Consider the following 115,343-nt stretch of genomic DNA (forward strand, 5'->3'; position numbering starts at 1 on the left):
TCCGTTTGTAGCCTACAAGATTTCCCGCATATATCGGGCTTCTTAAAATGCTCCTCACGCTGTTCCCACTCCAAATATAGCGTTTGTCCTCGTTCCCCTCAAAATGACGTTCAAAGCCTGTTTCGCCACGCTCCGCCGCATAAGCGGCAGGGCGTAGGATATGCTGTTTATTAAGATGTCTGCAAATTTTGGCAACTCCATTCCCTTTTAATGCAAGGTCGAATATCTCTTTTACAACATGTGCCACTTTATCATCTATCAGCAGATGGTTGTGGTCGGCAGGGTCTTTGATATAGCCATAAGGGGCGGTAGTTCCCATGAATTTCCCCTGTTGAAACCTCGCCCGATATGCCGATTTTATCTTAACAGATATGTCAGCGGCATACATTTCGTTTAAAATGTTGCGGAAAGGCGTGATGTCCATAGCAGATTTATTCAAGGTATCTACGCCGTCATTGACCGCTATATACCTCACGTTATGCTCTGGGAAGAAAACTTCCAGATATAACCCACAATCAAGATAGTTTCTCCCCAGACGGGATAAATCTTTCGTAATCACGCAGTTTATCAGACCGCTTTCAATGTCTTTTATCATATTCTGGAAACTTGGTCTTTGGAAATTTGTACCAGAATAACCATCGTCCACATACGTTTTTGCTATGTGCCATCCCTGCTTTTTCACATAATCCGTGAGGATGGATTTCTGTGTCGCAATGCTCGCACTCTCGTTATCCGTACCATCGTCTTTAGATAAGCGGCAATAAATGCCGACTAAATAGATTTTCTTTTCTTCTTTGATTCCTGCCATACTGTAAAACCTCCGTATCTGTCCTATCTGTTTTCATGTCCCATTGCGTACATTCTAAGCGGACAGCCCCTCATTGTCGAAGGTGTCGCCCTCGGCAATCTTCTTCCGAATATCCTCGGAGATAATCGGGACAAACGCTTCTGTAACGGTCTGTGTGCCGACATATTCACGGCTGATTATCATCTGCACTGGTGCTTTTGGCACGATACGCTTTCTCTTTTTATCTGCTTTCTTATCCTCGCCCATACTTAAATCTTCCTTTCCAGACAGGGCAGGGAAGAGTTTGGAAATGTCCCCGCCCTGCCAATCAGATACCATTAATCCTCGCTGTTTAATTCTTTCTGTAATGCTTTAAGGAGTGCTGCCGCTTCATCAGCGTTCAGCGTGATTCCCTTGCCGCACTTTTCACGGTTCGGGGAAAAGCTGCGGATGTCATACTTCGGCTCTTTCCCATTCCATGAAATGAGATTGATTTCCTTTGTGTAGCCACTGTCGCCTGTAGACAATACTGCGATTTCCTTTACGATTTCATACTGGATTTCTCTCATTCTCCATACCTCAACTCTCTGTATTTACTTCCCGAAAAAAGAAGATTAGCGGCTGTCACGGTTGCGTTTCCTCTGCAACTCACGCTCCAAAAGTTTGATGATGGTTTCCTCCATCTGCTTCGGCGTTGTGTTCTTCGGAAAGTATTTTTTCAGCTTGCTTGTGTTGATTTTCAAGGTTTCTTTCTGGTTGCCCTTTTCCTCCGTCATAATCGCAAATATCGTATCCATGTCAAGCCGCCCGCTCTGGCTTAACTGTTTCATCCGCTGTGCCTGTGAGAGTGAGGGCGTTGCTTCTTCGCTCTCCATCGTGGCAAAGAGGTTTTCCTGCTCGTCTTTCTTCAAGAAGGACAGTTCCACCGCAGGCGTGAGGGCGATTTTCCCCTCGTCCACCATCTGCAAAATCGGCGGTATCAGTTCCGTCAGGCGGATAAAACGCTGCACGGTCATCCTGCCCACGCCGAAGCCCTGTGCCACCTTGTCGTCCGTCCGCAACTTCGTCACAACTTGTGACGAGGTTAAGTCTGTGCGGAAACCCTGCCGCTTCATGGCTTCGGATTTCATCTTGTAAGCAAACGCCCGCTCCGATGGCAGGATATTCTCACGCTGCAAATTGCTGTCTACAAGGGTGATGATGGCTCGGTCACGGTCTAAGGGCAGGACAAACGCAGGCACGGTATTTATCCCTGCAAGTTCAGAAGCACGGACACGCCGCTGTCCTGCAATCACTTCATAACCGTCCCCGTCCTCTTTCGGGCGTGTGATTATCGGCGTGACAATGCCAAATTCCTTGATGCTTTCCGCTAACTCTGACAGTGTTTCATCTTCTGCCACATGAAACGGATTGTCGGGGAACGGGTACAAGTCTTTGGTCTTTAACACCTTAAAATCCTGTTTCTTCATTCACATATCTACCTTTCTTTCGCTCTGCTTCTATGATTTTTCTGCAATTCTTCCAACACTTCGGGCGGTATTTTTGACAGCAGCCGCCCCATCTGCTCGTTGGTTCTCTGCAATTCAAATATCTTCTGATTCGCTTTCTGCACCTTTAGTTCCTGCTCGTACTTTTCATCACGCATACGCCCCGCATAGTCTGATTCCTGCCCAATTCTCTCTTTCAAACTGTCGATATACGCCTGCTGTTTCCCGATTTCCTTAGAGAATTTCTCCACGTCTGGCAGCCATGCAGAGAGTAAATCTAACGCTTTATCCCTTTTCTTCCCTGCGTTAAAGGCGTTGATGTCGGATAGGGCAGACACGATTTCTTCATACTGTTTATCAAGCCTGCCGCCTAATTTATAGAGCCATGTGGGGACGTGTTTCCGCTTGGTTTCCATTGAGGACTGCCCCCGTTCAAGCTGATTCCACCGTGAGGACATCCGCTCATGGTAGGCGGTCTGCCACTCGGATAATGATTTCTGGTTGCCTAAGATAGCTTTCGCTGACAGCTTATTGTCTGGCGTAATCGGCACAAAGCAGAGGTGCATATGGGGCGTTCTCTCGTCCATATGGACGACAGCGGAGAGGATATTCTGCTTTCCAACACGCTCCGAAATGAAGTCAAGAGCCGTCTGGAAATACGCTTTTTGTTCTTCGGGCGGTAACTGGTTCATAAATTCTGGTGAAGCTGTGATGAGCGTTTCCACCATCATCACGCTGTCTTTCCTTGTCCTGCACCCCGCTTCGGCTACCATGCGGTTAATCTCTTTCTTGTAGGTGTACTTTGGTGGTGCTATGAGATGGTAATTGTTTTTAGAGCGTTCCATATCTATATCTGGGTTGCTTTTGTAGGCTTCTTTCTTCCGCTCGTTGTGGCGTTCACAAGCCGCAACGCCGCCCGCTTTTCGTTTCTGGAAACGCAGGATTGCATAAGGCATAGGCGGATTCCTCCTTTCTTTCGGCGGGTGACCGTCCTTTGGGGTGACAGCGGTGACGGTGGTGACAGCAGTTTTGGGATACCCCCTGCCGACTGCCGCAACTGTCACCCTCACCCCCTGCATGACGGTCATGTCGATGATGACGGTGTTTTTGGGATACCCCCCTCGCAAGAGCCGTCACCGTCATGCCGCCATTCTTTTATCCGAAGCCGTAAGGCGTAGGATAGCAGGGCACAGCCCTGCCTTAAGGGAGTCCAGAGGGAACGTCTGGCACACGACTTTGCAGGGCAAAGTGTAGTGTGTTACACCCTGTAAACGCAGTCGGAAAAATCGGAATGATTTTTCTGACCGCAGGGGTGGTTTTACACGACCGAAAAGGGCGAGTAAATCTCACGCCTGCATTTTGCGTTTACGGGGTGTTCTCCCGTAGGGATGACAGCGGCAGGGTATCCTAAAATCACTGTCACCACCGTCACTGCTGTCACCCGCAGGGCAGAGCCGCCAGCTTTACATGGCTTTAAGCGTCAATGACAGTAACAGGGGGGTATCCTAATATCGCTGTCACCACCATCACCGCTGTCACCCGCCCTCCTTGCAAGGGCAATCCGCCTGCCGTCTTTCCTGCGGCTGTACTGGTAGCAGATACGGTTCTCGCTTAAAAATGTGGTGCGGTATTCATTCAGCCATTTCGTAATCACCGTGGGTATGGTTTCCGTTTCCCCCATAGCGGCTAACAGTTCCGTTGCCGTGCCTATCCATTCTTCCTTATCCCTCATAAAATCCACCAACCGAAAAAGGACATCTGGTATCGTTTCTTTCGCAAGCTGCTCCTGCGTTTTCCGCTCCACAAGCTCCCAACGGCAATCACGGAAACGCAGCGTGTATTCCTGATAAGGCGTGTCCCTGCCCGTCACATACAGCTTGGCGGTGTCAGACGCACGTTTCTCCTTTTCCAGAACAAAGGTAGCGTCCGCACTCCCCGTTAATCCTGTCGTCCCAGACACCTTGTTGAACACGTCGCTGTCATTCTGCTTTCGGATGTGGTGTACGACAATGACCGCCAGAGAGTGCCTGTCGGCAAAGTCTTTGATGAGGGAGATGTCCCCATAGTCGCTTGCATAGGCATTGTCTTTTGAAGCTGTACGGACTTTCTGCAAGGTATCAATGACAATGAGCCTGCTGTCTGGGTAATCTTTCAGATAATCTTCAAGCTGCACGATAAGACCGTCTGACAGCTTGCAGCTTGCCACGGCAAAGTGGAGCCGCCCGCTTGCTTCGTCCGTCAAACGAAATAACCTGTCCTGTATGCGGCAGAACGTGTCCTCAAGGCAGAGGTAAAGCACATCGCCCTCCATTGTCGGCATATCCCATAAAGGGATTCCCTGCGACACGCATAAGCATAGCTTCAGCATGAGCCAGCTTTTGCCTATCTTCTGTGAGCCGCAGAACAGCGATAAGCCTGTCGGGATAAGGCTGTCCACCACAAAGGATGGTTTCTCAAGCGGTTCATAAAGGAGCGTTTCGGCGTTGACTGTCTGTAACTTCTGCATGGCTTTCCTCCTTTCGGGCGGTGTCTTTGTTTTCGTTGCACATAGGCGTTGACCTCCTTAAAAATAGATTTACTCCCACGGAAAAAAGTGAGAGTATGTAATGCCGCCAATCCCACACAAATAAAAAACAGATTTCTTTTTCGGGCGGTGTCGGTCACGGTTGGAGATATTTCTTCAATTTCCGCCTTTACTTTCTCCTTTGCAATCGCAACAGATTTCTGTATTGCCGAAGCGGTGCAATGCTCCATAGCGGCGATTTGGTAAAAATTGAACTCATACTCGTAGTAGAGCAGGAAACGCCGCCTTTGTATCTCTGGAAGGCTCCCAACCGCCTTATAGAGCGTTTCATTCCGTTCTTCCTCAACCATGCGTTCATCAAGGCTCTTAGGCACACGCAACGCCCGTCTGTAAAGGGTTTCGTCCCATACCTCGTTAAACTCCCTGTGCCGCTCGTCCCATTAGAAAAGATTCCTGTTCCTGCGCTCCATCTGCCGAAACTCCATAAAGAACTGTTCCGACACTTCCAACTCGTGGGATTTGCCCTGCCCGTCCTTAAAGCTGATAAAATACCTTGTGCCGCTTTCCGTGGATTCCTCCCGAAGCGTGTATGCCTTAACCCTGTATGCCATCCTGTTGTCCTCCTGCAAAAAATGAGTGAGGGGATTTCCATCCCTCACCCAGTAGCCCGCAGGATGGCAGGCTGTTTTAGAAGCTATAAAATTTTCCGCAGCTTCTTCCGCAGATGGTCTAACCTCGCATAGATGGCACCAGTCGTCAAATGCACAAGCGGGGCAATCTCCTTTGTGGAATACCCCTGCATTTTCAGCAGGACGATTTTCAAGGTACGCCCGTCCACCGTGACTAATACTTGATAGAGATTTTCGCTCTCAATCTCTTCCAGTAACTCCGCAACCGTACCCACTTCCGCCTGCCGCTCCCTGCCTGCCATGTCCTCAAGATATTCCGCAACGTCATTCGTCCATCGGTAAAACCGCCTGTTGGAATTGAAGTCTGCCCTGTCCGCCATGCGTATCTGCTCAATGGTCGCTTCATCAACGCCGCACTCACGCAGCAGCTTTTCCTCCGCTTCTTTCCAGATACGCCATTTCCTGTCCTCCCGTCCGTGGTTGTATGCCATTCTTACTTCCTCCAATCAGAATTGATTGAGAGGGCAGAGAAAAGCCCCCTCATCTTCCCAAAGGAAAAAACAAGGGGGCTGAACGCCTTAAATTTTAATTTTCTATTATCTTTCTTAGTTTTATTAGGATTCTGGCTTTGCGTTTGTTTACAACGCTCTGGGTTATGCCCAACCTCGCCCCGACTTCACGCTCGGAAAGTCCGTCAAAAAAGATTGCCTGTATCAGCTCCTGTTCACTATCCGACAGCAAAGGCAGGGCGGCTTTCAGCCTGTCCACCATGACCGCATTGACAACGGTTTCTGCAATGTCCACCGCTTCATCAGTGATAAAGTCCAGAGGATTCCCCTCGCTGTCCGTAAATCCGTCGAGAGATAGCAGTCTATTCTTTGTATCTAATTTTTGCAGATAACGCCACCGTTCCTTGTCACGGTAGAAGTCTGTGTATTGCTCCCTCACGACTTCAAGCAGACAGCCTTGAATGGGGATAAACAGCTTGTCCATATAGGTCTGGTCGGATTCCCTGCAACGGCAGAACTCCGTGTAGGATAATTCCACATAGCCGCCACTTTCTCTGATATATACCTTTCTTGGTGCATATTTCACCATAAATACCTCCCATCTGAATTTTTGAAATGTAAAAAATCCAGATGGAGAGGCGGAGAACGACACCGCATATCAGAAACAGCCCTACGGCACTTTCCAACAAAAATCGACAAAAGAAAAACCGCAAAGGCTCTGTGACCTTTACGGTTATAGGAAATAGTAATTCTATTGTATGGAGATTGTACTTCTACTTTCAAGGTGAGAAGTACCGTTGCACTGGCAGAAATTTTTTTAACTGGTTTCCTGCCGTTCTCTGATATGCTATGTATTGATAAATTTTGCTTCGTATGAGCAGATAGATAACTGCCCGAAAAAAGGACATAAAAAAATCCCTCCAAATTTAAAAACAAATTCAGAGGGTAATTTAGGGTATAACAAAATAACCCACCCGAATATCGTTTTTTTTATTTGGTGAGTTTGTTCTTTCAAATACGAAACAAAAAGAGCCGATGATTCGTGAATTGTTCCACAATTTCATCGGCTCTGCGTCTTAAGCGTCTGGCTCTTTGATGACAGTTATCTTCAAGTTGTCAACTTTAATCAATCTTTCTTGTCTGCATTTTGGACAATAAAGGGGATAATTCTCCAAAACAGTGTCCTTCCTAATTTTATTACGGGTTTTGCTCCCACAAACAGGACACAATATCCATTCGCATTTCATCATAATTAGTCTCTAATCCTTTCAAATCTCATTTTATATGACTTTTGCAAGCTGTTAAGCTAACTTGTGGAACATATGCCGAACCTTATCTATACGGCTATTCGGGGGCAGGGGTTGGCAAATAAATTTACCAATAGCTGGCTGGTATCCTTTTAACTCTGTCAAGCAGACTCCCTGCCCATTTGTGAAATAAGTTAAATCGTTCCTGTATTCTTGAATACATCTAGCAGGGATTTCTCCTTTCAGAATGACCTCGTCATTCTTTATCTGAGTACTTACAATATCTGCACAATACCTTGGAGCATCATGATACGCCCGTGAGAGATATTCCTGCGGTGCATAAATTTCAAAGTGGAGATATGGCTCTAATAGTTCTGTCCCTGCTTTTTTTAAAGCCTGCTCCAATACGATAGGGGAAAGCAGCCGAAAGTCTGCGGGGGTACTTACAGGACTATAATACAATCCATATTCAAAACAGATTTTACAGTCTGTCACTTTCCATCCATACAGCCCCTGCTCGCAGCCATAAAGAACCCCCTCCATAACCGCATTTTGGAACGATTGATTTAAATATCCAAGTGAAACTCTGCTTTCATACTGCACTCCGCTTCCAATAGGGAGCGGCTCTATGGACAACCCGACAGAAGCCCAGAAAGGATTTGGCGGGACTTCTATGTGGATGGTATATTCTGCTTTTCTAAGCGGTCTTTCCATATATATAACAGTAGGCTCTTTTATTTCTGCCTCCACATGATATTTTTCCTCAAGGATGGCACAAATGACTTCCATCTGCACATTCCCCAAAAAAGAAAGTATAATCTCATGCGTTGTAGTATCCACATAATATTTTAAAAGAGGGTCGCCATCTGAAATTTCTGTAAGTGCCCCAAGCAATATTTCCCGCTGTTCAGATTTCTTTACTGCAATCGTTGTTTGGAGCATAGGGAGAGGATTTTCAATAAATTTTCTCTGCGGCAACAGTATTTCGTTCCCCAAAATACTGTTTAGCTGCAAAACATCATTTGGTAAAATTACAATATCACCAGAGCAGGCTGTATCGGATGAATATAATTCACCGTTTGTCGGAACACACATCTCTGTGATTTTTATTTTCTCTTTTTCAGATATTCTAATAACATCCCTCAAATGCAATGTTCCGCTATATATACGCACATAAACAAAACGCCGCCTTTTCTCTGAATATTCAATCTTAAAAACCTGCCCGCATAGTTCAGATTGACCTTCAGGCGTTGATGAATAAAATTTACTGGCAATTACTTCTATAAGCTGCCGAATCCCCAGATTGTTTTTAGCGCTTCCGTGATAAACGGGAAATAACGTTCCGTTTTGGAATCTCCTGTTTTCTTCCTGTTCCAGTTCTGACATTTTAAACGGTTTCCCTGACATATATTTCTCTAATAGTTCATCGTTTCCCATAATTACCGCATCCCACTGTTCCATATCGTCATTGTCCGTTACATTTATATGGGGATGCTGCCCAACCTTTTGCTTCACTATAATTTCCGAAGAAAGCTTTGCTTTCATTTCCCGATATACCATTGGCAAATCAATCCCCTCTTGGTCAATTTTATTGATGAAAAAAATTGTCGGAATCTTCATTATCTGTAGTGCATGAAACAGTATACGGGTCTGTGCCTGTATGCCATCCTTTGCAGAAACTAATAATACTGCTCCGTCTAATACGGATAAAGAACGGTATACTTCCGCCAAAAAATCCATATGGCCTGGCGTATCTATAATGTTGACTTTTACATCCTCCCACTGAAAAGATGTCACTGCTGTCTGGATAGTGATTCCCCTTTGACGCTCCAAATTCATTGTATCTGTCCTTGTTGTGCCTTCATCTACGCTCCCTAGTTCTGCAATTGCACCACTGGTATACAATAAACTTTCCGTTAATGTTGTCTTTCCTGCGTCAACGTGAGCCAGAATGCCTAAGTTAATTATTTTCATGTGATTTTCCTCCTATCAACACCCAAAAAAGGGCATAAAAATACCCAGTGATAAATACTCCTATCACTGGGTAAATAACTCCAATAGCCCCAAAACACTTATATGTTTTCGGGCATATAAAATTACATGATAAAAGTATTCTTAAACTGGGTACAAAAAACTAAGCCCCATATTAAAAGTGAAACGGGACTGCTACTTTTTGTTCCCACTATCAAATTGACAGTTTATTTAAGAATACCTTGCCGCATATTTATTAACTCCTTGTATAATACTGAATCTAATTATATTCCTTAACCCTTTATTTGTCAAGCTGACAAACTAAAGCAGAAAAAGCGGCAGGATTTCCCCCTGCCACTAATCATCTGTTTATGCAAAAATAATTTCCTTTTCCACAATCTCCCTCGCACAAGCCCTTATGTTATTGAGGCATCCTGTCCATTCTAAGGCGTTTTCTGCCTTTAGCTGTTCCGTTATGCCCTGTGCCTGTTTCATACCCTCTATGAGCCTTTCAAAGCGTTCCTGTGCCTGTCTGTTGATGTCGGCAAGGTAGGCGTTTAGCCTGCCGCTTGTAAGAAGATTGGTGTATGTAACTTTACGGTACTGTTTTAGATAATCTAAATGCCGTTGCCCCCAGATGCCTATTGCCTGTTCTTCTTCGGCGGGTACAGTTAAGCACGGTATCAAATAATCCCCTTGCCTTTCGTATTTGCCGCCCAGTTCCTCAAATAATGATTTTGCCATTGTCTGTTACCTCCACATTCTTTTTTATTTTGAATGTCCGCAAAATCCGTCCTACATCTGCTGGACAACCTGGGCAACCTGTTCAACGCCCATGTTAATCTGAGCAATGCCGGTGGCCTGTTCATTGGAGGCTTCGGCAATGTTACCGATCAAATCATTGACCTGGGCAATTCCGGCCACAATTTCATCCAGGGCACTGGCGGTTTCATCAGCAATTTTGGTACCTTCAGCCACCTTGCTGATGGAGCCTTCAATTAAGCCGGTTGTTTCTTTGGCGGCATCGGCACTGCGGGCAGCCAGTGTCCGAACTTCTTCGGCCACCACCGCAAAACCTTTTCCGTGCTGTCCGGCCCGAGCCGCTTCCACTGCCGCATTCAGGGCCAGAATATTGGTCTGGAAGGCAATATCATCAATGACCTTAATAATCTTGGAGATATCTTCAGACGACTTGTTGATCTCCACCATCGACTGCTGCATTTCCGTCATTTGATGGTTACCTTTGTCGGCATTTCCCATCACATCGGTGGCCAGTTCTCTGGCTTTATTGGCATTGACGGCGTTATTCTTGGTTTGATCGGCAATCTCCGTAATCGAGGCCGTCAGTTCCTGAATCGAGCTGGCCTGCTCGGTGGATCCCTGGGCCAGCGCCTGACTGCTGTCGGATACCTGGTTGGCCCCGGCATTAACCTGCTCTGCGGCATGATTAATGTCACCCAACAACGAGTTCAAGGTTCCAATAATGGTATTGAGGGCATCCGAAATCGCATTGAAATCGCCGCCAAAGGCACTGACATGATCCAGGTTCAGATTACCATTGCTGATTTCTCCAGTAACCGTGGCTATTTCGGTGACGATCGTTTTAAAATTACTGCCCATTTCGTTGACCGCTTGTTTTAGTACATCAAAACTCCCCTGGTAATAGCCATCAACAGTCACATCCAGATTGCCTTTGGCAATCGCATCCATTACCGTTGCGACCTCTTCCATCGGTCTGGCCATTACCGCAAGTATGCCATTCATTCCGCCAATCAGTTCGTTCCATGAACCACTGAACTTGGTTTCATCAGCCCGAACGTCAAGATCGCCCTGCATGGCCGCGGTGGTTAGAATGATGGCATCACCAATCAGGTTATCAATGGATTTTTTAACCTCACGCAGATTAGTTTCAATCGCACTGAACTGCTCATAAATCTCACTGGTATACTCATCGGGTTCCTGAATATTCATATCAAAATCAAGATTCCCTGCTGATAAGCGTTGTAAATTTTCAGCCAGGCGGTTGATTTCGACTTCAGCATATTTATTCGCACTCATGGTTCCCGTCGTGTTAAATGACGTTTCTACATAACCAATGGTCTGACCCTTTTTGTCGATAATTGGTGTTGTATCCATTCGATAATGCCCGCCGCGATATTCAAAGGGAAACTCAATTCTGCCCGTTTTGCGGTATGCTTTTACACCGCAATCCTCGTTTTTACACATATCCAGATTCGATTTACAACAGTCATCACCATAAAGTGATTCCCGACTGCCATCTCTCCCGGTTGCAATTCTCAAATCCTGGAGCGTCTTATTGATAAAGGTCCATTTCAAGTCCGTATCGACAACGGTAATCCGGTATGGCATGGCATCCAGAATCGCCTGAAAGAAATCACGTTTGTCAGCCAGGGTTAGTATGGCCCGATTGAGATGTTTGATCCCTTTATTATAATCACCCACCATTTCCGGCGTCTGATAATCTTCCAGGTCGGCCTCATTTTCTACCAGTTCGGGAAGCTGCATCAAGTAATCATTTAGCGTTTTGATGGTCGACTGGATTACTACCAGGTTATTCCCGATAATGTCTCCCTCCGCTGGCAGAACAACCGGTTCCGACAATTCCCCCAAAGCCAATTTTTCTGTCATTTCTGAATGCAACTTCATTTTGTCAGCAATCTCAAAAAGTGCATCAGCCACTTCTCCCAACTGATCCTGGGTGTTTTCAACTTTGATCGCTGCTGCCATATCGCCACTAGCCAGCCGATTGGCTGCTTCAGTCAATCGGGTTAACCGGTTTGAAAGTCCCTTTACGCTAAGAACACTCACGCCAACCATGACGGCGATACCAATTGCGAAAATTACCACCAGGTTATTTTGAACTTCAGCAAACTGGGGCAAACTCTGACTGGCAACGGTCATCGCTATGCCCGCCGTTATACCAAAAATCAGGATCGCCGGTAGAACTACCGTCTGAATAATTTTTGACAGCAAACTCTTTTTTTGTCCCATCCTATCCTCCTATGATTAACAATTTTCAAATAAGTAATTCGTCTTCACCACGTTTCCTGGAAAGATTATACCCATAAAACAATCTTGCAATCGTTGCTGTTACTCTTCACAGCCCAGGTATTCAGCCAGCATCATTTAAAAATTGGTTTCATTATATATGAAATTTCTCGTAAACTCAACTTCAATTTTTGTTTCTTTAAAATGTTCTATCAGCTTTGTATTAAACACAATTAAAAATGACGTTAGCAGCATTTCCTAACGTCATTTCCAATTAAATAGTTATTATTTGGTCATTTATCGCAACTGAAACTGGTCAATCATCTGTTTTAACAGAATCGACTGGCCGGAAAGCTCTTCGCTGGCTGCTGCACTTTCTTCTGCCGTGGCCGAGTTCTGCTGGACAACCTGGGCAACCTGTTCAACGCCCATGTTAATCTGAGCAATGCCAGTGGCCTGTTCGTTGGATGCTTCGGCGATGTTACCGATCAAATCATTGACCTGGGCAATTCCAGCCACGATTTCATCCAGAGCGCTGGCGGTTTCATCAGCAATTTTGGTACCTTCAGCCACCTTGCTGATGGAGCCTTCAATTAAGCCGGTTGTTTCTTTGGCGGCATCGGCACTGCGGGCAGCCAGTGTCCGAACTTCTTCGGCCACCACCGCAAAACCTTTTCCGTGCTGTCCGGCCCGAGCCGCCTTCCACTGCCGCATTCAGGGCCAGAATATTGGTCTGGAAGGCAATATCATCAATGACCTTAATAATCTTGGAGATATCTTCAGACGACTTGTTGATCTCCACCATCGACTGCTGCATTTCCGTCATTTGATGGTTACCTTTGTCGGCATTTCCCATCACATCGGTGGCCAGTTCTCTGGCTTTATTGGCATTGACGGCGTTATTCTTGGTTTGATCGGCAATCTCCGTAATCGAGGCCGTCAGTTCCTGAATCGAGCTGGCCTGCTCGGTGGATCCCTGGGCCAGCGCCTGACTGCTGTCGGATACCTGGTTGGCCCCGGCATTAACCTGCTCTGCGGCATGATTAATGTCACCCAACAATGAGTTCAAGGTTCCAATAATGGTATTGAGGGCATCCGAAATTATACTAAAATCACCGCCGAAATCACTGACATTGTCCAGGTTAAGATTGCCTTTGCCAATCGCCTCGGTAACCGTCGATATTTCCCCAACAATTTCCTTGAATCCCGCCCCCATTGAATTGACTGACTCCTTAAGCTCCTCAAAACTTCCTTGGTAAGAGCCTTTTACCGTTGCTTTCAGGTTGCCGCTTGAAATCTGATCCATCACTACCGAAACCTCTTGAAGCGGCTTTGATATTTCAGCAAGGATACCATTCATCCCGCTGATCAATTCCTGCCATGAGCCATCAAACTTTGTCTCATCCGCCCGGGTACCCAGCTGTCCTTCAATTGCAGCATGGGTCAGTTTGCTGGCATCATCAATCAGATTGCCAATGGTGCCTTTCACCTCTGCCAGGCTATCCCCAATTGCCTTAAACTGCTCATAAACTTCGCTGGTGTACTGTCCTGGTTCATCGACCTGTAAATCCAAATCCAGATTACCTTCAGATAAACGATGGAGATTTTCAGCCAGTCGCATGACCGCATCGCTACGATAATTATTCACACTCATAACCGGAGTGATATCATGGGAGACATCCACATAACCAATCTTCTCGCCTTTTCGATTGATCAGATTCATGGTATCCATACGATAATGTCGATCACGGAATTCAAAACGATGCTCAGAATAACCCAGCTCATTGAGTCGCTCACCACCAGCGTTTAACGCTTTAACCCCACAGTCTTCGGTGTGGCACATTTCCAGATTACAGGAGTTGCACGGAACCCCGCGAATCTCTTCCCGAGAACTGGCTGTCCCGGTCAGTTTCATAAGATCTTCGAGAATTTTATTAACAAAAACCATATTCATATTCTGGTCAATTGTTGTAATCCGATAAGGTAAGGCATCCAGAATGGTTAAATAATATTCCATATTGGTGGAAACTATTGCCATGGCCTGATTCACGTGAGTGATGGCTTTTTTATAATCACCAGCCAGATTATCTTCGATACGACGATCAAAATACTCGTTTTTTTCAACTAATTCCGGCATTGAGACAAGATAGTCAAGCAGTTTCGTCATCGACTTTTGTGCCGCTAACAAATCATTTCCCAACAGGTCATTACCCGATACTAAAGAAATATCCTCTGTTAAATCTCCAGTCGCCATTTTCTGAGCCATTTTTGCATAAATTTTATTATTCTCTACAACCAAGGACAAGGCTTCTGAAATGGCACTCAACTGATCCTGAGCGTCACCCGACCGCAATTTGACATCAATATCTCCATCCGCTATTTTTTGTGCGGCTTCAGCCAGATTGGTTATTCTGTTTGACGAATCCTTCATCCCTAAAACAACGATGCCGATAACCACTGCTAAACCGATTACATAAACCAGCAATAAGCTGTTTTGAATCTCTGAGAACTGCTCAAAGCTCTGACTTGTAATGACCATAGCAATACCTGCGACAGCACCAAATACTAATGCTACCGGTACGACAACTGTCATCAGGATCTTTGACAATAAACTCTTTTGATTTTTCATACGCTTTCTCCTTAAATTTTATACTCATTTAAAATTAATCTAACTGCCCATCACAGTTCCAGTCTGTGATCAAACCGGAAAGGACACATCATGTAAGAAACACGACAAGGATTATCTTTCATGATTTAGATTCTCATTTGGTCACGAATAATATTATATCGGATAATTTACGAAATCACAATTATTATTTGACTTTCACAAACATTCTAAGTGATTCCACTACTCTATTATCGTCAGTTTTCAGCCAAACATTAACTTAATTTAAATTTAAGTCAAAAGCAAAAAACGGCCTAACCTTCTTTTAAAAAAAAGAGCTGAAACAAATTCAGCTGGTTTTTTATAATCAGATAACATCTTTCTTTCGTTTTTTAATGGGAACTGCTGTATACCAACTCGTTTTTTTCAAAGTCAAACGTATTGTTAATGTGTCCCAGAATAATGAGTACTTTACTCAGATTCTCAAAATACACAGCATCATACTTGGCGCTCCCAATGTCAAATCCCTTTAACGTCGGTAATAATTCTTCAGCACGATCATGATTGCTTTCCACCGTGGTACACAATTTGTAGAGCTTTTTAAACTGATATTCCTCCACCACATAGAATCGGCCGTCATCGACGCCATTTTGAATGTTCTCTAAAAACCAGCGATGAATCTGATTAGTTTTTTTAAACCGCCCCATCACTTCTGAAGCCACTGCCCAAGGCTTTAGCCGCAATTGTTTGAGATCCACACCCTTGTCACATTTATATAAAACACTCTCTAAACCCATGTTGTCTCCCTCCACTTAGCAATCGATCTTGCTTTTTTAGTAATGCACACAATCAGTGAATCTCACCAAATGAACCAGCTTATTTAAGATTCTGATGTTATCGCATTTGTCTTTCTACCATTTTACCTACCCCTTTTCATTTAGTCAATTATAAATAACATCGTTTTAGTTTATTTTTAAATTATAATCGGTGCCGATGAATTTTATTTCGTTCAGAGTCATGTTATAATATAGAAAACTGTGAAGTAAGGAGAAAAAAATGAGAAATCGAGTTGGAAACTTGTTATGGGGACTTCTGTTGGTCGTTATTGGCCTTGGTTTTGCCGGAAATGTGTTTGGCCTTTGGAATTTTGAATTATTTTTTACTGGCTGGTGGACCCTGTTTATAATTGTTCCCTGTGCCATTAGCATGGTTCAAAATGGGATTCAGCTTTGGAATACCATTGGACTGGGTATTGGGGTATTACTTTTTATATCAGCCCGGGGTTATTTTGATGGGTCGCTACTGGTCGATCTGATTTTTCCAATTATTATCATTGCCGTTGGTCTGAGCATTATGTTTAAAGATCGCCTCAGCAAAAATGCCAAGCTGATTCAAGGCATGACTAAGGATGGTCTCCCCGAATATTCTGCTGTTTTCGGCGGTCAGGAGATTAACTTTCCTGGCGAAGAATTTAATGGTGCTAATTTAACTGCGGTTTTCGGGAGTGTTTCCCTTGACCTAAGACAAGCGATTATCAACCAGGACATTTATATTTCTGCCACTGCCGTCTTTGGCGGCGTTGATCTGTTGGTTCCCAATAATGTCCGGGTAGAAATGTCGACAACACCGATTTTTGGCGGCGCTTCGAACAAAGCCAATCAACCATTAGGCGATAATCCTCCGACTATCTATATCAACTCCACCAATATCTTCGGGGGGACAGAAGTCAAATGAATACCAATCACACATGGATTAAATACCTGGCCATTGCCTTTGGTCTGGTTCTGGCATTAGGAATCATCTCCAGTATTGTCAATGGCGGCGTGGCTCTTTTGCGGGGTTTTGGATTTATCGATAATCGCCCCCCCATCACTGAACAAAATAGTCATAGCTTCAAGCAGGATTTCAGTGGTAAACTGGAGTCTGTTCTGATCAAATTTGACGCCGGTAGTATTACCCTGCAAAGCGGCGACACTTTTCAAGTTGAAGGTACAAACATTCCGGCAAGCTTAACTGCCACTCTGGACAATAGCAAACTTGTCATTGAAGATCAGGAAAATACCAATATCTTGCCGAATCTGATCGGCAAAGATAAAGCTCCCAATCTTGTGGTGACAATCCCTCGTGACACTCATTTAAAAAAAATGGAACTTGAAATCGGGGCTGGACGTGGCGAATTATTAGAAATTATCACCGATGAACTGATCCTCAAACAAGGCGCTGGAGAAATTGTCGCAGACCAGCTTCAAGCCGATTCCGGTAAACTTAACGGCGGTGCCGGTGCTGTTCATTTTACCGATGTTCAACTCAATGACTTTGCTATCAAAGGTGGTGTCGGACTCATAGATATTCAAGGACTGGTTACTGGCGATCTGGAAATCGACTGTGGCGTTGGCCAGACCAGTTTAGATATCAACGCCAGTGTGAACGACTATTTTATTACCGCTGACCAGGGTATTGGCCCCATTACCATTAATGGTCAAAATCTTTCAGAAACTGGTACTGGATCAAAATCTGCACCGCATCACATTGATATCGATGGCGGGGTCGGACCAGTTAACTTGACCTTTAAATAGCCCATGAAAAAACACGTTTAAACGATTGTCTAAACGTGTTTTTTAGTGAATCTGACTTATCTGACAAAATGCATATACACTTTTTTATAAGGGTTCGGCTCGGCCACAACCCCCTTGCCATTTTCGATCAGGCGCATCAACCAAACCATATTGGCAGCTGTGACCTCAATGGTCTGAGCACCTTCAGTATCCTGGGAGGCTTCTCCCGCAGTCCGACCATGAATAACATTCCAGTAGTTACCAGTAGCCATAACCATTTCGGAGTAGGTGATATAGTGATTTAATTGATCAATGCTTGCCACCCCACCAGAACGTCTGACGGCAACCAGGGCGCCAGCCACCTTGTGACGAAACAATCCACCATTGGCGCCGGCAACATAAAAAGCTCGATCCAAAAATGACTTCATATTTCCGCTGATGCCGGAAAAGTGGACAGGGCTGGCAAAAACAATCCCATCAGCGGCCTTCATTTTTTGAATTCCTTCGTTGACAACATCTTTGGTAAAGATACACTGCTCGTTTTTATTTTTTCCACAGGCATTGCATCCCGTACAGCCTTGAACCGCCTTCATCCCAACGTTGAAAATTTCAAAATCGATGCTTTCTTGAGCAAAAATATCACCCGCAATACTAAGCGCCGTAAATGTATTTCCTTCACCGTGTGGACTGCCATTTATACCAATTACTTTCATTTCTTACCTCCCAAGCATTATGCTCCAGCTATTCTATTTGTTGTTAGTATACCACATTATTTTTAAAGTAAACAAGCAGTCAACTGCTTGAAATCTTTCAGATTAGCAGATTTTATTGTTTGACCACGAATTGTTTTGTGTTATACTGGGAACATTATTCTATCAGGAGGGCATCATGACTGGCTACATTGTAAGATTTATCAAACTGAATTTTGGGCTCTTTCTATATGGATTGGGAATTATTGTGACCATGCGGGCAAATGTCGGTTATGCTCCCTGGGAAGTTCTGCACAGTGGGATCAGTCAAACCCTTGGGGTCAGTATCGGGTTGGTGAATACCGCCGTGGGCGCCCTCATTGTTGCCATTGTATTCATGCTGGGGGAAAAAATTGGACTTGGCACTATTTTTAATATGTTCATGATCGGACTCTTCATGGATCTGATCCTTTATTTAGATTTCATCCCACTTTTTGACAACTTCTGGATCGGGTCTCTGGTACTCATTATTGGTCTTTTTATTATTTCACTGGGAACATACTTTTATATTTCATCAGCCTTCGGCGCTGGTCCCCGGGATAGCCTGATGGTGGCGGTAACCCGCAAGACAGGACTGCCTGTGGGCCTTTGCCGCGGTATTTTGGAAGTCAGTGTTGTTTTTATTGGCTGGCTACTGGGTGGAATGGTTGGTTTGGGAACGGTTATTTCGGCCTTTGCCATTGGGTTTTGTGTACAAATCACCTTTAAACTGGTAAAATTTGACCCCACCCAGGTAAAACATGAAACCTTTGGCGTCATGTTTCATAATTTGCGCAACCTCAAAAAACACGATTAAACTGGAACGCTTAACAAAGCGTTTCAGTTCAGTTGTCACCAATACTTAATCCTCATTTTTAATTATGTCAATAAACACTCTGGCAATTTCAGGATCAAACTGGGTTCCGGAACAACGGTTAATCTCTTCAATTGCTTCTTCAACTGTGAGCGATTCCATATGAAACCGCATCTTGGTCATTGCATCATAGGCATCAGCAATCGCAATGATTCGGGCTTCCAGTGAAATTTCTTCGCCTTTTAGTCCTTTAGGGTACCCACAACCATCCCAGCGTTCGTGGCTCTCAAGGATGTGATCGGCAATTTCAGCAAACTCATTGGCAGAACTTAAAATACGGTAGCCAATTTCAGGATGACGCCTGATTTCTGCCCAATCTTCATCATTAAGTTTTTCTGATTTGTCAAGAATTCCATCGGCGATGCCAATCTTTCCAATATCATGCATTAATCCAGCCGTCTTTAGATCATGGGAGTCCTTTGTGTTCAGCCCAATCTTACTTCCTAATTCAGCCGACAGTTTGCTGACCCGTTCGGAGTGTAACATCTCCTTCTGGTATTTATCAAACAAGGTTTCAATGACCATTCCGACCGTTTTATTCCGCATCCCCAGGCTTTCAGTAAGTTTTCGACGATACATATAGTCTTCGGCTTTTTTAAATACCTGTTGGATATCTTCATCCTTGTCATATTTTGTTTCAAACCCAAATGAAATGGATAACTCCATGGTGCCGACTTTCTCCTTACTAGCCAATTTTTCAATACGTGCGATTATTTCTTCGGCAACCACTTGATCGGTTTTCGGTAATAAAACGACAAACTCATCGCCACCTAGTCTTGCTACAACATCATCAGCCCGACACGACTTGGAAATGACAGCAGCTGCTTTTTTTAATAATTCGTCCCCCATGCCGTGTCCAAAACTGTCATTTACCAGTTTTAATCCGTTGACATCTCCCATGATTAAAGAGAGCGGGAGATTTCGCAGGGTGTCCATACGGCGAAGTTCTTCTTCGTAAAAACGCCGGTTATAGAGTCCGGTGAGCTGATCGTGATAGCTTAAGAATTGAATTTGATCCAGTTTCTGCTTTTTCTCGGTATAATCCCGGAATACCACAACAACACCAAGCACCTCGCCACCTTCATCAATAATCGGAGCAGCGCTGTCTTCGATGGGCCGTTCACTGCCATCGCTGGCAATCAGCAGGGTTTGATTATCCAACTCCCGAATGCTTTTTGTATTGATAACATCTGCAACAATGTTTCCTACTTTCTCATGGTTGGTGTCATTAACAATGTCAAATACGTCTTCAATTGGTTTCCCCAAAGCCTCATTTTTTGCCCAGCCGGTTAATTCTTCTGCCACCCGGTTAATAAATAGAATCTGACCATTCCGATCACAGGAGATAACCCCATCGCCAACAGAAATCAGCGTTGTTTCTAGCTGTTTGCTTTCTTGTCGCAAGGCTGTTTCCAGCCGCTTGCTTTCGGTAATATCGATTCCTACTCCGGTGAAATACTGTTTTCCATCAAGGTTCATCAGCACCCCATTGGATCGGATCAGGAGTTTTTCGCCCCCCTTCGTAATCAGGTTGGCGTCGACCTCACCATAACCTGTTTGATAGACCGCTTCAACAGCTTCCATCACTCGAATTAAATCCTCACCTTCAAACCACTGATCCAGGGTCATGTGAGCCAGCTCTTCAGCTGAGTAGCCAGTCATTTCCTCGTGTTTTTTATTCCATTTAATCAGCTTTCCGTTTTCATCATAAACGTATAGATATCCGGGAATGCTCTCAAATAATGCTTTCATGAAGACCATTTCCCGTTCCAGCTCAGCTTTTGTAACGTTCAGCTGATCATTCAGTCCCTCCAGATCATCGATTCGTTCCGCAACCCGCTTTTCTAAGAGCGTGTTTTCCTGTCGCAATAAATCACTGTCGAGTTGCAGTCCGGAAATATCCGTCACAATTAAAAGCAAATAATTTCTGCCTTCTAGCGCTACCGGACTTGTTCTTACTTCAACATCACTGATTTGGCCATTTGCACGACGATGTTTAAAATAGAACTGCTTCCGTTCTTTATTTTTGGCCCGAGTAATTTCTTTCTTCAGTTGCTCTTCACTGAGGCAATTAAAGTGGGTAATTTTAGATGTGATCATCTTATCATGGGATTTTCCATAAAATTCACAGGCAGAAATGTTGCAGTCTTCAATTTTGAGGGACTCTGGATCAATCAACAGCATTATTTCAGTATTATTTCGAAATAGTTCTTCAAAAAAAGCGTCATTTTTTTTGATTTGACCCGTTCGATGATCATCCAATTTACTCACCTCATCTACCTTAAATTCATGATTTCATTTTCTATCCAATTCCAAATCGCAGTGTTATGTTCTTCTATTTACCCCAAAACAGCCGTTTCAATCATCAGGTCATTTTGTGTGATAAGTAGGATAAAAAAATCACAAGATATAATGTCACCATTATTCTTGTGATTCGGATTCGAGAAAAAATAATTCAGTCGGTAGTGAGGGGAAAATAATCGCCTTTCTCAGACATGCCAATGGGATAGTGGCAACGTTTGAGCCAGCTCTGGGTAGTCAGTTCAGGAATTGGCGGAAGTTCGAGACAATGTGTAAATCCTTCCCGGACAATTTCCACAACCTGCTGATCAATGTTTGTTGCCACAGTGTCGAAAACCTCCCAGCCTTTTTCGGGCAGATGAAGTAGGATAATCTGGGTTTTATCACCCTGAGTAAAGGTATCCAACACTTTGAAATGCGAGCCTGCCTCCATCATACAAAGCCCCCAATGGGTGTCATGCTCATAAGATTGCATGTTTGCATAATGATTTGAAAGAATTGCCAGACGATGGGTCGTTACCATACCACCCCGGCGCAAACTGGCATCGGTAAATCCCAGTTCCTTTAGCACCATCCCGACCTGGTATTTTTTTCCTAATTCACCGAGATTGCAATCACGAATCAGCAAGGTAATTCCGGGATAGGTAAACTCGATCACTTTTTCTAATTCTTCAAGCTTCTGATACTTTTTTGCAAGCATGATTAAACTCCATATTTTTAAGCTAAACTGGTTGGATTTCTGAGATTACAGCCAACGACGTTTTTTACGCTTTTCTCATTCTTACTAATCATCGCATATCGTCCAAACACAAACGAAATTTTGTTTGACGATACTAATTACTTTTTTGACCTGGTATGCCATTTTCACAGGGAACATTGACCTGGCATTTACCACAACCATATCGAGGTTTGTATTTTTCTGCAGTTTTATCCAAAAAAATGCTACATAAACGATGATCTTTTCCTTTTTCAATTGAAATGGCTTTCACCGGGCATTGCTTAACACACGCTCCGCACTGCGTACAATAGGCGTTATAAATTTCATATGGTCGCCCATTGGGTTCCAACTGCAGTTCAGTCACCAGGCTGCCAAATCTGCCAGCAATACCCTTTTTCGTGATTAATCCTTTTGAAAGACCAAAAGTTCCCAGTCCGGCAAGGTAAGCGATGTGGCGTTCTGACCAGTTACTTGTGAAGGCCAGCGGCTCATCACAAAGTTCTTCAATGGGTTCGGTAATGCTGAAAAACTTTTTATCCATAGTCGGAATGACTGAAGCATAACCAGCCTTTCTTAAGTGTAACTCCATTTTTGATAACAGGGTACGTAACAAGCGGTGGCCTTCAACCCGACCAACTAACCATCCCCAGGAGGGCCAGATTTTTTGTTCCCGATTGCTGGCTTTGACAGCTTCACTATAGGGCAGAAAAAATGAGATCACAGTTTGTGCTGTCGGCAACCACTCCCGGGGATTCCGGAAATGGCAGCCAATCACCTCGGGGTTTTTGAGAACTGCAAACACCTCATCACTCGCTTCACAAAAACCAAAAATTGGCGGATCATATATTTTTTCACCGACTAATTCAATGGGTGCTTTACTGTCCATTTTTATCCGATTATCAGCTGAATTTGCTATAAAGTCTTCAGCTAGCTGTATTAATTCTATTTTGTCCATTTTAGCCTCTCTCGATTCATCATATCGATTTAATTATAAACTAATCTTATGACTTTGTAAATTTTTATGTTGTGAGTTAATACACAAATCGTTAAATAATCAACAATTCCACACAACTTTTTACGGACGTCTGACCAGCCACATCATTTGAATCTTTTATTTTTTCGGATCAGATGACATCATTATAAAACAGAAAAACGCACTGCCAAGGGTAAATTTACCATTGGCAGTGCGCTTGATATGATACTAGGCCAGACTTTTTTTGTATTCAATGAATTCATCATACGTCGAGAGACGATCAATGATGCCTTCTTCTCTGATTTCAATAATGCGATTCGCTACGGTTTGCATAAACTGATGGTCATGGCTGGCAAAAAGTAAGATCCCTTTAAAATCAATCAGACCATTATTAACGGCGGTAATGGATTCCAGATCCAGGTGATTGGTCGGTTGATCCAGGACTAAAACGTTTGAACCAAACATCATCATTTTGGACAGCATACAACGTACCTTTTCGCCCCCAGACAGAACCTGAACCTCTTTATAAATATCATCGCCAGAAAAAAGCATCCGTCCCAGAAAACCCCGGATATAGGTTTCCGTAATTTCTTCGGTATACTGCTGTAGCCATTGACAAATATTTAATGTGCATCCATTAAAATAATCGCTGTTATCTTTCGGGAAATACGACTGGGTGGTACTGACCCCCCATTTAAAACTGCCTTCATCTGGTTCAATTTCTTCCATCAGAATTTTAAACAAGGTCGTCATGGCAATCTCGTTGTCAGCAACAAAAGCGATCTTATCTTCTTTGTTAACCCGAAAACTGACGTTATTAAGAACTTTGACGCCATCGATGGTTTTTGATAAATGCTCAACCGTTAAAATTTCTTTACCGGGTTCCCGATCAATCTGGAAGCCAACCCAGGGATATTTTCGGGATGAAGACGGCATGTCTTCAATATTCAGTTTATCCAACATTTTCTTACGGGATGTGGCCTGTTTGGATTTGGATTTATTGGCTGAGAACCGGGCGATAAAGTTCTGGAGCTCTTTGGCCTTATCTTCATTTTTCTTGTTCTGATCTTTGATTAGGCGCTGAATCAACTGACTGGACTCATACCAGAAATCATAATTTCCGACATAAACCTTAATCTTACCGAAGTCGATATCGACGATATGGGTACAGACGTTATTTAAGAAATAACGGTCATGGGATACCACAATAACCGTTCCCTCATAATCCATCAAAAATTCTTCCAGCCATTCGACGGCCTGAATATCCAAATGGTTAGTGGGCTCATCCAGTAAGATGATTTCCGGCTTGCCAAACAAGGCCTGGGCCAGTAAAACCTTGACCTTTTCGTTACCAGTCAGGCTATCCATATTGGCATCAAGAATTTCGACCCCCAGACCAAGCCCCTGAATGATACGGGACGCATCGGATTCGGCTTCCCAACCGCCCATTTCGGCAAATTCACCTTCCAGTTCGCCAGCCCGGATACCGTCCTCATCAGAAAAATCTTCTTTCATATACAGGGCATCTTTTTCTTTCATAACCGAATACAAACGTTGATTCCCCATCATGATGGTATCCAAAACTGAATACGCATCATAAGCATAATGATCCTGCTTTAAGACCGACATCCGCATGTGCTCGGGGATAAAGACATTCCCGGTGGATGGTTCAATTTCGCCTGATAAAATTTTCAAAAAAGTGGTTTTTCCAGCCCCGTTCGCTCCAATGACCCCATAACAATTCCCCGGGGTAAACTTTATATTTACATTGGAAAAAAGATTTGTTCCGCTAAAATTTAAGCTTAGTTCTGATACTGTTATCATTTTTTATAATCCTCCATTGATTTAATTGGCAACCCCTGTAAAATAATCTCATTGTGACTTTTTAAAACTACCTGATTTTACTCGCTTCCAGTAGCAGGTGCCAGTTTTTTGTACAATCGCCGCATTAATCTGCAAATTTGTATTTCATCATTTTGTTGCCGTTCCGTAAAGAAGAGGCCTTTATCAGATCACTGACAAAGAACCTCTATCATAAGCCACTTTATTATATCCTTTTTATCATTTTTTATCCAGTCTTTTTGCAAAATAATATCATATTCTTAAATGTATCCAAATACGTTGCCACTGTGATTGTTCTTTTTGATTTAAAAAACAACCATTCCCCACTAAACCCGAATATTCTTTCTTAATATCAGCAAAGCTGTTTGCTTTCCATGATGAGATGATTATCACGGATTCGTCTGGGTATATTGGGGTTAACAGCAATCATTGACTGGGCACTACACACAAATTAATTATCCTTTTACTGTTGGCTAAGTCGGATACTCAAAATTATAGATCAGGAGGTCTTTAAATGAACATTAAAAAAGCAGCATTAGGTCTCACACTGGCAACCTCGTTGCTGGGTGTCTCAAGCTGCGCACAAAACACGGGCAACCAGCCCATTGATCAAAGAATCGCTCATCTCGATGCCCAGCCTAATAACGATGGCAATTATAACATTGTCTTTGTAACAGTCGATCAGGAGCATTATTTTGATGAATTCCCGGCTGGCACCAATTACAAAGCCCGGGAACTGCTAAAAAAAATGGGAACTACCTTTGAAAAACATTATACCTGCAGCAATGTCTCCACCTCATCCCGATCTGTCATTTACACTGGCACCCACATCACGGATACGCTGATGATTGACAATACTGAATCACCCTGGCAGGAGCCGATTTCTGAAAATCTCACCACGGTCGGTGACCGGATGCTCTCAGCTGGATACTACTCGGCATTTAAAGGCAAGTGGCACATGGGCGACACCAGTGTTTTTGATGATACCAGCCAACCCGCCATGCAGGAGCAGAATGGGCTGCTGGGCTACGGGTTTTCTGACTGGAATGCCCAGGGTGATATTGTTGGACAGCTTCAGCAGGGCTATATGCAAGATAGCAACATTGCTGGAGATACGGTCAGCTGGCTGCGCTCAAAAGGATCGGCTACCAATGCCTCCGGACAGTCCTTCTTCCTGGCCGTCAATCTCGTGAATCCCCACGATATTATGTATTATAACACTGATTCAGACGGTGTCGCCGTACAGGACACTGGCCAAACAACCTTTGCTATTGCCGGAGCTCCGGTTAATACAATTTATGAAACCAGTTACCCCAAGGCGGAAATTCCGTCTAGCTGGTCTCAGGCTATTGATGCTCCTGGCAGAGTCCCGGCTGAATTGGAATATTTTGATTTATGGAACCGTCGGGTGGGCGAAATTCCCGCCGAGGCCAGCCGTTGGGAAAATTTCCAGGATTATTATTATAATTGTATTCAGGACAATGATGGCCAGCTCTATAATATTTTATCTGAACTATCCAATCTGGAAATGCTGGATAATACCATCATCGTCTTTACCAGCGACCACGGTGATATGCAGGGAGCCAATGGACTCCGGGGAAAAGGCGGTTTTATATACGAAAACAACATCCACGTTCCCCTGATTATCGTGCACCCTGAATATGAAGGAGGCAATACCATTGATGCGGTAACCAGCCACCTCGACCTGGCACCCACCTTCATTGATATGACCAATCTGTCAGATACTAAAAAAGCCGAGCTTTCTGCTGGGCTTCCCGGCAGCAGTATGATGGATCTGCTTGATGGCAGCCAAACAAAAATAAGAACGGGAGCTTTATTTGCCTACGAAATGATCTCAATGATCGACAGCGATATGATGCAAACCACTGACCCAACAACCGGTGTCACCAGCTATACGATTGACTATTCCAAACGTGGCTTTGTCCGTGGAATAACCACTGAAAAATACAAATTTGCCCGCTATTTTTCACCACTCAATTTCAATCTACCAACAACCATGGAAGCATTGTATGCCAATAATGATGTTCAGCTGTTTGATCTGGAAAAAGACCCCGATGAATTAGTCAACCTGGCCGCAGACCAAGACACTAATGCTGCTCTGATTATGGAACTGAATAATCAGCTTAATACCCTGATCACAGCAGAGATCGGTGTTGATGATGGCAGTGAAGCCACCGCTGTCATTGCTCAGATCAACAAAACTCCGAATTGATGGTCATGAAAAAACGATATCCCCCGGATTCCAGGACTTATGCCATCATGGCCAAACCCATTGGCGCATCCTGTAATCTTAGCTGCCGCTATTGTTATTACCTGGAAAAGCAGGATCTGATGGCTCAACAAACAAAACTTATGTCAGATGTAGTGCTTAAGGCGTATATCCGTCAGAATTTCGCCATTCATGGGAACAACGCAGTTGTCGAGTTTGCCTGGCACGGTGGTGAACCAACCCTGGCTCCCCTTGATTTTTACATACAAGCATTGAATTACCAAAACCAATATGGCCCTGGCCGAATCATCCGCAACACCCTCCAAACAAATGCTACCTTGCTGACGGATGCCTGGTGCGCGTTTTTTGCGGCCAATCATTTTCTGATTGGTGTCAGTATCGACGGTCATGCTGATCTTCATAACCGTTATCGAAAAAATCGTTTCGGCAACACGTTTGAACAGACCATGGCTGGTATCAAACTGCTTCAAAAACACGGTGTCGCTTATAATACACTGACAACTGTCAATGCCATTAATTCGCACCATCCCGAGGACGTTTATCTGTTTCTTCGAGAGCTCACTGACTATATGCAATTTTTGCCAGTCGTCGAATGTTTGCCAGCCAGCTATGAAAACGCCTCCGGACAGCGGTTTGCCATGCCCGCTGGACTCCATTCCCCCTCCATGATGCATCCAGTAACAGATTTTTCGGTCACCGCCAAAGACTATGGCACCTTTCTCTGCACAGTTTTTGATTTGTGGAGAAAATTGGATTTGGGGGAAAAATATGTCCAGATTATTGAATCGACGCTGGCTAATTTAAATAATCACCCTGCTGGTGTCTGCGTTCATGAAGCGCTTTGCGACCACGCTGGCGTTCTGGAAATGAATGGGGATCTTTTTTGCTGCGACCGTTATGCTTTTGAAGCGTATAAGCTTGGCAATATTCTTGAAACGCCACTAGCAGACTTAATGGAGAAAAATCGCTCCTTTGGTATGCACAAAACCTTAGGACTGCCTGACGAATGCCTGGATTGTGATCATATCCGACTTTGTTTTGGGGGCTGTCCGAAAGATCGGTTTCTTTTATCAAGAGACAATCAAAAAGGCAAAAACTATTTATGCGAAGGGTATCGGCAGTTTTTTAAGCATATAAAAAAGCACTCCGGTGATCAATCAATTCCGCTTATATTTTGAGTGATCGTCAACTTTAAACCCTGTTTACATCAATTCTTCGGGAACAATAAGGAGGTGTCAGATGACACCTCCTTATTGTTCCAACTTCCTGAATTATTTTTTGTTAACGATGATTTAAAATTCGGTGTTCACTTCGCTTTGTCAGCATTATAGCGGTAGTAATTTGCGTTTTTCTTGAATTTCACTTTAGTCAGGATAACACCAATGACAGCTGCCCCAACCTTGTCGAGATTTTTTTTGCTTCAATAATTGTTGCTTTTTTTGTGGAGTGGGCGGCAATTACCAACAAAACCCCATCGACAACATTTGAAATAATACTTGCGTCGGCAAAACTTAACACAGGTGGGGTATCAATAAGAATAACATCGTATTCTTCTCGACATTTTTTAATGAATGTTTCAAATGCTTCTGAATTCAGCAGTTCGGTCGGTGAAACATGTTTGTTTCCAGCGGTTAAAATTTCCAATTTTTCAAGTTTTTCTATTTTATTTACAAGGGACTCCAGCGGTAATTCATCCACCAACATATTGGATAAACCATTCTTTCTCTTATTAATATTAAAAATGGTACTGATCTGAGGTAACCGTAAATCAGCGTCGATTAGTAACACCCGTTTATCGGCCTGGGCAAATGTTACCGCCAGGTTTGAAATGGTGGTACTTTTCCCTTCTTCTTTACCAGCACTCGTTACCAGCATCACCTGATAACGATTATTCAAATTTTTAAAATTCAAATTTGTCCGCAATAATTTATAACTTTCAGTTATAAATGATGTGGGGTCGCTTAGTGTGATTAAATTTTGTGAATCCATATTATCGAGCCTCCCCTTTAAATTCTGGGATATCCCCTAAAACTGACACGCCAATCAAATTTTCAATGTCTTCATCATTTCTAATCGTATCATTCATCAGAAACATCAAAATAATTACAAATAATGAAATGAAGAATCCCAATAAACCGCCAATAACGGCATTAAGAAGAACATTAGGCGAAATAGGTGCCTGCGGTACCAGCGCCTGATCCAGAATTCTGATATTCTCTACGCCGACAATTTGTAATACCGCCACCGTCAATTGTTTAGCCAGTTCATCGGCAATCTGTTTGGCAACTTGGGGATCCGAGTTTCTAAACCCAACTGTGAAAAGACGGGAATCGGAAACACTCTGAATAATAACGTTATCTTTAAATTCATCGTAAGAAATAGTCAATCCCAAGTTTTTTATTACCTCATTTATTACCAATCGGGTGGAGGCAATTTGCTTGTAATCAACAAGTAGTTGACTATTAGCATTTAATTGGCCTAATGATACATCTATTGACCCCAAACTACCGCCCTCCTGACCAATGTACAAAACTGTATTTGCTTCATAGATCGGGGTTACATATTTTACTGTGTAAAGATAAGCTGACCCGAAACCGACAATGGTCAGCAACAGAATGAGCCACCATTTTTTAATAATAATCTCTAAAAGTTCTTTAAAATTGACTTCCTTTGTTGTTTCCATGCTGTTCTCCTTTCTTAAAGACCAGGTATGTTTTACAGTTTCTATTTCCAGTTTTCTTGATTAATATCTTCATTAACTTTAAACAGGTTTTTGATTGTATCCAGATCTTCCTGACTGTATAATTCATACCATAACCCATCAATAATTTCGGAATATGTTTTTAATCGATAATTTTCAAAACTCAGATTTGTGTCCCCGCCGCTCATATTGAGATACTCTTTAAGCTTCGAAACATTAACATCAGTCTCAACACCATTATTATAGTAGGTTTCAATCAATTGCAGCTTTTTTTTCAGACTCATCGTTGACAGTTTCTTCATTAATGACTTAACCACTTCCTGCTGTCTGGCGATCCGGCCATAGTCGCCGTCGCTATCACTGCGAAATCTGACATAAAATAATGCATTTTTACCGTTTAAAACTTGCTCACCCTGACTGATAACTAATTGATTTTCATTTTTATAGAAATCCTTTTGTGCGGTGACTTCGACGCCCCCAGCATCGTTGATGATTTTGGCAAATGTATCAAAATCCAATTTCACTGAAAAGTCCAGTTTTATGCCCAGCAGCTCCTCAATGGTCTGATTGCTCAATTCTCTGCCACCATAAGCAAAGGCATGATTAATTTTATCCAAACCATAACCGGGAATATTAACCCGCAAATCTCTTGGTAACGAAGCCATGACCATTTTTTGTTGTGTTGGATCGTACATCACAACCATGATAATATCACTTCGTCCGGTTTCATCAGATCGCTCATCAGTTCCATAAATTGCAAAGATAACCGTTTTTCTCGTATCTGTCAGTTCAAGCAAATCTTCGTTGTTCTGATTCAAAACATCCTCAATCGATCCTGCATCCGCTTCAGTATCTGTGTCTGCATTTTGAGTATTGGCCGAAAACAAGGATCCATTGTTTGCACGAGCAAATATGAGCAGGCTGGCCATAATTACCAGAAATAGAACACTCAATAGAATTATAACCAATTTTTTATTTTTCATGGCGTTTGATTCCTTTCTCAGTTAAACTTGCCTGAACCCAAATAGCTTGCAATCGCTGATCGAACAACGCTTTATCTATTTCAGATAATTACCATTGTTATTAACCTCGTCACTGTCTTTGTAGGTAGGAACAATATTTTTCACCATACTGATCAGCGCTTTTTTATTCGATGCTTTTAGATAGGGTCTTAACTCTTCAAGTGACTTCTTAAGTAATGTGTAGTCAATATCTCCCGGCTTACCCACTCTAATTTTTTCGAAGCAGGTCTCTTTCAGCCCCTCTTCATCCATTAATAGTTCTTCATAGAGTTTTTCTCCTGGTCGCAATCCAATGATTTCTATTTCGATGTCTTCATTCAGCTTTAATCCCGAGAGTTTAATCAGGTCGACTGCCAGATCAAATATTTTTACAGGTTGCCCCATATCAAGCACAAATATCTCTCCGCCTTTTGCAATCGCACCCGATTGAATTACGAGTTGCGCCGCCTCCGGGATGGTCATAAAGTATCGGATAATTTCTTTATGCGTTACAGTAACCGGACCGCCTTCTTTAATCTGTTTCTTAAATAGGGGAACTACTGAACCATTGCTACCGAGGACGTTACCAAAGCGAACAGCCGTAAACTTTGTTTTACTTTGCCTGGCTAAACCTTGAATAATCATTTCACAGATCCGTTTACTGGCACCCATTATATTGGTCGGGTTAACGGCTTTGTCTGTCGAAACCATAACAAAGCGATCTACCCCAAACTCATGGGCCGCTTCCGCAACATTTTTTGTTCCAAAGACATTATTTTTAATCGCTTCCCAGGGCGAACGCTCCATTAAGGGTACATGTTTGTGTGCTGCCGCATGAAAGATAACATCGGGATGGTAGGCTTCAATAATCGCAAAAACATCATCCCGATCTTTTACCGAAGCGATAATCACATCCAGATTGATTTTATTTTCGTAATCATTAATCAGTTCATTTTGTATTTCATAGGCATTATTCTCATAATTATCCAGAATAATCAATTTCCCCGGATTGAATCTGGCAATCTGTCTGCATAATTCAGAACCGATCGAACCGCCACCACCCGTTACCATAATAATTTTGCCTTCAAGATAACTGACAACTTCTCTGATATTAAGATTTACCGTTTCTCTGCCAAGCAAATCCTCAATCTCGACATCTCGAATTTTACTTAACGAGACCTGACCATCAATCATTTCACGAATTCCCGGAACAATTCGTACCTTGGCAGGCGTCCGTTTACATTCACTGATGATCATTCGGAGTGTCGTTGGATCTGCTGTCGGTGTTGCAATAATAATTTCATTGATATTGAACTTATGAACAATACTGCCAATATCATAGTTATTACCCAGAACCTTAACGCCAGCAATTGTTTTATTTAATTTTTTGGCATCTTCATCAATAAATCCCACAACTTGTCCGTAGCTTAATGCATGATTCTTAATTTCTGTGGCAATCAATGTCGCCGTCGCACCACTTCCAATGATCAATATTTTCTTCTGGACATCCTGCTTCATAAAGATTTTTCGGTTTTTTAAACTTCGCACCAAGCGATAGCTAAAACGGCCACTGCTGACAAATGCAATTTCAAAAAGCATACTGGTTAGATAAATACCAAAATATAGTCTTTCGCCCATATAGAAAAGATAAGCCGTTCCAAACACGTTGGCGACGATCACCGCCAGCAAAATCTTAATCAACTCTTCCACCGAAGCATAAGACCATAAACTGTTATATAAATCGAAGAATCGATAAATTAGCAGCTTTCCGACCGTTAAGATAAAAACACTGCTTAAATAAATACTAATTACTTCTGAAGGAATGTCTCCTTCAAAATGCAAAAATAATGTAAACAAGAATGCAGCGTTCACTGCCAATATGTCTGCTGCAATTAAAAACAACTGCCTGCTTAGTTTCGTTTCCATCGACTACCTCACTTTTTGACAGAATAATTTTGACAATTTTTGCTAAGCTTTTTACTGAATTCAGAAATATTATACTACTGACGGTGAAATCCAAACCGTTTCTTTTTCAGCACAGGCACCATCAGTTCTCGATCTCTGATCATCATCCCGGGATTTTCATAAAAAAGCATTTGTCCGCATTCTTCACCAAACACTTTTACGACAATTTCATATGCCCGTTTCATGACCGGTGGACGCTTGACTAAATCATGTCCATCGGATGCTATAATATAAATCAAACCACTTTCAATCCATTGTAGGGCCTTTCTTCTTGTTTTTCCATCCATAATATATTGTGATGTGATTTGGGAATAAATTCCCCGTTCGTTTAAAGCTGCCAGCTTTTCTGGTCGTCTTGCGAAAACCTCATATCGCTCAACATGGGCCAGGACAACCTTATAGCCACTTTCCTGTAATTCGAAAAGCATGGATTCATGAAACGGGTAGTAATGGTATAAGGGTAATTCCACAAGCAAAAACCGGCTGTTTCCCATCGTATGGGCGAGTCCCCGCTTGATCCCTGCCATGGTTTCTTCGCTTAGATATATTTCATTACCCAAATGTAGTTTAAAATCAATGTTCTCTCGCTCAATATAATCTATCAGCAATTGGTACTGCTCATCCACATTTTGATTATGGTAAGTTGGCAAATTAAAATGGGGGGTCACGATCATTTCATTAACGCCGTCATTTATTGCCAGCTGCATCATCTGAATTGCCATTTCCAGATCTGTAGCCCCATCGTCAACCCCAGGCACCATATGTATATGTGTATCAATCATAATCACACTCTTTATAATCCTTTCGCTGGATAGTCTGTTAAGCGATCCTTTTTGTTAATCCCGACTGAACAAATCCCTGGTATATACCTTATCAACAACATCTTTTATTTCTTCTGACAGACGATTCGTCACAATTACATCAGCTATTTCTTTAAACTCATTAAGATCTTTTATCACTCTGGAATTGAAGAAGTCACTTTCTTCAAGGGAAGGTTCATAGACAACCACCTCAATCCCCTTTGCCTTAATACGCTTCATCACGCCTTGAATCGCCGATTCCCGAAAATTGTCAGAGTTTGTCTTCATTGTCAACCGATAAATCCCCACTATTTTCGGTTTTCTTTTGATTATCATATCTGCGATATGGTCTTTTCTGGTGCGATTGGCGTCCACAATTGCCGACATAATGTTCTGGGGAATATCAGCATAATTTGCGAGTAATTGCTTGGTGTCTTTTGGCAGACAGTAACCACCATAACCAAACGATGGATTGTTATAATAATTGCCAATTCGCGGGTCCAGGCACACTCCCTGGATAATATCATACGTATTAAGACCTCTTACCTCGGCATACGAATCCAATTCATTAAAATATGCAACCCGTAATGCTAAATAGGTATTTGCAAAAAGTTTTATCGCTTCAGCCTCAGTTGAATTTGTATAAAGAATTTGAATATCCTTTTTTAAAGCCCCCTGGGCCAGCAATTCAGCAAAAACGCGGGCCCGTTCTGACTGCTCACCGACAACAATTCTTGAGGGGTAAAGATTGTCATACAGCGCATGTCCTTCTCTTAAAAATTCCGGTGAAAAGATAATGTTTTCCGCTTCAAATTTTTCCTTTATAGCCTCTGTATATCCGACCGGTATGGTTGATTTTATGATCATTACTGCGTCAGGGTTGATCGCCAAAACATTGGCAATTACCGCTTCCACAGTTCTGGTATTAAAATGATTTTTTTCCGGATCATAGTTTGTCGGTGTCGAAATGATTACATACTCCGCATCTATGAACGCTTCATAATTATCTGTTGTTGCCCGCAAGTTCAGTTGTTTGGTTTTTAAATATTCTTCAATTTCATCATCAATAATTGGCGATTTTTTATTATTGATCATCTCGACTTTTTCTTTTAAAATATCAAGTGCAATAACCTCATTATTCTGTGCCAATAAAATGGCGTTCGACAAACCCACATATCCGGTACCGGCGATTGTTATCTTCATTTTCTTTTCCCCCGTCGTTATCGATTTATTGATCAATCTTATAATATTCTTTAAACCATTTCACAAACCTACTCAAACCCTCTTCAATACTCGTAACAGGTCGAAAACCGATGTCTTTTTCAAGATCACTGATATCAGCATAGGTAATTAATACATCACCTGGTTGCATATCCATGTATATTTTTTCCGCATTTATCCCCAGCTGATCTTCCAGAATTGTAATGAAACGCATTAGCTCAACGGGGCTATTATTCCCGATATTATATATCTTGTATGGGGCAAAACTTGAGCTTAAATCATTTTCCCTTTCATCCCAATTCTTATTGGCAGTTGGAATTTTATCAATCAACTTGCTGATACATGCGACAATGTCATCAATATAAGTAAAATCACGTTTCATTTTGCCGTGATTATATACCTTAATCGGTTTTCCGGCTAGAATATCCTGAACAAAAGAAAAGTATGCCATATCCGGCCTTCCATATGGTCCATAAACCGTAAAAAACCGTAATCCGGTTGTTGGGATATTGAATAGATGGCTGTAGGTATGGGCCATCAATTCGTTCGCTTTTTTAGTCGCAGCGTAAAGAGAAACCGGATGATCGACATTGTGATTGGTCGAAAATGGCACCTGTTTATTTCCACCATACACTGAGCTTGATGAGGCATAAAGAAGATGCTCCACTGGATAATTGCGACATGCTTCAAGGATATTCATAAATCCCACAAGGTTGGAATCCAGATAGGCATAAGGGTTAGTGATTGAATAACGGACGCCAGCTTGCGCAGCCAGATTAACCACATAGTCGGGTCGATGGGTTTCGAAAACTTGATCGACTGCAGCTTTATTTTTTAAATCCACTTGATAGAAACTAAACTTGCAATGATTTTTCAAGATAACCAAACGATCTTCTTTTAAGGATTGTTCGTAATAATCATTAAGATTGTCAATTCCAACTATTTGATGATTCTCGCCAAGCAATGAACTAGCTAAATGAAAACCAATGAAGCCTGCAACACCAGTAATTAGTATTTTCATTTTTACTCCGCCTTTTTCTCAAAACTTATTCATATTCCATTGTATGTATTTTACCCCTTTCAGCCGTAACTTACCACTATTTTAATGAATATTCATTCCGAAAAACCAGTTTTTCTTTTTTATCCTTTTGCAGCAAAAAAATAAGCCCTGCAAAAGCACGGCTTATTTTTTCTTGATCTTTTATTTTGTTTCAGAAATAATTCCAATTATTCTTTTTTCTTAATCAACCTTTGCTGTCAGCAGATTAAAATTATTGGTAGCCACGGAAAAATCAGAGCTGGAATTCAGTCGCTGGAATCCGCTGTAAGAATTATTGGACACTTGAACTTGGGTTCCTTCGGGATTATAAATCAGATAAGAGTAGGATGCGCCGCTATTGGTAAAGGTATTGTTTCGCAGCACGGCCTGTGATCCCACACCTCTGAATCCGATACCGTATTTGTCGATACTGCTGTACTGGAAGCTGGAGTTTTCAACCACGACATTGGTTGTCTTGGAAGTGCTGCTGGCACTGATTAACGGAATTTTATTGACATTTGTAACGTTCATTCCAGAAATCGTGGTGTCCTTCACTTCTCCGATAAACCAGTACAATGCACCGGCCATCCCGGTTGAGTCAACGGTAACATTGCTAATACTTGCCTGATAGCTGTTGCCGATGCTGAATGCGCCAATATCGGTGGTTGTTGGCTTGGCACCACTGATGTTGACATCGCTGATGGTTAAGCTGTTGGCATCAGCAATTTTGAATCCCAGACCGCTGCCAGTGATGGTTAAGCCTTTAACTGTGACGTTATTGGCACCAGTATTGATGTGCATCCCGACAACGCTGTTCTTGACACGACAATTTTCAAAGACGATGTGATCCGGTGGGGTTGGGAATTTTTCATTACCAGCTACAGCAATACCGCCACCAGGGGCATTATTGAACTCGACGTTTCGAAACAGGAAATTGCTGTTATCGCCGCGAATATAAGCTGCATGAAGCCATTTTGTTCCGCCATCATTGGCGTTAAGAATACTGTCGGTCATGGTTAAGTTGTTAGTTCCGGAAATCTGAATGGGCATCCCGGTTTTATCAATTTTAAGATTGCTGACGGTGACTCCCTGGTTGCGGCTGCTTCCGGATTGTCCCATTTTCAGACCCACATACATACTGTCCATCGAAACATCTTTGATCGTCAGATTGCTGATGCCCTGGAAAAACATTCCCTGAACGTTACTGATCATGCTGTTGGCATAATAGTCGGCTCCAGCGATGGTGTTCTGGGATTGTAGTGTCAACCCTTCAAGGGTAACATTTGAAATGTATGAAGCCGGATTTGACCACAAAATATTTGCTACGGCTGACGGCTGTGGCGCCATGTACAAGGTAGCCCCATAACCGCTGATTCTGGTATTGTTCTTTACCTCTAATTGACTGGTAACCACATAGGTTCCTGCCGGAATTGTCAAGGTAACGTTTTTACTGCTGGCATCATTAATGGCATTTTGAATCGCTGCCGTATCATTGGTAACGCCATCCCCTTTTGCGCCAAAATCTTTGACACTGACTCCCTGATTCACTGGTGTTGTTGGTGGCGGTGGTGTCGTAACGACACTGGCAGGTTCGCTTGTTGCTACCGCTGGCAGCTTTTCAATAGTGATTTCGATCGCTTCTAAACGCAGGCTTTTTCCTTCCGAGCCAGCGAGGGCACCATCCGAAACCCATCCCTGAGCCCAGCCTTCATTTTGAATATGGGTCCGGTACTTAACTGTATATTCAGCTGCACTCGCACCAGTTAACCTGATCTGGATTCCTTCTAGACGCAAGCCTTCGCCTTCTGATCCTGAAAATCCGCCATTTGCCGCCCATTTCTGTTCCCAGCCCTTATTTTGAACATGTGTACGATACTCAATTCCTAATCCTGCTGGAACAGCTCCTGTCAGTTTGATCTCAATACCTTCTAAACGATAGCTTTTTCCTTCTGAACCGGAAAGTTGGCCATTACTCATCCACCCCTGGGCCCATCCTTCGTTTTGGATATGGGTCCGATAGGTGACTCCAATTGCATTAACGGCTTCTGTTTCTAATTCTTCTGCAAATACATTGGACGAAAAAAACGTCCCTATTATCAAAAATGACATCACTAAGGTTGCGATAAATCTCGTTGTCTTGCTTTCCTCTTTTAAGTTCATTGCTTACTGCTCCTTTCGGCAACCGGCTACCTTTCTTTTTGTTAAGGCCCTTGGCTTTGCGTCCCAACCTTTCAGTTGGTTTGCCTTTATCGTGGACATGATTATATATAAATTGTTACATTCTTCGATAAAATAAAGCCTTGTTCAAAAGAGCAAGGCTTTAGGAGAAATTGCTTTATTGAATTATTCTCAGATTATTCACGATATAATAACTTAGCACACTGGTTCTCTTAATCAACCTTTGCTGTCAGCAGATTAAAATTATTGGTAGCCACGGAAAAATCAGAGCTGGAATTCAGTCGCTGGAATCCGCTGTAAGAATTATCAGATACTTGAATCTGGGTTCCTTCGGGATTATAAATCAGGTAAGAGTAGGATGCGCCGCTATTGGTAAAGGTATTGTTTCGCAGCACGGCCTGTGATCCCACACCTCTGAATCCGATACCGTATTTGTCGATACTGCTGTACTGGAAGCTGGAGTTTTCAACCACGACATTGGTTGTCTTGGAAGTGCTGCTGGCACTGATTAACGGAATTTTATTGACATTTGTAACGTTCATTCCAGAGATCGTGGTATCCTTCACTTCTCCGATAAACCAGTACAGTGCACCGGCCATCCCGGTTGAGTCAACGGTAACATTGCTAATACTTGCCTGATAGCTGTTGCCGATGCTGAATGCGCCAATATCGGTGGTTGTTGGCTTGGCACCACTGATGTTGACATCGCTGATGGTTAAGCTGTTGGCATCAGCAATTTTGAATCCCAGACCGCTGCCAGTGATGGTTAAGCCTTTAACTGTGACGTTATTGGCACCAGTATTGATGTGCATCCCGACAACGCTGTTCTTGACACGACAATTTTCAAAGACGATGTGATCCGGTGGGGTTGGGAATTTTTCATTACCAGCTACAGCAATACCGCCACCAGGGGCATTATTGAACTCGACGTTTCGAAACAGGAAATTGCTGTTATCGCCGCGAATATAAGCTGCATGAAGCCATTTTGTTCCGCCATCATTGGCGTTAAGAATACTGTCGGTCATGGTTAAGTTGTTAGTTCCGGAAATCTGAATGGGCATCCCGGTTTTATCAATTTTAAGATTGCTGACGGTGACTCCCTGGTTGCGGCTGCTTCCGGATTGTCCCATTTTCAGGCCCACATACATACTGTCCATCGAAACATCTTTGATCGTCAGATTGCTGATGCCCTGGAAAAACATTCCCTGTACATTGCTGATCATGCTGTTGGCATAATAGTCGGCTCCAGCGATGGTGTTCTGGGATTGTAATGTCAACCCTTCAAGGGTTACGTTTGAGATATAAGCATCCGGATTCGACCATAAAATATTTGCTACGGCCGACGGCTGTGGCGCCATATATAAAGTGGCACCATAACCGCTGATTCTGGTATTGTTCTTGACTTCCAGTTGACTGGTAACCACATAGGTTCCTGCCGGAACTGTCAAGGTAACGTTTTTACTGCTGGCATCATTAATGGCATTTTGAATCGCTGCCGTATCATTGGTGATGCCATCCCCTTTTGCGCCAAAATCTTTGACACTGACTCCCTGATTCACTGGTGTTGTTGGTGGTGTGACAACTGGTTCAGTCACTACGGGTTCAGTCACTACGGGTTCAGTCACTACGGGTTCAGTCACTACGGGTTCAGTCACTACGGGTTCGGTCACCACGGGTTCGGTCACCACGGGTTCGGTCACTACGGGTTGTGTAACTGTGACAGGTTTTTTAGGAGGTCTGACTCTGGCTGCAAATGCCGAATTTATTGGCATAACACTAAATAACACAAATAATGTGACTAAAAAAACAGATATTTTTTTCATGATGGTATTCCTTTCGGTAGCCGGCTGCCATTTTACAGGCCCTTAGCTTTGCGTCCCAACTTTTCAGTTAGTTTGCCTTTTTCGTTGAATAACGATGAATTGCAAATAAAAAACTTCCCTTTCGGTAACTGGCTGCCATTTTACAGGCCCTTTAGCTTTGCGTCCCTATTTTTCAACAGGTTTGCCTTTATCGTTGGAAAGTGATTCCACGATCAATATTAAAATTTTGTAATCGCTTTTTTTGAGTATGTTACCTTCCTTTCGGTAGCTGGCTGCCATTTTACAGGCCCTTTAGCTTTGCGTCTCTGACTTTCACCAAATTTGCTTTTATCGTAGAAAATAAACGGCACCTTAAACAACTCCCCAAATCAAATTGATTTGTTAAGTATTGTTTTATACGTTCCATTTTTTGAATCGCACTTACATACAATCTCTTAACTGAGCAAATATTCGAATATTAAAATATTTGCTTTTCTTGGGCTCACTATATCACATTTTTGGATACTAGTCAATGCCTTGTTTAACTTTTTTAAAATTTGTTTTTGCCAGAGCTTCAAAACCGTCACATGCGCTATATGTTGATGCCAGAAATATTCTGTTCCAAGATATGGTATCTCTTCGGATCAATTGCTATTCTTGCCAAAATGGCTTAATTGTCAGATATTTTTGATTTCAGAAATCGGTAGTTTGTGATGCAACTCATTTTATTTTTTTAACTTAACGCAGATAAATCACATTTTTGGGTAATAAATAAATGTACCCAATCAGTCTTTTTTTACACGAAACTTTGTATCGGGAGGCGCTAAATTATGTTTAAAAATTTCAAATCACAACTGATTAAAATGGATGCACGATTGTTCAATGGTACTCTCAAGGCATTTTATATAAAACATATCCAGTATAAAGGCAAAGCATATTTTTTAACCAAAGAATTATATTTTCCACCACATACAACTGCGAACAAGAGCGTCCGGATGGGTTCTGCTGGCGAATTATTAGCGGTTGGCGGCGATCTAAGCCCTGAACGAATTATTTTTGCTTTCAAAAATGGTATTTACCCATCATCACTTGTTGATCAGCCAATTTTATGGTGGACTTCAGAGATCCGTTGTGTTTTGTTTCCTGAGCATCTTCATATTTCAAAAGTCATGTGGCGTTTAATTAAGCACAACCATTTTCACCTGACCGTGGACAAAGCGTTTGATGATGTCATCAATGGCTGTACCGAATCCCGAGAAGCGTACACCTGGCTCACCCCTGACCGTAAAAAATCGTGTTGCACTTTACATGATTTAGGTTACAAACACTCCATCGAGGTTTGGCAAGATGGCAATCTGGTGGCCGGATTGTTTGGCTTCTCATGCGGCTCATATTTTTATATCTCTTCAATGTTTACACGTGTTAACCACGCTTCGAAATTTGCCATGATCGCCTTGACCATTCGACTGGAAGAATTGAACTGTACGATGATCGATTGCGGAACCTGGCCAACCGATCATCTCAAAAGCATGGGCGTCGTCACAATCGAGCGTGACGAGTTTCTGAAGCGATTAGACCAAAGCATCAATGTTCCTGCAATTATCAATAACTGGGAAGAGCTTTTTGAAAACTGGGACTTTTGCCAAGCCGTCAAAAATCACTTAGTAAAAAATAACCTCGATCCGATATCTTGAATTCTTTTAATGTCGCAATGATCTAATTGTGGCCTTCAACCAGGTCATATTCTGTTAGCATCGCTTTAATTCGATCCCTGGGATTAAACATCATCACATCAATGATCGATAAGTTTGGCACAAACTGATAATAAAATTGTCGGTATTCTAATGTCTCCCTCGTTTTAATAAATTTAAGTTCAATACCATTTTCTGCAAATTTACGTTTTGAATATAAATCCATTCCACCGATCGAATTTATGTAACGTTTTGCCTTCAATTCTTTGCACACATAAATAACTGAATCCTGATAATCTAGTTCCGGTGATAATAAAAAGGAGGATTCAATTAATATTTCTGTTTCAATGTCCAGAAATACACAAATTTCTTTTATACTATTCGTCAGGAACTCTGCAACGTTATTATTGCTAAAATTCACAATCACTTCAATTAAAGGATAAATCAATTTGAATTCCGGAGCTTTCCGGTATGAATTCACAATTTTATTCAGGAATGCACGCCTTCCCCTTGGGTCAGATTGCATTACAAAGTTCCGTTTATTGATGTCGAGGAAAGAACTGTCTCGATTTAATGGTAATGTGATCAGTAAAGGTTCGCCATTTAATAAAATCCGGTTTCTGTTGATCCAGCCTTTCCTGATAAACTGCACATCATCTGCAATCACAAAATAATCTGAACAATTAATCATTTGAAAATATCCAATATAAGGAAATAAATAAGGTTGCATGATTGAAACATCCATTTTGATTCCTCGCTTTTTTTACTTTGACTCGTTTTTACTTTCCGGGAAATTTGGGAGAATTTGATAAGAATTATCATGCAATTCTGCGCCTGCGTGACTTGCATTCATTTTGCACTCATTAAAAATGTGTTGTTGATAATCACTCATCAAAGGGATCTCCATTGCCAAAACCCGGTTCAGATTTCTCAGCTAAAATAACGAATAGTCATCCAGCATTCTGTTTATCTCTGTTGGTGAATTAAACATCATCACATCAATGATTGAAAGTTTTTCTTCAAATACCGGACGGCGTTGGGGATAGCGCTTTATCTTCACCGAGTGAAAATGTATTTTTATCCCAGACTTTTCGTATTTTTCAGGATTAAAAAATGAAAGCCCTCCAATCGGATTCCAGTATTCCTCCACATTTCCAAATTTTTTGCAGATATTAAGGGCCCACTCATCCGGTTCATTGGCTGGCTCAATTTCCAGGTTCATTTGTGAAAAAATCTCTATATTTTTTTTGATCCCCAGATAATCACAAACACAGTTCATTGTATTATGATTTAAATAAGTAATACTTTCCGTATTAATCGCCAAAGCTCTTTCGACCACCGCCATGGTCTCCTTGTAGAAGGGGGCTTTTTTTTTATAGTGATTCAATTGGCAAAGGATATGATTTCGCCAGTCTTCGTTATTTCTGATTGACACATCTTTTATTTTTGCAAGGTGTGAAGCTTTTACCAGCGGTACGCAAATATATTGGACTCCTTCGCACGGTTTTAAAATTCGGTTTCTTTCAATCCACCCATGCCGAATAAACTGAACCGTATCAAACAAAATAAACCGATCAACCTGCTTTAACAAACTAAAATATCCCAGGTAGGGAAAAAAATAGGGTTGCATTATTCCAATGATCATCTTATTCACGCTTCCTTCGATTGTCCAACATCTCCTTTGCGGTGACCATTAGATATGTCAGACATTCAAATTTAAGTAATTTTGCTATTCCAAAATAAATACAGATTCCGACACCTACCTGTAGTGTCAGGGTTATTAAAGGACTCATATTAAGCCATAAAAAACAATAGATAATCCCACCCATTGCCAAAGATAATAACAGCGATGGCATAACATCCTTCAATTGTTGTACATAACTGTAATCCAATAGCTTCTTATTGGGATAGGCATTGATAAACGATGAGGCGACGCTGCTAAAAAACATCCCGGCAGCAATCGCATAGATACCATATGCGAGTGAGACTCCTAAAATCGTTAAGCTGACAACATTTTTAATAATCTCCAGTTTTAAAAATATATCACTTCGGCCCAAGGCATTGATTGCCTGGAGATTAGCAGTGTGAATTGGTAACAAAGCAAATGCTGCACAGGAAATCTGCAAGAATGGGACGCAGGGTAACCATTTATCAGTCAAGAGAATTGTGACCAGTGGTTCGGCAATCACTGCCAATCCAACCATCATCGGAAAGATAAAAAAGGCACTGGTCACAATCGCTCTTCTGACCATTTCCTTGACTCGCTGTCGATTATCCTGTTTAAGGGCCAGGGCAGGAAACATGACCGATTGGATTGATCCATTTATATTTGAGACAATCAATGATGGAAATTGCTGACCCCGATTAAAATAACCCAGCATCGCCGGATTATAGATTTTTGCGATGAACAAGCTTTGAACATTATTATAAAGCATATTAATAAGTGCGGAAACTAATAATTTCCATCCAAATGAAAAAAGGCCTTTCAAGCTTTCCAGAGAAAATAAAAACCCCGGTCGCCATTTTACTGTAAACCAAAGAATCCCCGCCACCATCAATTGATTCGTAAGTTGCTGGGCTACCAATGCCCAGGCACCAAACCCATTGTAAGCCATCACGATGCCGATAGTTCCTGACCCAACAACAGCTCCTAAACTACTGTAAAACAATTTTTTAAATTCCAAATTTCTGGCAACAACAGCATTTTGAATCGAATTTAAACCACCTAGAAACAAGGTGGTCGACAAGACTCGCAGCAGTGGTATAAGCATTGGATTCTCAAAAAAATCGGCAATCAGCGGCGCCGAAATGAACAGGATTGCATAACATAGCCCCGCAACCACTAAACTTAAAAAAAACACAGATGAAAAATCAGTTTCATTTGCATCCTGCTTCTGAATAAGTGCGGTATTAAACCCATACTGAACAAAGACATTGGCAAACGAGATGAATATTGTAATCAATGCAATTGTCCCATACTCTTCTGGCAATATGAGACGCGCCAATACAATTTGGACAACGAACTGTATTCCCTGCGTTCCCAGTCGCTCCATAAATTTCCAAAACAAAGATGAAATCACCTTAGATTTAATTTGCTTATCGTCCATAATCCTTCTTCCAGGTTAAATTATTTGATGTTTTTTTTCTTCGGTACAAGTTTTCTCGTCGTCTGATCTTTTACAATTTCAATAAACCCCCTGAAATCTTCGGGCATATATTTAATAATAACAAATTTAAAAGCCAAAAGATACATAAAACCCACTGCAAACGTCATGACAATCAGTCTGATCAGCGCATATGGTAAGGTTGCTACGGGAGTGCTAATCAGATAACTGACGCCCCCAATGACAATACTGACAAGAATAATTGGCGTTAAATACCCCAATAACTCTCGCATTTTAAGTTCAACTAAATGTCCAATCAGAAACGTCATGATAAAATAGTTGATAATGATCGCAATTGTTGTTGTCACTGCAACTCCGACGATCCCCCATTCTTTACCAATATATGCCCCCCCAATGACCAGTGTTGCGTATGCAATTTGTACCCATAGTCGTTTATAGACCGCTCCCAACGAACGTACCAGCGCATCACCAATTTTATATGCCATTCTAAAAAATAAGCTGACAATTAATATTTTGAAGGGAAGGATGGTTTCTTCCCATTTCGGGCCCAAGACCACTTGAACTAAGTCTGCACCCATTGTCAGCGACACAATCGTAATTGGAAAAGCCAAAATTGCGATCAGCGCTGTTAAATTCATGACGACATAGCGGATTTTTTCATGTTCATCCTGATACATGGCCAAAAGAGGAAACAAAACCCGTTCCATCACTGTGGCAATCAAGTTTGTGGGTACCAATAACAATTGATAGGCTCGATTGTAGAATCCTAAAGCTGCACTTCCAAGTGTTTGACTCACAACAAAATAATCTCCCTGATTGGCAATATTATTAAATAGCTTCGAGAGTGCATATCCGGTACCAAAATTAATTAGTTCTTTTGCTGATTCTTTTTCAATTATCAACCTAAATTTAATCGGCTTTTTGATAATCGACATGACGGTTTGAAACAGAACACTGATAATTTGAGCAAATACGAGCGACCACGCACCAAAGCCATTCAGAGCAAGTATGATTGCCACAGCCCCATTGATAATCGCCGCCACCGTATTTATAATGCTGACGGTTTTAAAGCGCATTTCTTTTTGAAGTAATGCTTCAGAAACGCCTGAGATACTATGAATTACGAATACGATCGAAAGAACCCGCAACATCGTGATATCATTTGATCCAACCAGGCTGGCAATTGCGGATGCAAAAATAAAGATGGTCAAATAAATAATGAGCCCCAGTATTAAATTTAAGGTATTTCCGGTTGCAATGTAGTCGTCTGACAATTGTTTTTTTTGAACAATGGCACTTCCCACACCCATCATCCAGAATATTTCAGCAAAGCTGATGATGATCTGAATCGTTGCAACTTGGCCAAACTCTTGGGGTAGCAATAATCTGGACAAACTCATCGTGATTAGCAACCGGATCACAACACTGGCCAATCCCATAATTGTCATCCAGTAAACACCTAAAAATGCCTTATCTTTGTTTGATACTTTCATCAGCCCTAACCGCCCTTATCTCAGATTCATCACGTATCAGAATATCCGTCCAAATTTTATTCATTCGTTTTCGAACATTGAAATAGATAGTTCCATATCAATTTCTTTATCGCTTTTAATTCTATATCGTACTGCTGACTGGCATCAACGTTATAAATTACAGCATCTCTAAAACTCAGTGTATGAATAATGTCTGCTTTTCTTTCTAATTCCAGGATACTATGGTCTGGCTTTCTCGTAACTGCTATTTCAGGTGATACAATCAACTTAATGACTAAACCCGGGCTCATTTTAACGCATCGACCAATGTTCTTTTCCTCCATTTGCATTAAACAGTTGATGATCGGGCTATTGATGGTTCCATATGCTTTTCTGATTTTCGGACCATCATTGATTCCCATAAACTGATTTTGCGGAAATCTGTCGAACAGGGAAATTCCGCCGTTCTTAGAAAAGTCATTTGACTTTTTTAACTGCTTTAATGAGTGAACCGAAATGCGATACAAATAAAAGGCATTGAGATGACAATACCCTTTCTTAAGTCCCTTTTTTAAAACGCGATCTGGCGTTTTTTTCAATTGGCTTTTTCCTGTATTAACTGCCTGCTGTTCATTCGATGATCGTGAACGTCCAAACCATCTGACTATTGTTCTAAGACCTTGTTTGTATATGGGGTTATAATGATCACCGCTTCCCAGATAATACCGACGGCAGTCAAGTTTTTTTGAAAACCACTTCTCCAAATCAGTGGTAACGGTGCTTTTGCCTGACCCATCAGAACCAATCACTGCTATTGAAGGACATCTGAACGAAAATCTGTTTTTAGAGGATACTTTTTTTGCACGGTTGTTCATAAAATTCTCCATTGCATCGCACTGATCTGCTTTCCTCCCGCACAAACATAAGTGAACCTGAATTAAGTCGCCGTTAAAATCATCATACCCTATCCACGATTCAAATTTTTTCGAGATTGATCGTTTTTTTAGTTGAATAAATTGGTACTTTATGAACGTTCTTTTATAAATAGTACAATCTTTCTCCAAACCAATGATTATCATTTCAGGTTGTTGATATTTTCTATTGTCATATGTGGTGTTCGGTTGAAGGACTGAATTATCTAGCTTAAGCTGATTTAAATCCTCCAATAGTTGTTTTTTTACATCAATCATTGTCAGTTCCCTTCCCCACACTATCTTAAACGGCTTTGTAAGACGATTTGCCTCATTCTTTTGATCCCTCAACATAAATTCCTAGAGCAATTTAATATAATTTTACAAATCCGATCGACCTCGTCAAGCATCAAATCAGGATACAGCGGCAAAGTTATAACCCGTTCGGCAATATTCTTCGCCACCGGTGTTTCGTTTGAATCAAAACGATTGGCATAGCATTTGTAGTCCGTTGTTAACGGATAGAAGTACTTTCTCGGAATAATTTGATTTCTCTCCAGTTCGTCAAAGACATCATTTCTTAAATTCGCTTTCCCACAAAAAATAACTGGAAAGTAAGCATAATTACTTTTAACCGCTGGTTGCGGTTGCAAAAGTTTTATCCCATTGATTCCTTCCAAGTTTTCACAATAACGATTAAACACAATCTGACGTCTGGCAATTTCTGCATCGATATGGCGGAGATTACAAATTCCCATCGCTGCCTGAAACTCATTCATCTTTGCGTTACCACCGACAAACTCCACTGACTCCGGGCCAGTAATCCCAAAGTTTTTGAGAAAATAGAGTGTTTTTTTCAGTTGCTCATTATTATAGGTTACTGCACCACCTTCGATGGTATTAAAGACCTTTGTCGCATGAAAACTGAAAGTTGACGCGTCACCAAAGTTACCGATGCCGATATTGTTAACCGTTACTCCAAAAGCATGCGCTGCATCATAAATCACCCTCAGTTTGTATTTTTTTGCAATCTTTTCAATCGTTTCCACATCACATACGTTTCCGTACAGGTGAACTGGAACAATTGCACAAGTTTTTTCGGTTATCAAGCTTTCAATTTTTTCTACATCAATAGTATAATCGTCCTCATTGATATCACAAAATACTGGATCCAGACCATTTCTGACAATTGCGTGGGTGGTTGAGGCAAAGGTAAATGGTGTCGTAATCACCTCTCCCTGAAGATCAAAGGCAGCAATCGCACATTCAAGGGCAAGGTGACCATTTGCTAAGAGGGTTACCATTTCCACATTCAAATAATTTCTTAAGCATTTTGCGAATTTCTTGTGCTTTACACCCATGTTGGTTAACCAATGGGTGTCCCATAGCTCTTTTATTTCTGCCATGTACTCTTCAAATTCTGGCATCGATGACCGTGTAACGTTGATTTGGTCTTTCATATCAAGGCTCCTTCGCTCTTCGTTTTCAAACCATCCAGATGATTTTGTACTGCTTGTTTTAAATCCCAATTTTCGAACAATGCACCCCAATCAGCAATCACTTCAGGAGCATCCTTACTTCTATCCAGAATCTCAAGAAACTCATCTCGTGAAATAACAACAGCACCCAAACTTTTCATATGATCCGTTGGCCAAATTCCACAATCCATAATCGTAAAATTCATTTCTGCAAGTCGAACCGATAATCCAATGTATGCTAATTTTGAGGTATGACTCACCCGTGCAAACATCGATTCACCATGAAAATATGTTCCGAATGAAACCCCAAATAATCCCCCTACCAGTTCTTCGCCTTGCCAGACTTCGACTGAATGGGCAAATCCCAAGTTATGCAGTTGATGAAAAGCTTTGACCTGTTCATGCGTTAACCAGGTGTAGTCTTTTCTTGTTTCCGAGCAAGCACTGACGACCTCATAAAAAGCTTGATCAACGGTCAGTTTGTACTTATTCTGGCGAATTAGCGCCCGCATATTTTTGGGAATATGTACATCTTTAGGATACATGACACAATGTCGTTCTGATGTCCACCAAAGAATGGGCTGATTCTTAAATGCAACGGGATAGATGCCATTTTTATAGGCGAGAATAATGCGTTCCGGTTTCCAGTCACCCCCAACAGCCAATAATTCTCCCTCAGGACCCATCCGAATACTTTTGTTTGATGCTGTGTGAGGAGGGAAATATAAATCTTCCGTTAGCTCATAGGCTTTCCCCCGATATTTAATGCGATGTATATAGAAGGCTTTAAGCTTTCCCTTAAAAATCAAGTCATCGAACCTCAACAACCCCGATTTGAATTTTTTTAGTGTCACAATCGCTCCTCCATTTCCATGCTCAGGTATTTGCAACCGGTTAATCCTACCTATTTCGACTCCGTTTACTTCATCAAGCGATACTTTTTACGCAGCTTTTTATAGGTTCTGACTGACTGCGGAAAGTATTGTTTAATCAATATTTTAGTTTTTTCTTTTTTTCCCAGCTTTTTAAATATTGCTTTGAATCGGTCTTCCTTCAATGCTTCAAACCGTTCCTGAGCAATCATAATTTTAAATTGATTGATATTATTTTTGTTCGTGATCGCCTCATCATACTGATAATTTGTGTATTGATTGAGATGTGCCAACATTTTTTCAGTATTATCGACGTGTTTAATTATTTTTTCCAGACTTGACTGTTCTGTATTGGTCCAGGAACCACTCACACCTTTACGGTATGCCGCCATGTATTCATCGATATAATATACTTGTCCTTTTAAGGCAAGATAAATAACTAAGGGATAATCCGTTACCGGTGCCTTTTTATAAAAATCTGGTTTGTTTGGATCTAAGTAGCGAGGATACATCATCGTATTTGTTGCAAATAATCCGCCCCCACCTTCAATGACTTCTTCAATGGTGAATATTTTGTTCCCAACACTCGGTCTCACCGGTTTTATTTTCCTGCCGATCACGTTGACAATGTAAGCGGCATGAACACAAAGCGTACACTCCGGATGACCCTCCATATAATCAACTTGTTTTTGAAGTTTAAGCGGATCAAGCCAATAATCATCACCTTCACACACTGCAATATACTTTCCTGTTGCTCTTTCGGTATTCAGATCGTCAATATCAACGTCTTTTGAATACAGATTCTCCTTTTGATAGATCGGCTTAATTAAATCTGGATATTTTTGTTCATAATCACGAATGATTTCTGCAGTTCTATCCGTAGATGCATCGTCATGGATCAATATTTCATAGTTAAAGCTGGTTTTTTGCATAATAAAACTATTTAATGCTTCAGCGATATAATTCTCGTGATTATAGGTGATACAATTCACACTGACCATTGTTTTATTCTTCATAATAAGCTCCCTTTTAAGCGATTCAGCTGTATTTCTATCACTTATCCTGAACAATCTGGATCTGTTATAAATCTAGTGATCTTTAATTCTCATTATATAATTTACGATCACCTGCACAGTTTCATCAATACACGCTTTGGTATTTACATCAAGGCTCTCCAGCTCCAGTTCTTTGATAATTTTTCTGATTTTATTAAAATTATTTTGCTGAATCGTTAGTGTATGGATGGCATCCGCCTCGTTTAACTTCTGTATCCGTGACATATTCCCTTTTCGTTTAACAAGACGCTCAAACGAAATATTAATATCAAGATCAACATTGACAATGTATATTCCCACATTCTTTTTTTTGCAAAACAGATTAGTTTTTTAACATATTTATCAGCAATCAATTCTGACTCGTAAAGCATCGAAATAATTTGTTGAACAATTCCCTGATCAACCAAAATAACTTCATCACCACAATCCTGGCCTTTTTTTTGATAAAAATCAAAAAGAACCACTAAAGAAATCACCCTTAACCAGTTTTCATGGTTAAGTTTCTTGTTTGTAATCAAATACATCGTTGCCAGATAGCCTATTTTAACACTGCCTGGCTTTATCCTAAAAAGGTATAACAACAGATGTTTTGAGTTTTTTCTGGTTGGTTTCTTAATAACCTGATGATAGGATTCAATCAGATAATTCTTGCTTTTCATATCCGTAATCACTCGATTTGACAACGTCGTTTTCCCCGAACCTGGAATCCCGTTAAATTCCAGAAATATTGTTTTATTTTTCATCTGAAACTTCCTTTCGAGGCGTTTTCAAATCATCTATGCGGTCATCGTCAGCCATGATCAATGCGCAGATTATTAAATAAAAGATGAAATTTTCTCTGAAAAATAAATTTATCCCAAATCCCCGAAAAATTAATGCCACCAACGGTAAAAGACAGAGCATTCGGCCTTTGACTTTCATCGAAAAAGGCTTAAAAATTGAGTTTAAGACATTGAAATATAAAATTGTTCCGATGATCCCTAAATGGACTAAGAGTTCAAGAAAGTAATTATGTGCCTGCCTTAAATGATAAGCCTCCACCGAGTAACCGACGCCAACAAGGAAAATCCGCCAATCACTGAGATACAGGCTTAAATAATCCGACCAGATGTCTGAACGACCCGTAGTAAGATCCGATAGACTCTGATCAAGAAAACTACCAACGCCCAATCGTTGAAAATAAATATTCATATAAGGTAAACTGCTAATTTCTGAAATAATTAATAATGTCAATGCAATAAAAAAGATGCCTCTTAAAACAACATTGACGTCAAAGGATAATTTGGTCAACTGAACGATCTTAAAAGCTAAATAGAGTATAAATATCACACCCACCGCCAACATAAAAGATAAACTCAACGATAATATCCCAAATCCGAGTAAAATTATCACTAGAACATAATCGTACCAACGATGTTTTTTCATGCCAATCATGTATAACAGCGCCGCAATCGCAATTGTTATGTCCATGGTATAGAAGTTGGGATTTGTCTGGATTCCAGAAAATCTTCCAAATACATCGCCATCTTCGAGTTTAATCCGGGTTTCTTGCATAAAACCGCTTAGGCCAGGAATTAAATCGCTAAAAGACCCTAAGATTGACGCTATGATGATACCCGCAATAAAATACATAAGTAATTTTCGCACCTCGATATCATCCTTATTGTTCATTACTAAAAAAGCCAATACGAAATAAATAACCAGCTCCACCAGTTTTATTAAACTTGAATCCATTGTATTAAGTAAGGAAAAAATAATAAGTGCAAGAATTGATAGGATTTGATAGAGTGAAATCTTCGTTTTCGGATTTAAAAAAATCATTCTGAGGATGTACACTGCAATAAGGACATTAAAAAAAGTATTTCCCCCTGGTGCAAACTTCATGATGGGAGAAAATGGCAACATAAAATACAGACCATAAATTCCTTCTGCTCCACTAAGAAAGATATAGCTACTGGCAATCATAATTCCAATAATCAAAAATACAGTGTTTGAAAGACCAAGAATAATAAGTAGCAGCGCCAAACCTAATATCGCAATGGAATTAGTTGATTTCCTGGTTATCATTTTGAACCTCTTTTTCGTCATTAATCGAATTGTTAATAAACCGCACTATTTTTTTAGCCCGAATATCGATATGGTATTCTTGTGACTGCTCCAAGGCGTTTGCCGCCATTTTCTTACACCAAATATCATCGTTTTTTAAAGATCTAATTGCTTTGGCAATAGCGGTGACATCCATACTATCCACCCGGATGGCCCAGCGATCGGTTAGTATATCATCATTAAAACTGAGATCCGAAGAGATAATCGGTAATCCACAGGCCATCGCTTCAAGAATCGCATTGCTACATCCTTCTGCCAAAGTTGGCAAAACAAACACATCGGAACAGTTTAAATATTCACAGATCTGATTATGCGGGAGTTTTCCGAGAAACACAATTTCTTCACCGGTTGGTCTGAGATTGCCTGAACCAATAAAAATGACTTTCGTCTGCTCCACTTGTTTCACTGCCTCCGCCAAACGCAAAACACCTTTTCGTTGATCGAATGACCCCATGAATGAAACAATAAAATCATCCTGACCAAATCCCAGTTTGCTTCTGATTTCACGTTTGTCCATTTTGTAGAATTTTTTCGGATCAACGGCGTTTGGAATCACAATCATCTTGTTGCGTGGTGCAAGCTTAAGCTCAATACTTTCATCCAAATTTTTGGTTGAAACGCAGATCACACCGCTTATATCAGCCAGAGCTTTTTGAATCGTTTTGCGGGGAAAAAGGCTTTCCACCCAAATCTTACTTTCACCGGTTGCCACGAAAAAGGGAATTTTATACATTTTACTGATTAAACCAGCGGTTACCCCAGAATGCCAAAAATGAGCATAGATAATGTCCGGCCGCTGTCTTATTTTTCTAAAAACACGAATCACTGCTTTTTGTGACACGTGTGCCGAAAGGTTTGTTCCAAAAATCTTAAGATTTGAGAACGATAAAACCCTGGGCTGATAAACATCCACCCACACCTCTTCATTCACAAAATCCTGCCAGAATTGAGGCCGGGCTGATTTATTTTTTAACAGCTTCTTTGTGACACTTTGAGGCGCAATGACTGAACATGGGTATCCCAGCTCGGCAATTGAGCAGACCAGCTCCCTGACAAAGGTATAAACCGGATCACTCTGTGTCGGATAGTTCGGTACAACAAAGCAGATGTGTTTTTTTTGCATGATGGCCTCCCCACTTCTTCGCTCTTACTTATGCCCGATCGCCTCATATATATTTTTGTATTCCTCGCAAATATCAGTCCAGCAAAATTTTAGGGCATTGGTTACTGCATTTTGTGACAAATCATTGTAGTGATTTTTGATTTTGACTATCTTATTTGCAATATCTTCTACATCAAAACAATTTACCGCAAACCCAACTTCCCCATCGGGAAATTGACCATCAAAGCCCTGCCCTTCTGTGTAAATTACTGGTAATCCCTGACTCATTGCCTCAGGGTAAACCAGACCAAAGGTCTCAGTGATCGACGGCATCACAAAAATGTCACTGTTTCGGTAAATCTCAATCAACTTTTCTTTTGAGCAGTGTGGAAGATATCGGATAAAGGCTTCTTTTTTTATTTGCTCAAAAATTGACGTATCATTGACTGTGCCAACAACCGTAAAGGTCACCTCATATCCCTGGCGGATCAAATGCTTGATTGCCTTGATGGTTGCGGGAATATTCTTTCTTTTGTTGATCATTCCCACAAATAAAAGATTTAGCGTGTTATTGTCTCGACTTAGTTTAGGAGTCCCCAAATGATCCAGCCAGAATTGATCAATGCCATTGGGAATAACTGCACATTTGGCGAGAATCTCATCTTGCAGGTGTTCTGGCAGATATTTTTTTATTACCGCATCGCGATAGGTTGTTGACAGAAAGATTACCTGTGAGGCCTCTTTTAAAATACTAATCCCAAGTTTTCTAAGCCAGACCATCCGTTTAAAAAAGACATTGGCATCGGTGTCCCGCACTGCAACGATATAGGGAACACCAAAGTCCTTTTTTATTCGCATCGCAATGTATCCGTTGGAAAATAATGAATGGGCATGAACGACTGTATAATCCTCAAGACGGTATGTTCTTTTTATATCCCGATAAATTTTTGTGTGTTTCAGATGAAATAAATAACGATCATACTTATTATGGTTAATGCTGATCGTTGCATAGTTTCCCAGATCACGACTAACCGAACTTGGCGTCGGAACATAAACATCGATGGCTATTCCTATTTGTATCTGTTGATCATACAAATGTTTATAAAAAGTTCCTTGAGCGTAATAGGAATTCACATGTAAAACATTCATCATAGCGATCCTCTAAACATCGATAATCACATTGCATATTTCATCGATTTCTTTCTCTGTCAAATAAGGATGCATTGGCAGCGATAATACTGTCTCGCATAACTTATTCGTAACCATATAATCAGCATCATCAAATTTCTGATCGTTAAAAGCTTCCTGTCGGTGCATTGGTTTTGAATAATAGATCATACTCGGTATCTTATGCTCACTTAATCTGGTTTTTAGTGCATCTCGTTCCGATTTGTTCTTAAGTTTAATGGTGTATTGTGCAAAACTGGAATAATACCCTGCCGGTATCACCGGAATCTCAACAGCTCCAGCCAATTTTTGGTTATACAGACAATCGATTTTATTGACATCCTCAAGTTCATGCTCAATAAATGCGGTCAGTTTGACATTTAAAATCGCTGCCTGGATTGTGTCCAACCGGGAATTAAGACCAATCCTTACGTTATCATATTTATTTTTTCCTTTACCATGAACTTTTAATGAATTGAGCAGACTGGCTAAGTGATCATCATTTGTAAAAATCGCACCACCATCACCATAACAACCGAGTGGCTTGGCCGGGAAAAATGATGTTGTGGCAGCATGACCAAAACTACCGGCCTTCTGACCGTTAATACTACCGCCAAATCCCTGGGCGGCATCTTCCAAAACTAGCAGATGGTATTTATCGGCAATCCGACCGATTTCATGATAGTCTGCCGGCAGACCAAATAGGTCCACCGGAATAACTGCTTTTGGTTTGAGCTCACCTTTTTTTATAACCTGTTGAATAGCGTTTTCTAATTTTTCCGTGTCGATATTAAAGGTATGAGGATCGACATCAACAAATATTGGTGTTGCACCGCTTAAAGACACGACTTCACCCGTTGAAAAGAACGTAAAGTCCGGTACAAAAACGGCATCATCGGCTTTAATTCCCCAGGCCATCAACACCAGTGTCATGGCTTCAGTACTATTAGCACAGGAAATAGAGTGTTTGACACCAACATATTTTGCCAGTCGTTCTTCTAGAATTTGAATTTCTGATCCGTTGATAAAGTCAGCCTTTAACAGAACTTTTTGAATAGCACCATCAATTTCATCTTTATATTTTTGATACTGAGTTTTTAAATCTCTGAACTCCATCAAAATCACTCTCCATTTTCATGATTTGTTTACTTTTCAATTAATTGATCATTCTCCAGGTGATATGCTCTGCCACAAACTTCACAGGAAAGGCCTTCTTTTAATGGTGTTCCACATTCGCAAACCCAGCCGATTTGTTTTGCCGGTACCCCGGCCATCAGTGCATAGTCATTGACGTCTTTGGTTACCACGGCCCCAGAAGCAATCATTGCCCAGCGGCCGATGGTGTTACCACAAACGATGGTCGCATTAGCCCCGATTGATGCCCCGTATCGCACCAGGGTCTTTTTGAAGGCACCCGAGCCTTTGGGGTATTTGCTTCGTGGGGTCAAGTCGTTGGTAAACACCATTGACGGCCCACAAAAAGCATAATCTTCCAGCTCGACCCCTTCATATACCGAAACATTGTTTTGGATTTTTACTCCCCTCCCGATTTTTACACGACTGCCAATATTGACGTTTTGACCCAGTGAACAGTTTTCGCCAATTTCAGCCCCCTCTTGTACATGACAAAAATACCAGACCTTTGTTCCCGCTCCAATTTTTACGTCTTTATCGATATAACTGCTTTCATGGATGAAATAGCTCATTTTTCAAATCTCCCTTTAAAATCTGTGGTGCTGCATTTTTCCAATGGCAATCGGATCCGTTGTCCTTCTGCGGCTGATTTGTATATTGCCAGAATAAGTTCTACTGCTCTGCGACCGTCTTCAGCTGTGATGGATGGTTCCCGATCATTTTTTATCGCATCAATAACATCGGCATAATAGGGGGTATGTCCGTAACCAGCGTCATTGGGCGGATTTTTACTGAATCGTTCTTTAATTTCCACGGAGTCATCCAAGCCATCCGAAAATTGCCATTCTTCAATAATGTTAACCGACTGACCAGTCGCTTTGACTGTACCCTTTTCACCAAAAAGGTAGAGTGTTTCTTCCAGATTTTTGGGGTAAATGGTTGTCGTTCCTTCGACAATGCCATAACTACCATTAGCAAAGCGAATCAGTGCGATCCCAAAATCTTCCGCTTCAATATAGGGGTGATTAAGATTGTCTGTCATCCCCACCACTTCAATAATATCATCGCCCAACATCCATCTCAGCAGATCGATGTTGTGAATGCATTGATTCATCAGGGCGCCGCCATCGTGTTCCCAGGTTCCCCGCCATTTCGAACCTACATAGTATTCACACCCTCGATTCCAGCGGATATGGGCGGTTCCATAAAATAGTTTCCCAAAACGTTTTAGGTCCAGGGCTTTTCTAATTTCAATGACCGACTGATTAAAACGATTCTGATGACAGGCACTAACTTTGACGTTTTTTTCTTTGGATCGCCGAATAATTTCATCTGCTTCTTCAAGCGATAGGGCAATTGGTTTTTCGATGATTAAATTGCAACCGGCCTCAATAAAATCCAGTGCGATCGACCCATGCTTCCCATTTTCTGTACAGATTGCTGCCAGATCCAGCTCTTCATGCTGAATTAACGCTTGATGGTCAGTATATTGGTGGATTGTTTCCGGTAAGTCAAACTTTTCGATCAGTGTGTTCATGCTCTCCGGATAAACATCACACAGTGCAACAATGTCAAGATCATTGGCCCGGGCGGCAGCAATATGATTGGCCGAAATTTTTCCGCATCCGATTAATGCATATTTAAGACCCAAGGTGACACCTCCTTAAAGCAGTTCAATATTTCCTCTATCTTTAATGTTTTTCATGGCATTTTTTGTATCAAAAATAAGTTTTGCATGTCTTTGAATGGTACTGTAATCAATATTCGTGTGAGCAGTTGTGATGATAACCAGGTCGGCTGACTCAATGAGTTCCCTGGTCAGTTCCGCCTCGCCGGTTCGTGTTTTTCCATGTTCCTGAAATTCTGGTACAAACGAATCATAATAAACGACTTCTGCACCTTCTTTCTCAATTTCGTCCATTAATTTTATGGCCGGACTTTCCCGGTAATCGCCAATGTCCTGCTTGTAAGCGACCCCTAGAAAAAGAATTTTTGAATCTTTTAGGGTTTTGTTGTGGTGATTTAAGATTTTACTGGCCCGTTCAGCGCAATACTCAGGCATCCGGTCGTTTACCATCATTGAGGATTCAATCATTGATGTGTGAAACCCATATTCCCGGGCTTTCCAGGACAGATAGTAAGGATCCAGCGGAATACAGTGGCCGCCGACCCCTGGTCCCGGATAAAAAGCCTGAAAGCCATAGGGCTTTGATTTGGCAGCATCAATAACTTCCCAAATGCTGATGCCCATTTTATGGCACAGCATCGCCAGCTCATTCACCAGCCCGATATTAATATTGCGATAGGTATTTTCAAGGATCTTTTCCATTTCGGCTACAGCCGGTGAAGAAACCCGATAAATGGGGGCTTGTAAAATACTCTCATACATTGCCGCTGCCACTTCGGTACACTGCGGAGTGATGCCACCGGTCACCTTTGGGGTGTTTTTCGTTTTGTAAATCAGATTTCCGGGATCTACCCGTTCAGGTGAAAAGGCCAGAAAAAAGTCTTCACCGCATTTTAATCCAGATGACTCAAAAATTGGTTTAAGCAGTTCTTCTGTTGTTCCGGGATAGGTAGTCGATTCAAGGACAATCAACATTTCTTTGTGCATGTATGGAACAATGCTTTCTGCTGAAGACTTGACATAACTGATATCCGGCTGTTGATGCTCATCGAGGGGGGTTGGCACGCAAATACAGACACAATCAGCGGCGGCAACCTTGGAAAAATCCGTCGTCGCCGAAAGCAGACCTGACTTGACAATTGTCTCCAGATCTTCATTGACCACATCCCCAATATAGTTGATGCCAGAATTTACCATGTCGACTTTTTCTTTTTGCACATCAAAGCCAATCGTTTTAAAACCAGCTTTCGCTTTCTCCACTGCCAGAGGAAGCCCTACATAACCAAGACCGACCACACCTAATATCGCTGTTTTAGAAATTAATTTGTCTTTGATCGTCATTTTTATAACTCCCTTTAAATTAATTCAATAAGTTTTTCTGTTAGTCGTTGATAATCATAATCATACGCAGCCGCTAGGGCATTTTTACAGTATTCTTCATATTGCTTTTTTGGCATATTGCTGAACTCGATAATGGCTTGGGCCAATTGTTCTGGGTCAGCCTGATCAACCACCATTCCGCAATTGTATCTTTTTATAAGGTCATAACCAAATTCACAATCAGAAACCGTCGGTTTACCGCTGGCAAAGTACTCAAATAGTTTATTGAGACTGGCCCCGTATTTTTTTATCTGATTGTCCTCAAAGTGAATGATATTGAGATTTGACTTGCTCAGAACATATGGAATCCTATTTTTATTGACATAGCCTTTGAACACCACATTATTAATATTATTCTCTTTACAGAAGTCTTCCAGGTTTTTTCGATCACTGCCATCGCCATAAATAAGGAAAATGATCGCATTGGGCGATTCTTTTTTGACAACTTGGGCTGCTTCAACAATGGATTTAACGTTATTTACAAGTCGAATTGACCCGGTATAAATTACCTTAAAGGTTTTCTCATTGTCTAAATCCAGATCTTCAAATTTATAAACCGTTTGGTTTTCCTTGAAGACATCGAGATCAACACCATTATTTATATGATAAACTTTTTTTAGATCAATCGTACCACCTTGCTCTTTGTTCCAACCGCGTTCAATGATGTAATCGGACCCACCTTCCATGGTAAAGATAAGTTTGTTAGCCCGTTTATAAATCCACTTTTCACCGCGATAAAGAATTTTTGCAACCAAGCTGGTTCGTTTTAAACCACTATAAGCGACAATACTTTCTGGCCAGAGATCCCGGACTTCACAAATACATGAGATCTTAAACTTTTTTGCTATCTGAATACCTGCAATCAGAGTGAGAGGATGTACACTTGATGCCAGAATGAGATCCGGTTTTCCATTTATGCGTGCATATTCTTTAGCAACCGGGAACAGGTTTTTATAAAAGGTCAGCATGTTGACCAGTCTTTTTTTGCATTTCCAGCGTAATCAGGGGTTTTTATAATCACAAAGGTAATTCCATCAATTGTGTCCACTCGATATCTTTTATTCATAACTTCAATGTTTTCATTCGAAAAGTGATCGGTTGAAGCACAGAAAATGATGGGGTTATAACCCTGTTTTAGCAAATAATTAGCAAATGAATAATGTCGACCAGCACGATCCTTATACATATTGGTAGCATAGTGGTTCCAAATCCAGACAGTTTTTTTCATCAACGGATACTCCTTGCCGGAACGCCCACATAGGTTCCCGATTCCGTTATGTCTTTTACGACAACCGCACCGGCACCAATTTTACAGTCACCGGTAATGGTTAGATTATTACTGATGGTACTGCCAATCCCAATCCAGGTTTTTTGACCAATCACCACCATCCCGGCCAGATGCGCCCCGGGCGAAACATGAACAAAATCGGCAATACGATTATCGTGGTCTACGGTTGCTGCCGTATTGATAATACAGCCTTTGCCGATTCGCGTGGCACTGTTGATTACAACCCCAGCCATAATCACTGTTCCGATTCCTACTTCCACCGCTAACCCAACAATCGCTGATGGATGAATTAACAGTGGTGGCTCTATTCCAGCTGACTCGAGCTTGTTTTGAACCGCCTCTCTAATTTTATTATTTCCAACAGCAACAAAAATATCTGCTTCATCTGCAAATTTAAAGGCATCTGCTGTATTTCCGACAACACCGAATCCCATACACTCGGTAATTAATGGATCGTCATCAAGAAAAGCGATATTTTCCCATTTATTCATTTTAATTGCAATGTCAACGACAACTTTTCCGTGCCCACTTGCTCCGATGACCAATAGCTTTTTTTCACAATGCAGCGCCTCCTTCGATTAGTATCGCGAATTTTTTAGCACTATTTATAGACTTTTTTAATCGTCTCCACTTGTTCCCTGAAATAACTCCATTGTTGTCGAATCATTTGCATTGATTCCTTCTCGTTTGAAGACCTTTTTTAACGTTAATAAAATAATCTTCCAATCTTCCACAAAACTGACAGTGTCAACATACTTAACATCGAGATCAAATTTCTCTTCCCAGCTAATAGCATTTCGTCCATTTACCTGAGCCAAGCCAGACAACCCTGGCCTGACCTCGTGTCTTCTTTTTTGTTTTTCATTGTAAAGGGGTAAATATTGTACCAGTAATGGTCTCGGGCCAATAACAGCCATATCACCTTTAACCACATTTACAAGTTCCGGCAATTCATCCAGACTGGTGGATCGTAAAAAATTACCAAATTTGGTCAGTCGCTGATCATCAGGTAACAGTGCGCCTTGTTCATCCCGCTGATCAGTCATGGTTCTAAATTTATAGAGTGTAAACACCTTTTCATTTAAACCCGGCCTTTGTTGTTTGAATAGCACTGGATGGCCCAGTTTTTTTCTGATCAACAAAGCCAAAATAAAAAATACCGGTGAGAGGACAATGATTGCTGCCAAAGATAAACAAAAATCCATTGGTCTTTTTATAAATTTTTTATAGATCATCACAGTCACAACCCTTTAATAATCTGACAAATTCGTTTCTGATCTGAGTCTGTCATTTTTGTATCAGAGGGCAGACAAAGACCTGAATTAAACAGCTTTTCTGAAACGATTCCCCCAATAAAGTCACACCATTCAAAAAAAGGCTGCTGATGCATGGGTTTCCAAAGCGGTCGTGATTCAATATTTTCGCCTTCCAGAGCCTCGATTATTTCCAGTGGTTTTATTGATCCATCTAAGGTTATGCAACTCAACCAATAATTTGGCTCATTCCAATGATTGATCGGCAATAAATTCAATCCCTGGTAATTTTTCCAGCTCTTGCTTGTAAAATTCAAAAGATATATTTTTTTGGCAATCCTTTGATCCAGTACTTTTAATTGACCACGACCGATACCCGCTGATATATTACTCATGCGATAATTAAAACCCAATTCGCTATGCTGATAGTGCCGTGCCGAATCTCTCGATTGAGTCGACCAGAATCGCACTTTTTCAATTCGTTCCTGATTATCAGAAACCAACATTCCACCGCCAGACGTAGTGATAATCTTGTTTCCATTAAAACTAAATACGCCATATTCACCGAAGGTGCCAGTTTGTCTGCCTTTGTACAAAGTACCCAGGGACTCCGCAGCATCTTCGATGACAGTAACGCCATGATGATTACAGATTGCCATGATTTTATCCATATCTGCCGACAAACCGTAAAGATGAACGACAATCACCGCTTTTACCTGAGGATATTTTAAAAAAGCCGCTTCTAATGCAATTGGACACATATTCCAGGTTTCTTCATCACTATCAATAAATACCGGAATTGCCTTTTCATAAATAATCGGGTTAACGGTTGCTGAAAAAGTGAGCGATGGACAAAAGACAATATCTCCTTCGCTAACACCAACTGCCCGTAATGCCAAGTGAATTGCAGCTGTCCCAGTATTGACTGCAGCTGCATATTTAGCGCCAACTTTTACTGCAAATTCTTTTTCAAATTCATTGACGTTTGGACCCAGTGGTGCAATCCAATTGGTGGCAAATGCTTCCTTGATATATTCCATTTCAAATCCTTCATCACTCATATGTGGTGATGACAGATAGATTTTCTCAGCCATTGTTGTCGTCCTCCTAAAAAATCGTTACTTGATGTCACCTTAGCATTATGATTTGATCGTATTTCTAAGATGTGATTATCTAAAAAATTATTCGATTTGTTTTCATTCTTCACAAAAATCATTCAATAATCAAATTCTTTATTATTGCGGTGCTGTTAACACTGTATAAAGGAATATCCTTAACGTTGTTATCTTCAAATGAAGATAACCTCAAATTTTCAATATTTCCAATCAACAAACACAGGGATTCTGTTATTTCGCTGGCATCAATTGAAACATTAGAAATTGTAGCTTGCTCGACATTCTCAATACTAAAGCCGCCATGGTCATTCTCATTCGATTTTGATCCGCTGATACTCACCTTATCAATACTTAAATCGGATGCTTCGTTGATTTTAAAACCCAAACTACACCCTTCAATCACTAAGCCTGATATTGTTATATTTTTGGCACCGCTGTTGATATGAACACCAACAACACTATCCTTGATGCGGCAATCTTTGAAAATCATGTTTTCAGGCGGTTTATTATATTGTGGATTTCCCGCAATTGCTATTCCACCTCCCGATGCATTATTGAATTCAACATTTTCAAAATAAAAATTACTGTTGTCACCTCGCAGATACGCGGAATGCAGCCATTTCGTTCCACCGTCGCTTGAATTTAAGATGCTGTCAACCATGCTAAAACCATTCGTACCAGAAATCTGTATCGGCATCCCCGAATGATCAATTTCTAGTCTACTTATCGTTATATCCTTATTTTTGAACTTCCCTGTTTGGGCTAATTTTAGGCCTACATAGACATTATCCATGAAAACATCATTGATTGTCATTGCTTCAACGCCTTGAAAGTAGATCCCCTGAACATTGCTGACACGACTGTTCTCATAATAATCAACACCCTTAATCGTATTTTCTGACTTTAAAGTTAGTCCTTCGATTGAAATATTCGAAACAGTCTCATCTGGATTAGACCAAAGCATGTTCTTAATTGTATCTTCTTGCGGGGCCATGAATAGTACAGCTCCATAGCCACTAATGTGGGTGTTATCGCTAATGATCAATTGTTTTGTAATTAAATACGGTTTTTCCGACTCTGGTAAGATCAATAGCGCATTTTTATTACTCGCTTCATCAATTGCATTTTGCAGGGCAACTGTATCATCAGTTAAACCATCACCCTTTACTCCGTAATCTTTTGCATTAACTGTTTTGTCTTTCGGTATAATTACTTTTTTTATTTGACTCGGATTTAAAGAAAGTTCTTCTGATGACTCCGATTTTGCGGGACTTATAAAGTTAAGTACAACAACAATTACACCGATCACTGCCAATATGAATACTGAGATTGTTAGCTTCTTCATTACAAAACCTCCTTCCGACGTTTAATCAGAAATTATTGTAACCATACGATCTGCTTGAAATCGTATATATTTTTCGACTTGAACCCTATCTTAAAATAGAATTGTTCTAACTATGATAGTATTACTCCAACCAAAACGCAAGCACAAGTTTAAATTTTATTGCGAATTAGCAAATTTTGATTTTATTTAAGAAGTCTGCACACCATTGTGAAATACATACCCAATATTCCCGTAAAAATTCAGGGTTTAACTGCAATTGGTTCTTGCCCTGAATAATTACGATGTTATTTCTAATTTTTAGTTGTTTTCATTATATCATACAATCAAATCGGAATCAGTCAGGTTTTTTCTAAATAAATATTGTTGCCTCTTGTTTTGAAGCCTAACAATTGGGTATAATAGGCTTGAGGTGATAGATTATGAAAGTTGAGTACAACAAAATTGTTCGGGATAAAATTCCTGAAATCATTCGAGACAGTGGACGTACCTGTGAGTACAAAATCTTAGGTGAATCAGAAGTTAGAGAAGCACTGCAAGAGAAGCTTCTTGAAAAAGCTCAGATTTTTTTGAAAAGACCCTCTGAAGATGAACTTTCGGATATCTACGAATTGCTGGATGCAATTGTGGAAAGCTTTGATTTTGAGCCGCTTCATATTGACTATTTAAAAATTCAGAATAAAGAAAACAAAGGTACCTATTCTGAAAAAGTCTTTCTGATTTCGGTAGATGACGGTCAATAGTATTTCAAAAAAGCAACAGGACTGGTGATCAATTTTCTGTCACCAGTCCTGTTTATTCTTTAAAACGAAAAAGCACTTTCAAAATGATTAATCACCTGCTCCCCGTTTGATTCGTAATAGATTTCGATAACGTCAAAGCGGATATTGACATCATCAAGCTGCATTTCTTTGAGGTACCAAAGCGCTGTTTTACCAATCCGTTTTTGTTTTGACCGGTTCACCGCTTCCCGGGGATATCCAAAATCCAAATTTTTTCGATATTTTACTTCAATAAATACCCATGCGTCACGATCTTTTGCAATGAGATCGATTTCGCCAGATGGCTTTTTATAATTTATTTCATAAATCTGAAAACCGTTATTTTTTAAATAGTTTAATGCTAACGCTTCTCCGGCATTACCTTTTTTTACATTATGTGTTTTCATTTTAAGCCAAGATTCTGAATAAAACTTTTACGGTGGATCGGCGTCGGACCATATTTTTTTAAGGCTTTTATATGTTCAGCCGTTCCGTAACCCATATTGTGATCGAAACCATACTCCGGGTACTCTTCGTGATAAATCTGCATCAGATTGTCCCGGTAAACCTTGGCAACAATGCTTGCCGCAGCAATGGCATAGCTGGTGGCATCACCATGGACAATCGCTTTCTGAGGGATATCTGTATCGATATGAAGAGCATCAATCAGTAGCAAATCCGGTTTAACAGACAACTTCGCCAGCGAATCAGTCATGGCCTTTTTGGTCGCATTAAGAATATTCAGATTATCAATCACATCACAATCAACCTGTCCAATGGCATAGTCCACAGCATCTTCAAGGAGTTGTTCACATAAGATTTCACGACTTTTTTTTGCGACTTTCTTCGAGTCATTAACATATAAGCGGCTGGAATCTGGTTTCAGAATAATGACACAGGTCACCACCGGTCCGGCTAATGGGCCCCGACCAACCTCATCAATGCCACCGATATTCAAGATACCCTGATCATAGTAACCGGATTCAATTGATTTCATTTTTTTAATTCGTTGAACTTCAAGATCTCTGGCTGCAATTTTATTCTCTAAATTTTGTCCAATTTTTTTCACAGCTACTCGATGATCTTCTTTCAACATCGGTATCAGATCGGGATATTCTTCCATCTGCCTGGTCACGATGTACTCTTTTATCTGTGTAACGGTCATATTATCAAATAGATTCATGTTTACCTCTTTTTCCTACAATACTATCGCCATTATACTACAAGTCAGCGAACAAATATAGACGACACCACCCAATAATCCATTTTAAACCGAATAAACCGCACTTCCATCAATGGATAGTTTCTTTGCTCAAATAAAAAAACAACCAACTTTATATAAGATAATTGGTTGTTTTGTCATCATCATAACACATTGCCACAAATACGTCGCTATTCCGGTCGCTCCAAGGTAATGCGGCCAATTCGGCCATTCTTGAAATCGTTGAGAATCAGCACACTGGTGCGGGCATAATCATATTCGCCACCTTTAATCAGCAATCCCCGACTTTTAGCAATGGCATCGAATACCTCGGGGATATTTTTGCCTTCTACTTCAATTTTGTATAGGGTTTCCAAATCTCCCGGATAATAGATTAGTAGATATTTTAACAGATCTGCAGCGATGTTCTCTTTTTCATAAATGGTATCCTTAATGGAACCCAACCAGGCTAAGTGGAGACCGACCAGGGGATCTTCAAATTTTGGCCATAAGATTCCCGGGGTGTCCAAAAGCATCAGGTGATCCGGGGTACTCAGCCATTGCTGCCCCTTGGTGACTCCTGGCTTATTGCCAATCTGAGTTTTTTTCTTACCGATCAGACTGTTGATTACTGTGGATTTACCAACGTTGGGGATTCCACAAACCAGACATTTTACCTGAGCTTTTTCTTTTACATTCAAATCCTGAATGGTTCTGACCAACTCAGTCTTCATCCGACGGTCAAAGGCATCAAACAGCACCACTTTTTGAATATCGGTATTTTTTTTAAACCACTCAATCCATTCCAGACTGACTTCCGGATCGGCTAAATCTGACTTGTTCAATAGCAGGATATGCTGCTTATTCCAGGTATACTGATTAATTTCGGGATTTTTGCTGGAAAGCGGTAATCTGGCATCAACTACTTCGATTACCACATTGATCAGTTTGAGTTTTTCTTTAATTTCCCGATTGGCTTTGGCCATGTGCCCGGGATACCATTGTATATATTCTATTTTTTCTTCAGACATCCTTATACCGTACCAATTTCTGAAAGCGACCAGATTCTAAAGATAACTTTCCCATCAATGGCATCCCTTTCGACAAAACCCAGGCTGGGATAACGGCTATCTGAGCTATTGGCCCGATTATCACCCATGACAAAATAGGTTCCCATTGGGACGGTAACCTCAGCAAAGTCTTCATAAGGATCAGGGTTAATATAATCCTCCTCTAGCGGTTCGCCGTTACGATAAACTACCATATCCTTGATTGCAATGGTATCGCCGCCCTTGCCAATGACCCGCTTGACATACTCAATGCTATCACTATAACTGAGGATCACAATATCGCCATAATCCGGTTCACCGATGGTATAGCCTATTTTATTGACAATCAGACGATCTCCCTCCACCAGCGTGGGAAACATCGAACTGCCCTGAACCATGACAAAGTCGAACAAAAACATCTTTATGATAAAAGCAAGCACAATGGCAATCACAGCGGATTGAATCCATTCTTTAAGTTCCAAATTACCTTTAGATTCCTGATCTTCTTTCATTTTTTCACTTCCTTGCTAAATTTCTAGTTATTAAAACGCTTGAATTAACCAAAAAAGAGGCTTGATAGCCTCTGAATTACGCTCTTTTTTCTTTGACTTTTGCTGCTTTACCAACACGGTCACGAAGATAGTTAAGCTTAGCTCGACGCACCTTACCACGACGAACCACATCAACCTTTTCGATTTTTGGCGAATGCACCAGGAAGGTTCTTTCTACCCCAAAGCCAGACGAGATTTTTCGTACCGTAAACGTTTCGCCAACACCGCCGTTTTGCTTTTTAAGGACGATGCCTTCAAAAATCTGAATACGTTCTTTTTTACCTTCGATTACTTTAACATGAACTTTAACGGTGTCACCAACACTAAATTTTGGTGGCTCAGCCTTCATGTTTTCTAATTGAATCTTTTTGATAATGTCCATTATTTTCTCCTTAATATTCGATTTGCGACGTTCATGCATCGGGTACAGAGGACCGTCTCACTTAATAACATACTGATATATTATACACTTTGTCTATTCATTATGCAAGCTTTTTTGATATTTTTCAAATAAGTCAGGCCGCTTCAACCGGGTCCGTGTTTCTGCCTGTAATAAGCGCCATTTGTTGATTGCGGCATGGTTGCCGGAGAGCAATACTTCAGGCACTTCCTGGCCCTCAAATTCCCGGGGTTTGGTATACTGGGGATATTCCAGCAGATGGCTTTCAAAGGATTCTTCTGCCAAACTGTCGCTATTTCCCAGAAAGCCGGGAATATGTCGAGCAATGGCATCAGCCAGAGTTAAGGCCGGTAATTCACCACCAGTCAAGACATAATCCCCCACTGAAAATTCCAGATCCACATAAGCATCTATCACCCGCTGGTCAATTCCTTCGTAATGACCACAGATAAAAATGATGCCCGGATACTCCGATAGCTTTATCCCATCTTTTTGTTCAAATGGTTTGCCGCCAGGGGTCAAGTAAATAACTGGATATGTGCCTAAATCAGCAATGCTTTTCAGGGCGGCGACAATCGGAGGTGCCGCCATCACCATCCCGGCACCGCCACCGTAAGGGGTATCATCAACCTTATGATGTTTATTTCCGGAAAAATCCCGAATATTAATCACCGTATAGTCAATCAGACCCGCTTTGACACCTCGGCCAATCATCCCGGTTTGAAAATATATTTCAAAGATTTCCGGAAATAAAGTTAAGAAATAAAATCTCATAGCTCTAATATTTCCTGAGGGATACTGGCATCGATCCGGCCTTCAGTAACATTGATTTTTGTAAAATAAAGCTTGCGGGCCGGAACGCAATAGACCTTCTTGTCGGCAGTGATGGTATAAACATCCACCCCGCCTGCTTGCATCACATCGGTTATTTTTCCAAGCAACACTCCGTCATTGTAAACTGGCAATCCCAACAAGTCTTCAATAAAAAATTCATCTTCAGACAATGCCACTGCCAGTTCCCGGGGAATCCCGACTTCCCGGCCAATTAATGCTTCAGCCTCGTTACGGTTTTTTACATTTTCCAGAAACAGCAATACATTGTTTTTATGAAGACGGCAATTCGTAATCTTATAATCTGTTGCAGCTTTATCATGGATTAAAATGACCTCATCCAGATCATAAAAACGACCCGGATCATCAGTCAGCGGTTGAACTTTTAATTCACCCTTAATTCCATGTACGCCAAGAATCCGGCCAATGATGATTAAACGATTATTATTTTCCATTATTTTCTCCTGTTTAAACCCTAAAAACACCCGAAAAAAAAGAGCTGTATACACAGCCCAATGCCTTTATTGGATGATCTCCAACATGACACGTTTATCTTCTTTCGTGGCAGCGGCTTTTATGACGGTACGAATTGCTTTTGCGATACGCCCCTGTTTTCCAATGACCTTGCCCATATCGTCGTCTGCGACCTTGAGTTCCAAAATAATGGACTGTTCGCCTTCAACTTCCTGGACAGATACCGCATCGGGGTGTTCAACAAGAGCCTTTGCAATAATTTCCACAAGTTCTTTCATCATTTACCTCCTGGTACTACTCGATTACGTTTTCTCTTTTTAACAAATACTTGACGGTATCTGTTGGTTTTGCGCCATTGGCCAACCATGTTTTGGCTTTATCTGCATCGACTTTTACGAGTGCAGGGTCAACACAAGGGTTGTAGTATCCAATTTCTTCGATGAACTTACCATCACGTGGTGCTCGTGCATCGGCAACAACGATTCTATAAAAAGGTTTTTTCTTTTTACCCATTCTTTTTAATCTGATTTTAACTGCCATGTTCGTTCCCCCTTTCTTAACTTCTTTATCTAATGACATAAAGTCCTTGATAACACTAATCATATTTCAGTCTACATGAACGGTAGCTTCATCCGTGCCTTTTTTGCAATGTTTGGGTTTGACATTTGTTTCATCATCTTTTTGGATTGTTCAAATCCCTTTAACAACCGGTTGACGTCCGCAACCATGGTACCGCTCCCCAACGCAATTCGTCTTCGTCGGCTGGCATTGATAATCCCTGGTTTATGACGTTCTTCCTTAGTCATCGACAAGATGATAGCCTCGGTTTTCTTGGTATCAGCACCAGATAAATCCACATTCTTCAATGCTTTTTTATTGGCCCCCGGCATCATTTCCAGCAAGCTACTGATCGAGCCCATGCTTTCAATCTGCTTGATCTGATCGAGAAAGTCATTAAGATCAAAATCCTGGTTTCTGAACTTTTCTTCAAGTTCTTTGGCCTTTTCCTCATCCATCATACTCTGGGCCTTATCAATAAAGGATAATACATCCCCCATTCCCAAAATTCGTGATGCCATCCGATCTGGATAAAAGAGTTCAATATCGGTCAATTTTTCACCGGTTCCGATATATTTGATGGCTTTACCAATTGTATAAGTAATCGATAAGGCGGCACCACCCCGGGTATCGCCGTCGAGTTTGGTTAAGATTACTCCTGAAATATCCAGTAGACGATTAAATTCATTGGCAACATTGACCGACTCCTGACCAGTCATCCCATCGACCGTTAATAAAATCTCGGTAGGATTAATCGCTTCTTTGATGTTGACCAATTCAGCCATCAAGGCTTCATCAATTTGCAAGCGACCGGCGGTATCCATGATCACCAGATCATAATGACCTTCAATTGATTTTTGCAGTCCCCGTTTGGCTATCCCCACCGGATCTTTTACATCATGTTCGGAATAGACGTCAATCTTTAATTCATCCCCGAGGATTTCCAACTGTTTAATTGCTGCCGGACGATAGACGTCACAGGCGACCAGTAGTGGCTTGAATTTTTTTTCTTTGCGCAACAAGTTGGCCAGCTTGGCTGCGGTCGTTGTTTTACCAGCCCCCTGAAGACCGACCATCATATACACGTTCTGGCGGCCCTGAACAAAGTCCATCCGCTCAATTTCGCCACCTAAAAGGGCTGTCATTTCGTCTTTGACAATTTTAATAAACTGTTGCCCGGGCGTCAGGCTACTTAGTACCTCTTGGCCGATTGCCCGTTCACCGATATTTTTGGTAAATTGTTTAACGACTTTGAAATTGACATCAGCTTCTAATAGGGCCATTTTAATTTCCCGATTAACTTCCTGGATGTCTTTTTCGTTGAGTTTTCCTTTGCGCTTTAGTTGGGAAAATATATTTTGAAATTTTTCATTTAATCCTTCAAAGATCATCTGTCACCTCTAGTTTTCTTCACTGACATTTTTCAGTTTTTCAACCACCAGCATCAATTCGGATTTAAGCTGTTCGTCTTTTTCCCGATCAACACAATCCAATAGTTCTTTCTCAATTTCTTCCAAAAGAACTTGAGATTTTAAAAACTTGGCGATGAGTCCCAGTTTTTCTTCATAGGCTTCCATCATGGCTTTCGAGCGTTTAATCACATCAAAAATACCCTGTCGGGTAACTGCCATTACCTCGGCAATTTCCGCCAGGCTATAGTCGTCATCGTAGTAATACTCTAAAATCTGCTTCTGCTTAGCAGTCAGCAGCTCACCATAAAAATCAAATAAATACTGTTCCCCTACTTTTTTTCCATAAGCACCTTCAGCATCGTCGTAAAGGATATTTACTTGACGACTTACCTATTGTAAGTCCTGGCAGAGAAAAAGTCAAGCTTTTATTCCCGATTTTCAGGACATTTCTTCAATAATTTCAAGATTTTTTCTCTTAAAAGTTTAAGCTTGTTACAACCTGTGGTGTCCGATTTCACAATCACACAAAGCCTTATTCAAACAACAGATCAACAAATTTCTTTGGATCAAAATCTATAAGGTCCTCCGATTTTTCACCGATGCCAACATATTCGATAGGGATCTGCATTTCATCAATAATCGAAATGGCAATACCACCTTTAGCCGTACCATCCAGCTTGGTCAAAACGATACCCTTGATTTCCACACATTCATGAAAGACCTGGGCTTGATTAATGGCATTTTGACCGGTTGTGGCGTCCAGCACCATTAAATTGTGGATCGAAAAGCCTTCACCTTCCCGGTTAATCACCCGGCTGATCTTTTCAAGTTCTTTCATCAGGTTGACCTTGTTATGGAGTCGTCCGGCGGTGTCGCAAATCAGAATATCGGCCTTCCGGGCCTTAGCTGCCCCAATGGCATCAAAAATTACCGAGCTGGGATCAGCGCCGATTGTACTTTTGATAATATCAACACCAACCCGTTTAGCCCATTCGTCGAGTTGTTCCACCTGCCGCAGCTCGAAAGGTATCAGCAGCCGCAATAACAACTTTTTTCCTTCTTTTTTATAACGCTCGGAAAGCTTGGCAATAGTGGTGGTTTTACCAACCCCATTGACCCCGACAATCAGCATAATAGTAGGAAGTTGGGGTTTTTCGGTTTCTACCTGAACCATCTCCACCAGGATTTCTTTTAGAAAACCCACGACTTCTTCCTTGCTTTTGGATCGGGTTTCTTTAATCTTTGCTCGGAGCGCTTCAGTGATTTTCACCGAAGTTTGCGCCCCTAAATCCGAAAGAATCAGCGTTTCCTCCAGTTCGTCGAAGAAATCATCGTCAAAACTGCCCATATACATGACATTTTCAATTTTCTCCTTAAAATTGTCAGCTGTTTTGATCAGTTTATTGCGCATCCGTTCATATAAACTTAATTCCATAATTGCCTCCTTAGTTTTACTTCATCAATTGGAGCTAAAATGAGTGTACTACCCAATCACTTTAACATTATCCATGATATTATTTTATGCATAATCCGTCAGTCGGACTGACACCAATTGCGAAACCCCATCCTTGGACATCGATACCCCATAGAGATTATCACAGACTTCCAGGGTGGTGCGGCGATGGGTAATCGTGATGAATTGATTATGTTCCGCCACTTTTTTCAGATACGAAATGTACCGGTAAATATTGTGATCATCCAGGGCGGCGTCCACTTCATCAATTACACAAAATGGCGAAGGGTTTATTTCCAGAAAGGAAAATAGCAGAGCAATGGCAACCATCGATTTTTCACCACCAGAAAGCAACGAAATATGGCGCAGCCGTTTCCCCGGGGGCTGAGCCACCAGCTCAATTCCCCCTTCCAGTACCCCGGTGGGATCGGTAAACTCCAGATAAGCCCGACCGCCTTCAAATAGAATACTGAAGATCCGGGTGAAGTTTTCCTGAAGCTTGATAAAGTTAGCCTTAAACTGCTCAGTCATGGCGTCATAAAGGGTATTGATAATATCCAACAGTTCGCTTTTTCCGGCTTTAAGATCATCCATCTGTGCTTTCATAAAATCATGCCTGATGAGAATTTCTTGATATTCTTCAATGGCATTAAGATTGACATTACCGAGAGCATTAATTTTTTCTCGTAAATCACGCTGACGTTCTTCAGATAAATCCAGCACATCCAGTTTGTTGTCTTGTTCCAGCTGCCGGTAGGCATCTTCGGCCATCAAATAATTGATTTCATAACTCTTATAGATAGTATCTTCCCAATGGTTCATCTGTAGTTGCAGACTGTTTACCTGGCTGGAAACAGTGTTCTTTCTGTCATTCTCCACAATCAACTGGTGATTGTCGTTTTTTATTTCTTCCTGCAGTGTTTCCAGGCGCTGGGCGTTTGCTTTTTGCAGTTCCGTCGCTTGTTTATTTTTGTTGCGATGGGCTTCAATCAGCTTCGACAATCGTTGATAATCCGCCTCCAGATTCTGCTGAAGTTGAATCAAGTCGTTCGAATCGCTGTGGTAGCATCCAATTTCTTTTTCTAACGCCGTTTTTTTGGTTGTTTGGTGAGTCAATTGTTCCTGCATCAAGATAATTTGTTGATCAAGCCCGGCAATTTCACCTTTAATCTGAGTGATGATCATTTGCCTGTCAGAAATTTTTAACCGAAAATCATCCAACCGCTCCCGAATCTCCTGAGTGCGATCATCGGAATCCTGCTCTTTAGTCGCTTCTTTCGCCTGATTGTAGGCCGTTTCTATCTTTGTCAGTTCCTGACTGGATTGTTCGAGTGTCTGACTTAGCTCCTGAAGCTTTTTCTTGTGAACTGCGATTGAACGGGTGTTTACATGTTGTTTTTCAGTTAAATCTTCAATCCGTTTATTTTTTTCCCACAAACCCTGTTTGCAACGATTGTGTTCATATTCCAATTCTTTTAATTGTTTACTCAGCTGAGATATTGATGCGTGCGACTGTAACTCCTGGTCTTTTGCAAGAACGAGGGCTTTTTTATAAGCTTCCATTTCCTTTTCCAGATTCTGGATTTCAATTTTTTTAGACAGCGGGGACTGCCGGTTATCTTTGCTTTGACCGCCGACAATAGCACCGCCGGGATAGAAGATTTCACCTTCCAGCGTCACCACCGTAAAACGCGATGCCAATTTATTCTGGATAGCTCGTCCCGAAGCAAAATCACTGGCAACGATGATCCGTCCTAAAAGACTTTCGATTGCCGCCGCATAAGCAGCTTCAGTTTTAACCAACTCACTGGCAATTCCTTCCACCCCGGACATATTCTTAAGCGCCGCCCGGGTTCGGTCATCAATTGAATTGTATTTTAAATTATCCAGTGGTAAAAAGGTTGCCCGTCCTAAACGTTCTTTTTTCAGGAGATTTATGCAATCACTGGCAACCTTAACTGTGGCTACCACAATGTTCTGGCTTTTTGCCCCCAACGCAATATCAATGGCCTGGAGATACCTGGGTTTTGTGGTGATCAGTTCGCCAACCGGCCCATACACCTCATGGATCACCGGGCCCAGCAGTTTTTCAGATGTCATCAGTTTTCGAATGGTCGGAAAATAATCCTGATAATTTTTTTGAATATTCTTTAAATACTCTGCTTTAGAGGCATTAACTTTTAAATTATTGGAAATGTGATGGACCTGATGCTGAATTTTTTGCTGTTCTTCCAAAACTTGACTATACTGAGACTGCAACTGGCTATAGAGCTCGTTCTGTTGCTGCTTTTTTTCTCGTAGTTTGTCCAGTTCTATTTTATGTTGTTCCAAATCTGAAGTGATTTGATTTTGGTTGACCAAGGCTTCATCCAAGTGCTTTTTTATAAAAGAAGACTCTGTTGTTGCCTCCTGAATCGCCGTTTTTATTTCAAAACGCTTTATCTCCAAACTTTCACAACAGGATTGATGATTTTGAATTGCATCTTGAGTCGCTTTGATTCGCTCTTTTTCCTGCTGTTCTTCAATCAGCAGACTGTGAAGCGTGTTATCCATTTCACGCCAGGCCGTTTCATGGTTTTTAAGATTTTCGAGCAATACTTTTTTTTCATCTTCAAGACCATTGATTCTGGCTCGGGCTTCATCAATCTGAAAAGACAAATTTTCCTGCTCTTTGGCAAGCCGTTGCTGGCTTATTTCATTGGCCTCCAACTGGCTTTTACAGCGGATCGCTTCCCGCTGTACCTGATCAAAATCCGTGCTGAGAACACTAAGATTCTTCTTTTCAGCATCAGTTAAAAGATCCAATTCGCGGTTTTCGATGGTCAATTTTTGATAGAGCTCATCCTTTTTTTGAATGGCCGCTTCAATTTGATTGCAGCTTTTTATTTGATTTTTAAGGTTTATTTTTAGTTCTTCAAGTTCCGTGACGGCACTGCTCATTTTCCGATAAAAGATGACCAGATCAACAGTCTTTAATTCCTCATGCAAAACTAACCAGTTTTGAGCCTTCCGGGACTGGTTTTTTATTGGTCCTAGTTGTTTTTCGATTTCGGTCATAATATCCCGAAGCCGATCCAAATGGCCCTGGGTTTGTTCCAGTTTTTTTTCGGCCTCGTTTTTTTTTGTTTTATACGATACAATGCCCACCGCTTCTTCAAAAATATTCCGAAGTTCCGTGGGGCTACTGGCTAATATATTTTCGATACTGCCCTGGCTGATTAACGAATAACCATTTTTTCCTAAGCCTGTATCCATAAAGAGGCTGTGAATTTCTTTAAGTTTACAGCTCTTTTTATTGATGGCATAATCACTTTCACCTGATCTGAATAGTTTTCTGGATATCGCTATTTCCTGAGGATAGTTTTCCAGTGTACCATCTTTATTGTCTAAAATCAAAACAACCTCGGCATAACCTGAGGCTGGTTTTTTTCTGTTCCTGAGAAGATTACATCTTCCATTTTCTTTCCCCGCAGGGATTTTATGCTTTGTTCACCCAAAACCCATTTGATGGCGTCGGTGATATTACTTTTTCCGCTGCCGTTAGGACCAACAATTGCAGAAATACCTTCTGAAAACTCAAGGCTTACAGGGTCTGCAAATGATTTAAACCCCGACAATCGCAATTTTTTTAAATACAAGCCTTCACCTCAATTTACAATTTCCTGGTCTTATGCAAATAATTCTTTGCAGCGTCCTGTTCCCCTTCTTTTTTACTTTTTCCGATCCCATGACTCACACAATCGCCATTAAAAATCAAATTGATATAAAAGGTCTTGTTGTGTTCTGGTCCTTCAGACCGCTCCAGAATATACTCAATCACATTGTCATTATTCTTTTGAATATACTCCTGAAGTTCAGTTTTATAGTCTTTAACCAAGGCACCTGATAACGCCAGTTGAATATTGTTTTCCAGTACTTTGAGGACAACTTTTCGTGTCGTTTCGAAATTACTGTCTAAAAAAACAGCCCCAATCAGGGCCTCAAATGCATTCGCAAGATTCGATTTTCGCTGTCGGCCACCGGTTACAATTTCTCCCTTACCCAAAAAGATATGATCTCCCAAATGAAGCTCATAAGCCGCCTTGGAAAGAGACTCGGCACATACAATATTGGAACGGATTTTCGTCATTTTACCCTCAGATAACTTGTGAGCTAAAAATAAATACTCACTGATAATCAGTTCCAATACTGCATCCCCCAAGAATTCAAGTCGTTCATTATTGGTTGAATTTCCTGAATGTGAACTATGTGTTAATGCTACTTTTAATAAATCTTTCTTTTTGAAACGGTAATCGATTTTTTCTTCGATTGTCACGTAATATCCCCCCTTATCGATTACGAGATCCCGCCTGGGCGTTTCTCGCTATTCCCAATCAAAAGACCAAACATGCAAACGCCTGGTGTAAACTTCGTAATTGTTTGAAAATGAGTGCCAATTTTTGTTTCGGCACTCATTTTGTTTACTCAGGAAATTGCGTTGATAATATCTTCCACTGTTTGGATATTCTCTAATGCACCTTCGTCAATTTTTGTACCAAACTCATCTTCGAATGCCATAATCAGTTCAACCACATCCAGTGAATCTGCCTCCAGATCATCAATGAGTGAGGTCTCAAGGGTAATTTTATCAATATCAACATCAAGTTGTTCTGAAATAATCGCCGTGACTTTTAAGAATCGTTCATCCATGATTTAAGCCTCCATATTTTTTACATTATCAGTTATTTTTTGCAACACATCATTTTCAATAAACTTCATGCTCTGCCTTATTGCATTTTTGATGGCAAAGGCATCGCTGCTGCCATGGGCTTTAATGATTCCGCCCTTGACTCCCAGAAAAGGTGCCCCACCATATTCAGCATAGTCAAATTGCTTCTTAAAACTTCGTAAATTGTCTTTAATCAGCATTCCTCCAATTTTTCCTTTGGTGTTGCTCATGATTGATGTCTTCATTCCCTTGAGCAAATACGCCGCTATGCCTTCAGTTAATTTCAAAACGATATTCCCGGTGAATCCGTCACAGACTAACACATCAGCCTTGGTTTCGGGTAGATCCCGTGCTTCCACATTGCCCAAAAAATTAAAATCACCAGTTTCCAAAAGCTCGTAAGCAGCTTTTACCAGACTGTTGCCTTTTTTTGCTTCAGCACCGATATTGATCAAACCGATCCCCGGATTATTTTTACCTAAAACATTTTCTGAATAAATTTTTCCCAATTGAGCAAACTGTTCCAGATACTCTGGTTTGCAATCGGCATTGGCACCCGTGTCAATGAGCACAAACACGCCATCGCTTTTGGGTAAAGTCGCCGCTAAAGCAGGCCGCTTTATCCCCTTGATCCGACCAAGCTTTAATAAACCACCAGATAAAAGTGCACCAGTGCTACCGGCCGAAATCAGCACCGCATTTTCTCTTTTTTTCATTTCATCCAAGGCCACCACCAGCGAGGAATCCGGTTTTCGCCGAATCGCCATGGCCGGTTCTTCCGTGTTCTCAATGACCGTTTCGGCGTGCAGAATTTCTATCTTGTCTTTAGGGTAATCGTATTTTGAAAGTTCTTCTAGAACGGCCTGCCTGTGACCCACCAGGGTCAGCTTGACATCATATTCTTTTACAGCATCAATGGCACCCTTGACGATTTCATAGGGTGCATGATCACCACCCATGGCATCTAAAAATATATTCATAAATTATACCCTCCCATATATCTGTCTATTATCCCAGAAAAAAGCTATTCAGTAAACACTATCGCTAAAAATTATCCGGGTCTGAAATAATCCCAGATAGAGAAAAAACAGAGTCTAGACTCTGTTTATTCGTTGAAGCTGATAACGCTAACGTCTTTGTATGTGCCACAAGACTTGCAAACTCGATGAGGCAATTTAATTTCACCACATTTTGGACAAGTACTCATTCCTGGAATATTTAATTTGTAATGTGTTCTTCTTTTGTCTCTTCTTGATTTTGAAGTTTTTCTCTTTGGTACAGCCATCACTCACACCTCCTAATAGTAAAGTCATTTCACTTACAATAAATTTTTCAACGCTTCAAATCGAGGATCATAATCACCAAATTTGTCACATTCACATTGCTCGTGATTTAAATTATTGCCGCATTTTGGACACAAACCCGCACAATCTTCACTGCACAGTACACGGAAAGGTTCATTAATATAAATGCATTCTTCAACGACGGGCAATAAATCAAGTATTGCTTCGTCATCTTCAACCGTTACCGTATCCGTATAGTCATAAAGACAATCGATTGGGGTTGGTTCTAGGCAACGCGCACAGGGAAAGATCATAGTCATCTCGATGGTGAAAGTTACTAAAAAATTACCTTTCGATAACTTCTCAATGGTTCCACACACTAAGGCTCCATGTTCATCCAGTTCTCCCTCTATATCATTTAAATCGGTATTTTTAACAACAAATTCAAAAGGGATTATTTTTTCCTGCAATAGCTTATTGATTTCAAAATTCATTTTATCACTCCAAACGGGCAATCATCATTATATAGACGATTGCCCGTTTTGTCAAGTGAAATACTTTACATTATTTAGCTAATGCCAGTGTGTCTCTCGCTATCATTAATTCTTCATTGGTTGGAATAACCATTACCGTTGTTTTAGAATCCTTATCAGAGATAATCGTTGCTTCGCCGCGTTTGCTGTTGGCAACTGGATCGATAGTAATTCCCAAGTATTTCAAACCACCGCAAATGGCCGCCCGGGAGGTTGTCGAGTTTTCGCCTAAACCAGCTGTAAAAATAATACCATCAACGCCGTCCATTGCAGCTACATAAGCACCGATTGTTGTTCGAACCCGATAATGGAAAATATCCAGTGCTAATTGCGCTCGTTTATCACCGTTATTAGCAGCGCCTTCAACATCACGGAAATCGGAGCTGATTCCAGATACACCAAGTACACCTGATTTTTTATTCATCAGTACATCAACTTCTTCAACAGTGTAGCCTTTGTTGACCAGGAAAGGAATAATAGCCGTGTCAATATCGCCACACCGGGTTCCCATTTCCAGTCCTGCCAGCGGTGTTAATCCCATTGACGTATCAACCGATTTACCGTTTTTAATGGCGCAGAGACTGGCACCATTGCCTAAATGACAGGAAATCAGTTTTAAGTCTTCCAGTTTTTTACCCATTAATTCGGCAGCAGCCTGACTTACAAATTTGTGAGAAGTTCCGTGGAAACCATACTTTCTAATTTTGAATTTTTCATATAATTCATAAGGGAGTGGATACATGAAAGCTTCACCAGGCAAGGTCTGATGGAAAGCGGTATCAAATACTGCTACCATTGGTACGTTTGGCAGTAATTCCCGACACGCATTAATCCCAATCAGGTTGGCTGGATTATGAAGAGGTGCCAGTTCTGAACACTCTTCCAGGCTCTTAATAACCGCATCATCAATAACGACTGAATCAGAAAATGTTTCAGCACCGTGAACAGCCCGATGGCCAACAGCAGAGATTTCTTCTAAAGACTTCACGACCCCGTGTGCAGGATCGACTAAAGCAGCCATGACAAGATTCAACGCTTCTTTATGTGTCTTCATCGGTTGTTCTAATTTAACCTTGTCTTGACCTGGCGCTTCGTGAACCAAAACAGATCCTTCGATACCAATTCTTTCAACTAAACCCTTTGCCAAAACTTCTTCAGTAGTCATATCAAGCAATTGATATTTAAGTGAAGAACTGCCGCAGTTAATAACAAGTACATTCATTAATAATTACTCTCCTTTAGTTTTTTATTGATTACGTTTCATACGTTCTATATAATAACAGTAATAAGCAAATAATACCATTATTTTTTTGTCATATTTCGATAATAAATTTAAAAATTGCTATTTTTTTAACAAAAGAGAGGCCAATATGAAAATTCTTGGTATCATTGCCGAATATAATCCGTTTCACCTGGGTCACGCCTGGCAAATCCAAACTTCAAAAAAAGAAAGCCAGTGCGATGCCGTGATGGTTCTTATGAGTGGCAGTCTGACTCAGCGAGGCGAATTTGCTATTTTAAATAAGTGGGAACGTGCCCGCCTAGCGCTGACCGCTGGCGTAGATTTGGTCTGCGAACTGCCTTTTGGTTACGCCTGCCAAAGTGCCGAAACCTTTGCACATGGCGGAATAAAAATTTTTAATGCCACCGGCGTGATCGATGTCCTCTCTTTTGGTTCCGAATTCGGACATATCCGTCCTTTAAATAATCTGGCTGAGATACTGGTTCAAGAACCAGCTGAATTTAAAAATTTCCTTAAACTGGAGTTGGCGACCGGGGTTTCTTTTCCCCGTGCCCGAGAGCTGGCGATTCGTTCCTACCTGGGCCATGAGGCTAGTAATCTTTTAAAAACCCCGAACAACATCCTGGCTCTTGAATATCTTAAAGCCCTTCACAAAACCCAAAGTACCATCGATTCAATGACTGTTAAGCGGCAAGGAGCCGACTATCACAGCGTATTGCCCTCTAAGTATCTCAGTGCCAGTGGTATCCGTTCGATTTTAAAGGATGCCCTTGTCCACCCGGAATCAGCAACAGCAATTTTAAGAAGCTTGGATAACAGGCTTCCTTATTTGCCTGAACTTCTGATTAACTCATTTAATAAAAACTACAATCTCCAGGGCGATGATTATTTTCTCAACGCCCTGAGACTGCAGATTCTTTCCCATGATGTTCATCACCTAAGAAATACCCCCTATGTAAATGAAGGACTCGAGCATAAAATCAGAGATGCTTTAAAAATTGCCACAAGCCTGGATGAGTGCGTCAATAAAATCATCTCAAAACGCATTCCTCAAACCCGGGTTCGTCGAATTTTGTGCAATCGGCTGCTGGAACTGGATAAAGAAAGCTTAAACCTCTTTCAGGCCGACTCGTTTGTCCCCTACCTCCGGGTACTGGGTTTTAATCAAACTGGCGCCGCTATCCTGAAAGCAATAAAAAATCAGGGACGGTTACTAATTCTTTCCAGCTTGAAAAAAAGCCGTTTTAACTTGACTCCCCTCCAAAAAAAATGCTCAATTACGATTGCCGGGCCACTGACCTTCATAATCAATTTTACGAAACCGTGTATCGCTATCATCAGGATTACACACAGAGTCCGGTTCAAGGATCACCCAAAACTTGGCCTGCCAATCAATAATACGCTGCTGGCCATCGTTAATAAAGTCCCTTATTCTGGGCTACTTTCACAATTCAAAGGAGAATGCTATGCTTTTTTTTAATAAAGAAAAAAACGATTTGTCTAAAAGACCCATCCTTTATCCCCCAGCCGGTCCAGTTCAAGGGCAATTTCGACGGGGCGTGTCCAGTTATAAAGGGATTCCCTATGCTATCCCTCCGATTGGCAGTCGTCGCTTTAAAGCCCCTGAACCGATGCCAACCTGGGAGGATGTTCGTGATTGCTCAAAACATGGCAACGCCTCGCTTCAAATGGGTGGTATTACCGTTGATTCTCCAAGTACTTACCATATGGACGGAAAAAGCGAAGATTGTCTGTTTTTAAATATTTGGACTCCGGCAGTTCAGGCAGATGAACGCCTGCCAGTGTATGTCTTCATACATGGTGGTGCTTTCTCTTCAGGCTCCGGCTCCGAAATGATTTATGATGGTGGTCGGATGGCTCAGGAAGGCGTCGTGGTTGTCACAATTAATTACCGGTTGGGCGCCCTGGGATTTCTGGCAACCCGGGGGTTGCTTGAAGAAGCTGGCACTACCGGTAATTATGGTTTACTCGATCAGATCCAGGCCCTTCGTTGGCTTCAAGCCAACATCGAGACCTTTGGCGGAGATCCTGCTCGAATCACAATCGGCGGTCAGTCTGCCGGCGCCTACAGTGTCACAGCACTGATGCTGTCGCCGCTGGCAAAAGGGCTTTTTCATCAGGCCGTGGTTGAAAGTGGATCTATTTTTTCAATTTCAGCCTTTTCAGTGCTCAATCGCGGTCATTTTGAAAAAACCATGGCTAATGGAAAACTGCTATGCGACTTGTATGGTATTGAAGATTCAGTAGCTGGTCTTGAAAAACTGCGAGCTCTTCCTGGCGATGTTTTCGCAGCACTTTCCATGGTTAAGTCAAACCAAGCCACGGTTCCAAACGCTTTTGGTTTCTGGCCAGTATACGATGGCGTTGTGTTGCCAAAAGACCCTATTCAGGCACTCAAAAATGGCGAGCTCAATCCAGTAAAAATTCTGGCAGGCTATAATACCGATGAGTCGTCCCTATTTATTAAAAGTCACACGAATCTGGGTATTTATCAGATGCTCTGCTATCATATTTTTGGTCCAGAAAATGCTCAAAAAGCTATGGATCACTTTTTTGTTGATTCCGGCCACTCGCCTTTGGTGCGAGCGCAGGAAATATATACCTATACCGCTTTTTTGATCGGGATGGTCATGATGTCCAAACGATATGCCCAGTTAGGCGAAGATGTTTATTTTTACAATTTTGATTTTGATCCCACAATCCTGAAAATTGTCGGACTGAATACTGCCCATGGAATGGAACTGCCCTTTGTTTTTGGCAACGGCATCGGGCAACGCCGTGCTACCAAGATCAGTAATTTATCCTGGATTATGCAGCAATCCTGGGTCAATTTTATTAAATATGGTAATCCTAATTTCAGAGTTGAGTATAAGGGGCAGATCGTCTGGCCAAAATTTGATCCCAAAAATCAGTACATCATGGTTTTTGACACGCAGCTTTCCAGCAAAATTTTACCGAATCGGGAGGATCTGGAATTTCTGGAGACGCTGATGTTTGGATGAATCGTTAATTATTTCTTTGTTTTGATCGGTAACATTGCGATCCCAGCACTCCCTTCAATTTGTTAATCTTTCCATATTATCTTGCAAAATCCATAAAAAAATGCTACATTTAGCTGAGGCTATAATTATAATGAAGATGCTTAACTTGGAGTCGTTTAACCACTAAGCATCTTTTTTAATAAAAGGAGATTGAAATGATAATATATAAACAAAAGGATTTTTTAACCTATATGCCCGATGTGCAGGAGTGCAATAAAAGTATCTCTGATTTAAATGACCAGTGGGATAATATTAAACTGCTATCTGAAATCAACTGTCCGATCCAATCAAAAAGTGTTCTTCCCAATATGACAAAAATTCAAAATGGCTTTATTGATTTGCAGGAAGAGCTGATTGACACCCTCGTTTCTGAAAAACTAAAAAAAATGGAGCAGAAGATTATTTCGAAAACCCAGGTGGCCATCGATATTCTCATCCGCAACCTGTTCGAAAGAACCGCAGATATTGGTTTTCTGGCCACTGATGACGATATTCGCCGCTTTGTCGAAAACCAGGATCGCACTGACAGTGACCGCAACTTGATTTTGAGACGGATGCGGGACTATGTTGCGAAATACTCCGTTTATGAAGATATTATCGTCCTCGATAATAACTACCGGGTATTGGCAAACCTTGATGAGCAAAATGAAATCCTGGGAAAACAGATCAAAGGACCCAATCTGATCAAGACAATGGATGGGGAACAAAATTTCGTCGAGTATTTTAAGAATTCGAAACTCCAATATGGTGATAAAAATTCTCATATTTTTTCCAGTCGAATCTGCCGGGAAGGGACTTCCCAGGCGATCGGTCTGATCTGTTTGTGTTTCCGCTTCGAAAATGAGATGGCTCAAATCTTTGAAAAATTAACCAACGATTACGACGGCTCGGTGATGACCATCATCGACGACACCAACATGGTCATCGCCAGCAGTGATGAAAACCATGTCCCCACCGGTACCATTGTTGAACCCGTCGAATCTGGTGTTAATGGTGTTGTCTACTATCGGGGCTCTGATTACATTGCCAAAACCATTGCCACTCAAGGTTACCAGAAATACTATGGTCTGGGCTGGAAAGGTCATGTGATGCTACCTCTCCATCTGGCTTTCCGAGATAATCGAAATCTGAAAAGCATTGATACATCGGTGACCACCGGTTTGATGCATCAGGCCGACTCATTTTCGTCAGAACTTAATGAAATTATCAATAAAACCCAAACCATTAACGGGTCACTCAAACGCATCGTCTATAACGGTCAGATCATTGCCAGAGATGATAGTATCGATGCCGAGTATTCACGCCTAAAACCAATTTTAAGAGCCATTGGACGGATCGGCACTAACACCAGCAGTCTTTTTCAAAGCTCCGTTTCCAATCTGTTTTCAACGGTTGTCTCGACCAGCCTCGTCGATACCAGCTTTTTAGCCTCATTATCGGTGGATATCATGGATCGGAACCTTTATGAACGCGCTAATGATTGCCGCTGGTGGGCATTGGATTCGACGATTCGGCGTATTCTTGCGAAAGACGTGCGAACAACTTCCGAAGAAAAACAGTTAACTGAGATTCTTGTCTATATCAATGATCTTTACACCGTTTACAGCAATTTATTTATTTTTGATAAAACTGGAACCATCATTGCCGTTTCAAATCCCAATCGTAGTGAAGATATTGGCAAAACGCTCACAGACCCCTATATCAGTGAAGTTCTGGCTAACTCCAAACAGGAAAAGTATTTTGTTTCGCCTTTTGAGCAAACAGCATTGTATGATCATCGTCACACCTATATTTACGGGGCATCCATCACCGATTTTAATAATCCTAACCGCACTGTTGGTGGTATCGGCATCGTCTTTGACAGTGAAGATCAGTTTCGGACCATTTTAGAAGAGTCCCTCCATTCTGATAATAATTCATTTGCTGTCTTTGCTGATCGCAAAAAAATGATTCTATCAACAACTAACGAAGCTTATCACGTTGGTGATATACTGGATTTGCCCGATGAACTGTTCACTGTCGCCAATGGCAAAACCCGATCCGAAATTCTTGTTTACGAAAACAGTTATTATTCCATAGGCTGTGCCTGTTCTTCCTGTTATCGTGAATACAAAAATTCAGACGGGTACCATAATGATGTCATTGCTTTTGTTTTTGAAAAAATGGCAGACTATGCTGAGATCACCATTAATAGATCAAATGATAAAGAAATCGAGCAATCTGACTTTGCTTTCTCAATGAACAATGAACATAAGAAACTGGCCACCTTTGTTATTAATGGCCAGGTTTATGGTTTAGAGCAGTCATATGTTGTTGAAGCACTCGAAGCCAGCAAAACCATTTCAGTTCCGGGTACCAATGCTGTAATTCGGGGGGCTGTAGAATTTAATGATCACTATTATGCAGTAGTCGATGCCCTGGCCTTATTTGACAAAGATGACCCCAGCCTGAACACCTCCCATCTGCTATTATTAAAATTATCCGATGATGAAATGATCGCCATTCAAGTTGAGAAACTGGTGAGCGTCCTGGAAATTAATTTAAATGATATCCAACCCGTAGAAATTTCATCAGCGATAACAGGCATAATCTGCCTAAGCGATGGTTCCGACCGAACCATTCTGGAAATGGATCCGCAGATTATCCTTGAAAAACTGGTTGAAAACCAGGTTGATGAAGATCTGGAAGCAGCGCTTCCCCTACTGGAATCGATGGAAACAAATTAAAACTTTACAATCATACAAATCAAAATATATCTACTATAAAAAAGCCCGGGTGCCGCAATAGCCTTTAATATCGGCATTCTGCACTCGGGTAATTAATTTTAGTCGTGTTTACTTAGCATCAATATCAATCAGTATCGCACCGTCTTCGACCTTCACCGGATAACTGCGATCATTCTCCATTTTAAATTCCAAAAATAAAATCTTCGGTTTTCCCAAACCCTTGCCAGTTTTTGCGTCATATTTTGCACCATGTCTTGGACAGGTAATAATACCATCCCTCAAGGTGCCTTTGTACAAAGATCCTCCCATGTGGGGGCATTTATTTGATATGGCATAATAATCCCCATCCACCTTTGTCAGCAAAATTTTTTCGTTATCCAATTCAATCAGTTTCTTTTCAATTTGCGCAAACTCCTGTATTTCAGCAACTTTCTTAAACCCCATTTTTCCCTCCTGTGTGCATAATTTTAGTTGTTTTACCCCAAATATATAATCCCAAACAAGACACGTTCACTCATTGATTGACAAATATATTGATTTTCCCTATAATGAAACTGAGTATTAATAAATCCAACCAGTATTGTCACGTTTTAAAATTTTAAGAAGAGGTGATATTATGTCAGCAAAAAAAGTATTTACAACCGAGCAGGCAAAAGAAATTGGCAGAATGCTAGGAATCAGTTGGAGTAAATTTGACATTGAGCAGTTTCGAATGGGCATGGATGTTGAGCTCGAGCATGGCACCGATAACTCCCGCACAAACGTAACTGGCGATGATCCTTTCGTCACCGGAAAAATTGCCCTGGCTCACCTGAATGAATTTCCCGATTATTATACCCGTCTGGAAAAAATGGAAAAAGAGGCCGAGGCTTTTTGGGAAGGCAAATAACTATTAATGATGACCCTAAGAGAATTCTTTGACAAAAGGATTCTCTTTTTTTCTATACGTTACTTTACGCCATCTAAAATCGTGACGATTTGTGAAAAAATATCTTGGATTCCGCCATCGCCCTTGATTTTATGAAGAATTCCTTTGTTTCTATAAAATTCCAAAATTGGCTCAGTTGTTTGATTATAAATAGCCAATCGGTCTAGAATGATTTCTTCCTGATCATCCGCTCGGTGTATTAAAGGGGTTCCACAAACATCACATTCTCCCGTTACCTTTGGCGGGTTATATTTGATATGATAACTTTCACCACATTTTGGGCAAACCCGTCGTCCCATAATTCGTTCAACAATGATCTCTTTTGGCACATCAATCAAAAAAACGAAATTAATCTGTTCGTTCTTTGCCTTCATGATCTGATCCAGAGCCTCAGCTTGCTTTTTGTCACGGGGAAAGCCATCGAGCAAAAACCCTTTTTGGCAGTCATCATTTTTTAAGCGTTCATCGACAAGACCAATCGTGAGTCGATCTGGAACCAACTGACCTTTTTCCGTATAAGTGCTTATTTCTTTGCCTTCTGTTGTGCCTTCTTTAATTTTTCTACGAAAGATATCCCCGGTCGAAATATGGGGAATGCCATAGTGTTCACAAATCAATTTTGCCTGAGTTCCCTTCCCCCCTCCGGGGGTTCCTAATAAAATTATTCTCATAAAAAATCCTCCAAAATTAAAATGTGTTACTTGGCATAGTCTACAACAGTAATATTCAGGGCTTGACGATCTGCCAAACAGATGTCAAAGGGTTTTATTTCATAATCGCCATTCTTAAAAATTCGTATATTCGGGCGCATACAAAAGCTCTCAAAATTATCTGTGACGATACCCGACAATCCATTGCTTAATTTAACGGTTGTTCCAACCGGATAAGGGGCGATTTTTCTAACAAACACCCGCACCAGCTCCGGGTCAAAGAGATTTCCGGTCCCACCCATAATATATTCAATTGCTTCTGAGGGCAATAACCCTTTTCGGTATGGCCGATCTGAAGTCAGGGCATCGTAAACATCGGCAATGGAGATAATCCGCCCATATAACGAGATCTTGTCACCTTTTGCATTGTTCGGGTATCCTCCGCCCGAGAACTTCTCGTGATGATCCAGAATTCCAGCCTGTGCTCCCACACTGCCAACATATTCACTGGCCAGATATTCAAACCCTAAAAATGAATGCTTTTTCATTTCAGAAAACTCAATATCCGTCAAGGGACCTTGCTTATGAAGAATGTCTTTTGGTACAAAGACCTTTCCTATATCATGAAGTAATGCTCCAAATCCAAGGTTGCATAAATCTGTTTTATCAAGGCCCATGGCTGTTCCAAGACCTATGGATAATACCGCAACATTCACTGAATGAAAATAAGTATAGTCATCGAAAACTTTCAGATCAACCATATTTAACATCATTTCCTTGTTCCTAAGGATCACATCCACTATTGTTTCAACTTGATCTTCCATCTCAGTGAACTGTTCTTTTTGAACCGGCTGGTTATTCTCTTTACAAATAAAAATCTCTTTGATCCCGTTAACGGTCTTCGTTCTCAAACTGCTGTCAATCGTCTTCACAATTGGAATGCTCTGGATCTGTTCCTCTTCAATAAAGAGACCATTACACTTAAACTTATGAATTTTATGAATTAATTCTATATTTAAAACTGTTTTTCTCGGAAGTACCAGTTCACCCCGATCCCCAAACAGATCCGACGCAACAACCATTCCTTCTCGTAAACAAAATATTGGCACGAATCTCATAATTGTCCTTCCACAGTAACCTCTTGCAACCCATGCTTCTTTGAATGGGCTGTTAATAATTTATTATTATAAAGTAAGCTTTATCTGAAATAAAGTTTGTTTCTTTAGATACGATGATATCTGTTTACCTTATTTTTGTCAATAGTATTTTGAAAACGATTATTGACTTTTAGTTCTACTAAAAAGAAAAACGCCATTCTAATCGGTTTGATTACAATGGCGTTTTACGGTCGCATTCGTTTTTCTGTTTCTTATTTTAAGTTCGTGAAGAAGTTGCCAATTTCCTGGAAAAAGTTCTGCACCTGCTGGAAGAAGCCCTGGGTTTGCTGGCCTGCCTCCATCAACTTAATAAATGTATCCGGATCCATATTCAGTTCATTGAACTTATTTACCAAAACTAAGATTTCTTCAACTTGCTGGTCATCCAAAACAGTATCATATTTTTCTGCCGTCTCAACGATCAGTTCTCGAATCTGATCATCATTCATCGTTTTGGTCTGGGCAATTTCTCCTTTTAAACTATTGATAATATTAACCGCATCATCTCCGATGGCATCCTGAAGTTCTCCAACTACCACAACTTCTTCAACAGCCGTTGTTTTGGCCGCTTCATCAAGGCTATCACCGGTTGCTGCTTCATAGGCTTTATAGATGCCAGTCAACGCACCCGTTCCGGATACCGGCGTATAGGCTGCAACAATCACCTTGGCATTCTTGATTCCCGCCGTTCCCAAGGCCGATTTATACATCTCGTCAGTGACCCAATCAATATTGTGGGTTTCCAGGTCGATTCCGCCAGAACTTTTTTCCTGGACATAAACACTGGATAAGGCCAAAGACCCAATTTTATCAAGCGATACAACACCTTCCAGATATTCCCGTTCATCCGCATTGGTTACCACCGTTTCCTCGACATCGCCCCGTTTAATATCAAAATAACCATAAACCGTTTTGAGTTGGGCTTCAGTATTGTCTGCACCAATCGCCACACAGGCACTTTTCGAGTCCGCCAACACCGGACTAACCATTGCCAGCGATAGCACAATCGCTAAAACGCCTGATAATATTTTCTTTTTCATTCTTCACCTCGCATAATCACTGTCGCTTAAATTAATATTTTACAGCCAAGTTATCATAACAAAAATTCCTATTTTTTTACTTAATTATAACCAACAACGGATCAGACCAAAATCGTCATCCAAAGAAAAAAGTCGACTGCATAAGCAATCGACTTTTTGTTTTTAAATTGGTGCGAGAAAAGGGATTTGAACCCTCACTGCATTGCTGCAACAGATCCCTCAAACCTGCGTGTCTGCCAGTTCCACCATCCTCGCATAATAACAGGTGTTTTGACCCTGTTTTTTTATTATAACGGAATGGCTTAATAATTTCAACTATTTTTTTTACATATCGACATTTTTTTGAATTTTTCATTATGGCAAGATTATCTCACTAATAACTTTCTTCGACTAAAATAAACATTGATTGTGATTAAAAGATCATTCATGCTGCCATTATTTTCGATAATTGTATCAGCCAGAGCGATTTTTTCTTCATCTGACATCTGCATCTCAATTCGTCTGATTGCCTGCTCCCTGGTCAGATTATCTCTCTCCATGATCCGCTCAATGCGAATCTCTTTGTCTGCAACCACCAAAATCGTCTCATCGACCGTATTTTGCAGATTTGTTTCGAAAAGCAGGGGACAATCATAGAAAACTGTCGGAATTCCTGATTTTCGATAAAAGCTGATTTGCTGATCATAGAGTTTTTTTACTTCCGGATGAATCATCGCATTGAGTTTTATCCTGGCATGGTCATTATTAGCAATAATCTCTCCCAGCATACTACGATTTAATTCCCCATTTTCATCAATGACCGTCTCTCCAAAAGCCATTATAATTTTCTTTAGGCCAGGACTTTCCGGCTCAACTGCCTGGCGAGCTAATTGATCCGCATCAATGACAATGTAGTTAAAGCGTTTTTTTAAAATATCTGTGACCGTGGACTTGCCTGAAGCAATTCCACCTGTTATTCCAATGATTCTCATTACTACACCTGCTATTTCACATCATACCAGGACAACCCGGTGTTTACATCCACCGTTAACGGCACACTTAATTGAGCCGCCCCTTCCATTTCTTCTTTAATCAGTACCTCCACCTGGGCGCATTCATTTTTAGGGGTATCAATGATCAACTCATCATGCACTTGCAGGATCAGCTGTGCTTTTAGATTCTCCGCATTTAGGCGTTTATAGACTTTAATCATGGCAAGCTTGATAATATCCGCTGCACTCCCCTGAATTGGGGTATTTAGGGCCATCCTTTCACCCGCTTGAACCAGCATGGCATTTCTGGAGTTCATTTCCGGAATGTAACGTCTTCTTCCCCAAATGGTGGTCACATAACCTTCTTCTTTAACCTGTTGTTTGACATTATCCATATAAGCCTGAACTTTGGGATAACGGGAAAAATAACGGTTGATATAATCTTGCGCCTCATTTCGGGAGATTCCCAGATCTTTCCCCAAACTAAAAGCCTGTTTGCCATAGATCAGTCCAAAATTAATGGCCTTGGCCTGGCCACGCTGGGTTCGGGTAACGGCATCCAGTGAAATCCCAAAAATTTCAGAGGCGGTGCGAGTGTGTATATCCTGTTCTTTTCTAAACGCATCGATCAAGTTTTCATCCCCTGAAAGGTGGGCTAAAACCCGGAGCTCAATCTGCGAATAGTCGGCATCCACCAAAATACGATCACTCGTCGAAGGTACAAAAACCCGCCTGATCGCTCGTCCCATTTCTGTTTTTACCGGAATATTCTGCAGATTAGGGTTCGAACTGCTAAGCCTTCCAGTTGCCGCCACGGTCTGGTTAAAGGTTGAATAAATCTTCTGGGTTTTGGGTTCTACAAAAGCCATCAACCCCCGGCCATAGGTCGAATCCAATTTTGACAGCATCCGATACTCAATAATTTTTTCAATGATGGGATGAAAATGAATCAGTTGCTCCAATACTTCGATATTGGTTGAATAACCAGTTTTGGTCTTTTTCACTATCGGCAGTTTTAGCTGTTCAAAAAGCACCTCTCCCAATTGTTTGGGAGAGTTAATGTTAAAACTTTCCGTTTCGGCCAGTTCGTAGATATCACTGGTGAGACTGGTAAGCTTGCTCTCAAACTCACCTGAAAGCACTTCAAGTTGGCTTAAGTCAATTTTAAATCCCAGTTCCTCCATCGATACCATCACTTCCAATAAAGGCATTTCGATGGTCTTAAATAAGGTCATCATTTCCGTTGTTTCAAGTTCTCTTTCCAGAACAGCTTTTAAATCTTTGATGGTTTCACAGTTTTTGATCATATAGTCAGCTAGTAGCTGTTCGTCCAAGTCTTCTGCCTTGATCATTTTTTTGCCTTTCCCAAACATTTCCTCATCATCCAGAATCATTCGATTGAGATACTGATAGGCGGCAGATTTTAAGTCATAGCGCTGATCACCAGGACTCAATAGATAGGTGGCAATATAGGTATCAAAGGCTTCGTTAACTTCACAAATGCCGTTTTTATGAAAAATATGAATCAGGTTCTTTAAATCCTGGCTAACCAGTGCGATTGTTTTCATATTGGGCAAATTTTTGAGCTTATCAAAAAATTTCAAGTTTACAACCGCCGCTGGAATTAAGGTAGTAATAGCTCGTTTCAATTCCAAGGGCAAAATAAATCTGGGTATCCTCTTGATGATAATATATGATCACTTCTGCGGCGTTTGCCATTTTATTAAACAATTCATCCATTTCAGCAGCCGTTTTTATCCAACGAAAGTCAAGGCATTTTTCGATGGTTTCCACTGTATCGGTTGCATCTATTTTTGATAATAATGTATTAAATTCCAATTCCTTGAGCAATGCAATGCTTTCAGGATTAAAAATATCGTGAAAGCTCAGTTCTTCAAAGTCACCCTGCCAGGGAACGTCCCGTTTTATGGTTCCCAACATCCGACTCATAAAAGCATCATCTTTTCCAGCGATGATTTTTTCCTTTTGCTTACCTTTTTGATCGTCAATGTGATCATAGATCGCTTCCAGATTTCCATATTGCTGAATCAATTTGATCGCTGTTTTTTCGCCAATTCCCGCAATTCCGGGAATATTGTCCGATTTATCACCCATCAGCGCTTTTAAATCAATCAGATCCGGGGGTGTCAAACCATACTGATTTTGTACCCAGGCTTCATCAACTTCTTCCAATTGAGATATTCCTTTTTTAGTATACAAGACCTTAATTTGCGGCCCCACTAACTGAAAAGCATCCCGATCGCCGGTGATGATTTCTGTTTTGATCCCTTTTTCAGCTCCGATGGTAGCCAATGTGCCAATAATATCGTCAGCTTCATAACCCTCCAGCTCAACAATGGCAATGTTCATTTTTCTTAGTAGCTCTTTTAAAATTGAAAACTGTTCCGCCAGAAGCTCTGGCATATTGAGACGTCCGCCCTTATAGTCGTCATAAGCCAGATGTCTGAAGGTTGGCCCCTTAAGGTCGAAGGCAATCCCTAAATAATCCGGTTTATATTCATCTTGAATTTTAACTAATATATTAACAAAACCATAAATGGCATTTGTCGGCACGCCCTTGGAATTTGACATTTCCCGGATAGCGTAAAAGGTTCGGTAAAAAAGACTGTTCCCATCGATTAAGATACTTTTCATTTGATCTCGCTTTCTCTTTCTTTACTCTCAATAATACAAATATAGTTATTATACCAAAAGTATTGACGATTGAACATTGAATAAATTGAAAAGCTTCACTTGACAATTATTATTGACAGAGTTATACTGTTTTTGACAATAATAGTTGTCATCATGACATTTATTATTGTCAAAACAATTATGGGCTCTGGAGGTGCCATTGTGGGATTGAAGAATCGCTTGAAGGAATATCGTGCGCGCGATAATCTGAACCAGTCAGATTTGGGAAAAATGGTCGGCACATCCCGACAAACAATCAGTCTGATTGAACGGGGTGACTATTCCCCATCTGTTATTTTGGCTCTAAGAATCGCTAAAGTATTTGGAACAACCGTTGAAGAACTATTTTTATATGAAGAGGAGTAAACAATGAAAATACAAAAACAGACACTAAAATTTTTAATCGCCATCATCGTCTCATCACTGATTGGCGGATTATTGGGTTGGTTCATTATTCATTTTGAAACCGCAATCTTCCACGGTTTATTAAACTTTCAAAATTTGATCTTGCATAACAATTTATACATTCAATTCTTTATCTTTGGATTATGCGCATTGCTGATACTAATTATCTTCTTCTCAGTAAAACATAAATTAAATCGTCTAGATCCTAATGATGATGCCCTTTTTGATCAGATTGATCATCAGCTTGGTGTTTTACTTCCGCTAATTTCGGCAACCATGATCAGTGGATTTTGTCTCTTCGGAATCACCGTTACTAATGCCCTGAATGAACCTGTACTTATTGGTCTGGTTCTATTTTTACTCAATACATCGTTTGCTTTAATCATGATGGTTCTTACGATAAAATTGACAAAAGTTTTGTATCCCGAGAAAAAAGGCAACCCACTCGATTTTAACTTTGACAAAGAATGGATCAAAAGTTGTGATGAAGCTGAAAAATTTGTGATTTACAAGGCGTCCTATCGTTGCTACCAACTCATGAATTTTGTTTACTGCGGTGTTATGACATTGTGTCTGCTCATTTCCATTGCAGTTAATATTGGCATCTTTCCTTATTTACTGATTGGGTTTTTATGGATTACTCAAACTCTGGTTTATGCTAGATCTGCCAACCGATTTCAGCATGGACAGCTGGACAATGTCCAATAATTTCACTAAAGTAATATAATTTTTATAGGAGTTGCCAACAATGAAGAAAATTTTAGCCAAAGCCCAGTGTGAAGGATGGACCTATCTTGAACAAGGTCTTGTTTGCGGAAATCGAATGGAGTTTATCAAAAACGAAAAACGAATTGGTATCACCCTTAATCCGGCTACTTATCAATTGACAAATATGTCACCGTCGCAAATGCAAGTTGTAATGAAGGCTGATGCCTTATATTCAGGAAATAATCCCATTGTAGCCAAAATCCGAAACCTATCCTTTGAAGATCAAACCAATCTAACTGGGGTCGCCCGAGAAATATTTTTACTGATTTGTGAAGAAGAATAACACACCAAAAACCGCATTTCTATTTTGCATCTTTTATCTAAAAAGTACCGTTTTGAAACGATCATCAAAACGGTACTTTTAGTTTATCGACATTTTTTAGTTATTTTATTGAGTTCTACGATCTATTCTTTAAAAGCTCATAATAAAAGGGATTTTAATGATTAATCACCTTATTCAGTTCGCCCTGAATCTCATTCATCAAATAATCAGTATAGGGGATTTCCGTAAAGAGACGTCCTTCCTGATAGGGTTTAAGGGCGGTTTCACCGCTTTCGGTTTGCTGGCCGTTGAGCAGTTCACCGACGCCCACATTTCTGAAGGCATCATGAGTTTCCCCAATGGCTTTTAAAATCTTGCCCGGACAGGCGGATCCCAGATCGGTTGAGAGAATATCCGCGATGGCCTGAGCCATTTTCAGATTACTCAGTTCCAGGGGATTGTCCACAGCTTCTTTTACTTTTAGTAACCGTCCTTCGGTATTGACAAAGGTGCCACTCACTTCCGGGAAGGCCAGGGCTGGCAGCACCACGTCAGCTTTCTGAGCGGCATCTGTCAGATGAGTATCCTGCACCATTAAAAAGTCATAGCCACTTAAGTCAGCATTGGGATCTTCACCAAAAAGCAGCAGCGCTTTGGCATCGGCCAGAACTTCCGGGGTATTGGTCACCCCAAGGGCAGTGAGTCCCCGGCTGTTGTTCTTAACAGCCACTCTGAAGATACCGCTGCGTCTGCCGTCTGTTTTGCCCAATAGCGCCAGTATATCGCCGACCAAAGCAGATGCTTCTTCCGTGATATACTTATCACCCAGTACCACCACCAGGTTTTTGGCATTGACCAGACCTTCGCCGATAATCTGGGCTTCGTCACCGATGTCAAAGTCTTCCAGGGATGCTTTTAACTGCTCCAGATTGTTGAGATCAGTGTTGATGGTTCCGTTTTCCAGCACATACTTGGTAATTTCTCCCAAAAACTCCAGATCCTCGCATTCGGTGATAAACTCATCGGCGATGTGATCATAACCGCTTTCCAGATGGTTGATGACAAAAATACTGGCGCCGTTTTTTGATGCCTGGGTGAGCTTATACTTGACAATCGGGTTGTTGACCGGCAGCATACCCAGGACCAGAATGGTATCGGCGGTCACAATGGCGTTCATATCCCGGATCTGATAATCACTCTTGAGAACGTCTTTCGCACCATCATGACGGTTGCTGAAACTGAAGGTTTCCGCCCGGAGCACTGCCGCCAGCCGGGTGAAGGTATGGATTTCTTCGTTGGTATATTTGGGTGAAATCCCCATCTTCACAGCATTAGCACCATAGCGGGCGGCAATACTCTGGGATTTTTTGGCAATGGCAACCAGGGCATCATACCAGGTGGCTTCGATAAGCTCGCCTTGTTTGTTGCGAATCAGCGGAGTGGTGATGCGATCGCCCCACTGCACCAGGTTGGTGCCGAAGCGCCCCCGACCGCACATGACCCCCTGGTTGATCTCCTGATGGTTTTTCCGGGGAATCGCTTTAATAATGGTATCACCCTTGGATTCAATAATAATCTGGCAACCGGCAGAGCAGTAACCGCATGTGGATTCGGTTTTATCAGTATCCAGCGGGATCTGTTTAATGCCGGTGAGACCTTCTCTTAAGGCGCCGGTGGGACAGACCGAGATACACAGGCCGCAGCTGACACAGCCGGTGTCTTTTAGTGGTTGGCGCAGGGCTGGTTCGACAATGGTTTCAAAGCCCCGATCAACCAGACCCAGAGCCTGGACGCCGACGATTTCATCGCAGACCCGGACGCAGAGACCACAGGTGATGCACTTGCTGTTATCCCGGATGACAAAGGGGTGGTCGTCCTGAATTTTTGCTTCCGGATTCTTTCCTTTGAAGCGGTCGGGTTTGACCGCATATTCGTTGGCATAGGCCACCAGCTTACACTCAAAATAATCCTGGCAGCCGCACTCGAGGCACCGTTTGGCTTCTTCCACGGCCTGGAGTGGGGTATAGCCTTCGACGACTTCGAGGAAGTTGTCGTTGCGTTCTTCCGGTGCCAGATGAGTCATTGCCGGCCGTTTATTTTTCTTGATGCTTTCGAGGTAATCCTGATCGACGACTTCCCGGGTAACATAATAGGGTTCATGGTAGGCAATGGTTTCACCGTTTAAGTAGCCTTCAATAAAGGGCACGGCTTTTTTGGCATCGCCAACGGCTTTGATGACAATGGAAGCGCCGCTGTTGATGCAGTCACCACCGGCAAAAACGCCCTCCAGATTGGTGCGGAAGGTCTGTTCATCGGCCAGCACGGTATTCCATTTGGTCAGCGTCAGGCCATTTTCGCCGCCAATCCCATCCGGGTTGATGCCCTGGCCAATGGCCAGAATCAGGGTATCAATGTCAAGAATCTCTTCTTCGCCGGGAATCGGGATCGGGCTGCGGCCGCTGGCATCGGGCTCGCCAAGGGCCATTTTCTGAAGCCGGATTTTAACAATCTGGCCGTCATCGCCTTTGATGACTTCAATGGGGTTGGTCAGATTTTTAAAGATCACCCCTTCTTCTTCGGCTTCGATGATCTCGATTGCTTCGGCCGGCATTTCGGCTTTGGTGCGGCGGTAGATATTATAGACTTCCTTGGCGCCTAAACGGATGGCAGTCCGGCAGGCATCCATGGCGGTGTTGCCGCCGCCGACAATGGCGACTTTTTTACCGAGAACGATGGGTTCGTTATTGGCCACCTGCCGCAGCAGTTCAATTCCGCCGATGACACCGGTAGCGTCGATACCTTCGCATCTTAGTCCGGAACTGGTCCAGGCGCCTAATGCGACGTAGACGGCGTCATGGCTGTTACGGATGGTGTCAAAGGGGATATCGGTACCGACCCGGGTGTTGTTTTTAAAGACCACCCCCATGTCTTCGATCAGTCCCACTTCTTCGTCAACCACGCCTTTGGGCAGTCGGTATTCAGGAATCCCGTAACGCAGCATCCCACCCATTTTGGGCATGGCGTCATAAATGGTCACGGCATGACCGGACTGGATCAGGTAATAGGCAGCGGTGAGTCCGCCGGGGCCGCCGCCGATAATCCCGATGGATTTTCCAGTGTCTTTGGCAATTTCCGGTACAAACATCGCATGGGTCATATCAAAGTCAGAGGCAAAACGTTTGAGCCAGGCAATCGAGATGGGCTCATCGACTTCCCCCCGGCGACAGGCGGTTTCACAGGGGTGGGGGCAGACCCGGCCAATGGCTCCGGGCAAGGGTAATTGTTCTTTGATCAGTTTTAAAGCTTCGGAAAATTCGCCGTTGGCAATTAGGCCGACGTAACCCTGACAGTCGGTGGTGCCGGGACAGGCCCGCTTACAGGGGGCGACGCAGTCGCCGATATGTTTTGAAAGCAGCAGCTCCAGGTTGGTTTTGCGGGATTCAATGACCCGGGGGGTCCGGGTGCTCACCACCATGTTGTCGCTGATTTCAGTGGCGCAGGCTTTCAGGATTTTGGGAATCCCCTGGACTTCCACCACACAGAGGCCGCAGGAACCGTAGATCTCCAGGCGGTCGTCATAGCACAGGGTGGGAATATCAATTGCATTTTCCCGGGCGACGTCTAAAATGGTTTGTCCGGGAATGCCGGTGACTTCTTTTCCATCGATGTTCAGTTTAAATTTTTTCATTCTCCCACTCCTTTCTAGTCAATGATGACGGAATCAAATTTACAGACAGTGAAGCATTTGCCGCACTTGATACAGAGGTCCTGATTGATCTCATGGATCTGCTTCTTTTCGCCGCTAATCGCATCTACGGGACAGTTCTTTTTACAGGCACCGCAGCCGACGCATTTGTCTTTATCAATGGTGTAGGTTAACAGCGGCTTGCAGCTTCTGGCGGTACACTTTTTATTGTAAATATGATCTTCGTATTCGTTACGGAAATATTTGATGGTGGTCAGCACCGGGTTGGGGGCGGTCTGACCGAGGCCGCACAGGGAACCGTCTTTGATCTTGTAACAGAGTTCTTCGAGCAATTCGATGTCGCCGTCTCTTCCTTCACCTGCAGTAATCCGGTTGAGGATTTCCAGCATCCGCGTGGTACCCACCCGACAGTAGGTACATTTGCCGCAGGATTCTTTACAGGTAAAATCGAGGAAGAATCGGGCCATGTCCACCATACAGGTGGTTTCGTCCATGACCACCATCCCGCCGGAGCCCATGATGGCACCAGTTTTGGTGATTTCAGCGTAGTCGATCTGGGTATCGAGTAAACTGGCGGGGATACATCCGCCGGAGGGCCCCCCCATTTGCACGGCTTTAAAGGCTTTATCCTGTTTAATTCCACCACCGATATCAAAAATAACATCTCTTAATGTCAATCCCATGGGGATCTCCACCAGACCGCCTTTTCTGACCTTGCCGGTCAGGGCGAAAACTTTGGTGCCTTTGCTCTCTCTGGTGCCCAGAGCGGCATAGGCGTCGCCGCCGTTACGGAAGATCCAGGGCACATTGGCAAAAGTTTCGACGTTGTTGATGTTGGTGGGTTTGTTCCAGTAGCCTTTCTGGGCCGGAAAGGGTGGTTTTAAACGGGGCATGCCCCGTTCCCCTTCCAGTGAGGCGATCAGGGCGGTTTCTTCGCCGCAGACAAAGGCGCCAGCGCCAGCTTTGATCCGCAGGTCGAAGTCGAACCCTGTGTCGAAGATATTTAAGCCGAGATAGCCTTTTTCCCGGGCCTGGTCGATGGCCTTCTGCAAACGGACAATGGCCAGGGGATATTCGGCCCGTACGTAAACAACGCCTTCGCTGGCACCGATGGCTTTGGCCCCGATTAACATCCCTTCAATCAAAGCATGGGGATCGCTTTCAAGCACGGACCGATCCATAAAGGCGCCGGGGTCGCCTTCATCGGCGTTACAGACCATATATTTGGTGGTTCCGGGGGATTTCCGGGCGGCGTCCCATTTGAACCAGGTGGGGAAACCGGCCCCGCCCCGGCCCTTTAAACCGGCAATCTTGACGGTTTCGATGATGGCTTCCGGGGTCAGCTCGGTCAGACATTTCCGGGCGGCCAGGTAGCCGTCAACGGCCAGATAGTCGTCAATCCGTTCGGGATCGATGATCCCGGAGTTGCGCAGCACAATCCGTTTCTGTTTGCCAATCATGGTCAGGTCATCCTGAGAGATCTGTAAATCCGTCAGTTCTTTTTGGGCAACCACGTAGTCGTCAATAATCCGCCGGGCATCGTCGGTGGTGACGTTGACAAAGGTCACCTTGTTGCCAGCATCGTCAACCACGTCAACAATGGGTTCCAGGTAACAGGTGCCGATACATCCGGTTTGTTCAACGGACAGCTCCAGACCCTTTTCGGTGATGATGGTTTCAAATGCGCTCTGTACCTTGTGGGCGCCGGCGGCAATGCCGCAGCTGCCTGATCCGATAATAATTTTCATGCCGTCACCTCCTGGATGCTGGTCTCTGAATCAGTCCCTTCATTACTGGCTTTTTCTTTTAACTCGGCCAGAATATGAGTGGCCTTTTCTTTGGTCAGCTGACCATAGGTATCGTCGTTGATCATCATTACAGGAGATAAACTGCAACACCCCAGACAGGCCACGTTGTTCAGGGTAAACAGACCATCGGCGGTGGTTTCGCCTTCCTTAATCTTGAGATAGTCCATCACCGCTTCTTCCACCAGTTTGGAGCCGTTGACATGACAGGCAGTCCCCTGACACAGCATGATCAGGTATTTCCCGACCGGCTCGAAACGGAACTGGGTGTAAAAGGTGGCCACCCCGTAAACCTTGGCAATACTTATGTGGGTTTCGGCTGCGATATGACGCATCAGCTCCACCGATAAAAAACCATAAAGTTCCTGAGCTTTTTGTAGGATCGAAATCAGACTTCCGGGAATATCAGCATAACGATCCAACACTGGGTTTAGTTCAGTGAAGGGATTTGTTTTTTCCCCGTGACAGCCGCATCCACAATTATGCTCATGTTCGTTTATTTCATGACTCATATAATAAACTCCTTTCAAATTCGGCTAATGAATTATTTCAGTAATTGATAGTCTTCATAATTATACACTTTTTGACACATAAAAAATTGTATATTTTTTCATAATTTAAGTAAAATAACAAAAAAACAAAAGAACCAGAACGGTTACGAACCGCTGAAATTAATTCCAGCGGTTCGATAGCATGTTTTGTTCATAATTATTATGATTTTTATTAATGGGATAATATTTTCCCGCCCCGTTGTAAACCGGTATCACCAGATCGGACAAATTCTAAAATCCCATAGGGTTCAACCATTTCAAAAAAGCCTTCGATTTTATAGCGGGTGCCGGTAATTTCAATAACCAAACTTTCTCTGGCAACATCGACGATATTAGCCCGGAACATATTGGCAATTTCGACAATTTGAGATCGGGTCGTGTCATCAGCCTTCACCTTAATAAAAACCAACTCTCTGATAATAGCTTCATCTGGTTTTAGCTCAATAACGGTAATTACATCAATGAGTTTGTTTAATTGCTTTTTTATTTGCGTTAAAATTTGATCATCTCCGGTCACCGTAATGGTAATCCGGGAAAGTTCAGCATTTTCGGTGGTTCCGACTGTTAGACTGTCAATATTATAACCACGTCTCGCAAAGAGACCTGAAATGCGGCTTAAGACACCAAAATTATTTTCTACCAATAATGATAAACAGGTTTTTTTCTCCATTGTCACTCTCCCTATATCCTTATGAAATCAGGATGAACCTGACATTGAATCAAGGTTGGACCCTGATGCTTGATTACTTCCGGGAGCACCTTGTTAAAGTCAGCGTTTTTATCAACCTTAAAACTTTTAATGCCATAGGCTTCGGCCAGTTTCATAAAATCAATATCGAAATTAATATCCGTTCCACTATAATGACCTTTACCATAGTTATCAAACTGCAGCTGTCGCACCATTCCCAACTTTGTATTGGTAATCAGAATAATATTGACATTCAGCTGATGTTCGGCTATTACTCCCAGTTCACCCATACTCATCTGGAAACTGCCATCTCCACAGACGATAAATATTTCCTTAGGTTTGTCCAAGGTTGCAAAAGCGGATGCCGCAGGCAGCCGGGATACTATAGCCCATGGTTCCCAACCCACCAGAAGTATAGTATCTGCGGTTTTTAATAATCCGATAATACAGAGCAGACCAAATTTGGTTAAGTCCGACGTCACCCACTACCGTAGCATTATCTGAAGTCATTTCCGACATATCTTTAAACAAAATCTTCGGGTTAATCAAATCGCTACATGGCGGATCAGCATCGTAAACCAGCGGGTTCTCGCTGCGAATTGTTTCAATTTCAGCCAACCAACCAGCATGGTCACCAACGGTATCCTTTTGTACCAGTTCGGATAATACCGTTTTGGCATCTCCAACAATCGGGATATTTGTTTCCATATTTTTTCCAATTTCTGCCGGGTCGATATCAATATGAACAAAATCAGTATCCTTTTCAAATTTTGTCAACTGCGATGTCGCGCGATTCGACATTCGTGCCCCAATATTGATGATTAAATCGGCACCATTCATTACCACATTGGAATACTTATAGCCGTGGCTACCAACGATTCCGCAATATAACGGATGATCTTCTGGAAACCCACCAATCCCCATTAGCGAAGTAATTACGGGTATATTGTTCTTTTCTGCAAAGGCTAGTAGTTCTGTTTCTGCATTTCCCAGAACAACGCCACCACCAGCATAAATAACCGGCTTTGTCGCTTCTTTTATCTTTTTTATTGCCCGCTTAATTTGTCCACTGTGACCATTGAGATTCGGCTTGTACCCCATAATGTCAATTTTGTCATAGGTGAGTCCGGTTTTGACATTCTCCAGTTGAACATCTCGGGGAATATCGATGAGAACCGGTCCTGGTCGGCCTGTCGAAGCAATATGAAAAGCCTCTCGAATGATTCTGGGGATATCCGCAGCATTTTGAACCAAATAACTATGTTTTGTAAAGGGAGCGGTTGCACCGGTGATATCTGCCTCCTGGAAGGCATCTGTTCCGATGAGGGCCCGATCCACTTGACCGGTAATGGCAACAATGGGAATCGAATCAAGGTAAGCGGTTGCAATACCGGTTACTAAATTGGTTGCCCCAGGACCTGATGTTGCCAAACATACACCGACACGCCCAGATTCTCTGGCATATCCACTCGCATAATGCGGCGCTGTCTGTTCGTTTCGCACTAAAATATGTTTGATTGGAGATGTTCTAAATGCTTCATAGAGAGGCAGGAGGGCACCTCCGGGATAACCAAACACAAACTCAACATTTTCTCGTTCAAGACATTTTAAAATTAATTTTGATGCTAACAGTGGAATCACTCCCTTTTTAAGTATTTCCGATTATCTTATTAAAATTTAGACATTTTGTCAATGTCTTTTTTCTCACATGAAGAAAATATTTTTGTATGAACGTATCGATACATTAATTATTTTTATAAATGGTCATCTTTCCCAATAACGGGGTTTTAACAGAAATAGCGCCTACCGGACACATTTCCTGACAGCAATAGCAACGAATGCAGCGATTATAAAAATATAAAGGATATTTTCTGCGCTTTCGCTCCACAATCCGGATGGCTTTTTTCTCAACCGGACAACTCGCTTCACAAATCCCACAACCGATGCATTTTTCTTTATCAACGACTGGCTTTTGTATGATGAAATCCTGAATCGGCTTTAATACCGAAAGGGTCGAAGGCTCTCCTTCACTGACAGGAATCCGAACTACATCGAATTCAGGATTGTAAAACTGTTCAAATGGTTCTCCCAGAATTTCAATATTTTCTTCACTCCAATATCCCAGTTCCATTTCTTCTCCATAAGTAATGGTCGGTATATAGGTCGGATCGAGATTAATCATTCTGGCAAAAGTCGCATCCAGGGCCACTGGGTCGTCTGATACCAGCAATACCTTCATTGGCACTGGATTACCCGAGGCCGGTCCATTTCCCTCCATTGCAACAATTCCATCCATAACAAAAAGTCGTAATTTGGGAATCAGATACCGGTTTAAATCCACCAGCATTTTTGAAAAACTTTGGACATTCGGATAGTGTGCATGTGACATGCCTTTGTTTAAACCATATACGCAGCCGAATTGATTTTTGATAGCCCCAGTAATCCGGGTTAACCCATGCGTCTTCATTTTCGGAAGGCTAATGATTGCATCACTTTCCAAAACACCCTGGGCGATTTCAAATTTCTTAGTTCCGATACCCAGCAAAAAATCCATTAGCTGTCCATGACTAAATTCTTTTAATGGTATTTCATAATTTGCTGCGATAGCGGCGAGACCACTCTCTTTCGCTGCCCCCCCGGGAGCGCCGAAGCCAGGTGAATCACCAAAGGAAATGCGGTTACAATTTGCTTCTTTGAGTAGTCGGATCATTGCTTCAAATACCGCCGGATGGGTGGTTATAGCAGCATCCGGGGTTTTTCCTCTTAGTAAATTGGGTTTGAGTAAAATCCGCTCCTGTTCGTTTACAAATTGTCCGATTCCGCCGAGAAGTTCAATGGCAGCTTTCAGTTTTTCATAAACCAGTTCGTTATCATAGGATTCGCAGCCCATAATAACAACCCGGGATTTTTTATTTTCCATTTTTCTCAATGCCTCTTTCCGTTATTTTGATTTTTTTCTCTTTTAATAATTTACCCACTGCTCGTTTAAAAGAACTCTTACTCATATTAAATTCTTTTTTTATTAGATACGCATCGGTTTTATCATTATACGGTAAGAAACCTTGACTTTCATTTAATTTTGTGAGAATGGCAACAGCATCTTTTGGAATTTCTTTATAGGCTTTTTTATTGGGGCTCAAAACCAGCTTTCCGTCATTTCGAATTTCAGAAACGCGGGCGTGAACTTTTTCCCCGCAATGAATGTCTGAGTTTGCATCCTTTATTAATATCAGCCCATGATATAAATTATCGATGGCCACAAAGGCGCCTATTTCTGGATTGATCTGATAAACATAGCCTTCAATCCAATCGCCTACCTTGTAAGGTGCATCAACTTTCAGTAGCGGATAAATTTTCATCGTTGCACATAAGCGATCACTTTTATCGGTATACAGATTAACCAGATAATCCCGGCCTTTTTGAACCTTGACCGTTTGCTCATTGTATGGCAATAACAGATCTTTTTCCAGACCCCAATCCAGAAAAGCGCCAACTTTGGTAATATCTGCGACCTTAAGTGCTGCGAATTCACCTATTTGAATCTTGGGTTCCCGGGTTGTCGATATCAGCCGATCCTTTGAATCCCGGTAGATAAATACATCGATCTGATCCCCAGCCCGGCTGTTCTTTGGCACTTCTTTTTCTGGCAGCAAGACGACATCCGTTGTATCAAATCCATCTGAAAGATATGCTCCAATGGGTGTTATCCGTTCGATGGTCAATGTTTGTACTTTTCCTATTTCTATCATTTTCTTTACCTCATTTATTTAGTAGCCAGGCACAAAAAAGGCCGTGTTCATCACACAACCCTTGCCTTGCCAATTATTTCATGTTTTTTAATTCTCGTCGATTCTGTTCAATTTGATCGTTCATTTCTTTTAACTGTATCTGAAAACTATAAAGCAGTTTGTCAGCATAGTTTTGTGTTCCAGTTTTTAAAGCCTTTGCACTCATATTCGCATTTCTCATAATTTCATTGGCATTGGCTGTAGCTGTTTTCGTTATCTCATTCGTATCAATCAATTCTCTTAATCTTTTTTCAGCCTCCGCTTTAATATGATCCGCTTCACTTTGGGCTGCAAAAATAATCTTTTTACGCTCTGCTACGATTTTTTTTGCCTCTGCCAATTCTTCTGGCAATGAATCTCTTATTTCATCAATAATCTCTATTACTTCTTCAGGATTTACTAACGCTTTAGATGAAAAGGGAAGCGTGTTTCCTTTTTCCACGACTTCTTCTAATTCTGCTAATAAGTCAAGTACCCTCATTTCATACATCCTTCCTCATACTTCTTTTGTATCGCTTTTTCAACGTTTTGGGGGAGAAAATCGGACACGTCTCCCTGATATTTAACAAGTTCTTTTACTAAAGTCGAGCTTAAATATGAATGCTTATTGCTCGTTATCATAAAAAAAGTTTCAATCTCATTATCAAGATGCTTATTGGTCAATGCCATTTGAAATTCATATTCAAAATCCAAAAAAGCCCGAAGCCCCTTGACAATAATATTGGTGTTTCGCATTCTGACATAATCAATCAAGAGCCCATCATAGAAATCAACCTCAACGTTTTCGATGCCGTCAAGACAATCTTTAATTAGCGCCACCCGCTCCTCACAGTTAAAAAGATAGTTTTTGCTGCTGTTAATCATCACACAAACTATCACTTTATCAAATATTTTTGTAGCTCGTTCAATCATGTCGAGATGACCTTTGGTTATGGGATCAAAACTCCCGGGGTAAACTGCAATTTTTGTGCTCATAATTCTCCCTAGAATAATAACTAATTGTCGTGATACCGTATTTTTTTGACTTGTAACACGTCAACTTATTTTTTACTAATGGCATTATAACAGATTTTTCTGTTTCAATCACTAATTTTCCTTTTTCAGAAAGAATTTCTTTTTCAGAGATCATTTCCAGCAAGTGATAAATCTCATCAACCTGACAATACGGTGGATCCACAAAGATAATGTCGCACAGAATCTTATTCCGCGCCAGCATTTCCACCCCACTTTGTGCCGACTGATTAAAGACCCGGGCACGCTTCTCATATCCCAGCAACTGAATATTTTTTGATGTTATTTGTATGCTCTCACTGGAGAGATCAAAAAAGTACGCCGACTCCACACCCCGGCTCAGTGCTTCCAGGCCCATCGCCCCCGTGCCCGAAAACAAGTCAATAAAAACCGCTGCCTCCCGCACCTCATTCTGAAGACTGTTAAAAACGGCCCCTTTGATTTTGTCAGCTGTTGGTCTAATTCTGTCCCCACTGATGGTTGTTAATTTCTTACCGCGTTTTTCGCCGGCAATTATTCGCATTTTGCCTCCTAAGTTAATGATATATCTGCTATATCAATATAAAATGACTTCAGCACGTCGTTTTTAAATGTCATCATTTCCTGATTGTGGGATTCAAAAATGACCTCAGCAATTTCCTTGGTTCGCTTTATCAGGGCCAATTCTTCAGTGGGATTAAGCAAGCCGAGTTTTGGCAAGCCATGCTGTTTAAATCCAAAATAGTCACCCGGCCCTCTTAACTTGAAATCTTCATCCGCAATCTTTCGGCCGTTGCGATTATTGACAATCACCTTCATTCGGGCCAATGTATCGTCGCTTTTAGAATTGGTAACCAGAAAACAATACGACTGATGATTTCCGCGTCCCACCCGGCCCCGCAGCTGATGAAGCTGAGATAATCCAAATCGTTCAGCACTGAGAATCACCATTGTGCTGACATTAGGAACATCGATGCCAACCTCGATAATACTGGTTGCCACCAGACAATCAATCCTGCCCTGGTTGAATGCCTGAATGATTGATTCTTTTTCTTCGCTTTTGAGACGACCGTGGAGGCATGCCATCCGATATTTGGGATCAATTTCTTGCAGTAATTCCAAATATACAGACTCTGTATCCCGAACTGCTTCCAGTTCTTCCGAAGCCTCAATAAAAGGGCATATCACAAAAGACTGCCGTCCCTTTGACATTTCATCCTGAACAAAACCCAGGATCTTATGCAGGGATGCTTCATTATAACAGTAAGTCTTAATCGGTTTCCGTCCTTTTGGAAGCTCATCGATATAGGATACCGCTAAATCACCATAGAGGATCAACGCCAATGTCCGGGGGATCGGCGTCGCACTCATAACTATGGTGTGGGGTTGGTTACCCTTTGATGATAACTGACTCCGCTGTTTAACCCCAAAACGATGCTGTTCATCCGTGATTACCAGCCCCAGATTGTAATACGCCACCGATTGCTGAATCAGGGCATGGGTACCGATGATCACCGACACCTGACCTAGAGCAACCTGTTTTAGTATTTCACGTCTTTCTTTGGCTTTGAGACTACCAGTAACCACTGCCACGGTTACACCGGTATTTTTTAACAGTTCCTTAAAGCTGCGCCCATGCTGCTGTGCCAATATTTCGGTGGGCGCCATATAAGCCGTCTGGTAACCATTTTGCGCCATCAGACAGGCAGCGATCGCAGCAATTACTGTTTTTCCGGAACCGACATCCCCCTGAACCAGCCGATTCATCACCTGACCATTCTTTAAATCGGCAACCATATCGTCGATTACCAAACGCTGGCTGGCAGTCAATTCGTATGGCAAGCTGTTTACAAATGGTTCCAAACCGGTAAACAGATTAATATCAATTTCTGAATATCTTTTTTCCCGGGCACTGGACATGATCCCCATGTTTATTTTCAAGGCCTCATTGAATTTGAGTCGTTGAATTCCTAAAATGACATCTTCTGCCTTGTCAGGAAAATGAATTGCTTTTAATGCGCTCTTCATATCAAGTAGGTTTTCCCCAGAACGGATCACTTCCGGCATTGATTCAGGAATCTCCAGACTATCACAAAAGATCTCTTTGAGTGCTTTCGGGATAAAACTCCCAGGAACACCCTGAATAGTTCGGTAAACTGGTGTCAGTTCAAAAAAAACACCGGGATTACTGGCCTTTACAAATTGAGGATTGGTGATCTTTATGCTCCCATAGCCTTTTTTGATCCTGCCATAAAAATAATAGTCCTGATTCTCCTGAAAGGTATGTTTCAAATAGGGTTGGTTGAAAAATACCGCCGACAGTTTTTTATTCTCCCATAGCAATGGTAACGAAAAAATCGAAAGATTTCCCCGAATCCGCTGAACCCGGCCCGTATCTAAAACCGTCGCTTTGAGAGAAATTTCCTGATCCTCAAAAAAGTGCTCCGGGTCCCCAAAAACGCTACGGTCAATATATTTTTTAGGATAATAAGATAAAAGATTCCCTACCGTCTTGATTCCAACCTTTGCCAGTGCTTCGCTCCGTTTGGGTCCCACCCCTTTAACTTTATCCAGCGAATCTTCCCATTTCATGGCTTTTCCTCGTGATACTTTATAAATAATTGCGAATTGATATTACTCCACCGAGACAATATAATAATATAGTGGTTGCCCACCATAATGCATTTCCACATCACATTCCTCGAAACTGTCTGCCAGCTCAGCAGCCAGGATGTGGGCATCTTCTTCCGAAACATCCTTTCCATAGTAAATTGATATCAGCTCACTTTCATCATCAACCATATCGCTTAGCAGTTCTTCAGTGACTTCTTTAATACTCTTTCCTGTAAATTTGATTTCCCCTCCGGTTATCCCAATTACATTTGATTTTTTTATTTTAAGACCATTAATTTTGGTGTCTCTGACAGCATAAGTGACTTCTCCGGTCACCACATGATTAATGGCTTCCGACATGGTTGCTGCATTCTCTTGCGGACTTGTCTCTGGCGAAAATGCCAGCATGGCAGCGATGCATTGAGGAATATTTTTAGCGGCAATTACGTGAACCTGTTTATCTGAAATTTCACTGGCCTGCTTAGCCGCCATAATAATATTGCTGTTGTTGGGGAAAATAAAAATGGTTTCAGCATTTAATTTATCCACTTCATTCAAAAAATCCTGAGTACTGGGATTCATCGTCTGACCTCCTGAAATAACCCGGGTCACACCAAGATCTTTGAATATTTTAGTTAATCCATCACCCGGAGAAACAGCGATAAAACCATAGGGTATCTGTGCTTCATCCGGTTTGCTTCCCTTGGCGGCAAACTGCTCGCGCATGTTATCAATTTTAATCCGAATCAGGCTTCCAAGACTGCCCGCCCGTTCCAATGCCAGACCTGGGTTATCCGTGTGTAAGTGAACCTTGATGATGGCATCATCCTTAACAACAACCACGCTGTCACCAAGTGTATTCAGATATGCTCTCAAATCGCTTTCATCTATTTCTGCAGCTCCCTGGATAATAAACTCTGTGCAATAACCGAATGTAATATCTTCCGGCTTCATGTGGGAGTCATCCACAAACTTATCCAGATTGCTTGGCTTGATCTCCAGTTCCACACCTAATTCTTCGTTTAGAAGTGCCTTGAGAGCACCTTCGACAATACAAATCAGCCCTTGGCCGCCAGCATCAACCACACCAGCTTCTTTTAACACTGGAAGCATATCCGGAGTTTTATCCAGAGTAACCCGACCATGATGAATAACATCTGCGATAAAGCTTTCCAAGTTGTCATAAGCTTCGTATTTCGCCATGGCGAACTCACCCATTTCCCGGGCTACGGTGAGAATTGTCCCTTCCGTGGGTTTCATTACCGCCTTATAGGCCACATCAGCCGCCAACTTTAAAGCCCCCGCCAATGAAACAATATCCAGATCTTCCTGGGTTTTACAACCTTCAGCAAAACCTCTTAGCAACTGCGAGAGGATAACACCCGAATTTCCCCGAGCCCCAATTAAAGCCCCCGATGAAGCCGATTTGGCTACACTGTAGACATTCACTTTTTCAATCTTGTCAAACTCTGAAACAGAATGATTAAAGGTAAGTGACATATTGGTTCCTGTATCGCCATCCGGCACTGGAAATACATTGAGTTCATCAACAATTCGTTTATTTATTTCAAGATTTTTCGCCCCATAACGAAACATTTTTATGAGCATTTCACCGTCTATTGTCTGGGTTTTCATTCTGTCCTCCATTTACACACGCACGCTTACAACATTTACAGAAATGCGTTTGACTTTTAAACCGGTTTCTTTTTCCACCCGATATTTTACATTAGATATGATGTTTTCAGCAACAACTGAAATTTTAATGGCATACTCTACAATAACATAAAGATCAATCACTAATCGATCATCTTCGATGATTACACCAACACCTTTGTTCGCCTGGTCACCTGAGAGAATCTCAATCAAACCATCTTTTCCCCGTTTATGAGCCATCCCCACCAGACCATAGCATTCCATGGCTGCGTTTCCAGCGATATCCGCAATTGCTTTTCGGGTAATATCAATATATCCTAACTCATTATTTGTTTTCATCGAATTGCTCCTTCTATTATTATCTCTCTATTTTACATAATAATTCGACTTAAGTCAAAATTTCTATTGCATTATTTTTAATTTTTATGATATAATACACCTTGTTTTATAAAAGGTAAGCGTAAGGGAGGTTATGTCATGGCTAAAGAATGTTTTGTATGTAAAAAAACCGTTGTAAGTGGCAACCAGGTTAGTCATTCAAATAAACACAATAAACGAGTTTGGAAACCCAATTTACAAAGAGTAAAAGTTGTAATTGAAGGCACACCACAACGAATTAGTGTTTGTACACGTTGTCTGAGATCCGGTAAAGTCGAAAGAGCCTAGTCTCTTATTTCTTCGGAACCATTGTTCAAGAGTCTTTACAGACTCTTTTTTCTTGTGTCAAAACAATATGCCAGACAGGTTTTTGCTCGTCTGGCTGTTGTCTGATACTCACCACACCGACGCACTCAAATTATTTCCCTTTGCACCATAAATTAGTCCGCTGCAACAATGACCATCAACAGCCCTTTCTCAAAAGAAATGCGCTGAGTCTTTTTATTAACAACATTACTAATCCCATATGGCTTATCTACACTCATTTCCCCTGCTGAAATCGGATATTCAAATCCGGTAATCGTCAATCCCGTAACATTTTCACCAATCGGCAAAATCGATACAATCGTGCCAATTGGAAAGCTCAATTCTGTTGTTTTTCCAAGTAATCTGATTTGATTATTTTCATTTACAATCTCAGCTTCGATGTTAACATCCGTGAAACGTTTCAGTAAATAGATATTTGCAATACTATGATCCATCCGGGATCCCAAACCACCAAGCACAATCACTTTATCTGCGCCACGTTTGATCGCATGCATGATTGCCAGTTCTGTGTCTGTTTCGTCCTTTTTTTGTGGGTACATCTCAAGTTGTACCGCTTTGTAATATTCGCTGGTTTCGGCGGTAATTGAATCCATATCACCGATAATAATATTTGGCTTTAGTTTTAGTTCTCTGGCAAAATTTGCACCGCCATCTGCACAAATCAGATAGTCTGCCTTTACTTTATTTATATATGTCTCATAAAAATCTTTACTCTTGTATTCTCCGTTCGTAAAAATGATCACTTTCATCGATATTGATCCTTCTTAATTTCTTCCAGTAAACTTAAATAGTGCTCGTATCGAGCTACGCTGATGATTCCTGATTCAACAGAATTTTTGATATCGCAGCCTGGTTCATCCTTATGGAGACAGCTTTTAAAGCGACACTTCCCTTGAGAAAACTCTGGAAAATATTCCCGCAGTTCCTCTGGTTTAATCATTTCAGAAATTTGATAGGATGAAAACCCCGGAGTATCCAATAAATAACCCCCATTCTTAGTTTCCAGAAGCTCGACATGTCGGGTTGTATGTTTTCCTCGTTTTAATTTTTGGCTTAAAGCCCCAGTTTCCATCGTTTGATCAGCACATAAATAATTTGCCATCGTCGACTTTCCAACACCCGAAGGGCCAGCCATAAATGCTGTTTTTCCACCTATTTCTGCAATAATCCTATCCAAGGTATCCGTATCGTTTTTACTGAAAAAAAACAACTGATAGGGGGTTTTCTCGTAGATTGCCTTTATCGCCAGTTCCTCTTCAGTCGTTGTTAAATCTCGTTTTGTGAAGCAGACAACCGGCTTTACATTTTGTATCTCTGAACTGATTAAAAGCATGTCAAGCAAGAGTAGGTTCGGTTTTGGATTAGTCATCGAGAAAACAATAAGGCCAATATCAACATTAGCCACTGGCGGTCTTACAAAAATGTTTTTTCGGGGCTTAATCGACTCAATCATCCATTCCCCGGGATTATCTGATTGAATCATCACCTCATCGCCAACGGTAGGAATGATTTTCTGATGCCGTAATACACCTCTCGCCTTGCACTCCAATATGTCATGGCTTTTATCAGCTTTCACATAATAAAATCCACCGATTCCCTTGATTATTTTGCCAATTTCCTGTTCGTTAACTATCAATATCACCCCTCCTTTTTCACACTTACTTTGTGTACTCATCACACTTTTTTAAATTAAATACGGGTTTCTACAACCAATTGAAACATCGTTTTTGTCGAACCTTTCATTGAAATGTACGAATTGAATGCTTAATTGTTGTATAAACCCGTAAATACTATAAAAACACGTCTTTAGCAGTCACATCGAATCAAAAGTCAATGTAGCCTGTCCCAACACTGGATCCATCGATAAACACTTCATAGGTTTCTCGACCAACGCCCTCAACATTAACTGAAAAAACATCGTCTGACATATTTGTTCCCTCGTAAATCACTGTCTCAGTTTTATCTGCTGCAGTTAATACAACCTTAACCTTGACTGATTTTGCCGGTGTGGTTTGGATATATTCACTTAAATCAATCGTCAATTTCTGAGTAGAGACCTTACCGCTACTCACCACGATCGCTATTTCTGAGCCTTTCGAAACTTGATTTCCATCAGTAGGAGACTGTTTCATAACCATGCCTTTAGCATAATCGGTACTGGTTTCATGGGTAATCGTTCCAACAGTCAACCCCGCATTTGTGATGGTGCTTTTGGCATCCGCTTCGGTCTGACCGACAACGCTGGGTACTGTAACCAGATCCTCACCCTTGCTTACATATATTGTCACTTTAGTTCCTTCATTGGCCGTTGTGTTGCCATTGGGATTCATTTGGAAGACAATCTCAGCATTATAGTTACTGTTGTATTCACGCTTTATTTCACCGACCACAAAATTAGCCGCTTCGATCGCTTTTACTGCTTCGGTTTCACTTAGTCCAATAACTGATGGGATCGTTCCGGTCTTTACGCCTTTACTGACAGTAACCTTAACGGTCTTCCCACTTTGTAATTCCTTGCCGCTTTCCGGGTTTTGAGTAATGATTAGCCCCGCTTCGACATCGGCGTTATAAACTTCTTTTTCAACTTCCAAAACCAGATCCAATTTTTCCAGTGCCGTTTTTGCCTCGTCTGTTGTTTTGCCTTTTATGTCTGGAACCTCAACCGTCTTTCCTGAAAAGAAGGCAAAGGCCATAACGCCCATAGCAATGATCGCTACGGCTGCAAAAACCGAAATCAGAATGATCTTACGTTTCTTCTTTCTGGCAGCCGTTTCTTTTGGCGTTTCATAATAATAGTCATCATCATCTTCTTCTTCAGGCTGAACCGTTGCATGGCTACCGGTGTTTTCAACATGAAAAAGCCCCTCCCGGATAATGTGTGTATCATTACCGAGGTGATTGCCGTCACCTGCTCCAAAACTCATATTTTCCAATACCGACTCAAGATCTTCCATCAGTTCGTCAGTATTCTGATACCGTTCGTCGGGCTTCTTTTGAGTCAGTTTCACGACAATCTGATTGACCCGTTCTGGTATTTTGGGTTCCAATAATTTTGGTGGGACAATCTCTTCCTGGATGTGCTTAATTGCAATTGTCACCGTATTTTCTTCATCAAAGGGCAGCTTACCCGTTAATAATTCATAGTATAAAATACCCAGGGAATAAAGATCTGAGCGTTCATCCACAAAGCCGCCCTTGGCTTGTTCCGGAGATATATAATGAACCGAACCCATGGTTTGATTGGTCATCGTCACCGTCGAACTGGTAATCGCCCGAGCGATTCCAAAATCGGCAACTTTGGGAACCAGATCCCGAGTTAACAGAATATTATGAGGTTTAATATCCCGATGAATGATTTTGTTCTCGTGAGCACAGCGCAATGCATTGGAAATATCCATTACAAACCGGGTTGCTTCGGTATAGTCCAAACGCCCTTTTCGCATTAAATATTGTTTCAGGGTAATCCCATCAACGTATTCCATAATAATGTAGTAAATATTATCCTGGACGCCAACATCATAAACACCGACTATATTGGGATGGGATAAACAGGCTACCGCCTGAGATTCCCGATCAAATTTTTTTATAAACTGTTCGTTTTCAGTATACTCTTCACGAAGCACTTTAACTGCCACATAACGATTTAGTTTTAGATCCCGAGCTTTGTATACATAGGCCATACCGCCACGGCCGATCAGCTCGACAATTTCATAACGTTTTCCTAAGGTTCTACTGAGCATTAGGCACTCCTTCCAGAGGCTTGAATAAAACGACAGTAATATTGTCTTTGCCTCCGTTTATGTTTGCCAGATCGATGAGTTTTTTTGCTGCATCTTCCAGACTATTTTCCATAACTACGGTCTTAATATCCTGATCACAGACCATATTA

At 41.6% G+C, this 115,343-nt stretch carries 110 protein-coding genes, 1 tRNA gene, 2 pseudogenes and 4 riboswitches (2 of these 117 only partly in view); of the genes and pseudogenes, 15 read left to right on the forward strand and 98 right to left on the reverse strand.

What is annotated here, in order from left to right; all coding sequences use genetic code 11:
• The 14 genes and pseudogenes from CHL1_RS10065 to CHL1_RS10140 form a co-directional block, all read right to left on the reverse strand.
• On the reverse strand, positions 1–808 hold the beginning of the coding sequence (locus CHL1_RS10065) for a recombinase family protein (RefSeq protein WP_001820670.1). It extends 1,049 nt beyond the left edge of the window; 808 of the gene's 1,857 nt are visible here — the first part of the coding sequence; the start codon lies at positions 806–808; the stop codon falls past the left edge of the window.
• Positions 809–862: 54 nt separating this feature from the next.
• Entirely contained in the window at positions 863–1,126 is a 264-nt protein-coding gene (locus CHL1_RS10070; RefSeq protein ID WP_000253176.1) for a hypothetical protein, read from the reverse strand.
• Positions 1,126–1,356: a YdbC family protein gene (locus tag CHL1_RS10075; RefSeq protein ID WP_001206986.1), complete on the reverse strand. Its 231-nt coding sequence runs from the start codon at positions 1,354–1,356 to the stop codon at positions 1,126–1,128. Before CHL1_RS10075 ends, CHL1_RS10070 begins: the two co-directional genes overlap by 1 nt.
• Before the next feature lie 45 nt (positions 1,357–1,401).
• Complete coding sequence (locus tag CHL1_RS10080; protein ID WP_000743700.1) at positions 1,402–2,256, reverse strand: ParB/RepB/Spo0J family partition protein; 855 nt, start codon at positions 2,254–2,256, stop codon at positions 1,402–1,404.
• Positions 2,257–2,264: 8 nt separating this feature from the next.
• Entirely contained in the window at positions 2,265–3,230 is a 966-nt protein-coding gene (gene mobV / locus CHL1_RS10085) for a MobV family relaxase (RefSeq protein ID WP_001820668.1), read from the reverse strand.
• A gap of 524 nt (positions 3,231–3,754) precedes the next feature.
• Positions 3,755–4,780 (reverse strand): AAA family ATPase, encoded by a 1,026-nt coding sequence (locus CHL1_RS10090; RefSeq protein ID WP_001170964.1) that lies wholly within the window; start codon positions 4,778–4,780, stop codon positions 3,755–3,757.
• 712 nt (positions 4,781–5,492) lie between these two features.
• Positions 5,493–5,918 carry an RNA polymerase sigma factor gene (locus CHL1_RS10100; RefSeq protein WP_000323895.1) on the reverse strand — a complete coding sequence of 142 codons (426 nt, stop codon included), beginning with the start codon at positions 5,916–5,918 and terminating at the stop codon, positions 5,493–5,495.
• A 94-nt stretch (positions 5,919–6,012) separates the two neighbouring features.
• Entirely contained in the window at positions 6,013–6,525 is a 513-nt protein-coding gene (locus tag CHL1_RS10105) for a sigma-70 family RNA polymerase sigma factor (RefSeq protein ID WP_000241709.1), read from the reverse strand.
• Positions 6,526–6,996: 471 nt separating this feature from the next.
• Positions 6,997–7,186, reverse strand: a pseudogene (locus CHL1_RS10110) (cysteine-rich KTR domain-containing protein).
• A 51-nt stretch (positions 7,187–7,237) separates the two neighbouring features.
• Entirely contained in the window at positions 7,238–9,157 is a 1,920-nt protein-coding gene (gene tet(O), locus CHL1_RS10115) for a tetracycline resistance ribosomal protection protein Tet(O) (protein WP_250932695.1), read from the reverse strand.
• A 366-nt stretch (positions 9,158–9,523) separates the two neighbouring features.
• Positions 9,524–9,898 carry a TnpV protein gene (locus CHL1_RS10120; protein ID WP_001129922.1) on the reverse strand — a complete coding sequence of 125 codons (375 nt, stop codon included), beginning with the start codon at positions 9,896–9,898 and terminating at the stop codon, positions 9,524–9,526.
• Positions 9,899–9,949: 51 nt separating this feature from the next.
• Positions 9,950–12,166 carry a methyl-accepting chemotaxis protein gene (locus CHL1_RS10125; protein ID WP_250932697.1) on the reverse strand — a complete coding sequence of 739 codons (2,217 nt, stop codon included), beginning with the start codon at positions 12,164–12,166 and terminating at the stop codon, positions 9,950–9,952.
• A gap of 294 nt (positions 12,167–12,460) precedes the next feature.
• Positions 12,461–14,792 (reverse strand): annotated as a pseudogene (locus CHL1_RS10135) (methyl-accepting chemotaxis protein).
• A gap of 368 nt (positions 14,793–15,160) precedes the next feature.
• Complete coding sequence (locus tag CHL1_RS10140) at positions 15,161–15,565, reverse strand: hypothetical protein (protein ID WP_070369465.1); 405 nt, start codon at positions 15,563–15,565, stop codon at positions 15,161–15,163.
• 259 nt (positions 15,566–15,824) lie between these two features.
• Between CHL1_RS10140 and CHL1_RS10145 the strand changes: the two genes are divergently transcribed.
• Together CHL1_RS10145 and CHL1_RS10150 are read left to right on the forward strand one after the other, a co-directional pair.
• Entirely contained in the window at positions 15,825–16,502 is a 678-nt protein-coding gene (locus CHL1_RS10145) for a LiaF transmembrane domain-containing protein (RefSeq protein ID WP_070369464.1), read from the forward strand.
• Positions 16,499–17,344, forward strand: coding sequence for a DUF4097 family beta strand repeat-containing protein (locus CHL1_RS10150; RefSeq protein WP_148636483.1), 846 nt, complete (start codon positions 16,499–16,501; stop codon positions 17,342–17,344). The genes CHL1_RS10145 and CHL1_RS10150 overlap by 4 nt, the downstream gene beginning before the upstream one ends.
• A gap of 56 nt (positions 17,345–17,400) precedes the next feature.
• Here the strand turns inward: CHL1_RS10150 and CHL1_RS10155 are convergent, their stop codons facing one another.
• Positions 17,401–18,036: a flavodoxin family protein gene (locus CHL1_RS10155; RefSeq protein ID WP_070369461.1), complete on the reverse strand. Its 636-nt coding sequence runs from the start codon at positions 18,034–18,036 to the stop codon at positions 17,401–17,403.
• Between the two features lie 175 nt (positions 18,037–18,211).
• Here CHL1_RS10155 and CHL1_RS10160 point away from each other — a divergent pair, with 175 nt between their 5' ends.
• Complete coding sequence (locus CHL1_RS10160) at positions 18,212–18,868, forward strand: YczE/YyaS/YitT family protein (RefSeq protein WP_148636482.1); 657 nt, start codon at positions 18,212–18,214, stop codon at positions 18,866–18,868.
• 45 nt (positions 18,869–18,913) lie between these two features.
• On the opposite strand, the gene CHL1_RS10165 is transcribed toward CHL1_RS10160, so the two are convergent.
• From CHL1_RS10165 to CHL1_RS10180, 4 genes are all read right to left on the reverse strand, one after another.
• The gene (locus CHL1_RS10165) at positions 18,914–21,196 is read right to left on the reverse strand and encodes a PAS domain S-box protein (RefSeq protein ID WP_250932703.1); all 2,283 of its coding nucleotides are present in this window, start codon (positions 21,194–21,196) and stop codon (positions 18,914–18,916) included.
• A gap of 184 nt (positions 21,197–21,380) precedes the next feature.
• The gene (locus tag CHL1_RS10170; protein WP_250932705.1) at positions 21,381–21,926 is read right to left on the reverse strand and encodes a hypothetical protein; all 546 of its coding nucleotides are present in this window, start codon (positions 21,924–21,926) and stop codon (positions 21,381–21,383) included.
• Positions 21,927–22,059: 133 nt separating this feature from the next.
• On the reverse strand, positions 22,060–22,899 hold the full coding sequence (locus CHL1_RS10175; protein ID WP_250932707.1) for a 4Fe-4S binding protein: 840 nt from the start codon (positions 22,897–22,899) through the stop codon (positions 22,060–22,062).
• A 246-nt stretch (positions 22,900–23,145) separates the two neighbouring features.
• Positions 23,146–24,741, reverse strand: coding sequence for an ABC-F family ATP-binding cassette domain-containing protein (locus tag CHL1_RS10180; RefSeq protein WP_070369457.1), 1,596 nt, complete (start codon positions 24,739–24,741; stop codon positions 23,146–23,148).
• A 532-nt stretch (positions 24,742–25,273) separates the two neighbouring features.
• Here CHL1_RS10180 and CHL1_RS10185 point away from each other — a divergent pair.
• Both CHL1_RS10185 and CHL1_RS10190 read left to right on the forward strand, forming a co-directional pair.
• Entirely contained in the window at positions 25,274–26,992 is a 1,719-nt protein-coding gene (locus CHL1_RS10185) for a sulfatase family protein (protein WP_228882540.1), read from the forward strand.
• A 5-nt stretch (positions 26,993–26,997) separates the two neighbouring features.
• Positions 26,998–28,188, forward strand: a complete 1,191-nt coding sequence (locus CHL1_RS10190; RefSeq protein WP_250932709.1) for an anaerobic sulfatase maturase — start codon at positions 26,998–27,000, stop codon at positions 28,186–28,188.
• Positions 28,189–28,378: 190 nt separating this feature from the next.
• Here the strand turns inward: CHL1_RS10190 and CHL1_RS10195 are convergent, their stop codons facing one another.
• The 9 genes from CHL1_RS10195 to CHL1_RS10235 all read right to left on the reverse strand — a co-directional run bounded on the left by CHL1_RS10195 (position 28,379) and on the right by CHL1_RS10235 (position 39,738).
• A complete protein-coding gene (locus tag CHL1_RS10195; protein ID WP_250932711.1) occupies positions 28,379–28,999 on the reverse strand; it encodes a CpsD/CapB family tyrosine-protein kinase in 621 nt (206 codons plus the stop codon).
• A gap of 1 nt (position 29,000) precedes the next feature.
• A complete protein-coding gene (locus tag CHL1_RS10200) occupies positions 29,001–29,693 on the reverse strand; it encodes a YveK family protein (protein ID WP_070369454.1) in 693 nt (230 codons plus the stop codon).
• Between the two features lie 41 nt (positions 29,694–29,734).
• Positions 29,735–30,694 (reverse strand): LCP family protein, encoded by a 960-nt coding sequence (locus CHL1_RS10205; protein ID WP_070369453.1) that lies wholly within the window; start codon positions 30,692–30,694, stop codon positions 29,735–29,737.
• Between the two features lie 75 nt (positions 30,695–30,769).
• Positions 30,770–32,638 (reverse strand): polysaccharide biosynthesis protein, encoded by a 1,869-nt coding sequence (locus CHL1_RS10210; protein ID WP_250932713.1) that lies wholly within the window; start codon positions 32,636–32,638, stop codon positions 30,770–30,772.
• A 74-nt stretch (positions 32,639–32,712) separates the two neighbouring features.
• The gene (locus CHL1_RS10215) at positions 32,713–33,459 is read right to left on the reverse strand and encodes a tyrosine-protein phosphatase (protein WP_250932715.1); all 747 of its coding nucleotides are present in this window, start codon (positions 33,457–33,459) and stop codon (positions 32,713–32,715) included.
• Positions 33,460–33,513: 54 nt separating this feature from the next.
• Positions 33,514–34,680 carry a nucleotide sugar dehydrogenase gene (locus CHL1_RS10220; RefSeq protein WP_228882546.1) on the reverse strand — a complete coding sequence of 389 codons (1,167 nt, stop codon included), beginning with the start codon at positions 34,678–34,680 and terminating at the stop codon, positions 33,514–33,516.
• Between the two features lie 25 nt (positions 34,681–34,705).
• On the reverse strand, positions 34,706–35,719 hold the full coding sequence (locus CHL1_RS10225; protein ID WP_250932717.1) for an NAD-dependent epimerase: 1,014 nt from the start codon (positions 35,717–35,719) through the stop codon (positions 34,706–34,708).
• Positions 35,720–35,938: 219 nt separating this feature from the next.
• The gene (locus CHL1_RS10230; protein ID WP_250932719.1) at positions 35,939–37,897 is read right to left on the reverse strand and encodes a glycosyl hydrolase family 28-related protein; all 1,959 of its coding nucleotides are present in this window, start codon (positions 37,895–37,897) and stop codon (positions 35,939–35,941) included.
• Positions 37,898–37,911: 14 nt separating this feature from the next.
• A riboswitch (cyclic di-GMP riboswitch) is annotated at positions 37,912–37,992 on the reverse strand.
• 135 nt (positions 37,993–38,127) lie between these two features.
• A complete protein-coding gene (locus tag CHL1_RS10235; protein WP_250932721.1) occupies positions 38,128–39,738 on the reverse strand; it encodes a glycoside hydrolase family 55 protein in 1,611 nt (536 codons plus the stop codon).
• Between the two features lie 12 nt (positions 39,739–39,750).
• Positions 39,751–39,825: riboswitch (cyclic di-GMP riboswitch) on the reverse strand.
• 33 nt (positions 39,826–39,858) lie between these two features.
• A riboswitch (cyclic di-GMP riboswitch) is annotated at positions 39,859–39,934 on the reverse strand.
• Positions 39,935–39,998: 64 nt separating this feature from the next.
• Positions 39,999–40,074, reverse strand: a riboswitch (cyclic di-GMP riboswitch).
• Positions 40,075–40,547: 473 nt separating this feature from the next.
• On the opposite strand from CHL1_RS10235, the gene aat (CHL1_RS10240) reads away from it, so the two are divergent.
• Positions 40,548–41,411: a leucyl/phenylalanyl-tRNA--protein transferase gene (gene aat, locus CHL1_RS10240; RefSeq protein ID WP_228883479.1), complete on the forward strand. Its 864-nt coding sequence runs from the start codon at positions 40,548–40,550 to the stop codon at positions 41,409–41,411.
• A 22-nt stretch (positions 41,412–41,433) separates the two neighbouring features.
• On the opposite strand, the gene CHL1_RS10245 is transcribed toward aat (CHL1_RS10240), so the two are convergent.
• From CHL1_RS10245 to CHL1_RS10355, 24 genes are all read right to left on the reverse strand, one after another.
• Entirely contained in the window at positions 41,434–42,153 is a 720-nt protein-coding gene (locus tag CHL1_RS10245; protein WP_250932723.1) for a WbqC family protein, read from the reverse strand.
• Positions 42,154–42,171: 18 nt separating this feature from the next.
• Positions 42,172–42,300, reverse strand: coding sequence for a hypothetical protein (locus CHL1_RS18355; RefSeq protein ID WP_276520377.1), 129 nt, complete (start codon positions 42,298–42,300; stop codon positions 42,172–42,174).
• Between the two features lie 42 nt (positions 42,301–42,342).
• Positions 42,343–43,053, reverse strand: a complete 711-nt coding sequence (locus CHL1_RS10250) for a WbqC family protein (RefSeq protein ID WP_250932725.1) — start codon at positions 43,051–43,053, stop codon at positions 42,343–42,345.
• A gap of 1 nt (position 43,054) precedes the next feature.
• Entirely contained in the window at positions 43,055–44,515 is a 1,461-nt protein-coding gene (locus tag CHL1_RS10255; protein ID WP_250932727.1) for a lipopolysaccharide biosynthesis protein, read from the reverse strand.
• 20 nt (positions 44,516–44,535) lie between these two features.
• Entirely contained in the window at positions 44,536–46,026 is a 1,491-nt protein-coding gene (locus CHL1_RS10260) for a lipopolysaccharide biosynthesis protein (RefSeq protein ID WP_250932729.1), read from the reverse strand.
• 56 nt (positions 46,027–46,082) lie between these two features.
• Complete coding sequence (locus tag CHL1_RS10265; RefSeq protein WP_250932731.1) at positions 46,083–47,195, reverse strand: hypothetical protein; 1,113 nt, start codon at positions 47,193–47,195, stop codon at positions 46,083–46,085.
• Positions 47,196–47,263: 68 nt separating this feature from the next.
• A complete protein-coding gene (locus tag CHL1_RS10270; protein ID WP_250932733.1) occupies positions 47,264–48,376 on the reverse strand; it encodes a DegT/DnrJ/EryC1/StrS family aminotransferase in 1,113 nt (370 codons plus the stop codon).
• Positions 48,373–49,248, reverse strand: a complete 876-nt coding sequence (gene aat, locus CHL1_RS10275; RefSeq protein ID WP_228883473.1) for a leucyl/phenylalanyl-tRNA--protein transferase — start codon at positions 49,246–49,248, stop codon at positions 48,373–48,375. The genes CHL1_RS10270 and aat (CHL1_RS10275) overlap by 4 nt, the downstream gene beginning before the upstream one ends.
• Positions 49,249–49,313: 65 nt before the next feature.
• Positions 49,314–50,282 (reverse strand): glycosyltransferase family 2 protein, encoded by a 969-nt coding sequence (locus CHL1_RS10280; protein WP_250932735.1) that lies wholly within the window; start codon positions 50,280–50,282, stop codon positions 49,314–49,316.
• A 72-nt stretch (positions 50,283–50,354) separates the two neighbouring features.
• Positions 50,355–50,546 carry a hypothetical protein gene (locus CHL1_RS10285; RefSeq protein ID WP_250932737.1) on the reverse strand — a complete coding sequence of 64 codons (192 nt, stop codon included), beginning with the start codon at positions 50,544–50,546 and terminating at the stop codon, positions 50,355–50,357.
• Positions 50,525–51,064, reverse strand: coding sequence for a hypothetical protein (locus tag CHL1_RS10290; RefSeq protein ID WP_250932738.1), 540 nt, complete (start codon positions 51,062–51,064; stop codon positions 50,525–50,527). Before CHL1_RS10290 ends, CHL1_RS10285 begins: the two co-directional genes overlap by 22 nt.
• The gene (locus CHL1_RS10295) at positions 51,054–52,388 is read right to left on the reverse strand and encodes an O-antigen ligase family protein (protein WP_228883468.1); all 1,335 of its coding nucleotides are present in this window, start codon (positions 52,386–52,388) and stop codon (positions 51,054–51,056) included. The genes CHL1_RS10290 and CHL1_RS10295 overlap by 11 nt, the downstream gene beginning before the upstream one ends.
• Positions 52,366–53,550: a glycosyltransferase family 4 protein gene (locus CHL1_RS10300; protein WP_250932740.1), complete on the reverse strand. Its 1,185-nt coding sequence runs from the start codon at positions 53,548–53,550 to the stop codon at positions 52,366–52,368. Before CHL1_RS10300 ends, CHL1_RS10295 begins: the two co-directional genes overlap by 23 nt.
• 24 nt (positions 53,551–53,574) lie before the next feature.
• Positions 53,575–54,681: a glycosyltransferase family 4 protein gene (locus CHL1_RS10305; RefSeq protein WP_250932743.1), complete on the reverse strand. Its 1,107-nt coding sequence runs from the start codon at positions 54,679–54,681 to the stop codon at positions 53,575–53,577.
• Between the two features lie 9 nt (positions 54,682–54,690).
• A complete protein-coding gene (locus CHL1_RS10310; RefSeq protein WP_250932745.1) occupies positions 54,691–55,812 on the reverse strand; it encodes a DegT/DnrJ/EryC1/StrS family aminotransferase in 1,122 nt (373 codons plus the stop codon).
• 29 nt (positions 55,813–55,841) lie between these two features.
• Positions 55,842–56,402 (reverse strand): N-acetyltransferase, encoded by a 561-nt coding sequence (locus tag CHL1_RS10315; protein ID WP_250932747.1) that lies wholly within the window; start codon positions 56,400–56,402, stop codon positions 55,842–55,844.
• Entirely contained in the window at positions 56,399–57,481 is a 1,083-nt protein-coding gene (locus CHL1_RS10320) for a Gfo/Idh/MocA family protein (RefSeq protein ID WP_250932749.1), read from the reverse strand. Before CHL1_RS10320 ends, CHL1_RS10315 begins: the two co-directional genes overlap by 4 nt.
• Positions 57,482–57,493: 12 nt before the next feature.
• Positions 57,494–58,798, reverse strand: a complete 1,305-nt coding sequence (locus CHL1_RS10325; protein WP_250932751.1) for a nucleotide sugar dehydrogenase — start codon at positions 58,796–58,798, stop codon at positions 57,494–57,496.
• A gap of 14 nt (positions 58,799–58,812) precedes the next feature.
• Positions 58,813–59,805, reverse strand: coding sequence for a glycosyltransferase family 4 protein (locus CHL1_RS10330; RefSeq protein WP_250932752.1), 993 nt, complete (start codon positions 59,803–59,805; stop codon positions 58,813–58,815).
• Entirely contained in the window at positions 59,799–60,065 is a 267-nt protein-coding gene (locus CHL1_RS10335) for a hypothetical protein (protein ID WP_250932754.1), read from the reverse strand. Before CHL1_RS10335 ends, CHL1_RS10330 begins: the two co-directional genes overlap by 7 nt.
• Positions 60,065–60,670 carry an acetyltransferase gene (locus CHL1_RS10340; RefSeq protein ID WP_276520378.1) on the reverse strand — a complete coding sequence of 202 codons (606 nt, stop codon included), beginning with the start codon at positions 60,668–60,670 and terminating at the stop codon, positions 60,065–60,067. The genes CHL1_RS10335 and CHL1_RS10340 overlap by 1 nt, the downstream gene beginning before the upstream one ends.
• Before the next feature lie 72 nt (positions 60,671–60,742).
• Positions 60,743–61,357 (reverse strand): sugar transferase, encoded by a 615-nt coding sequence (locus tag CHL1_RS10345; protein WP_250936271.1) that lies wholly within the window; start codon positions 61,355–61,357, stop codon positions 60,743–60,745.
• An 8-nt stretch (positions 61,358–61,365) separates the two neighbouring features.
• Positions 61,366–62,472: a DegT/DnrJ/EryC1/StrS family aminotransferase gene (locus tag CHL1_RS10350; RefSeq protein ID WP_250932758.1), complete on the reverse strand. Its 1,107-nt coding sequence runs from the start codon at positions 62,470–62,472 to the stop codon at positions 61,366–61,368.
• A gap of 118 nt (positions 62,473–62,590) precedes the next feature.
• Positions 62,591–63,838 (reverse strand): glycoside hydrolase family 55 protein, encoded by a 1,248-nt coding sequence (locus tag CHL1_RS10355; RefSeq protein ID WP_250932760.1) that lies wholly within the window; start codon positions 63,836–63,838, stop codon positions 62,591–62,593.
• Positions 63,839–64,257: 419 nt separating this feature from the next.
• On the opposite strand from CHL1_RS10355, the gene CHL1_RS10360 reads away from it, so the two are divergent.
• Positions 64,258–64,578 (forward strand): nucleoside triphosphate pyrophosphohydrolase, encoded by a 321-nt coding sequence (locus CHL1_RS10360; RefSeq protein ID WP_148636469.1) that lies wholly within the window; start codon positions 64,258–64,260, stop codon positions 64,576–64,578.
• 59 nt (positions 64,579–64,637) lie between these two features.
• Here the strand turns inward: CHL1_RS10360 and CHL1_RS10365 are convergent, their stop codons facing one another.
• From CHL1_RS10365 to CHL1_RS10460, 20 genes are all read right to left on the reverse strand, one after another.
• Positions 64,638–65,003, reverse strand: coding sequence for a YraN family protein (locus tag CHL1_RS10365; protein ID WP_250932762.1), 366 nt, complete (start codon positions 65,001–65,003; stop codon positions 64,638–64,640).
• Entirely contained in the window at positions 65,000–65,779 is a 780-nt protein-coding gene (locus tag CHL1_RS10370; RefSeq protein ID WP_250932764.1) for a ribonuclease HII, read from the reverse strand. Before CHL1_RS10370 ends, CHL1_RS10365 begins: the two co-directional genes overlap by 4 nt.
• A 209-nt stretch (positions 65,780–65,988) precedes the next feature.
• Complete coding sequence (gene ylqF / locus CHL1_RS10375) at positions 65,989–66,828, reverse strand: ribosome biogenesis GTPase YlqF (RefSeq protein ID WP_070369433.1); 840 nt, start codon at positions 66,826–66,828, stop codon at positions 65,989–65,991.
• A gap of 2 nt (positions 66,829–66,830) precedes the next feature.
• A complete protein-coding gene (gene lepB / locus CHL1_RS10380) occupies positions 66,831–67,358 on the reverse strand; it encodes a signal peptidase I (RefSeq protein ID WP_250932765.1) in 528 nt (175 codons plus the stop codon).
• A gap of 76 nt (positions 67,359–67,434) precedes the next feature.
• Complete coding sequence (gene rplS / locus CHL1_RS10385) at positions 67,435–67,782, reverse strand: 50S ribosomal protein L19 (protein ID WP_070369476.1); 348 nt, start codon at positions 67,780–67,782, stop codon at positions 67,435–67,437.
• Between the two features lie 90 nt (positions 67,783–67,872).
• A complete protein-coding gene (gene trmD, locus CHL1_RS10390; protein WP_070369431.1) occupies positions 67,873–68,571 on the reverse strand; it encodes a tRNA (guanosine(37)-N1)-methyltransferase TrmD in 699 nt (232 codons plus the stop codon).
• Positions 68,568–69,083 carry a ribosome maturation factor RimM gene (gene rimM, locus CHL1_RS10395; RefSeq protein ID WP_070369430.1) on the reverse strand — a complete coding sequence of 172 codons (516 nt, stop codon included), beginning with the start codon at positions 69,081–69,083 and terminating at the stop codon, positions 68,568–68,570. The genes trmD and rimM overlap by 4 nt, the downstream gene beginning before the upstream one ends.
• Before the next feature lie 66 nt (positions 69,084–69,149).
• Positions 69,150–69,380 (reverse strand): KH domain-containing protein, encoded by a 231-nt coding sequence (locus CHL1_RS10400; RefSeq protein WP_026394773.1) that lies wholly within the window; start codon positions 69,378–69,380, stop codon positions 69,150–69,152.
• 16 nt (positions 69,381–69,396) lie between these two features.
• Positions 69,397–69,642, reverse strand: a complete 246-nt coding sequence (rpsP, locus tag CHL1_RS10405) for a 30S ribosomal protein S16 (RefSeq protein WP_026394772.1) — start codon at positions 69,640–69,642, stop codon at positions 69,397–69,399.
• Between the two features lie 71 nt (positions 69,643–69,713).
• The gene (ffh, locus tag CHL1_RS10410) at positions 69,714–71,051 is read right to left on the reverse strand and encodes a signal recognition particle protein (protein WP_250932766.1); all 1,338 of its coding nucleotides are present in this window, start codon (positions 71,049–71,051) and stop codon (positions 69,714–69,716) included.
• Between the two features lie 9 nt (positions 71,052–71,060).
• Entirely contained in the window at positions 71,061–71,444 is a 384-nt protein-coding gene (gene ylxM, locus CHL1_RS10415; protein WP_338078315.1) for a YlxM family DNA-binding protein, read from the reverse strand.
• Between the two features lie 160 nt (positions 71,445–71,604).
• Positions 71,605–72,507 carry a signal recognition particle-docking protein FtsY gene (gene ftsY / locus CHL1_RS10420; RefSeq protein WP_250932768.1) on the reverse strand — a complete coding sequence of 301 codons (903 nt, stop codon included), beginning with the start codon at positions 72,505–72,507 and terminating at the stop codon, positions 71,605–71,607.
• A gap of 84 nt (positions 72,508–72,591) precedes the next feature.
• The gene (smc, locus tag CHL1_RS10425; protein ID WP_250932770.1) at positions 72,592–75,921 is read right to left on the reverse strand and encodes a chromosome segregation protein SMC; all 3,330 of its coding nucleotides are present in this window, start codon (positions 75,919–75,921) and stop codon (positions 72,592–72,594) included.
• Positions 75,918–76,163, reverse strand: coding sequence for an AAA family ATPase (locus CHL1_RS10430; protein WP_250932772.1), 246 nt, complete (start codon positions 76,161–76,163; stop codon positions 75,918–75,920). The genes smc and CHL1_RS10430 overlap by 4 nt, the downstream gene beginning before the upstream one ends.
• Positions 76,164–76,177: 14 nt before the next feature.
• Positions 76,178–76,840 carry a ribonuclease III gene (rnc, locus tag CHL1_RS10435; RefSeq protein ID WP_070369425.1) on the reverse strand — a complete coding sequence of 221 codons (663 nt, stop codon included), beginning with the start codon at positions 76,838–76,840 and terminating at the stop codon, positions 76,178–76,180.
• Positions 76,841–76,989: 149 nt separating this feature from the next.
• Entirely contained in the window at positions 76,990–77,214 is a 225-nt protein-coding gene (gene acpP, locus CHL1_RS10440; RefSeq protein ID WP_070369424.1) for an acyl carrier protein, read from the reverse strand.
• Positions 77,215–77,217: 3 nt separating this feature from the next.
• Positions 77,218–78,213 (reverse strand): phosphate acyltransferase PlsX, encoded by a 996-nt coding sequence (gene plsX, locus CHL1_RS10445; protein WP_070369423.1) that lies wholly within the window; start codon positions 78,211–78,213, stop codon positions 77,218–77,220.
• A gap of 125 nt (positions 78,214–78,338) precedes the next feature.
• A complete protein-coding gene (rpmF, locus tag CHL1_RS10450) occupies positions 78,339–78,518 on the reverse strand; it encodes a 50S ribosomal protein L32 (RefSeq protein ID WP_084504954.1) in 180 nt (59 codons plus the stop codon).
• A gap of 33 nt (positions 78,519–78,551) precedes the next feature.
• Positions 78,552–79,010: a YceD family protein gene (locus CHL1_RS10455; protein ID WP_070369422.1), complete on the reverse strand. Its 459-nt coding sequence runs from the start codon at positions 79,008–79,010 to the stop codon at positions 78,552–78,554.
• A gap of 70 nt (positions 79,011–79,080) precedes the next feature.
• Entirely contained in the window at positions 79,081–80,271 is a 1,191-nt protein-coding gene (locus CHL1_RS10460; protein WP_250932774.1) for an acetate/propionate family kinase, read from the reverse strand.
• Between the two features lie 148 nt (positions 80,272–80,419).
• Here CHL1_RS10460 and CHL1_RS10465 point away from each other — a divergent pair, with 148 nt between their 5' ends.
• The 3 genes from CHL1_RS10465 to CHL1_RS10475 all read left to right on the forward strand — a co-directional run bounded on the left by CHL1_RS10465 (position 80,420) and on the right by CHL1_RS10475 (position 86,080).
• The gene (locus CHL1_RS10465; RefSeq protein WP_250932776.1) at positions 80,420–81,772 is read left to right on the forward strand and encodes a tRNA(Met) cytidine acetate ligase; all 1,353 of its coding nucleotides are present in this window, start codon (positions 80,420–80,422) and stop codon (positions 81,770–81,772) included.
• Positions 81,759–83,315 (forward strand): carboxylesterase/lipase family protein, encoded by a 1,557-nt coding sequence (locus tag CHL1_RS10470; protein WP_250932778.1) that lies wholly within the window; start codon positions 81,759–81,761, stop codon positions 83,313–83,315. The genes CHL1_RS10465 and CHL1_RS10470 overlap by 14 nt, the downstream gene beginning before the upstream one ends.
• Positions 83,316–83,509: 194 nt before the next feature.
• On the forward strand, positions 83,510–86,080 hold the full coding sequence (locus CHL1_RS10475; RefSeq protein ID WP_250932779.1) for a chemotaxis protein CheW: 2,571 nt from the start codon (positions 83,510–83,512) through the stop codon (positions 86,078–86,080).
• Between the two features lie 108 nt (positions 86,081–86,188).
• Here CHL1_RS10475 and CHL1_RS10480 read toward each other — a convergent pair whose 3' ends face one another.
• The gene (locus CHL1_RS10480; protein ID WP_070369417.1) at positions 86,189–86,524 is read right to left on the reverse strand and encodes a Rieske (2Fe-2S) protein; all 336 of its coding nucleotides are present in this window, start codon (positions 86,522–86,524) and stop codon (positions 86,189–86,191) included.
• Positions 86,525–86,696: 172 nt separating this feature from the next.
• Here CHL1_RS10480 and CHL1_RS10485 point away from each other — a divergent pair, with 172 nt between their 5' ends.
• Complete coding sequence (locus CHL1_RS10485) at positions 86,697–86,969, forward strand: DUF5661 family protein (RefSeq protein ID WP_026394762.1); 273 nt, start codon at positions 86,697–86,699, stop codon at positions 86,967–86,969.
• A gap of 59 nt (positions 86,970–87,028) precedes the next feature.
• On the opposite strand, the gene CHL1_RS10490 is transcribed toward CHL1_RS10485, so the two are convergent.
• The 7 genes from CHL1_RS10490 to CHL1_RS10520 form a co-directional block, all read right to left on the reverse strand.
• Positions 87,029–87,679: an adenylate kinase gene (locus CHL1_RS10490; RefSeq protein ID WP_070369416.1), complete on the reverse strand. Its 651-nt coding sequence runs from the start codon at positions 87,677–87,679 to the stop codon at positions 87,029–87,031.
• A gap of 26 nt (positions 87,680–87,705) precedes the next feature.
• A complete protein-coding gene (locus CHL1_RS10495; RefSeq protein ID WP_228883423.1) occupies positions 87,706–88,740 on the reverse strand; it encodes an HD-GYP domain-containing protein in 1,035 nt (344 codons plus the stop codon).
• Between the two features lie 287 nt (positions 88,741–89,027).
• Complete coding sequence (locus CHL1_RS10500) at positions 89,028–89,855, reverse strand: DUF1002 domain-containing protein (RefSeq protein ID WP_070369414.1); 828 nt, start codon at positions 89,853–89,855, stop codon at positions 89,028–89,030.
• A gap of 168 nt (positions 89,856–90,023) precedes the next feature.
• Positions 90,024–90,110, reverse strand: a tRNA-Leu gene (locus tag CHL1_RS10505).
• 110 nt (positions 90,111–90,220) lie between these two features.
• Positions 90,221–90,826 (reverse strand): dephospho-CoA kinase, encoded by a 606-nt coding sequence (gene coaE, locus CHL1_RS10510; RefSeq protein ID WP_250932783.1) that lies wholly within the window; start codon positions 90,824–90,826, stop codon positions 90,221–90,223.
• Positions 90,827–90,837: 11 nt separating this feature from the next.
• Positions 90,838–92,430 (reverse strand): DNA polymerase I, encoded by a 1,593-nt coding sequence (gene polA / locus CHL1_RS10515; RefSeq protein ID WP_250932785.1) that lies wholly within the window; start codon positions 92,428–92,430, stop codon positions 90,838–90,840.
• A complete protein-coding gene (locus tag CHL1_RS10520) occupies positions 92,417–93,481 on the reverse strand; it encodes a 5'-3' exonuclease (RefSeq protein WP_250932786.1) in 1,065 nt (354 codons plus the stop codon). The genes polA and CHL1_RS10520 overlap by 14 nt, the downstream gene beginning before the upstream one ends.
• A gap of 132 nt (positions 93,482–93,613) precedes the next feature.
• Here CHL1_RS10520 and CHL1_RS10525 point away from each other — a divergent pair, with 132 nt between their 5' ends.
• Genes CHL1_RS10525 through CHL1_RS10535 form a run of 3 tightly spaced genes read left to right on the forward strand, consistent with a single transcriptional unit; the run spans position 93,614 to position 94,976 of the window.
• Complete coding sequence (locus CHL1_RS10525) at positions 93,614–93,886, forward strand: helix-turn-helix transcriptional regulator (protein ID WP_458795899.1); 273 nt, start codon at positions 93,614–93,616, stop codon at positions 93,884–93,886.
• 3 nt (positions 93,887–93,889) lie between these two features.
• A complete protein-coding gene (locus tag CHL1_RS10530; protein ID WP_070369410.1) occupies positions 93,890–94,633 on the forward strand; it encodes a DUF3169 family protein in 744 nt (247 codons plus the stop codon).
• A gap of 40 nt (positions 94,634–94,673) precedes the next feature.
• Positions 94,674–94,976: a hypothetical protein gene (locus tag CHL1_RS10535; protein WP_070369409.1), complete on the forward strand. Its 303-nt coding sequence runs from the start codon at positions 94,674–94,676 to the stop codon at positions 94,974–94,976.
• Between the two features lie 154 nt (positions 94,977–95,130).
• Here CHL1_RS10535 and CHL1_RS10540 read toward each other — a convergent pair whose 3' ends face one another.
• From CHL1_RS10540 to CHL1_RS10605, 14 genes are all read right to left on the reverse strand, one after another.
• Positions 95,131–98,643, reverse strand: coding sequence for an FAD-dependent oxidoreductase (locus CHL1_RS10540; protein ID WP_250932788.1), 3,513 nt, complete (start codon positions 98,641–98,643; stop codon positions 95,131–95,133).
• 14 nt (positions 98,644–98,657) lie between these two features.
• Positions 98,658–100,409 carry an NADH-quinone oxidoreductase subunit NuoF gene (locus CHL1_RS10545; protein WP_276520380.1) on the reverse strand — a complete coding sequence of 584 codons (1,752 nt, stop codon included), beginning with the start codon at positions 100,407–100,409 and terminating at the stop codon, positions 98,658–98,660.
• Positions 100,406–100,978: an NADH-quinone oxidoreductase subunit NuoE gene (nuoE, locus tag CHL1_RS10550; RefSeq protein ID WP_070371224.1), complete on the reverse strand. Its 573-nt coding sequence runs from the start codon at positions 100,976–100,978 to the stop codon at positions 100,406–100,408. Before nuoE ends, CHL1_RS10545 begins: the two co-directional genes overlap by 4 nt.
• A 211-nt stretch (positions 100,979–101,189) precedes the next feature.
• Positions 101,190–101,687: an acetolactate synthase small subunit gene (gene ilvN / locus CHL1_RS10555; protein ID WP_070371223.1), complete on the reverse strand. Its 498-nt coding sequence runs from the start codon at positions 101,685–101,687 to the stop codon at positions 101,190–101,192.
• 11 nt (positions 101,688–101,698) lie between these two features.
• Positions 101,699–102,001: a thiamine pyrophosphate-dependent enzyme gene (locus CHL1_RS10560; protein WP_420840467.1), complete on the reverse strand. Its 303-nt coding sequence runs from the start codon at positions 101,999–102,001 to the stop codon at positions 101,699–101,701.
• A 37-nt stretch (positions 102,002–102,038) separates the two neighbouring features.
• Complete coding sequence (ilvB, locus tag CHL1_RS10565) at positions 102,039–103,346, reverse strand: biosynthetic-type acetolactate synthase large subunit (protein WP_338078215.1); 1,308 nt, start codon at positions 103,344–103,346, stop codon at positions 102,039–102,041.
• A 103-nt stretch (positions 103,347–103,449) separates the two neighbouring features.
• Positions 103,450–104,625 carry a DUF362 domain-containing protein gene (locus tag CHL1_RS10570; RefSeq protein ID WP_250932792.1) on the reverse strand — a complete coding sequence of 392 codons (1,176 nt, stop codon included), beginning with the start codon at positions 104,623–104,625 and terminating at the stop codon, positions 103,450–103,452.
• A complete protein-coding gene (locus tag CHL1_RS10575; RefSeq protein ID WP_070371221.1) occupies positions 104,615–105,454 on the reverse strand; it encodes a CvfB family protein in 840 nt (279 codons plus the stop codon). The genes CHL1_RS10570 and CHL1_RS10575 overlap by 11 nt, the downstream gene beginning before the upstream one ends.
• Positions 105,455–105,527: 73 nt before the next feature.
• Positions 105,528–105,974 (reverse strand): hypothetical protein, encoded by a 447-nt coding sequence (locus CHL1_RS10580; RefSeq protein ID WP_070371220.1) that lies wholly within the window; start codon positions 105,972–105,974, stop codon positions 105,528–105,530.
• A complete protein-coding gene (gene coaD, locus CHL1_RS10585; RefSeq protein ID WP_070371219.1) occupies positions 105,971–106,468 on the reverse strand; it encodes a pantetheine-phosphate adenylyltransferase in 498 nt (165 codons plus the stop codon). The genes CHL1_RS10580 and coaD overlap by 4 nt, the downstream gene beginning before the upstream one ends.
• The gene (gene rsmD / locus CHL1_RS10590; RefSeq protein ID WP_148636448.1) at positions 106,431–107,027 is read right to left on the reverse strand and encodes a 16S rRNA (guanine(966)-N(2))-methyltransferase RsmD; all 597 of its coding nucleotides are present in this window, start codon (positions 107,025–107,027) and stop codon (positions 106,431–106,433) included. The genes coaD and rsmD overlap by 38 nt, the downstream gene beginning before the upstream one ends.
• Before the next feature lie 8 nt (positions 107,028–107,035).
• On the reverse strand, positions 107,036–109,075 hold the full coding sequence (recG, locus tag CHL1_RS10595; RefSeq protein WP_250932795.1) for an ATP-dependent DNA helicase RecG: 2,040 nt from the start codon (positions 109,073–109,075) through the stop codon (positions 107,036–107,038).
• Positions 109,076–109,117: 42 nt separating this feature from the next.
• Positions 109,118–110,731 (reverse strand): DAK2 domain-containing protein, encoded by a 1,614-nt coding sequence (locus CHL1_RS10600; protein WP_250932797.1) that lies wholly within the window; start codon positions 110,729–110,731, stop codon positions 109,118–109,120.
• 12 nt (positions 110,732–110,743) lie between these two features.
• Positions 110,744–111,088, reverse strand: a complete 345-nt coding sequence (locus CHL1_RS10605) for an Asp23/Gls24 family envelope stress response protein (protein WP_250932798.1) — start codon at positions 111,086–111,088, stop codon at positions 110,744–110,746.
• Positions 111,089–111,226: 138 nt separating this feature from the next.
• Between CHL1_RS10605 and rpmB the strand changes: the two genes are divergently transcribed.
• Positions 111,227–111,415 carry a 50S ribosomal protein L28 gene (gene rpmB, locus CHL1_RS10610; RefSeq protein ID WP_084505041.1) on the forward strand — a complete coding sequence of 63 codons (189 nt, stop codon included), beginning with the start codon at positions 111,227–111,229 and terminating at the stop codon, positions 111,413–111,415.
• Positions 111,416–111,567: 152 nt separating this feature from the next.
• Here the strand turns inward: rpmB and CHL1_RS10615 are convergent, their stop codons facing one another.
• From CHL1_RS10615 to CHL1_RS10630, 4 genes are all read right to left on the reverse strand, one after another.
• Complete coding sequence (locus tag CHL1_RS10615) at positions 111,568–112,203, reverse strand: thiamine diphosphokinase (protein WP_070371214.1); 636 nt, start codon at positions 112,201–112,203, stop codon at positions 111,568–111,570.
• Complete coding sequence (rsgA, locus tag CHL1_RS10620; protein ID WP_250932800.1) at positions 112,200–113,090, reverse strand: ribosome small subunit-dependent GTPase A; 891 nt, start codon at positions 113,088–113,090, stop codon at positions 112,200–112,202. The genes CHL1_RS10615 and rsgA overlap by 4 nt, the downstream gene beginning before the upstream one ends.
• Positions 113,091–113,277: 187 nt before the next feature.
• The gene (gene pknB / locus CHL1_RS10625; RefSeq protein WP_250932802.1) at positions 113,278–115,194 is read right to left on the reverse strand and encodes a Stk1 family PASTA domain-containing Ser/Thr kinase; all 1,917 of its coding nucleotides are present in this window, start codon (positions 115,192–115,194) and stop codon (positions 113,278–113,280) included.
• A protein-coding gene (locus CHL1_RS10630) for a Stp1/IreP family PP2C-type Ser/Thr phosphatase (protein WP_250932804.1) crosses the window boundary here: on the reverse strand, positions 115,184–115,343 show its end. 587 nt of this gene lie beyond the right edge of the window; the window shows 160 of its 747 coding nt (coding positions 588–747); its start codon lies off the right edge, out of view; the stop codon is at positions 115,184–115,186. Before CHL1_RS10630 ends, pknB begins: the two co-directional genes overlap by 11 nt.

The organism is Acetobacterium wieringae (assembly GCF_023700225.1).
GTDB lineage: Bacteria > Bacillota > Clostridia > Eubacteriales > Eubacteriaceae > Acetobacterium > Acetobacterium wieringae.

Excerpts from the sequence above, each read along its gene's own strand:
- CHL1_RS10070 (WP_000253176.1), bottom strand. The coding sequence starts at position 1,126 with ATGGTATCTGATTGGCAGGGCGGGGACATTTCCAAACTCTTCCCTGCC.
- CHL1_RS10075 (WP_001206986.1), bottom strand. The coding sequence starts at position 1,356 with ATGAGAGAAATCCAGTATGAAATCGTAAAGGAAATCGCAGTATTGTCT.
- CHL1_RS10080 (WP_000743700.1), bottom strand. The coding sequence starts at position 2,256 with ATGAAGAAACAGGATTTTAAGGTGTTAAAGACCAAAGACTTGTACCCG.
- mobV (WP_001820668.1), bottom strand. The coding sequence starts at position 3,230 with ATGCCTTATGCAATCCTGCGTTTCCAGAAACGAAAAGCGGGCGGCGTT.
- CHL1_RS10090 (WP_001170964.1), bottom strand. The coding sequence starts at position 4,780 with ATGCAGAAGTTACAGACAGTCAACGCCGAAACGCTCCTTTATGAACCG.
- CHL1_RS10100 (WP_000323895.1), bottom strand. The coding sequence starts at position 5,918 with ATGGCATACAACCACGGACGGGAGGACAGGAAATGGCGTATCTGGAAA.
- CHL1_RS10105 (WP_000241709.1), bottom strand. The coding sequence starts at position 6,525 with ATGGTGAAATATGCACCAAGAAAGGTATATATCAGAGAAAGTGGCGGC.
- CHL1_RS10120 (WP_001129922.1), bottom strand. The coding sequence starts at position 9,898 with ATGGCAAAATCATTATTTGAGGAACTGGGCGGCAAATACGAAAGGCAA.
- CHL1_RS10125 (WP_250932697.1), bottom strand. The coding sequence starts at position 12,166 with ATGGGACAAAAAAAGAGTTTGCTGTCAAAAATTATTCAGACGGTAGTT.
- CHL1_RS10140 (WP_070369465.1), bottom strand. The coding sequence starts at position 15,565 with ATGGGTTTAGAGAGTGTTTTATATAAATGTGACAAGGGTGTGGATCTC.
- CHL1_RS10145 (WP_070369464.1), top strand. The coding sequence starts at position 15,825 with ATGAGAAATCGAGTTGGAAACTTGTTATGGGGACTTCTGTTGGTCGTT.
- CHL1_RS10150 (WP_148636483.1), top strand. The coding sequence starts at position 16,499 with ATGAATACCAATCACACATGGATTAAATACCTGGCCATTGCCTTTGGT.
- CHL1_RS10155 (WP_070369461.1), bottom strand. The coding sequence starts at position 18,036 with ATGAAAGTAATTGGTATAAATGGCAGTCCACACGGTGAAGGAAATACA.
- CHL1_RS10160 (WP_148636482.1), top strand. The coding sequence starts at position 18,212 with ATGACTGGCTACATTGTAAGATTTATCAAACTGAATTTTGGGCTCTTT.
- CHL1_RS10170 (WP_250932705.1), bottom strand. The coding sequence starts at position 21,926 with ATGCTTGCAAAAAAGTATCAGAAGCTTGAAGAATTAGAAAAAGTGATC.
- CHL1_RS10175 (WP_250932707.1), bottom strand. The coding sequence starts at position 22,899 with ATGGACAAAATAGAATTAATACAGCTAGCTGAAGACTTTATAGCAAAT.
- CHL1_RS10180 (WP_070369457.1), bottom strand. The coding sequence starts at position 24,741 with ATGATAACAGTATCAGAACTAAGCTTAAATTTTAGCGGAACAAATCTT.
- CHL1_RS10185 (WP_228882540.1), top strand. The coding sequence starts at position 25,274 with ATGAACATTAAAAAAGCAGCATTAGGTCTCACACTGGCAACCTCGTTG.
- CHL1_RS10190 (WP_250932709.1), top strand. The coding sequence starts at position 26,998 with ATGAAAAAACGATATCCCCCGGATTCCAGGACTTATGCCATCATGGCC.
- CHL1_RS10195 (WP_250932711.1), bottom strand. The coding sequence starts at position 28,999 with ATGGATTCACAAAATTTAATCACACTAAGCGACCCCACATCATTTATA.
- CHL1_RS10200 (WP_070369454.1), bottom strand. The coding sequence starts at position 29,693 with ATGGAAACAACAAAGGAAGTCAATTTTAAAGAACTTTTAGAGATTATT.
- CHL1_RS10205 (WP_070369453.1), bottom strand. The coding sequence starts at position 30,694 with ATGAAAAATAAAAAATTGGTTATAATTCTATTGAGTGTTCTATTTCTG.
- CHL1_RS10210 (WP_250932713.1), bottom strand. The coding sequence starts at position 32,638 with ATGGAAACGAAACTAAGCAGGCAGTTGTTTTTAATTGCAGCAGACATA.
- CHL1_RS10215 (WP_250932715.1), bottom strand. The coding sequence starts at position 33,459 with ATGATTGATACACATATACATATGGTGCCTGGGGTTGACGATGGGGCT.
- CHL1_RS10220 (WP_228882546.1), bottom strand. The coding sequence starts at position 34,680 with ATGAAGATAACAATCGCCGGTACCGGATATGTGGGTTTGTCGAACGCC.
- CHL1_RS10225 (WP_250932717.1), bottom strand. The coding sequence starts at position 35,719 with ATGAAAATACTAATTACTGGTGTTGCAGGCTTCATTGGTTTTCATTTA.
- CHL1_RS10230 (WP_250932719.1), bottom strand. The coding sequence starts at position 37,897 with ATGAACTTAAAAGAGGAAAGCAAGACAACGAGATTTATCGCAACCTTA.
- CHL1_RS10235 (WP_250932721.1), bottom strand. The coding sequence starts at position 39,738 with ATGAAAAAAATATCTGTTTTTTTAGTCACATTATTTGTGTTATTTAGT.
- aat (WP_228883479.1), top strand. The coding sequence starts at position 40,548 with ATGTTTAAAAATTTCAAATCACAACTGATTAAAATGGATGCACGATTG.
- CHL1_RS10245 (WP_250932723.1), bottom strand. The coding sequence starts at position 42,153 with ATGGATGTTTCAATCATGCAACCTTATTTATTTCCTTATATTGGATAT.
- CHL1_RS18355 (WP_276520377.1), bottom strand. The coding sequence starts at position 42,300 with ATGAGTGATTATCAACAACACATTTTTAATGAGTGCAAAATGAATGCA.
- CHL1_RS10250 (WP_250932725.1), bottom strand. The coding sequence starts at position 43,053 with ATGATCATTGGAATAATGCAACCCTATTTTTTTCCCTACCTGGGATAT.
- CHL1_RS10255 (WP_250932727.1), bottom strand. The coding sequence starts at position 44,515 with ATGGACGATAAGCAAATTAAATCTAAGGTGATTTCATCTTTGTTTTGG.
- CHL1_RS10260 (WP_250932729.1), bottom strand. The coding sequence starts at position 46,026 with ATGAAAGTATCAAACAAAGATAAGGCATTTTTAGGTGTTTACTGGATG.
- CHL1_RS10265 (WP_250932731.1), bottom strand. The coding sequence starts at position 47,195 with ATGATTGATGTAAAAAAACAACTATTGGAGGATTTAAATCAGCTTAAG.
- CHL1_RS10270 (WP_250932733.1), bottom strand. The coding sequence starts at position 48,376 with ATGAAAGACCAAATCAACGTTACACGGTCATCGATGCCAGAATTTGAA.
- CHL1_RS10280 (WP_250932735.1), bottom strand. The coding sequence starts at position 50,282 with ATGAAGAATAAAACAATGGTCAGTGTGAATTGTATCACCTATAATCAC.
- CHL1_RS10285 (WP_250932737.1), bottom strand. The coding sequence starts at position 50,546 with ATGTCACGGATACAGAAGTTAAACGAGGCGGATGCCATCCATACACTA.
- CHL1_RS10290 (WP_250932738.1), bottom strand. The coding sequence starts at position 51,064 with ATGAAAAATAAAACAATATTTCTGGAATTTAACGGGATTCCAGGTTCG.
- CHL1_RS10295 (WP_228883468.1), bottom strand. The coding sequence starts at position 52,388 with ATGATAACCAGGAAATCAACTAATTCCATTGCGATATTAGGTTTGGCG.
- CHL1_RS10300 (WP_250932740.1), bottom strand. The coding sequence starts at position 53,550 with ATGCAAAAAAAACACATCTGCTTTGTTGTACCGAACTATCCGACACAG.
- CHL1_RS10305 (WP_250932743.1), bottom strand. The coding sequence starts at position 54,681 with ATGATGAATGTTTTACATGTGAATTCCTATTACGCTCAAGGAACTTTT.
- CHL1_RS10310 (WP_250932745.1), bottom strand. The coding sequence starts at position 55,812 with ATGGAGTTCAGAGATTTAAAAACTCAGTATCAAAAATATAAAGATGAA.
- CHL1_RS10315 (WP_250932747.1), bottom strand. The coding sequence starts at position 56,402 with ATGAGCTATTTCATCCATGAAAGCAGTTATATCGATAAAGACGTAAAA.
- CHL1_RS10325 (WP_250932751.1), bottom strand. The coding sequence starts at position 58,798 with ATGACGATCAAAGACAAATTAATTTCTAAAACAGCGATATTAGGTGTG.
- CHL1_RS10330 (WP_250932752.1), bottom strand. The coding sequence starts at position 59,805 with ATGCTGACCTTTTATAAAAACCTGTTCCCGGTTGCTAAAGAATATGCA.
- CHL1_RS10335 (WP_250932754.1), bottom strand. The coding sequence starts at position 60,065 with ATGAAAAAAACTGTCTGGATTTGGAACCACTATGCTACCAATATGTAT.
- CHL1_RS10350 (WP_250932758.1), bottom strand. The coding sequence starts at position 62,472 with ATGGCTGAGAAAATCTATCTGTCATCACCACATATGAGTGATGAAGGA.
- CHL1_RS10355 (WP_250932760.1), bottom strand. The coding sequence starts at position 63,838 with ATGAAGAAGCTAACAATCTCAGTATTCATATTGGCAGTGATCGGTGTA.
- CHL1_RS10360 (WP_148636469.1), top strand. The coding sequence starts at position 64,258 with ATGAAAGTTGAGTACAACAAAATTGTTCGGGATAAAATTCCTGAAATC.
- CHL1_RS10365 (WP_250932762.1), bottom strand. The coding sequence starts at position 65,003 with ATGAAAACACATAATGTAAAAAAAGGTAATGCCGGAGAAGCGTTAGCA.
- CHL1_RS10370 (WP_250932764.1), bottom strand. The coding sequence starts at position 65,779 with ATGAATCTATTTGATAATATGACCGTTACACAGATAAAAGAGTACATC.
- ylqF (WP_070369433.1), bottom strand. The coding sequence starts at position 66,828 with ATGTCTGAAGAAAAAATAGAATATATACAATGGTATCCCGGGCACATG.
- lepB (WP_250932765.1), bottom strand. The coding sequence starts at position 67,358 with ATGAAAGAAGATCAGGAATCTAAAGGTAATTTGGAACTTAAAGAATGG.
- trmD (WP_070369431.1), bottom strand. The coding sequence starts at position 68,571 with ATGAGATTTTATTTCTTAACTTTATTTCCGGAAATCTTTGAAATATAT.
- rimM (WP_070369430.1), bottom strand. The coding sequence starts at position 69,083 with ATGGAAAATAATAATCGTTTAATCATCATTGGCCGGATTCTTGGCGTA.
- CHL1_RS10400 (WP_026394773.1), bottom strand. The coding sequence starts at position 69,380 with ATGAAAGAACTTGTGGAAATTATTGCAAAGGCTCTTGTTGAACACCCC.
- rpsP (WP_026394772.1), bottom strand. The coding sequence starts at position 69,642 with ATGGCAGTTAAAATCAGATTAAAAAGAATGGGTAAAAAGAAAAAACCT.
- ffh (WP_250932766.1), bottom strand. The coding sequence starts at position 71,051 with ATGATCTTTGAAGGATTAAATGAAAAATTTCAAAATATATTTTCCCAA.
- ftsY (WP_250932768.1), bottom strand. The coding sequence starts at position 72,507 with ATGGAATTAAGTTTATATGAACGGATGCGCAATAAACTGATCAAAACA.
- acpP (WP_070369424.1), bottom strand. The coding sequence starts at position 77,214 with ATGGATGAACGATTCTTAAAAGTCACGGCGATTATTTCAGAACAACTT.
- plsX (WP_070369423.1), bottom strand. The coding sequence starts at position 78,213 with ATGAATATATTTTTAGATGCCATGGGTGGTGATCATGCACCCTATGAA.
- rpmF (WP_084504954.1), bottom strand. The coding sequence starts at position 78,518 with ATGGCTGTACCAAAGAGAAAAACTTCAAAATCAAGAAGAGACAAAAGA.
- CHL1_RS10455 (WP_070369422.1), bottom strand. The coding sequence starts at position 79,010 with ATGAATTTTGAAATCAATAAGCTATTGCAGGAAAAAATAATCCCTTTT.
- CHL1_RS10460 (WP_250932774.1), bottom strand. The coding sequence starts at position 80,271 with ATGAATGTACTTGTTATTAACTGCGGCAGTTCTTCACTTAAATATCAA.
- CHL1_RS10465 (WP_250932776.1), top strand. The coding sequence starts at position 80,420 with ATGAAAATTCTTGGTATCATTGCCGAATATAATCCGTTTCACCTGGGT.
- CHL1_RS10470 (WP_250932778.1), top strand. The coding sequence starts at position 81,759 with ATGCTTTTTTTTAATAAAGAAAAAAACGATTTGTCTAAAAGACCCATC.
- CHL1_RS10475 (WP_250932779.1), top strand. The coding sequence starts at position 83,510 with ATGATAATATATAAACAAAAGGATTTTTTAACCTATATGCCCGATGTG.
- CHL1_RS10480 (WP_070369417.1), bottom strand. The coding sequence starts at position 86,524 with ATGGGGTTTAAGAAAGTTGCTGAAATACAGGAGTTTGCGCAAATTGAA.
- CHL1_RS10485 (WP_026394762.1), top strand. The coding sequence starts at position 86,697 with ATGTCAGCAAAAAAAGTATTTACAACCGAGCAGGCAAAAGAAATTGGC.
- CHL1_RS10490 (WP_070369416.1), bottom strand. The coding sequence starts at position 87,679 with ATGAGAATAATTTTATTAGGAACCCCCGGAGGGGGGAAGGGAACTCAG.
- CHL1_RS10495 (WP_228883423.1), bottom strand. The coding sequence starts at position 88,740 with ATGGTTGTTGCGTCGGATCTGTTTGGGGATCGGGGTGAACTGGTACTT.
- CHL1_RS10500 (WP_070369414.1), bottom strand. The coding sequence starts at position 89,855 with ATGAAAAAGAAAATATTATCAGGCGTTTTAGCGATTGTGCTATCGCTG.
- coaE (WP_250932783.1), bottom strand. The coding sequence starts at position 90,826 with ATGAGAATCATTGGAATAACAGGTGGAATTGCTTCAGGCAAGTCCACG.
- CHL1_RS10520 (WP_250932786.1), bottom strand. The coding sequence starts at position 93,481 with ATGAAAAGTATCTTAATCGATGGGAACAGTCTTTTTTACCGAACCTTT.
- CHL1_RS10530 (WP_070369410.1), top strand. The coding sequence starts at position 93,890 with ATGAAAATACAAAAACAGACACTAAAATTTTTAATCGCCATCATCGTC.
- CHL1_RS10535 (WP_070369409.1), top strand. The coding sequence starts at position 94,674 with ATGAAGAAAATTTTAGCCAAAGCCCAGTGTGAAGGATGGACCTATCTT.
- CHL1_RS10540 (WP_250932788.1), bottom strand. The coding sequence starts at position 98,643 with ATGAAAAAATTTAAACTGAACATCGATGGAAAAGAAGTCACCGGCATT.
- CHL1_RS10545 (WP_276520380.1), bottom strand. The coding sequence starts at position 100,409 with ATGAAAATTATTATCGGATCAGGCAGCTGCGGCATTGCCGCCGGCGCC.
- nuoE (WP_070371224.1), bottom strand. The coding sequence starts at position 100,978 with ATGAGTCATGAAATAAACGAACATGAGCATAATTGTGGATGCGGCTGT.
- ilvN (WP_070371223.1), bottom strand. The coding sequence starts at position 101,687 with ATGGAGAAAAAAACCTGTTTATCATTATTGGTAGAAAATAATTTTGGT.
- CHL1_RS10560 (WP_420840467.1), bottom strand. The coding sequence starts at position 102,001 with ATGAGTATGGGTGAACTGGGAGTAATAGCCGAACATCAGCTGAATGTC.
- CHL1_RS10570 (WP_250932792.1), bottom strand. The coding sequence starts at position 104,625 with ATGGAAAATAAAAAATCCCGGGTTGTTATTATGGGCTGCGAATCCTAT.
- CHL1_RS10575 (WP_070371221.1), bottom strand. The coding sequence starts at position 105,454 with ATGATAGAAATAGGAAAAGTACAAACATTGACCATCGAACGGATAACA.
- CHL1_RS10580 (WP_070371220.1), bottom strand. The coding sequence starts at position 105,974 with ATGAGGGTACTTGACTTATTAGCAGAATTAGAAGAAGTCGTGGAAAAA.
- coaD (WP_070371219.1), bottom strand. The coding sequence starts at position 106,468 with ATGAGCACAAAAATTGCAGTTTACCCCGGGAGTTTTGATCCCATAACC.
- rsmD (WP_148636448.1), bottom strand. The coding sequence starts at position 107,027 with ATGCGAATAATTGCCGGCGAAAAACGCGGTAAGAAATTAACAACCATC.
- recG (WP_250932795.1), bottom strand. The coding sequence starts at position 109,075 with ATGAAATGGGAAGATTCGCTGGATAAAGTTAAAGGGGTGGGACCCAAA.
- CHL1_RS10600 (WP_250932797.1), bottom strand. The coding sequence starts at position 110,731 with ATGAAAACCCAGACAATAGACGGTGAAATGCTCATAAAAATGTTTCGT.
- CHL1_RS10605 (WP_250932798.1), bottom strand. The coding sequence starts at position 111,088 with ATGAAAACAAATAATGAGTTAGGATATATTGATATTACCCGAAAAGCA.
- rpmB (WP_084505041.1), top strand. The coding sequence starts at position 111,227 with ATGGCTAAAGAATGTTTTGTATGTAAAAAAACCGTTGTAAGTGGCAAC.
- CHL1_RS10615 (WP_070371214.1), bottom strand. The coding sequence starts at position 112,203 with ATGAAAGTGATCATTTTTACGAACGGAGAATACAAGAGTAAAGATTTT.
- pknB (WP_250932802.1), bottom strand. The coding sequence starts at position 115,194 with ATGCTCAGTAGAACCTTAGGAAAACGTTATGAAATTGTCGAGCTGATC.